This is a genomic window from Nonlabens ponticola, assembly GCF_003966335.1.
GTDB lineage: Bacteria > Bacteroidota > Bacteroidia > Flavobacteriales > Flavobacteriaceae > Nonlabens > Nonlabens ponticola.
Window position 1 is genome coordinate 2168676 of sequence record NZ_CP034549.1, and the last position, 115343, is coordinate 2284018.

The following is a 115343-nucleotide window of genomic DNA, read 5'->3' on the forward strand; positions in this document are numbered from 1 at the left end:
AACGGTAATGGTGAGGTGTATAGAAATTTACACACTACTGTCAAACTTGATGCAGGTGCTAGATTGAAAGTGCAACTCAAAATGCCAGATAATTACGGCTCAGTCAATCTGAATACTTTTGAAGGGAAAAATCAAATTACGATTGCAAAACTTTAATAGGCTTTTTTAAATATTACAAAAAATCCCAGCCTATCGGCTGGGATTTTTTTTGCTTAGAGCTCATCCAATCTTCTATACCATTATTTAAGCGAAATCATACGCTTAGGCTGTGGTAAAGCTTCTTCTTTTTTGGGAAGAGCTACCTTCAAGATACCATCTTCATAGTTTGCGTCGATCTTATCCTGATTAACCGTTTCTGGCAAATTGAAGCTTCGCTTAAAAGATTTCTTTACAAACTCCTGGCGAGTAAACTGCTCAGTAGCTTCCTTTTCTTCAGTCTCTACCTCTGCATAGATGCTCAATACGTCTTGATCGATCTCAATGCTCACTTCATCCTTGCTAAAGCCCGGTATCACCATTTCTAGTGCGAAGTGATCATCACCTTCAGCAATGTTTACTGCTGGTTGGCTCGCTCTTACCGCGCTACCGCCTGCATAGTCGTTATTAAACATATCATCAATCAATGATGGTAACCAATTGTTTGCTGTTCTATGTGCTAATTTCATAATATCAATTTTTAAATTATGATTAGCTACAGTCAATTCAAGTACCAAAACAAAAAAGCGACACAATGTCGCTTTTTGTCCTGAATAAAATGTCAACTTGTCTTAGTTGCTCGTTTGCGTATGTATAGAAAGTAGCTCCGTAGGTGGTATATCTCCATGTGGATACTGTTTCATTTTAGCCAATAGCATAGCCACCGTACTTTGTCTTATCCCATATTTAAGAGCCACCTCGTGTAAAAACTGAAGCTCTCCATCGTCCACAACACCATCAATATGCATCATGAGCATCAGTCGATGAAAATGAACGATGCGCTGTGTGAATGACTTAGGCGGTGAAATTTTACCCGTTTCGGGATGCTCAATCATTTGTAAGACCTGATCATCATCAATTCCCAATCGTTTACCCAAGGCTTTGATGAATTCTATTTCCTCTTTCTTTAAGTGAGCGTCGGCATGAGCCATTTTAATGAGCTCAACAAGTATGTCTTCTTTCTCTTTTTCAGTATAATTCATCACAGCTGCTCTTTTTGTGAAAATACACAATACTTAGGAAATCGTTAACCATCGAGGTTGTGGCTCTAGCTTACTTTTAACATATGAAGAAAATCTTTTTCCGCGTACGCTCCTTTTTCAACATCATCACCAGCAGCATCGCCTTCTACCCTACTTTCTATGCGGTGACTGCGGTTATTTTAGGTATCGTGATGAAATTTGCAGAGCAGTCCGGTATCTCAAAATATCTTTCTGACCACGCACCATGGCTAGTAGTAAGCGATGCAGATACCGTTAGGAACATTTTAAGTACACTTATCGCCAGTGGATTGAGCATGCTGGTATTTTCATTCTCAATGGTAATGCTTTTATTATCACAGGCGGCAAATAATTACTCGCCACGCGTTCTTCCCAGTCTTATCGCTAATAGAAGACACCAGACGATCCTGGGAACATTTCTAGCGATGATTTTATACAACATGATTACTATACTGGGTATTGAATCCAAGTCTGATGGATATACCATGCCAGCATTGTCGGTATTTATAGGCGTATTATCGGCGGTTATCGCACTAGCTGCCTTTGTCTATTTTATTCATAGTATCTCTACAAGTATTCAAATTAATCAAATCCTCAAAAAGATTTATAACGTTACTAACGAGCGACTTCAAGAAGTGGTTGATGATTCGGAGGCAAAGAATGATTGGCCAGATACTGATGATTGGAATATTTATAATTCAAAACAAAACGGGACACTTCAAAATTATAGCGCCGTTGCCCTACAAGGAATGGCAGAAGAGTATGATATCAAATTTGAATTTATCATCATCAAGGGACAATACATATTTGAAGGGCAACCTATTGCCAGAACCAGTAAAAAATTGACTGATGAGCAAGAAGAAGAACTCTATAAAAACTTCAACTTCAATGAGTCTGAACTTGTATATGATAATTATGTCCTAGGTTTTAAACAAATTGCTGAAATCGGCGTCAAGGCAATGAGCCCAGGAATAAATGATCCAGGAACTGCACTGGACACAATCAATTATCTCATGGAGCTTTTTGCACTGCGCATGAAGAAAAATGATAACACTATCATACGTGCAGAAGATAGCGAAGAGCCTCTAATAAAAGTAAAAACGGTTGACTTCACAGATTTGCTCTACCAAACAATGGTGGCTTATCGTACCTATTGTAAACACGACATGGTTGTGATGCAAAAGCTGTTTCTCATGATGAAACACCTTGCACAGCAAGAAGCCATTCACGATTCATTCTATGATGTTGTAAAGCGTGAGACAGAACTATTGATGACAGACGCGAGAGACGCCGTAAACAATCAAATGGATATTATGGTGTTGACTAATTATTATGACGAGGTCCTAGAAATACTAGACTAGTACTGCTCATCATCATTAGGAAAGTCCTTGCTCTTGACATCCTTGTTATACTGATCCACAGCCTTACCCATATCCTCATAAAGGTTCATATACCGGCGCAAGAATCGTGGGTTAAATTCATGCGTCATTCCAAACATATCGTGAGAAACTAGCACCTGACCATCAACACCAGATCCAGCACCTATCCCAATTACAGGAATAGTAAGACTGTCTGCTACCTGCTGTGCCAGCGCTGCTGGAACTTTCTCTAGCACCAGTGCAAAACATCCCAACTTCTCTAACATCAAGGCATCTTCCTTGAGTTTATTAGCTTCTGCTTCTTCTTTGGCCCGTACAGTGTACGTGCCAAACTTATAAATAGATTGTGGTGTTAAACCCAGATGTCCCATTACTGGAATACCAGCATTGAGAATACGTTTTATGGAATCCTTAACCTCGCTACCACCTTCTAGTTTTACAGTGTGCGCACCGCTTTCTTTCATGATACGTATGGCACTGCGCAACGCCTCTTTAGGATCACTTTGATAACTACCAAAGGGTAAGTCCACAACTACCAAGGCCCTATCCACACCACGCACTACACTACCAGCGTGATAAATCATTTGATCTAGCGTTATTGGCAGCGTCGTCTCATGACCAGCCATGACATTACTCGCACTGTCACCTACTAGAATCACGTCGATACCTGCGCTATCAATAATTTTAGCCATGGTAAAATCATATGCGGTAAGCATAGAAATCTTCTCGGCATTGGCCTTCATTTCAGTAAGCGATTTTACGGTGACGCGTTTATATTCTTTTTTGGCGGTTGACATAGGCGTGTTTTATCGGGTAAAAATAGTGATATTAGCAAGACTTTAAACCGTAGGATATGAGACTCGTTGTTATAATGATCATTGCTTTATTAGCTTTCGCGAAAGCTAACTCACAACAAACAACCGCCACAACGACCGAAACCGTGATGCTCGACAAACATCCTGCAATTGTGGTTGTGGATGATTTTTTCAAAGCGTTTCATTTGCAAGACACCACTGCGATGAGAACAAAATTTATTGCAGAGCCATCCGTATTGTCCATTGCAAATCGTGCAAACAAACAACTCATCGTTTACAGTTCCATTGAGAATTTGTTGGACGGTATCGCTGCTATTCCCGAGACCGTAGATTTTGAGGAGCGGCTTACATCTAATGAAATTATAAGCGATGACGGCATCGCAACAGTTCATACAGATTATGAATTCTACATCAATGGTGACCTATCGCACTCGGGTCGCAACAGCTTTACATTGGTGCTTTTTGATGACAAATGGGTCATCAGCCAGATTATGGATACCAGAATATATTAATCACTACATCCAGTAGCGATCGCTTGCAATCACTTGATTATTTGTATCATTTTTGAGTCTATGTACCTCACTAGTATTGAAGTATCTAGCACCGCGAGAACCTCCAGCGGTGTGAAATTTGAAATGAGATTGCGCTCTACGTTTAAGAAAAATACTGCGGCATGCCTCACTTGCCTGTAGTTTAAAAACTGGCGTGATAATGATTGATGGGAATAGCCATCCTTTATGAAGCGTCAACAACTCGCTAGCTTTCAAAATTCGTGTATGTTCACCAGATTTATAAGCATTATAAGTCGTCCATAATAATACTAAGGCAGGAATCGCCACCAACCAATATTGTTCAAAATAAACAAAAACCGCCGCTGGTAAGACAGTGAAAATAGACACAATATATAAATTAAGTCTAGCGTGCGACCATGCTATAGAATGCATAGGTTGCTGATCAACTTCTGGTATTTTCCCAAAGATAATTTGCTGCAACTGCGCCATTTTATCTGACGTACAAGCAGGAACAGTAATATTATTGAGCTCGTTATTTTCCGATTGAGCTTGATAGATTCGGGCTGTTTGATATCCCAGCATCTTACGCAACGGGTTCGAATGAAATTCCAGAATCTGTATCTTATTGATAGGTATCTTAACCTCACGCCTATTGAGCAATCCCATATTTACTTCTAGGTAATTTCCCTTCTTGTAAATACTGTAATCCCAGAATTTATTGATGACAAGTATCATGCTTACCAGTACTGCAATGATGCAAAAACTTATAATCACAAAAACCACAAGACTAATAGTCGCTCCAGCGACGACGCTCTCGTAATCAAGATCCAGTTGTTCCTCATAAAAATACTCTACCACATCCTTGATCTTGTACCAGAATCCAAAAACAATTCCCAAAGCCAAGCCACCACTACGCAGATGATTTTGTGTAAGACCTACCTTTAATAAGTCTACCATACTTAATTGTAGTAAAGGTCTTTTATCCTGTACATCAATTGCTGGCTGTTGCGTGCTTGAATCTTCTTGATCAGCAAAGTTTTCATTTTTAAGAGCATCATTTGAATCAATGACTTGTGTGGCTTTTTCCTGCAGTAAATCCTTGAAACTTTGAGCAAAAGAGCGCTCTAGCGCTGGTATCTCTAGTTCCTTAGCTTTAGAACCTGCCGTTTCAATATCGACCGCGACTACATTGAGTAATCGCTGTGCAACGTTTTGATTGATATTGACACTCTGTATACGTTCTAGTGGTATGGCTTTTCGTTCTTTATTAAGAACGCCTTGTTCAATGATTAGCTCGTCATCAACAACATAAAACTTAAAGAAATAGTACTTTAAAATTGGTGATATAAAAACACTGAATCCTACAAGCACTGCGACAACAAGAACAATCCAGCTGTTAGAAAATGCTCGTGAACCTATCAAAACATAGAATCCCAAAGCGATAAGACCCTTGATATTCTTAAACAGATATACCAGTATACTTTTGGGACTTTGCCTATTGGGAACGCTCAAATCAGGCATGGCGCGTGGCTTTTCCTGATATAAAGTCTTTGAGCTTTGCCGCGACCATAGGATCTAGTCCTGAAATACTTAAATCAGACGCTGATCCACCTGCGGTGTAAATCTGCAATTCACACAAATTGAAGGCTCGATCAATCGGACCATCATTTACCTCAGTGTGCTGTATGCGATTAAAGGGTACGGTGATTTCATGATGGAATAACCAGCCGTATCTGTATGTGATGTCTTTTTCTCGCAGGACATAACCTCGTACAAAATATTCTTTGTATGCCAGAAATAATACCAAAATCAATAGCAACAACCACAAAGAACCAGCAGCGACAGCAATCCAAGTATCTACAAAAAACACCATGACAATAACACCAATTAATAATGGCAACATAAAAAGCGTTTTGGCAATGAGCTTTTTATTCAAAAAACGCTTGGGATGTTTTTCAAATTCTTCCTGTGGTACATCAGGCAGATTAATAACATTTAAGTTTTCATTAGTCATTACCGGTAGCATCTTTAAGGATCTTACCAAAGTCTGGTTTGAAATAATCTGGACCTTTCAATACCTTACCATCTTCACGATAGATAGGTTGTCCATTTGCACCCAATTTGCTCATGTTTGATTTTTGAATCTCGTCAAATATGTCCTCGATTACTTCCTGCATACCGTGCTCGATAATGGTACCGCATAAAATGTATAGCATATCGCCCAACGCGTCAGCAACTTCTATGAGGTCATCATGTTTGGCAGCCTCTAAATATTCTTCATTTTCTTCCCGCATGAGCTCATATCGCAATAGTTTGCGCTCTAGCGAGATATTAATGGTTGGAGTCTTCTTCTTATTAAGTTTGAATGCGGTATGAAATTCCTCAACGGCCTTAATTTGCTTTTTCATGGATGGTAGTTGTTTGCTTTGTAATTTTACAAAAATCACGTGATATGACCACTATTCTAGCCGCAATAAAGGATCCTATGTTTTCTCAAGGGCAAATTGTTTTTGGGATTATTTTTTTTATTGCTTTTGTCATACTCATCACTTTCATGTATCGCAAGGATAAAACCTTGCACCGCAAGAATTATAAAGGCGTTATCTGGATTTTGGTAGGCTTTCTTGCTTTCTTTGCCTTACTTCTAGCTATCAAGTTTGGCCTTAAAGAGTGATGCTTGCTCTACAATAATTTGCTTGTAAGTGATAATGATTTCTGTTATGCTTTCGCGAAAGCGTAATCCCGACTATCTCAGTTACATATAATAAAAAAGAGACTGATTTCTCAGCCTCTTCTTATCTACAATCTACTCTACAAATTGTACGGTTAGTATGTGATACTCGATTACTCTACGTTTAAGTAGATGCTTGAGATACCAGATACTGATTTTTGAATCATTGGTGCCATATCGCCACCTAGTACTGCATTATCAAATGCTAGAGCCATACCGCCATTGGTAGCACGCTCTGCAGTGTAGAGTACTTTACTAATGTTATCGTATTCAAGGTCAACTGGGTTGCCTAACATGGTATTGCTACCTTTTACTGTTGCTACATCGTCTGATGTGATTGTTCCATAATTTTCAAGACCGCTATAGATAACTGAGAAGTTTCTAATAGTATGGATAGCACCATCGCTATCGTCTAGTGGGTTACCTACATCTGCAAGGAAAAGACAGTCTTCAACATCGTCATAAGTAACGCCTCTTAAAGATTCAGCACCTTCTATGGTTACAATATCATCAGCAGTTAGTTCGCCTGAACTGTTGGAGAAAAAGTCATTGTAAACTGCAATAGTACCACTGTTATCACGTGCTGCGTACAATGTGTTGCCAGCTAGGAAAATGCCCCAGTGTTGGTTACCAGTTTCATAAATATTTAAAAGTCTAACAGATTCTGGTGTTGACTCATAGACAAAAAACTTGTTACTATCGCCTGTGCCTCTTGAGTCAGCGCTTACCACAATCATGTTACCAGATACAGCGATATCACGAGCATTCTCAACTTGTACATCACTTCTTAAGGTTGGTGCAAGAGCAGCTCCAGACTCCGAAGCTCCTAAATTTTGAAAGACAAGTATGTTGTTTTCAGACCTTGAAGCCTCAAATAAACAATCTTGTGTTGGGTCATAGTGTAATCCATCACTATCACGGCTAGCAGATAGGAATGATTTGTTAGTTACATTAGAGAAATCAGTAAAATCAAAAACGTTGATTTTTCCTGATGTGTTGCTTCCAGTAAAAAGAGTTACTTTTCCTAAGTCTTCAGAAGATATGTCGCTAGCGTCTAGCTCCTCATTATCTGATGAACATGAAACTAAAGCAGTTAAGCTTAAAAGTAATGCTGATGTTAATGTAAATTTTTTCATGATTTGTAGAGTTGTTGTGTTTAACGTGGTTCAAATATGCAATGCAATATCGCGTTAAACAAACACTATTTATCGATGAAATGCACAAAAATAATGCATGTTATTGTTTTACAGGAACTTAAGTACTTATTGAAAATTTGATAATATTTTCAGAATAATGCTTTTTATCGTTTAATCGATACTTTTAATCTGATTTAGATTAATTTTTAATTAATTTCGATAACTGCCAAAAGCTGTCTAATTGTAAATTTATACGGATGAAATACATAAATCTTCTTTTATTACTAGTTTTAATTACATCATGTAAGGATCAAAGCCCAAAAAACGTTTTTACAAAAAATGCCGCCAAAATTGATACATCGGTATCAATGGCAAACCCTATATATAAGGACACCGTTTTATTCCTAGAAGATTTCAAGTCGAACTATGTCGACAACCGCAACGTCGAGATATGGCTTCCTGCTGGCTACCCAAAAAAGGATGTCACTTACAAAGTACTATACATGCAGGATGGTCAAACAGCTTTCACAACCGCAAATTCAAACTATGGTAAGTCATGGCTCATAGGCGAGAAAATGGATTCACTGCTTCAATCTAGCAGCATTGCTCCTACTATTGTGGTTGCCGCATGGTCACACGCTGATAAACGTTTTAATGAGTACATGCCGCAGTTACCAGGTGATTTGACTCGTACTGCTTTCGCGAAAGCGGAATTGAAAAAGAACACAGGCTACAATGAATTATACAGTGACAATTACCTGAAGTTTCTAACAAGCGAGTTGAAGCCCTATGTCGACAAAAATTTTCAGGTATCTCAAAGACCCGAGGACACTGCCATCATGGGAAGTTCCATGGGTGGCTTGATATCATTGTATGCGTTTGTGGAATATCCAGTAGTATTTGGCCGTGCAGCATGCATGAGTACCCACTGGCCAATTCCTATATTAGGTGAAGCGCTCATCGATGAATTACCAGAGGCCATTCCATCAAGCGACAACCGCATCATTTACTTTGATTATGGCACTGAGACGCTTGACGCAACGTATGAACCGTATCAAAAAGAAGTAGATGAAATATTTGAACAAGCTGGCTACAACGACAATAGCTACATGTCGCTAAAATTTGAAGGGCATGAACACGACGAGAATTACTGGAATAAACGCGTGCACATACCCTTGAAATTTTTACTAGCAAACTAATGCTATAGATTCACTCTTAGGCCAACTTTATAGTTGCGGCCTCTGGTTTGGAATCCAAATACCTCTGCAAAATCCTCATTGAAAATATTAGAGACTCCAGCATAAAGCGTGAGTTTTTTACTTGCATTGTAGGTTGCGTCTAGATCAAATAGCTGGTAGGAATCAAGCGTCACATCTTCGGCAGTAAAAGTCACTGGACTAAAGAATGCATCTTGTCTTGCATCATTATACTGGTAGCGCAGTGTCAAAAAAGCCTTTTCAGTAAGCTTTGATCTCAAGGATGCGTTGACTTTTTGTCTAGGCACTCGCTGTATCACGACATTATCTGTACAATCTGTGTACGAGTAATTGACCGCAAGGTTATAACGATTTGCAAAGGTTGTTTGTGCGCTGGCTTCAAAACCAAATACATTGGTTCTCGCATCTGCATTTTCATAGCTACCTGCAAAAGTCACTGGATCGCTTACAAAAATCACCTCGTCATCGGACTGTCGCTCATAAACACTAAAGGTCAAGGTCGTCAATCCACAAAACCACTCTAGTCCTATTTCTCTTGTGATATTAGTCTCTGGTTGTAGGTCTGGATTCCCTAGACCAAAACTTTGATCAAACAACTGAAACAAGCTAGGCGTGATATAAGCAGTACTATAACTACCATAAGCTTTTAAAACAGAGCCACCGTCCAGATCAAAACTAATCGATGGGTTGACACTGTAAATAAATTCATTGTCATAATCGCTGTGGATATTATAGCGTACACCGGTATTCAAATTGAACCCAAAATCACTCTCATAAACCAGATTTACATAAGGATCATAGATCTGGAAGTTGGTATCATCCTCATTTGCGGTTTCCTCAAATCCTGTACCGCCAAATGGTACAGCCTCACTCTCAAAACTATCGGTTCTAAAATTAAATCCAACAATTGTTTTCAATTGGTGTTCACCATCATTGGATAAATTGAAAGCGTATTTGTTATAAAGATCCAGCGAGTAACCATCTGCATTAAAAATTGTTGGCGAGCCACTGCGTGTGTCTCGACGCGTGTGTGTACTCACGTCATTATAAACGATGGATCCACGATCTGCATAGGTATATTCTGCATTGGTACCCCAACGTATTTGCCTGCTGTACGTCTCATTATCGGCATCAGTAAAGTCAAAATTGTCAAACTCGGCAGTGTATTCATCAAAGGAGACATAGCTCGTGATCTTAAAATCGCGCTCATTGTCATATCCTATTCTGCCTAGCGCGTTGACGCGGTTAAATTTATCTGCTCGTGCATCGCTGTCGTCCAGTGGCTCCACGGCACTTAATCCATACGTGTATTGGTGATGGAATCCAGCACCATAGGTCAACCCGTTATCCAGCCTACCGCTGGCATTGATGCTGTTACTTATATCATCTGCACCTAGATCCCGATCCTCTGCGCTGCTGTTAGTCCCTACAAATGAATTGACTGATAAACGCAATTTTTTTCTTGCAGCTTCCTTCAGCTTGATGTTGATTACCGCTGTACTGGCGTTGGCACCATATAAGGTACTAGAGGCACCTTTTAATATCTCAATTTCTTGAATTTGACTCAAATCAATCAAACGCAAATCAAAATCGCTTGCAATTAAACTAGGATCATTGACCTGTGCGCCGTCAATTAAGAAAGAAACCTGACGGTTGTTACCACCTCTTATAAAATAGGAAAGATTTTGACCAGCATTGCTGCGCGCGCCATTGATCTCAATACCAGCGTATTGATTAAGCAGATCAGCCACGCTAGTAGCTGCTTGTTGCTCAATGTCTTCTTGTGTGATTTTTATAACGGGCTTGCCGCTATCCTTAGGGGCTTGCTCAAATTTTGAAGCTGCCGTCACGGTAACTTCTTTTAAAGGTGTTGCGGTACTATCTACTTGTGCAAGACTAATAGCGGTTGCAGCCACAAAAAGGGCCATGGTAAGAAAATTTCTAATCATCGATCTATAAAAGGATCGGGAAAGCTACAGCAGTCGTATACAAGGATGTGCAGCACGCAATCGCGCATCAATCAAAGTATTTGGATCGCCACCTCTATCCCGAAGGTTAACAATATAAGTTGCTATGGCAGGTCTCCTGACTTAAACAATTCATGGCCTTCCCAAATTTTCAGTGGCGCTTCATGAACTCCTATTGCTAGACCGCGATATATCACGGGTTTTTACAGTTGCGGGAACAGTTCTGGACTTACACCAGATTCCCTTTTAATACGGTATTCGTGTTTTTGAGATTTTGTATAATCTCGCTTTCGCGAAAGCGTAACCTATAACAAGCCACAAAAGTAGTCACTTAAGTTTGTTCACACACTAATCATTCAAACAAATTAGAATTGAGGTGATCAATTAATATTCGGCTATTTTTGAGCCCTATGAAATGGATCAATAGCTTTCTAGTCGTTTTACTCATCAGCATCGCAGCTTGCAAACCAGCAAACAAGCAAGAAACTAGTGTAGAAGATCAAACCGCAGCATCGCTGGAAGTTAAGTATGCTAAAGGCTTTGAAATCAAAAAATTATCAAATGCATCTGGCTACCAGCTCATCATAAAAAATCCATGGCCAGGATCTGACCTAGTGCAACAATTCAATTTAATCAATGAATCGGCTATGGCGCCAGCTGACCGCTCTGCAATCCAAATACCCGTAAAAGATCTAGTCGCGACCAGCACAACGCATATTACACCGCTGGTCTTACTAGATGCAACAAATCAATTGGCTGGTTTCCCAGGAATGGATTACATCAGCTCGCCAGAAGTTCGTCAACTCATTGATGCTGGTACCGTAAAAGAATTGGGTGTCAATGAATCACTTAATGTAGAACGTGTCATTGATTTAGCACCTGATGTGCTTATAGGTTACGGCATCGACGGTACTAATCCAGAGTATGACATGATTGCCAGGGCTGGAATTCCCATCGTATTTAATGCTGACTGGACTGAGCAGCACCCATTAGGACGTGCGGAATGGATAAAGGTATTTGGTGTATTGCTGGACAAAGAGAAAGAAGCTCTAGAAATCTTCAATCAAATAGAAAGAGATTACCTCGAGGCGGCAAAACAAGCCTCAACATATGATCGCCCTACCGTGATGGCTGGTGCCACATGGAAAGATCAATGGTATTTACCTTATGGTAATTCATGGCAAGGAATATTGATTGAGGATGCTGGTGGCGACTACATCTATAAAGATCAAGAAGGCGATGGATCACTTTCCTATAATATTGAGACCGTATTAAAGGATTCACGCGATGCAGATATCTGGATAGCGCCTGGACAGTACACGTCTTACAATACGATGCTGGGTGATAATGCGTCCTATAAATTATTTAAAGCTTTTCAAGAGAAGCAATTGTACACCTTTGCCCTACGCCAAGGAAAAACTGGTGGTACCATCTATTATGAGGAAGCATCCATGCGACCAGACCTGGTTTTGCAGGATTTGATAACCATTTTTCACTCTAGTGAAAATGATGATATGGAACTTTACTTTTTTGATCCTCTACAACCTTGAGAAAAAGAATCTATCTCATATTAATTTTACTATTAGCAGTCCTATTTATTGCAGACTGTATTTTGGGATCGGTTTACATTCCTATTGATGATTTATGGTCAATTCTTTTTTCTAGCAAACAATCAACCGATTACTACATTATAACGCAACTGCGCTTGCCACGTGCGATCATGGCTGTAATTACTGGCGCTGGACTGTCCATCGCAGGTTTGCTCATGCAAACATTGTTTAAAAATCCACTGGCTGGGCCGTTTGTCTTGGGAATTTCATCAGGAGCTGGATTAGGTGTTGCCATTGCCATTTTGGGCGGTGCAGTGATGGGTTATGAAATCGTCAATAATACGGGTATTATCATCTCAAGTATTTTAGGCAGTCTGGCGGTTTTTATGCTCATCATATTAATCTCATTGCGCATCAAGGACACGATGGGATTATTGATCATCGGTCTGATGGTAGGTAGTTTGAGCAGTGCCGTTGTCGGGATTTTGCAATACTTAAGTCCTAGCGAGCAATTACAACGCTACGTTTTTTGGGGTTTGGGCAGTCTAGGAAATCTCACATGGCAACAATTAGGAATTATAGCAGTGATCATAACAATTTCCTTGATTGCTCTTGTCTTTCTCATAAAACCGTTAAATGCATTATTGTTAGGTGAGAACTACGCACGCAGTCTAGGAATAAATATCCCACAAACTCGCTGGCTGGTGATCATCATTACCTGTTTGCTGGCTGGTACTATTACTGCGTTTGCAGGCCCTATTGCTTTTATAGGCCTTGCTATACCACACATCGCGAGACAACTCATCCATTATAACGATCATAAAACAATGATACCATTGGTCATTATTCTAGGCGCTATCGTATTACTCATTTGTGACATGGTATCACAGGTCCCATTTTCAAACTTTTCATTGCCCATCAATGCAGTCACGTCAATCATTGGTGCGCCGCTCGTCATATGGCTCATTGTGAAAAAAAGATACCTACGTTTCTAATGTTACTGTTGCAGGATCTACATATAGGATATAAAAATCAGGTGCTGGCGCAGTGTATTGGTCATATTGCTTTCGCGAAAGCAAAATTCATAGCCATCATAGGTGCTAATGGTACGGGCAAATCAACATTGCTAAGAGCGATTGCAAGTGGTGACCATATTATTCAAGGAAATGTAGTGCTGGATAAAAAGCCTATTGCAAGCATCGCACTGGAAAAATTAGCGCAGCGTGTTTCTATTTTGACAACTGAAAGAAACATGAGTCAAAGCCTCACGGTGAGACAATTGTTGGAAATCACTAGGTCGCCTTACACTGATTTTTTGGGACGATTGGGAAATGAAGATCAAACTATCATTGAATCTACTATACAAGATTTTGAATTACAGGATCTTGAGAACAGACCCTTACACCAGCTAAGTGATGGTCAGGTACAACGAGCGCTCATTGCAAGATGTATAGTTCAAGATACCGAGTATATTTTGATGGATGAACCTACCAATCATCTGGATCTACATCATAAGGCGCAGTTGTTATCACTACTCAAGTCGTATACGGTAAAACAAAATAAAACCATCATCTTCTCAACTCACGAGATTGCGATGGCCACTGCGCTGGCAGATCAGGTGCTCTATTTTCATGATGACTATTTGAGATTTAAAAGCACCGCAGAATTTATGCAAAAAGAGATCCTTAAACAGCTTTTTCCATCACCACTACTCGATTGGAATAATGGTTCTTATTCACTAAAAGACGTAGAATAACCAGCTTTTTATGGGTGTGAATAAGTGATTGTTATTCACAGGCTTTTACAGTATGTCACTTTGTAACTTTACCCTAAAGTAAATTTTATGACGGCAGACGTTTTTGCAATAGTGATACTCGTGGCAGGTTTGATGTTCGGTGCAATCATAGGATGGTTCATTGCCAAAACTAAATTTTCATCACCACTTCAATTCTTGAAAAGCGAACAAGAGCGCTTGCAACAAGCCGTTACTGAGAGTCAACAAGTGGCACTGGATCGCGATGCTTTGAGACTACAGCAAAGCACCTTACAAGCTGAAATCACACAGAAAAAAGAAACGCTAGAAGAATTGCGCAATAGATTTCTTGTGCTTGAGGAGCGCAATCAATCCCTAAATCAAGAAAAAGAAAACCTCAGCGTACAGCTCGCGCAAATGCGCACCATCCATGAGAAAGCAGAAGAAAAGTATGCAGAATCACAAGGCGAACTAGAGAAACTAAACGAGAAATTCACCAAAGAATTTGAGAACCTAGCGAACAAGATCCTGGATGAAAAAAGCACCAAATTCACCACACAAAATAAACAAAATATAGAGCAGATCTTGAATCCACTACAAGAGAAGATTAAGAGTTTTGAAAAGCGTGTGGAAGACACTCATAAAGATACCATTGATCGTCAAAGCTCGTTGCGCCAGCAAATTATTGGTCTCAAGGAACTCAATGAGCAGATGAGTAAGGAAACCAGCAACTTGACCAAAGCATTGAAAGGTGATTCCAAAATGCGTGGTAATTGGGGTGAATTAGTACTAGAACGCGTACTTGAGAAGTCTGGACTAGAAAAAGGATCAGAATATGAAGTACAACAAAGCGTGCGTACTGATGGAGGTAAAATCTATTATCCTGATGTGGTGGTGTATTTGCCTGGTGGTAATAAAATGGTGATTGACTCAAAGGTGTCACTCAATGCCTATGAACGATGGGTCAATGAAGACGACGAGCAACAACAGAACTTGCACCTCAAGGCTCACGTTGCTGCCTTACGTAAACACGTGAATGATTTATCAGACAAAAACTATCACGAACTCTACGCTATTGAAAGCCCAGATTTTGTACTGCTTTTTGTTCCTATTGAACCAGCTTTTGCAGCAGCACTGCATGCTGATGAATCACTATACACAGATGCGTTTGAGAAGAATATCGTGATTGTGACACCTACTACTCTACTTGCCACGCTGCGTACCATTGATACCATGTGGCAAAATGAGAAGCAACAAAAAAACGCTCTAGACATTGCCAAAGCCGCTGGATCGCTCTATGATAAGTTCGTAGGACTTACAGATGATCTTATCAAAGTAGGCCAGCAAATGGATACGGTTCAAAAAACCTACAAGTCCAGCATGAATAAGCTTAGTGAAGGTTCTGGTAACCTCATAGGTCGTGTAGAACGTTTGAAAAAATTAGGCGCCAAAGCCAACAAATCAGTGAATGAAAAGCTGGTGCGTCGTGCTGTTGATAATGATCCTGATTATCTAGAACTGAATGCTGGTGATGATGAGTAATACATTACAATCTTTCATCCTGAGCTTGTTTCAGACTCTCAAGTATGTTGATAATCATTATCAGATGCTGGATTAAATTGAGCATGACGGTGGTTTATTATTCTTAAATCGTCTTAAGATCTTGGGTATGCTCAATGAGTGCCTCTAAGTGCTGATCATATCAAGCAGAGTGGTATTTTATTTGTCAGCTTGAATTTATTTCATGATCTCTAGGCACTCTATCGTGAAAAGTAGTCGGCTATTTGAGACATAAAAATTCATTTTATATGGTATACTGTGCTGTTCAATGAGTTTTAAGTTCATTGATATCATCAGTTTGCGTTAAGGATCGTAGTGGAAATCCTTTTTGTCCAGCCATGAGCTGGACAAAAAGATTGTAGCGCAGAGCCTGACCGCTATGTTTGAGCGAGAGCGAAATCATAGTGGTAACGCGCAAATATTAGAAAGCAATATTATTACGTTATTAAGTAATAATTGTATTTATTACGCTTTTAGGTAATAATTACGATTATTACGTATTTATGTAATATATTTGATTATTACGTATTTAGGTAATAAAATATGGAAGCAATTATAGCAGGCGATATTATCAACTCGCAACAGCATGATCCTGAAGCATACTTGACAGTACTGCAAGATATCTTGAAAGAACATTCTAGCGATGGGATGTTCCAGATTTACCGTGGCGACAGTTACCAGGCGCTGCTCACTAATCCTGAACAAGCATTACATGCATGTATTAAAATAAAGGCGGCGCTCAAAAAAACAGAATCACTAGATACGCGTGTAGCGATAGGATTGGGTGATGTCACGATTATAGACAATAACATCGCTGTCTCAACCGGTAGCGCGCTCACAAGATCTGGCGAGCTGCTGGACTCGCTCAAGGAAAAAGGGCATAATTTGTTAGTCAATTCTGGTAACTCAATCGATAACTATATGAACACATCACTACGTCTGGCGATGCTATACATGGATGGCTGGACTACCAATAGTGCCGAAACAGTTTATGAATTGCTAGATCAACCTGACATAAAACAGGACGAGCTAGGTAAAAGATTAGGCGTGAAACAAGCGACCGCGAGTAGACGCCTAGATCGTGCCAACTGGAAAGAAACGCAGCAGTTACTGCGATTGTTTCAACAATTTTATAAAGATATAAGCCATGCCCATAGCAGTTCTAATTAAGCTAATCATCGCGCACCTGATAGGCGATTTTTTCTTACAAACGGACAAAAGTGTCCAAAAAAAAGAAGCTGAAAAGCTTAAGTCCGTGTCCCTATATATCCATGTACTACTGCATGGATTACTTTCATGGATCGCCTTGTGGAATATTGAGCTATGGTACATCGCGCTATTTATCATGCTAAGCCATCTCGTGGTCGATGTAGCGAAGTTGTACCTAACCAACAAGAAAAATAAACGCTGGCTGTTCCTGCTGGATCAAGTAGCGCACATTGCGACACTTGTCATAGCCTGGTTATGGTTATCAAACTTTAATATAGTAATGCCGTCATTGTCATCAATGCACTTTTGGGCATTCATCGCAGGCATGCTATTCCTGACGGCACCTGTAAGCATCGCGCTCAAAACCTTTTTCACTAGATGGAAACTAGATCCACGCAAAGTAGGCGTTGACTCGCTCAAGAATGCGGGAAAGTGGATAGGCATGATTGAGCGATTACTGGTATTTGTATTTATCGTTGCCGGTCATTTTGAGGCGGTAGGATTTTTACTGGCGGCAAAGTCGGTTTTTAGGTTTGGTGATTTGAACCGTGAAAGCAATATGAAGTTGACGGAATATGTATTAATAGGAACATTGCTTAGCTTTGGGATCGCAATTCTCACAGGCCTTGCCTATCAATCGTTGCTATAATTATGAAAAAGATTCTAGGTGTTATTATTGCCACTATCGTGCTTATGGCCGTGATCTGGTATAGCTTTCTATACTTTGCCACCTATTCAGATGGGTCGCGCAGCGGCGAGCTGATTAAGTTCTCACACAAGGGCTTCCTGGTAAAAACCTGGGAAGGCGAGATTTCACAAGGAATTTCAGGCGCGCAGATTTTTCAATTCTCAGTTTTGGATGAGGAAGATGAGGTGATTGAAAAACTACAAGAGTTTCAAGGAGAGTATGTCAAGCTGGAATATGAAGAGCGTTTTGGCACCTTTTTCTTCTGGGGTGATACCAAATATTTTATCACCGGTGTTGAATTAGAGGAATCACCGCATTTCAGGCGATAAGATCTTTGCTTGTTTGAGTGTTTACGGTTTTTACGCTTTCGCGAAAGCCTAATAATAGCCAGCAGTATTTATAGCTAACAGCTCACAACTCAAAACTAACCACCATGCAAACCCAATACAAAACACCCGAAGAATCCAGAGTTGTCCTATCCATGCTTATGTTGCCATCACACGCCAATTTCTCTGGCAAAATACATGGTGGCCACGTCCTGTCGTTGATAGATCAAATTGCTTTTGCCTGTGCCTCAAAACACAGTAATAACTATTGTGTCACAGCTAGCGTTGACGTGGTGGATTTTTTGGCACCCATAGAAGTTGGCGAGATGGTCACGCTCAAAGCCACGGTAAATTATGTAGGTAACACGTCTATGGTCATAGGTATACGTGTCGATGCAGAAGATATCAAATCGGGAACCAAAAAGCACTGCAACTCTAGCTATGTCACGATGGTCGCTAAAGACGAAAAGGGTAACACGGTCAAAGTTCCAGGCCTTAAACTAAGTACTGAAACACACGTGCGACGCTTTGCCCGCGAGATAAGACGTAAAGGACTCAAGCGAGAATCTGCCCAGGTCATGAAAGCGACTAACTTTAATGCAGATGAATATGTGGAGCAGCTGAAAAATCATAAGGTAGAGCTCAATTAGATTGATTGTGCTTTTTATTTATTGAGTAATTTCTATACGTCATCAAGATAGCTATTGTAGATGTCGCCATAAGAATAAGCATCATCGTATATCTTGACTGTAAAGGATTCTCAGTAAACAAGTCTGTTGTGACTAGAATGAGACAACTTGCCCCAAACAGGTACAGTAGTGTGATTGCGATCAAAAACCGCTTAGTTGGTTGTCTAAAATAATCGTGAGAAAATTTCATGCAACTATGTTTAAGCCAATTTCAAATCAGAATAATTGAGAATAAGATCTAGCAGTTTGTGTCTATCTTCCTCTACTATGTGACTAAGGTTTAACGTATGGTTCCTGCCGCTATCTAGACTTACTAAAAGTTTTTCATCTTCCAACTTGACATCTGATATTTCATTAAAGGTCAAGGTCTTGCTAGACCAAGACTTTACTTTTATAACAATACCACGTTTATTGTATTGGACATAGTTTTTGTAAATAAACATTCTACATAAAAATAGCGCTGGTATTAGGTTCGCCAAAGCAGCGAAGGTTTTATTCCAAATCTCGTTTTCAAACTTGATGACTTCAAAGAAGCCTATAGCAACCGCCACGATCAATAGTGCTATAAATGGAATTATTTTCCATGTACCATTGAAGTTGTCAAATTTTATACGATGCTGTTTTTTCATGTCATTTGCTAGATAACAATTGATACTCAGCACGTTTAAAACTTAAATTCACGGCAGCTACAGATGGCAGCCAAAGCCAGTGACCGATAATTCCACAGAATAGCAGAACAATTGTGTCTGTGATTTTACGACTCTTTTTAAATGGCAACTTATCCCAAGTCAACCATAAGCCATAAAGCGAAATGAGCAAACTGGGCAGCAATAGCAAAAGGTACTTTGCCTCACCATTAAAAACGCTACTATATCCATCTCTTATCACAACAGAATAAAAGAAGAGCCCAGCATGAACCAGTGTATTCAAAATGATCGCCCATCGAGCAATTTTCAAATGTCTTAAGATGTCATTTTTAATAGTCTCGTTCATATCATTATAATAATTCAATATTCAGATTTCTAAACTTAATCAATCTAAAATTTATGAATTCTAAGTTCTGTATTCACACGTCATAAGTCATAACTACTAATTTATAACTTGCTCTACTTGCTCAAATACATCCTACGTCTCGCATATAAGTCATAGAAGTCATCATCTTTCAAATCGTCGATGAATAGGATGCTCTCACCAGTGGATTTCATCTCTGGACCTAGACGTTTATCAACGTTAGGGAACTTATTGAATGAAAATACTGGTTGCTTAATCGCATAACCTTTAAGTTCTGGTTTGAAGTCAAAGTCAGTCACCATATTTTCTCCTAGCATCACCTTAGTTGCATAATTTACATACGGCTCGCCATAAGCTTTAGCAATAAAAGGAACCGTTCTCGAGGCTCGCGGATTTGCCTCAATGATATAAACCACATTGTCCTTGATGGCAAACTGGATGTTGATCAAACCAACAGTCTTCAACGATAACGCTATTTTCTTAGTATGATCCTTAATTTGTTGCATTACTAGATCACCTAGTGTAAATGGTGGTAGCAGCGCATTTGAATCACCTGAATGCACACCACAAGGCTCGATGTGTTCCATAATCCCTATGATATAGACATTTTCACCATCACAAATGGCATCAGCTTCTGCTTCTATCGCGCCATCTAGATAATGATCGAGCAGCAATACATTATTTGGAATCTTACGCAAGATGTCCACTACATGCTCTTCCAGTTCCTGCTTGTTGATAACGATCTTCATTCCTTGACCACCTAATACATAACTAGGTCTTACCAAAATTGGGAAGTCCAGTTTGTCCGCCACTTTTAAGGCTTCATCTGGCGTGGTTGCCGTATCAAACGGTGGATATGGTATATCAATTTCTTTCAACAATTTAGAGAACCTACCGCGATCCTCGGCAAGATCTAGTGCGTTGTAGCTTGTACCTATGATTTTGATTCCGTATCGATCTAGCTTTTCAGCAAGCTTTAAAGCCGTTTGACCACCTAACTGTACGATTACGCCTTCTGGCTTCTCGTGGCGTATGATGTCATAAATGTGCTCCCAGAAAACGGGTTCAAAATAGAGCTTATCTGCGGTGTCAAAGTCGGTTGAAACTGTCTCTGGATTACAATTGATCATAATGGCCTCATAACCACATTCCTGCGCGGCATAAACACCATGAACACAACAGTAGTCAAATTCAATTCCTTGACCTATACGATTAGGTCCAGAACCTAGAACAATCACCTTTTTCTTGTCGCTCACGATACTCTCGTTGTGCGTGTAGCGAGTGCTGTCAGGTTTCTGTACATCTGCTTCAAATGTACTGTAGTAGTATGGCGTGTCGGCAGCAAATTCGGCAGCACAGGTATCCACTAGTTTGTACACTCGGTTGATGTTCATCTCATCTCGTTTGTTGTAAACCTCTGATTCCAGACATCCCAACATATGCGCGATTTGACGGTCTGCAAATCCCTTTTGCTTTGCCTCTAGAAGAAGCTTTCGCGAAAGCGTGCTCACATCAAACTTACCTATCTCCTTTTCTAGCTCGTGTAACTCATTGAATTGATTCAAATACCACATGTCGATTTTGGTAATCTCATGGATTCTAGATAGCGATATTCCCATCGCAATCGCATCATACAATGCAAACACGCGATCCCAACTAGCGTTTGTCAATTTCTCGATCACCTGATTGTAATCAGTGTATCCTTTACCATCAGCGCCCAATCCATTGCGCTTAATCTCTAGCGACTGCGTCGCCTTGTGCAGCGCCTCCTGGAAAGAACGACCTATTCCCATGACCTCACCTACAGCCTTCATCTGCAGTCCTAGTGTACGGTCAGAGCCCTCAAACTTATCAAAATTCCATCGTGGAATTTTAACAATCACATAGTCCAGTGTAGGTTCAAAAAGAGCACTTGTATTTCCTGTAATCTGGTTATTTAGTTCATCAAGTGAGTAACCTAGAGCCAGCTTGGTAGCTACCTTGGCGATAGGATAACCAGTCGCCTTACTAGCAAGTGCCGACGATCTAGAAACTCGTGGATTGATCTCTATCGCTATAATGTCTTCATTCTCATCGGGACTCACGGCAAATTGTACATTACAACCACCTTCAAACTCACCTATGCTGCGCATCATATGGATCGCCATGTCACGCATTTTTTGGAAGGTGCGATCTGACAGTGTCATTGCTGGTGCGACCGTGATCGAGTCACCCGTATGGATTCCCATAGGATCCATATTTTCAATGGTACAAATGATGACAACATTATCATTTTTATCACGTAGTAATTCTAGTTCATATTCTTTCCAACCCAATAGCGCCTTATCGATCATGACCTCATGAATAGGCGATACCTCAAGTCCACGTCTTAATAGTTCGTCATAATCCTCTTCCTTATGTACAATCGCCGCACCAGCACCACCTAATGTAAATGATGAGCGTATACACAAGGGAAAACCAAATTCCTGAGCAATTTCTTTACCTTTCAGGAACGAGTTTGCAGTCGCCTGCGGCGCCATGCCTACGCCTATCTTGCCCATCAATTCTCTAAATTTCTCGCGATCCTCTGTAATATTGATGGCGTCGATGTCCACACCTATCAAATCAACATCATGATCTTCCCAGATTCCTTTGTCTTGCGCCTCTATACATAGATTCAATGCCGTTTGACCGCCCATGGTAGGCAGTACCGCATCAATTTGTGGATGCTCTTTAAGTATTTGACGTAGCGAGTTGGTGTTAAGCGGCAACAAATACACATGATCTGCCATCGATGGATCAGTCATGATCGTGGCTGGATTAGAATTGATCAAGATGGTCTCGATGCCTTCCTCACGCAGCGAGCGCAGCGATTGCGATCCGGCATAGTCAAATTCACAGGCCTGGCCTATGATGATGGGGCCGCTACCTATTAATAAGATGGATTTGATGTCAGTTCTTTTAGGCATGATAAAGTATTTGTAGGTGGTGTTAAATTTCGTGTTTACAAGGCATAAAAAAAGGCGTTACTTTAAAAAAGTAACGCCAGTTATTTACAGATAATAAACCATTATCGTTTGTGTCTTCTTTCAGTAGATACAGATAGTTTCTTACGACCCTTTGCTCTACGACGGGCAAGAACCTTACGACCATTTGCAGACGCCATGCGCTCGCGGAAACCGTGCTTGTTTCTTCTCTTTCTCTTACTAGGTTGGTATGTTCTCTTTTGTGCCATCGCTTGTTATATCTATATAAAGGTCTAACCTTAAATTTTAATCGGGTGCAAAAATAGGATACTTATATGTAAATACACAACCCAAACATAAATATTTATAGACGCTGGCAATTTTTTTTATGGGCGTGTTCCGGATGCTGGTATGGCTATCGCCTACCAGCCTATCGCTGCAATCTGCTATCGCAGGATTTCCGCTCTATCCTTCACGCGGTTGCTGTTACTAGTTATTGGTGATTGATTATTTGTGATTGGTTATTGTTTGTTAGTTATAGGTTGTTGGTTGATGTGGTACGTGATATGTGGTGTGTGGTGTGTGGTATATGGTATGTGGTATGTGGTAGGTGGTAGGTGGTAGGTGGTATGTGGTATGTGGTATGTGGTATGTGGTATGTGGTATGTGGTATGTGGTATGTGGTAAAATTAAAATACGTACGGAACATTGACTCCACATAATCGAGTTGAATTGAAACTTGAAGTTTAACTCGAACTAAAATTGACATTGACATTGTCACCCTGAACTGGTTTCAGGGTCCTTAGAAAATATAAAGTGTAGTGAGATGCTGAGACAAAATCAGCATGACAAAGAAACTCATAAGTTACATCTTAAACTCAATTTTGGTTGACAAAAGTATATTTCACTTGTTTCCCTTATTGCATCCGACGAGCGAGCGAGAGGAATGCATACCAACGGCAAAGGGTGTTCGCTGCTGAAATCAGTCCTACATAACCGTAAAGCACACAAACCTTATCAAACTATTATACCTTAACAAACCATAGTATCTTTGCAAATTCAAAACAGAGATCATCCATTATGTATAATAAAAATATCAAACTTGTCCTCGCAGCACTAGTAGTAGCTTTTGCGGTTTACCAATTCACTCGTAATGAAATCCTCACGGGAATCATGCTCATTTTATTAGCTGGTATATTTGTATTTCTATACTTCAAGAATGAGATTATCTTATTGGCATTTTTAAGGTTACGCAAACAAGATTTTGAAGGTGCACAAAAATGGCTCGCCAAAATTAAGAATCCAGAATCTGCTCTTGTTACAAAACAACAGGGTTACTATAACTACCTTCAAGGCTTGATGATCTCACAAACCAATATGACTAAAGCCGAAAAATACTTCCGCAAAGCCATCAACCTAGGTCTAAACATGGATCAAGATCTCGCCGTAGCAAAATTGAATCTTGCAGGCATCGCGATGACCAAACGTCGCAAACGCGAAGCCACTACGCTACTGAACGAAGCCAAAAAACTAGATAAACACGGCATGCTTACCGATCAGGTAAAAATGATGAAGCAGCAAATGAAGAAAATCTAGATTCTAAGGCTCCAAAAGGATTTCGGAAAATAGATGTTAGATAGCAGAACTATCATAACTCTATATTCTATACTCGATAATCCATCTTCATAAGATTATATCTCAAACACTTTACCGTCCAGCGCACAGTGGCTATTTTCAAAAATAGGCCTTGCCTCGTCAGTAAACATGTCATAGGACTTGTACCTAGAACTGTAGTGACCTAGAATTAGCATTCCAGCGTTCGCCTGTTTAGCAATGTCTGCCGCTTGAGCAGCCGTACTGTGTTTTGTTTTTTTGCACAAATGCTCATGAGGTATTAGAAAGGTGCTTTCATGATATAGCGCAGTGACACCTTGAATTTGTGGAATTATGTCTGGCTTGTAAACAGTATCGCTACAAAATGCATAGCTCTTAGGCGCATCACCATCCGTGGTAAGCTCGTTATTAGGGATGATCTCACCAGATTCGGCAACGTAGTCTGCGCCTTTTTTGATACCTCTATAATAGGCTTTATCAACACCATATTCCTCGCAGGCAACTATATCTAGGTGTCGCTCGCCAGGTTTTTGCTGGAACAGGAATCCATGAGTATACACGCGGTGATCTAGTGGTATGGTAGTTACTTGTATCTGATCATCCTCAAATAGTAGAGTGGCTGTGGTTTCTACGCTTTCGCGAAAGCGTAATTCAAATGGCATATAGCTGTTGCCCAGCTTCATTTGCAATTCTATCATCTGCTTGATGCCTTTAGGGCCATAAATATGCAAGGGCGTTTCACGACCCAGCAGACAAAAAGTGCTGATCAACCCGACTAGCCCATAAACATGATCGCCGTGCAAGTGTGAAATAAATATGTGCTTAATGCGCGAAAACTTGACGCCATGCTTGCGCAGCGCCATTTGTGTGCCCTCGCCACAATCGATTAAAAATAAATGACCGCCAGTTTCTAACACTTGTGATGTAGGACGTGCATTATCTCGTGGTGTGGCGCTGTGGCAACCTAGAATGGTAAGTTTCAATACTTTTTTTGTGGAAGTTACAATGTGATGTGTCTAGGTATGCGGTAAAGAAGTATTAAAATCCTCCTAGAACCCTAGATCGCGCTCGATTTCTTCCATCTCAATGACATCTTGTGCCTCTTGAATCGTAGGAACCACAAGCAACTCATCAGGAATTTCATCTACAGGTACTGCGTCGTTGACAATAACTAGAGACTTTTTGCCGGCTCTATGTGTGTTACTTAAAGACAGATAACATAGTAAATCTTGCAAACTCATTTCATTATACTTGAGCAAGTCGATAACCAAATTTTGATCTGCAAAGCCTTCGTGGATTTTAGTCAGGAAGGTGGCAAAGTCGCAAACGCCATCTTGATCATCTTGAAGTAAGGTATAGTTATCTTGAACGGTACTAGTCATCTCGCTTAATTTTTGATGCGATCAAATATAAAACTGCCATGCGAATGGCGACACCATTTTCTACTTGATTTAAGATTATTGCCTGATCTGAGTCTGCTACCTCACTGGTTATTTCAACACCACGGTTGATAGGACCTGGATGCATGATGACAATTTCCTTATCTAGACTGTCAAGTATCTTGCGCGTCACACCGTATTGCTGGACATATTCACGTACACTAGGAAAATAGCTTATGTCCATACGTTCGTTTTGTACGCGCAGCATGTTGGCCACATCACACCATTGCAGGGCCTTCTTCAAATTATGTTCAACAAGAACACCTAGGCTCTCAATATGTTTAGGAATTAGGGTGGCTGGGCCACAAACCATAACCTCAGCACCTAATTTTTTAAGGCAGTAGATATTTGATAGAGCTACACGACTATGGAGAATATCGCCGACAATGACTACTTTTTTACCATCCAGAGATCCTAATTTCTCTTTGATGGAATAACTATCCAACAACGCTTGGGTAGGATGCTCGTGAGCACCATCGCCTGCATTCACTATTCTCGCATTCACATTCTTGGAAAGGAACACACCAGCTCCAGGATTGGGGTGACGCATCACGACGATGTCCACTTTCATTGCGAGAATGTTATTGACTGTATCAATTAAAGTCTCACCCTTCTTTACAGAACTTTGTGCTGCGCTAAAATTGATAACATCTGCACTTAGTCTCTTTTCGGCTAGTTCAAAACTTAGCTTGGTACGTGTGGAATTCTCAAAAAATAAATTGGCAATCGTAATGTCTCTCAGTGATGGTACTTTCTTGATAGGTCGATTGATCACTTCCTTAAACTGATTTGCTGTAGTATGGATGAGTTCAATATCTTCTCGAGTAAGATATTTGATCCCTAGCAAGTGGTCTACGCTCAGACTGCTCATGAATTCTCAGTTTTAAGAAGATAGACTGCATCTACTCCATCGTTTTCTTTCCATGACACCTTGACTTTTTGGTTTCCCAAGGCATCAACTTGCCTACCATTGTAATCTGGCTGGATAGGTAAATGTCTTGAAAATCTGCGATCGATAAGTGTTAGTAACTCAACGGTTTCAGGACGTCCAAAAGACTGCAAAGCTGTCAGTGCTGCACGAATGCTGCGACCTGTATAAAGAACATCATCAACGATGACTACATTTTTGTTTTCTAAAATAAAGTCAATTTGAGTGCTATTTGCTTGCAGTGGCTCTTCACCTCTTCGAAAATCATCTCTATAAAAAGTGATATCTAATTTACCTGTCTTGAGGTTTGAAATATTGTATTCTGATTGAAGCAATCTTGCAATACGATCTAACAGAAATGAACCTCGAGGTTGAACACCGATAAGTGCTGTATTTGAAAAATCATCATGATTTTCAATCAACTGACAAACGAGACGATGCAAGGTCATGTCTAGCTGTGCGGCGTTGAGTAGTGTCTTTTGACTCATTTAAATATGATTGAGTCAAAGATACAGTATTTAAAAAACCATTTTAAATTCTAGTTCTGAAACTATTTCTCAATAAAATTGAACGCTTATAAGCACAACATAGGGATCTTTTAATTCTTATTTTCACAGTAAATTTTGATCATCATGCGTTTTTATGTTGTCTGCATTGTTTTTTCATTAGCTGCTTTACATATAAGCGCACAAAAGGATGCTACTCCAGACTTAAAAGAGCAGCAAGCATTTATAGAGCTTGACTTCCTATCAATACCTCGAGATGCTGGCGAGGCCAACCTTACCTTATCAGGATCACATTTCAATTTAAAATTTGACAATGGCCTATATACTGGTATCGGAATTTATGGTGCAATCATTGGAGAGCGCGGTGGTTTCTTCACTCTTGGAGCTAACGCTGGGTATCAAGGCGATCTCACTGAAAACCTGTTTTATGATTTAGGTCTGCACATAGGTGGTGGTGGTGGCGATAGTGCACCAGATGGTGGTGGCGCATTCTTAATACCACAGGCAAAGCTAGGATACCGTTTTGAAAATTTTAATTTAAGCGCCGGTTATAGTTATATAAACTTTTTTGACAATGGTGATATTAATGAACATCAGGTCATAGCTGGAATTCAATTCCCGATTGAATTTGATCATACTGATTATTCAAATGCTAATCAGGACTATTCATTGAAGGATCTAAAAAATACATCGTGGGATAAAGAGAAATCAAGACTAGGCTTCATGGTTCATTTAAATAATCTCAAAACTTCAGGTCAGTCTCAAAATACAAGAGGTGTTCTATATAACGGTGCGACTATAAGATTAGTAGGTGTTGAAGTTTCTGCTCCTTTGAAAAATGGCTTCTTTACCTATGCACGATTTGATGGCGCCTATGATGGCATTAAGTCCGGCTACATGGACGTCTTCTTGGGTGCTGGTCATGAATTCGCCTTTAATAGAAATCGTACGAGAATTCTAGCAAAATTTGCTGCTGGTGCTGGCGGCGGTGGCGGCGTGGATACGCAAGGCGGTTTTCTGGTGTATCCGGATTTAAGCCTCGAACAGCAATTATTCAACAATACTTATCTGGCTTTAAACCTGGGTTCTGTTTTATCGCCTAATCAACATTTTATAAGCACAGCTTACGGTCTAGGCTTAAAATATGATGTGAACTATAATGGACTTGATCAGCGCGATCAGAATAAGGAAAGACGTTCTAAGTTTTATGGCTTGCAAGTAATACTCAAAGAAGATCTGTATTTGAACGCTGGACGTATTGATGAAGCAGATCAAGATCTTTATCAGATTGCGTTACAAGTAAATCTAGATTTAGGAAACCACTTTTATCTCGCTGGACAGACTGCATTTGCAAACTTCGGCGGTGCTGGCGCATATGCTGAAGGTCTTGTAGGTGCTGGTTTGCATACCAAACCATTCATAAATGATCGTGCGCGACTATTTGGTCAGGTGCTGGCTGGTGCGGCTGGTGGTGGACAAGTAAGCACCGGTCAAGGATTGATCGTCAAACCTAGTCTGGGCCTTGAGGTATTTCTCAGTGACCGATTTGGCCTGAGAGCTGCTGGTGGTTATGTGGATGCCGTAAGAGGCGATTTAAGTAGCCCGATATTGAATCTAGGTCTTACTTATAACATTGCTATTCTTAAGTAGACGTTAGTTATTCGTCATCGATAAGTGGTTATCAGTTATTATTAATGGTAATTCGTTATTCGTTGTAGGTTATCAGCATATAGCTTGACTCCAGCTATTATAGGTATTCCATAGTATTGAACTGTCTACCGGATTATTAACGTGTGAAAGTAATCAATACGTCACAATCAAGCCATAAAAAAATCCCTTGCAATTATTTGCAAGGGATTTTATCATTATTCAAATGAAGTGAGATTTACTCTTCTTCTTTTGCTGCTTTCTTAGACTTCTTCTTGGCTGGTGCAGCTTTCACTTTACCTTCCATTTGATCTTTCAATGCTTGTAGTTTAGAATTAGCATCACCTAGCGTTGGCTTTTCAGCTTCTTGTTGCTGCTTAGCCGCTTGCTTAACGATTTTTGCTTCTTCTTCTTTGTGGATTACCATATGTGATCCAACTACACGTTTGAATTCCTTATTGAACTCGATGATCTCGATCTTAGCAGTCTCACCTTTCTTCAATTTAGTTCCGTCTTCTTTCTCAAGGTGACGTGAAGGAATGAATACTGTGATATCGTCGTTGAAAGTTACAACTGCACCCTTATCAACCATATCAGTAATCTCAACCTCGTGAGTTGTTCCTAGACCAAATTCAGCCTCATACTTATCCCATGGGTTATCCTTAGTCTGCTTGTGTCCTAGAGACAACTTGCGACCATTAACATCTAGTTCAAGAACTACTACATCAAGCTTGTCACCTACCGCACAGAATTCTGATGGGTGCTTCACTTTCTTAGTCCATGATAGGTCAGAGATGTAGATCAATCCATCAACGCCTTCTTCAAGCTCTACAAACACACCAAAGTTGGTGAAGTTTCTAACGATACCTGTGTGGCGTGAACCAACAGGATACTTAGTTGTGATATCAGTCCATGGATCTTGTGATAGCTGCTTCATACCAAGAGACATCTTGCGGTCTTCTCTATCAATAGTAAGAACCTCTGCATCGATGATGTCACCTACTTTTACAAAGTCACCAGCACTTCTCAAGTGCGTTGACCATGACATTTCAGATACGTGAACGAGTCCTTCAACACCTTCTTCTACCTCTACAAACGCACCGTAGTCTGCGATGACAACAACCTTACCTTTGACTTTATCGCCTGGTTTGATCTTGTCAGATAGCGCTTCCCATGGGTGAGCCTCTAGTTGCTTCATACCTAACTGGATACGTGACTTATCTTCATCAAAGTCAAGGATTACCACATTAAGCGTCTGGTCTAGTTCTACCACCTCATTAGGGTGGTTGATACGTGACCATGATAGGTCAGTAATGTGTACCAGTCCATCAACACCACCTAGATCAACAAACACACCGTAAGAAGTGATGTTCTTCACAACACCTTCCAATACTTGTCCTTTCTCTAGACGAGAGATGATTTCTTTTTTCTGCTCTTCAATATCTGCCTCGATAAGCGCTTTGTGCGATACAACAACATTCTTGAACTCGTGGTTAATTTTCACCACCTTGAATTCCATGCTCTTGTCAACGTATGCATCATAATCACGGATAGGTTTAACGTCAATTTGGGATCCTGGCAAGAATGCCTCAATTCCAAAAACGTCAACGATCATACCACCTTTGGTACGACATTTTACATAACCATTTACGATCTCGCCAGTGTCATGTGCATTGTTTACACGTTCCCATGCTTTGATCAAGCGTGCTTTACGGTGAGACAATACTAGTTGACCTGTGGCGTCTTCACGTACATCAACCAATACCTCAACCTTATCACCTTCTTTAAGGTTCTGGTTGTAACGGAACTCGTTGAGTGAGATTACACCTTCAGATTTTGCATTGATGTCGATGATAGCATCACGATCAGTGATTTTGATCACGGTACCCTCAATCACATCGTTATCAATAGTGTCTACAAAGTTTTCAGCTACTAGCTTTTCAAAAGCCTTAAGTTGATCTTCGTCTACTTTCTCGATACCTTCACTGTAACGTTCCCAGTCAAAAGTGTCTAGGAATTCAGTAGGATTTTTTTGTGCTTCAGAAATGGTGACTGGTGTCGCCTTTTCTACCTGCTCTTGAACTTGTTCTTGAGTAACACCATCTTGTGCTGCCTCTAGTTCTTGTTTTGTTGTTTCTTCAGCCATGTTTGTTGCTGATTAAAATTTGTATTCAAGGTGCGCCGGAAACTTATAGAACTTCCCTTGAAGATTTTATATAAGTTTTTGATTCCCAAACGGTTTCCGTTTTCTCGATTTGGGCTGGCAAAAGTACAATCTTTTTCAATTAATTCATAGTCCACTTGCCTGTTATTGAGCAGTTTTGTGGTTACGCTTTCGCGAAAGCATAATCTATATTTGCTATCTTACCATTAAAAGTCTTTTTTTAATGACATCAACCGCAACAACACCAGAGCAATACCTCGACGAATTAACTGAAGAGCGACATCAGGCAGTGCGCAAATTGAGAGATACCGTAAGAGAAAATCTGCCCGACGGGTTTGAGGAATCCATGGGTTATGGCATGATTGCTTATCAAGTGCCTTTATCCAGCTATCCTAAAGGTTATCATGCTGGCAAAGAGCCTACACCACTACCTTTTATCAATATTGCTTCACAGAAAAATCATATTGCTCTGTATCATATGGGTCTATATTCCAGGCCTGATTTGCTAGACTGGTTCAAAGATGAATTTCCTAAACACAGCAAGCGAAAACTCGATATGGGAAAGAGCTGCATCCGTTTTAAGAATATTGACGATATTCCCTATGATTTGATAGGCGACTTATGTGGCAAGGTTCATGTGCAGGATTGGATCAAAGTTTATGAATCAGTAATTAAAAGATAGAATGAGAATTTATTTATTACCGCTTGTGATCGTCATGTTTCTAGCATCTTGCAATGAGAAACCAGTAACTATTGACGACCCAAGAAATCATCCAGAACGATACAGGAAAGTGGATACAGCCACTACTGTAAAAATGCAGGAAGTACTCAAGCAGGATGTTTATCTCAATGATCTAGATCCCAATGCTGGCATGGATATCCAGCCTAAAACCATCACAATGTTTTATTATACAGAACAGGATAGCACTGAGACGATCTATGAATATGTGGTTGACCAAAAACTCGACGGTCAGGATTACAAGGATGAAGGCGTGAGCTTTTTACACTTGAAAAAGGATGGACAAGTGCTGGACTATAAATTTCTAGCAAACAATCGTGATGTATTGCGTTTTGAATATGTAAAGGATGGAACGGTACACGAGTATTTTCCTAAAAACAGACCTACTGCGCCGCCTGTAATATTGCCTGATTAGCCCAATGCATCAATTGTTCGAACTGCTGCTCTCGATTCATGGTGCTGGTATCAAGTAGCATGGCATCATCTGCCTGACGTAATGGACTATCTTCTCTAGTAGAATCAATCTCATCACGCTCTAAAACATTTTCTAGCACTTGCTGGTAATCCACATCATCACCACGTTCTTTCAATTCATCATATCGACGTTGCGCGCGTACATCTGCGGCTGCAGTCATAAATACCTTAAGCTCTGCATCTGGGAAGACTACGGTGCCTATATCACGACCATCCATTACTAGACCTTTATTCTTGCCCATGGCTTGTTGTTGCTCGACCAGTTTGGCACGCACCTCGCTTACTGATGCTATGATACTGACAACGTTGCTTACCTCGAGAGTGCGAATTTCCTTCTCCACGTTCTCACCATTGAGGTAAACTTCATTGATATGAGTTTCAGGGTTACGTTGAAAATTTATTGAAATACCTGGCAATTCTTCTATGAGCTTTTCAGTGTTTAATTGCTGGTCGGTAATTAAGTTTTCGCGTAAAGCAAAATAAGATATCGCCCTATACATCGCGCCTGTATCCACAAACAGGTAACCCAATTCATGAGCCAGTCGCCTGGCGCTGGTACTTTTTCCCGTACTTGAATGGCCGTCAATTGCAATGTTAATCTTATTACTCATAGATTATTGCAAGTTAATGTTTACGCCAATAAAACTAGTGTGTGCTGCCCGAGAGTATCGAGCATGTGAATAACTAAAACGCATCTTATTGATCTTGAGTGAGAAACCAGCACTGAGACCAGAAAAAGCTCTTGTGTCTTCAATCCGTAGTTCCTCGGCACGGCGGAAGCTGTAGCCTAATCTTAATTGAAAAGCTCCTGCAGGAAACACTTCTACTCCTAGTACAGTATGGCGCAGCGCATTGTTGAAAAAGCCAGGATCATCCTCGATCACATTACCGTCTAGATCACGCTGAGCATTGGCGTCGTTTGAAAAAGCAAGATCCCATTGCTGTAAATTTTCAAGTGTCACGTGTAAGCGCACAGGTATGTTGCGCATGGTGTTTGAAAAACCTGCAGCGATTTCTAGTGGTAGATCTTCATAAATCTCATTATATGGCGTGAACTGCGTGCCTAAATTGCGCACAACCAGTGCTGCTCGCATCGTTTTATCCTGGTCATAATATAAAAAACCAATATCAACAGCACCACCTATTGAAGTGTATTCTTCCAGTTGCGAACTGATGAGTTTGATATTAGCACCTACATAGAAATCAGTCCAAGGTATGTTGTAGGCATAACCAAGGCTCACGGCAACCTCATTACCGCCGAATTCGCCAGTTGAATTGCCTTGCTCGTCAAAACCGTCAAAATTCCCATAGTTGAGATAAGTCACACCAGCATGAAAAGTTTGAACATGGCGATCCCAAGTGTAAGCATAACTGGCCGTACCATAGTTCACATCGCCTAGATAGTTGGCATAGTTTACTTGTAACTGATTATGCATATCTCTATTGATCGTTGCAGGATTGTACAGCGCCATGGTAGGATCATAATCTACCGCAGTGAGTACGCGACCGCCTAATGCAGCTTGCTTTGTTCCAGAAACTAGATTGAGAAATTGATAAGTCGATCTACCGCCTATTTGCGCATTGCTGCACACGCACGTGAAAAGAATTACAATATATAGGTAGCGCATGCGGTAATTGTGATCTCGATAGGGATAACGACTGCAAGTTTAATTTATTTTTGACGTCTCTTAAAGAGTTTGACTGGATACTTCGCTACCTATTGTTTGATAATGTGAATACTGATGATTGAATTGAGTTTACTAGAATTATTGAAACTATCCTGCGATGTAGGTCTTGTCGTTCTTATATGGATTGTGCAATTACTTATCTATCCTAGCTTTATCTATTTTGCGGGCGATGGCCTGGCGCGATGGCATACTATTTACACACGCAACATCACTTTTATTGTATTGCCTTTGATGCTGGGTCAGTTATTGTTATCAGGCTGGCTGTTATTCGGTAATGCAGATTATACAGCTGTGAGAATTGCCGACTTTATTCTTGTGGGAAGCATGTGGGCAAGCACGGCTTTTTACTACAAGCCACTGCATGAGAAATTGCAAAAGGAGCCGCATCGTAAGGAATTGTGTATAGAGTTGACGACATCCAACTGGTGGCGTGTTGCAGTGTGGACGGTAATTTTGGTGTTGAATTTTATTGTTATTTGGTGATTGATCATTGGAGCTTGGAGCTTGGAGCTTGGAGCTTGGAGCTTGGAACTTGGAACTTGGAACTTGGAACTTGGAACTTGGAACTTGGAACTTGGAACTTGGAACTTGGAACTTAAAAAGATACTATGAGTGAAAAAAGCATGAGTTTGACATTAAAACTAGCAGCCATCTACAACATTTTATGGGGCGCATGGGTAGTGATCTTTCCTGATATGTTTTGGGATCTTGTGGGCATGGAGCGACTCAACCAACCTATGGTCTGGCAAGGAATGGGAATGGTGATTGGTGTTTATGGATTAGGATACTGGTGGGCAAGCTATAACCCGATGAGGCACTGGCCTATTGTCGCGGTTGGTATGCTGGGTAAAATCTTTGGGCCGCTAGGGTTTGTATTCAACCATGCGCAAGGCAAGGTTCCGTTTGAATTTATCTATACCTTGATTACCAACGATTTTATCTGGTGGATACCGTTTTTCTTGATTTTGAAAAAGGTGCATACTGATTATCAATGGAAGCTCAACTAGAGCAAAGCCTACTGAAAAAAAACGATTCTATTTCATTCATAGTAGGCAACAAGTAATACGACAATCCTATCAAGAAATAAAGAAATTGTAAATTTCAAAAAGCATTTCTGGAGCACTGCTTATCAGGTATCATAGAATCGTTGGAACTTTGGAGCTAGATTAAATTGCTTGTCTATTGTAGATATATTAGAATTACTTTTGTACTTATGTGCGAGTTTCTAAAGTCACAAATTAAACAAAATGTAATTTTAGATAATCTAGGTTAATCTCAAAACCGTATTAAATGAAGAAAATTGCAGTGATCCTGCCATGTTATAATGAGAGCAATTTAATACATAAATTCAATCATAAAATAGTTGAGCATCTAGAGCACCTGTCCTACAAATTTGATTTACTTTACGTCAACGATGGTTCTATAGACGACACGGTTAAATATATAAAATCCATTACATGCAAAGCCTCAAATATTAACATCAAATTGCTGGACCTAACCTACAATGTAGGCCACCAATCAGCCATATATCAAGGGCTACTTTATAGCAGCAATAAACCCTATGATAATGTTCTAATAATGGATTCAGATGGTGAAGATGATCCCAATGCTATCTCGACCATTCTAGATCATAGCGACCATGATATCGTACAGGTAAGTCGCGGGAAAAGAAGTGAATCGCTAGTTTTCAAACTGTTGTATAAGATTTATAAACTGATCTTTTATTTCCTCATCGGCAAAAAAATAGATTATGGTAATTTTTCCCTAATTAAACCACGACTGGTAGCTGCTGCTGTCGATAATTCTTTTATACATCTAGGGGCTTTTCTAGATAATCAAAAAGGCACTAAAGGTAAAGTGAAATGGAATCGAAGTAAAAGACTAGACGGTCAATCAAAAATGAGTTTCACTAATCTTTTCTACCATGGTATTAGCTCGTTGACCGAAAATGCTCAGAGCTTACTATTCTTTTTTATAAGATTATCAATTTTGATATTGATAGGTATTATTGTGCTTTCGGTTACTATTATTTATAAAAAATACATTTTGAATATAGCCATTCTAGGATGGTCTAGTACCCTATTATCCAATTTGCTCAATTCTCTATTGATATGTATTGGATTTTTTGTGATGGGATCACTCCAGCTTAATTTATTGAGCAAGCAAGGAAAAAAGCGCCGTGAAAAAATCTTCATACCGCACACCATTGTTGAAAATTGGAAAGACAATTAGCACCACGATGAAAAAACAAACTATCGCTTACCTAGCCATATCCATAGGACTTCTAATCATTCTTTTTGTAGTTACAATGCTACGTCAACAGCTACCGTTCTGGGATGAGGCTTATTACCTTGAGAATTTAGTTCTACTAGAGAATTTAGGGTTTACTAGAGAGTTTCTCTTGGCATATAAAGGTCCAGCAGGACCTACCTATGCCTGGATTCATTATATTTTAAGTCCGTTGACAAATTTGCAGACGCCCTATGTAAGAATCGTGAATACAATTTTTCTAGCGCTTACAGTTTTTGTCATTTATCTAACTGCCAGAACAATTGATCCTTCCAGTAAGAACAACGAGGTGATAGCTCTATCGGCTATGTCGATACCTACCGTATATACTATCGCAGGGATGGCATTGACTGAAATGTTTTCGGTTTTCTTTCTTTCAGTCTTTATTTACTTGATCACCTATGTTTATGTAAAACGTAAGAACTTATGGATCCTTGCTGTCGTCGCTGGAATAGCATTGTCCTTGGCGATTTTAGGCAGACAACCATTACTTATGGTACTGCTTGCCTTACCGATTTTCTTTGTCAGTTATGAAAAGAAAGTTATTTTAAATCAACCGTTTAAGCGATATGGCCTATTTATCGGTGTGACCGTACTTGCGGCTCTAATACTTCCGATTTTTGTATTTAGCATTTGGGGAAATATACAACCAGCTGCAGAAGCTTCTACAGGCGTGGGCTTTGAACCTAAGCACCTGGTACTAGCATTAGGCTATTCTGCATTGCACTTATGCTTCATAAACCCCACTTACTTCAATTTTTCCAAAGATATTTCAAGCTGGTTTGAACTGGCAGGAGTGCTCGTAGTATCTGTAATACTCAACGTGTTTCTTTTGAAAGTAAGTTTCAACCCATTTGCGGTGATCGTATCAAAAATTTTACCTGAAGACTTAATGTCACTTTATAGCATAGCGTGTGGTAGTTTACTAGCTTCCTTAGGCATACTTTTCCTTTACTATTTCCTTAAAAAGCAACTTACCTCTTATGATAAAATGAGTGCATTTTTAAGCCTTGGTTTTTTGCTCATTATTGCCACATCGATAAAAGTGACACATCAATTCTCAGCGCGATATGTTGCACAAGCGTTCCCGTTGCTCATTCTAGCTGCGCATTATAAACGAGAAAAATTAAAAACGATTCATATCATAACGTTGGTTATAGGTGGGATTTTGGGTATGATAAGTCTTGATAATTATTTCGTTGACTAGCAGTTGATTTTCCTTCTTAGATTAAAAAATACCGTTATGAATCTGAATCTCAAAGGGCAACTTGACGCGATATTGTAAGCAAACCTTAGTACCGTATCCAGTAATCCATGGATGAAGTTAAGACAGTTACACTTCATATCAACCATATTTTTGCTCAAGACCGCAGTTTTTGATATGAGCCTAGAAATGGAAAGAATGATGTCATTTTCTCATTGAACTGATCTTACTGCGATGTGCAATGTTCAACATGACAGTTTTGTTTATCACAATGGTCTCAGCCTGACATTCTTAATAATTAAAAGTTATTTTAGATTTGAATTATTAGACCTTAGTAACCTTAAAATGTTGTTTCTTTAAGTTTTATTAGATCGCGCAAAATTTTCGTGGTTTTCTCCTACAACGTGGTAGTACTGATGGTTGTTGAGAATTTTGCTTTCGCGAAAGCGTAACTAAACAAATAATGTGTAACATGATTGATGTAATTGCGACTAATAAATCGTAGCGAAAGTCGCACCACCACAAGGCTGAATAAGTGACAGAGCAAAGCTGTATGGTATGATTATTGCTACTCTTATTTTGGATCGCAAAAGCTGTCATCCACCCTTAATTAAACTTTATCATTTAAATGAGACAACTCAAAATCACCAAGCAGGTAACTAATCGTGAGTCAAAATCACTTGACAAATACTTGCAGGACATCAGTAAGATAGACCTGATTACTGCAGAGGAAGAAGTGGAACTCGCGCAACGTATCAAAAAAGGTGATCAGAGAGCACTTGAGAGATTGACGACTGCAAACTTACGTTTTGTGGTTTCTGTTGCAAAGCAGTATCAAAATCAAGGGCTTAAATTACCCGATCTTATTAATGAAGGAAATGCCGGACTTGTAAAGGCTGCCAAAAGGTTTGATGAAACTCGCGGATTTAAATTCATATCATACGCTGTATGGTGGATACGCCAGTCGATCTTACAGGCACTAGCAGAGCAGTCACGTATCGTGCGATTACCTCTTAATAAAATTGGTTCTATCAACAAGATTAATAAAGCATTTTCACACCTTGAGCAACTGCACGAGCGTCCACCATCGCCAGAAGAGCTAGCTAATGAGTTAGATATGACGGTAAGTGATGTGAAGCAATCGCTTAAAAATGCGGGACGTCACGTATCGATGGATGCACCTCTTAAAGAAGGTGAGACATCAAATCTATATGACGTTGTGCGCAGTGGTGAGTCACCTAATCCTGATCGTGTATTGTTGCACGAGTCACTAACGCTAGAGATTACTCGCGCGCTGGAGACGCTTTCTCAAAAGGAGGCAGATGTGATCTCGCTATACTTCGGTATCGGGAACCAGCAGCCTATGAGTCTGGAAGAAATAGGTGAAACCTTTGACCTTACTCGTGAGCGCGTGCGCCAGATCAAGGAAAAAGGTATCAAGAGACTGCGTCAAAACAGCCGCAGTAAGATCTTGAAGTCTTACCTAGGATAAGCCTACATATTATAATTTTATTACTGAAGCGCCCGCAAGGGCGCTTTTTTAATTAGATGATTTACCCAATCAAATGACAGTAATTATAGAAATCAGTATTTAGGTTTGTAGATATAGATTTGAAATAATTAGACTATGAGCGGAAGAAAATATACCAATCAACAACTGCGACGTCGCTATTGGATATTTGGCGGTTTGGGTACTGGAATTCTAGGTTTTGGATTAACATGCTTAATTGAAAGTGGGTTTTTAAAACACGGCGAAGCAGAGTCATGGCAATGGATTACAGCAGGAACCCTATCTCTTGTCCTGATTATGACAGGTCTCAATCTTATGCTAGAATCTTTAGCATGCAAATTGAAACTGCAGAACCATCTGTAGATTTATGAATGTATGATATCATTGAAATCGCGGAATCATGCTCAAGTCTCCCTGAAAAAGGCCTACCTTAAAAAAGGTAATATAGATTGTAAATTTGACATTAGAAACCGAATATCCATGAACCTAAAACAAGGAGACAAAGTACATCTTACCATACAAAATGAAACGCCGCTAGGATACAACGTAATCATTGAAAATGAGCATGAAGGATTGCTATATCACGACGAGGTTTTTGAAGCCATAGAAGAAGGTATGGAAGGCATAGGTTTTATTAAAAATATAAGACCTGATGGCAAGATTGATATATCGATGCGACCGCAAGGATTTCTTAAGGTCATCGATGCAGACGTCAATACCATACTGCAACGTCTCAAGGATAGCCCGAGTGGTTTCCTAATGGTGACTGACAAGAGCTCGCCAGACATTATAAGATCAGAGTTTGCCATGAGTAAAAAGGCATTTAAAAAAGCTATTGGACATTTATACAGAGAGCGAATTATTGAAATTCAAAAGGATAGGATTGTCCTAGCTAATACTGTTACTTAAATAAGACAGAAACAGTACTTTTAAAATAAGAGTATGCCAGGCGGAGGAAGCATGCAATCCATGATAACGATATTATCTAACAACAAAAAGTTGCTTAGATCAAAGCGTTATTTTCATAAAGAGAAATCTTTCCTGAATTACAAAAAGGAATATCTCAAAGCAGCTGGCGGCAAGTTGAAATTAGAACAGGCTTCTCAAGAAGAACTTCTGAAAATTAGAAAGAAGATTCTAGCCAATCGCAAACGTGAACGCAACATCTACCTTTTTGCGTCTTTATTAATCGCATGTATTTGTGTTTTTTCTGGTTACTGGATTTATAAAAATCAAGACTCAATCAACAGCAATCAACAGACTATTATAGCTCAAGAAAAGCAACAAGAGGCTTTAAGATTTATCCAATATGGTGATGAATTCTACAGTGCTGGCAAATGGAACAACGCGATCTATAATTATAAAAAGGCACGGCAAATGGTTCCAGCTGATTTTGATGTGAATTATCGATTAGTAAGAACCTATGCACTGCAATGCGATCGTGAATTTATAAATTGTGCTGAGGCGAAGACTTTACTAGATAAAATGTACACGAAGTTTCCATCAAGAACCAGTCAACTTAATATTGTGAAGGAACAATTATCCTATGAATATTAATTTTGAAATTCATGGTACAATCCGTGACTTAGAATCTAGAAAAGAGCCACTACCCTATTTATTTATGAAGCTACCACGATTACTTACCTTTTTACTTGCTATAGTTATTACATCGCTCTGCACTGCTCAAACAGCAATGATCGAGCAAACGCTTGTCGTACCGCAAGGATATTTTCAAGTTGATGAGGAACACCAGATTATACTGGCAAACATGCCAATAGCTGATATCAATGAACAAGTAAACTTTGTACTTCTAGAAGAAGATATTTACACGCTAGTAGACACTCAAGAATCCATCAATACGAGAACGGCTTATGAGGTTACCAAAGAAGATGAAACCTACACGTTATTTTTCACCGCATTGCCTATTATAAGCATTGAAAGCAACTCCAGAATTGATGATGAGCCTAAAGTGCCGGCAACGCTACATTATGCCGATTCCACCCAACAATTCACCTCGTATATAGGTATAGAATTGCGTGGTAGATCGAGCCGTATCTATTCTAAAAAGACTTATGACCTAGAATTTTGGGAAGATGTTGCTGGTGATGATACTCGTGATGTCGCACTCGACGGATTGAGAGAAGATGACGATTATATTTTGGACGCCATTTATAATGAACCGTTGAGATTGCGCAGTCATATATCGCATCAACTATGGCTTGATCTCCACCAACCTTATTACCTAGATCAAGAACCAGAAGCCAAGTCAGGTGCAGACGTAAGATTCGTCGAAGTGTTTTTAAACAACCAATATCAAGGTGTTTTCAATCTGTCTGAACAAATCGACCGCAAACAACTAAAGCTTAAAAAGTTCAAGAAATCAAAGCAGGTCATCCGTGGTGAATTATTTCAGGGTGATAATTGGGGTGATGCAACCGTTCTATATAAAGCAACAGATTATGATAATGACAAGCGCGACTGGAACGGCTTTATCTTGAAGTATCCGCAGGATACGACAGACTGGAGCAATTTGCATCAAATGGTTTCCACAGCGACAGCTAAGAATCAAGAATTATTTGAAGACAATATCTGGCAGCAATTTAATTACGATAACTTTATCGACTACTTCATTTTTGTCAACGTGGTAAGAGCGACAGATAACACAGGAAAAAATATCTATGTTGCTCGATACGATAACGATCAGCCCTACTTCTATGTGCCATGGGATCTCGATGGTGTTTTTGGAACACAGTACTACGGGAAAGTAGATAATATCACAGATGATGTTCTTGGCAACTCTTTGCAAAATCGATTGATGCGTGAATCGTCATCAAAATTTAAGAAAGACCTTGAAACTCGCTGGAAAGAGTTGCGCAAGAATCTCTTATCAACGCCGAATCTTATCAAACTTTTTGAAGACAAGTATAATTACCTCAACGATCATAAAATTTATGAGCGTGAATCAATGGTCCAGGAAGAATTTGACAGCCACCAATTACAGCTGGAATACATCAAAAGCTGGACAAATAGAAGAATGGATTACCTAGATACCGTTTTTATTCAGAACTAAGTAATTACTAGGCTAACTCTGGCGGCCTATATTCACGCAAGGATCGCTGCAGCTTCATGCGCTTCCATGATTTTTTGTTGGTCATTTTATATAGCCATAGACTGCCCAGGTCAAGGGAAAAATAGAAAAAGCTGATTCCAGTAGGTGGATTTGCGCTAGGCAACCACTCAAAAGTATTGAATGCCGTGTCTGGCCAGTACCAGGCTTCATAGTTAGTTCCCACAATCTCTAACCACACCACTACTAGATACATGGAAAGGTAAAACAAACGTTCTCTAGGAAATCGTTTTAAAATAAGCAGCACAGCCATACTCATTACAAAGCCAAAAACGTCTCGCATAAAAACCAGCCAAATAGCAGAATAAGCCAAAATAAATATTTGCAATACCTGCTCAAGAACGTCACGATGAATCTTTACAGCCTTAGTTTTTACAAATAACAAAACACTCGCGAGCACCACTGCATGACCCAATGGTATATAATGTGGCACATTGCCCAGTCGATAGGTGTACATACCTAAACCTTTTGAAAACAGGTATTCACCACCTATACCTATGATGACTGCAAATACCATCTGTATGCGCAGTCGCCTATTACATCGCCACATTTTTCTCGCTAGAGCTAGAACCAACATGAGCAAAGCGATCTCTTGCCCATATTCAAAATGCTGTGCCAAGTGTTTGCTGTCTAGATACAAACCCACGAGCATGAGTATGAACAGCTTGCCTAGCGTGCGGGTAAATGCTGGCGTTAGTCTAGCTTCCGTTACAAAATTGATATTCATGAAACCAAATTAAATAAAAAAGCCCGGCTATAAAGCCAGGCTGTATTTTGAAACGTCCTAGAATTACTTCTTGAACTTCTTGTATTTGTTCTTGAACTTGTCAATACGACCAGCAGTATCGATAAGTTTTGTCTGCCCAGTGTAAAAAGGGTGTGATGTTCTTGAGATCTCCAATTTGATAAGTGGATACTCTGTGCCATCAACATCGATAGTTTCTTTACTATTGGCGGTGGACTTTGTTATAAAAACCTCTTCGTTAGACATGTCTTTAAAAGCGACTAGTCTATAATCCTGTGGGTGAATTTCTTTTTGCATGATCGTGTACTTTATCTTTAGCGGCTGCAAATTTAACCTTTTTGCTACAATACACAATACTACAGCCTTAAAAATCAAACAAATCTCACCTCAACCGCTAGCAAAGTCCTTTACTATATTTGCAACTTGTAATTTAACAACCATCCATTGGATAACATAGTAAAGAAAACGGCTGCAATTTACGGTATCATAGGCGCACTGATTACCATAGGTAGCTATGTTTATATCTGGCAAACCAGGGATTTCGACAACCTATCGATAGGCATTGGTTTATTAATTGTTCATTTGATTCTTGCCGTTGGCGCCCAGATTCACAGTAAGAAAAAGTTGGGTGGCTACCTTAGTTTAAAGCAGGCTGTGCTTGCCTTTGTGGCTTGTGCAGCGATCATGTTTTTATCTGAGGCTATTATAAATTACTTGATTTACGTGGTTTGGGATCCAGCGGCACAGGAACAAGTGGCTCAAATGACCGCAGAGTTGGCTGAACAACGTCGAGCAAATTCAAATCAGGAAATTGAAGAAGCAACCATAGATTACACCATTGCTGGCTATGCACAGGCAGCCGTTTCAAAATTACTGATCTATACCGTTTTTGGTATCATTGCTGGACTCATCATTAAGAAAAACCCACCAGCCTAGTGGATCTATCCATCGTCATACCGCTACTCAACGAGGCGCAATCACTACCTGAATTGCAGGAATGGATCGATCGCGTACTAGCCACCACGACGCTAGAATACGAGGTCATTTACATAGACGATGGCAGTACAGATGCAAGTTGGACATTTTTGAGTCAGCTTTCGCGAAAGCGTAACAACATATCAGCCATACAATTCCTTTCTAACTACGGTAAATCTCAAGCGCTACATGCAGGATTTGCTCGTGCGCAAGGCAATGTGGTCGTGACCATGGATGCAGATTTGCAGGACAGTCCAGAAGAGATTCCTGCACTTTATGATATGATCGCAAACGACGGTTATGACCTGGTAAGTGGCTGGAAGAAGAAGCGTTACGACTCAGTCCTTTCTAAAAATTTACCAAGTAAATTATTCAATTGGGCAGCGCGAAGAACTAGTGGTGTCAAGCTCAATGACTTTAATTGTGGTCTTAAGGCCTATCGAAAGGATGTGGTAAAAAATATCGACGTGCATGGCGAGATGCATAGGTATATTCCTGTACTAGCGTCAAACGCTGGTTATACCAACATCACCCAAAAAGTCGTCCAGCATCAGGCTCGCAAATATGGTGAGACAAAATTTGGTTATGACAGGTTCATAAAAGGTTTTCTGGATCTGGTGACGATTGCTTTTATCTCAAGATTTGGTAAGCGTCCCATGCACTTGTTTGGTACAATTGGGTTTGTCATGTTTATTTTGGGATTTGTGATTGCTGCCTACACAGGCGCTTCAAAACTCTACAAAATGGCAGCCGATTTACCGTATGAATTAGTGACACGCAATCCATGGTTTTACATCGCATTGACTTCCATGATTTTGGGTAGTTTGTTCTTTATCGCTGGATTTTTAGGAGAATTGATCATTCGCACAGGACCCACTACAGACCGCTACAAAATAGCCGATAAACAGTAGCGTTTGACTACCATAATTGGCTTGTTTGTTATAGAACACTATCTTAGTTTTTCTAAATAACAGCACATGACCGCTAGGTTTTTTCTACTAAGTATCTTCTTCTCTATTTTTTCAACACACGCAAGCGCACAAAACCAATTTGAAATCGAGTTCCCTTATGGTAATGAACGCGGTATCGCATGTCAAGTTTTTGAACAAGCATTCCAGAACAAGCCTAAGGAAACGTCATTTGTTATCAAGCGAGAATCCAACAAGCTATTTTTTGAGACTAACGATCCTAAATGGTTCAAGCAATTATTTAAAAAATCTAAAGACGGTATCGCGGTAGATATAGTTTCAAAAGATCGTTATGCCTGTGAGACGAGTGTTGAGCCATCACAGATTAAAGGAAAATTACTCAAACCAGTTTATGCCGGCGATCTTAAGCGAGGTTTGAAACCACATGAACAAAACCGCTATCGCGTCGAGGTAGGCACCATACCTATCTCAATGCTCAAGAGTGATCTTGAATTCAACATCCTTTTTCTTAATAATAATAAGTTGTGTAAGTATTATACGATCTACAACCTAGAATCCTATCCTTGGGGTTTGCTGGATATGGGTGTTTATCTGGATTCCATTACCTATAAAAACGATAAGATTGTCACCCAAAACGAGCAAGCGGTTACTCGATACAAGACGCTGCAATTCATCATACCGTTTGAGAAAAATAAATCGGTTTATGACTCGTCAGACATCAAGCCATTGTACGATTCCTTGCGCCTGACAGATTTTAATATCAAGACCATTGATATAAAAGCCTATGCCAGTGTAGAAGGTAGCAAGCAGCGCAATATGGAATTGCAACAAGAGCGTGGCAGCAGTATTGCTGCTTCTCTACAATCCTTTCAATCACCAGAAATTGAAACCAACATCACCACTTCTGAAAATTGGGTCGAGTTCTTCAATGATGTGAAAAATACCTCTTATGCTACCTTAACTTCTAAAAGCAAAGAGCAAATAAAAGCTGCACTGACTGGTTCTACCGCAAACGAATTAGAACCAATCCTAGCGCAACACCGCAAGGCAGTTGTGACCATGGAATTGGACAAAATTGATGTCTACAAAAACAAATCTATAAATGAGCTCACAAGTCTATTTAATACCAGCATCGCTACCGACGAGCTGGATGAAGCAAGAATAATTCAAAATTCACTCCTAGAAAAAATTAGAATTGCGGCATCACCAGAATCGCTTGAAGGCATTGAGGTTCCCAACCAGAAGAAGTACATTGATTTCATGAATAAAAACTTGATGTATGACTACTTGATTGATGTGAGAAAATCACTGATCGTTTATAACAAACTGCAGGAACTAGAGAAACAAGATCCCAAAAACAAAAGAATTCAATACAACCTTGCGGTACTCAAATTCATCTTATGGCGCAATAACGCTCTTGATGTAAAACCACAGGACTTCAAGAAGGAAATCAAATCGTTGACCAACTATGGTATCAATCCATCGCTGGTGGATCGCATGATGATCAATTATCACATCGTCAACGCAGAGCGTGAAATGCGCAAACGCAATTACAATGAAAAAGACAAGTCTGTACTCAATATCCTGAGCACCTACAACCGCGTACCGCTTACTGATCAAGATTACTTGAGTCTAGCTCAATTCTTGACATATTATGCCCAAAATATGGAAGCAGTAAAACTACTAGCTCCACGCGTGCAGGAAATTACCATTGATGAAGATTTGCTGTTCTATTATTTAAACTTAACACTAATTGATAAGCGACTCACTCAAACTAATGCGTATCGCACGATTCTATTGAACGCTTCAAACCTCAATCAAGAGCGCTTTTGTAAACTCTTCAATCCATCACTGGAAGGTGGTGTTACATTTCAGCTGCTAGAGGATGGTTACCTTAAGAATAGCTATTGTGAGAATTGCGTTAACTAGATATAGTAGTGCAAATCATGTGACCATCATAAATCAGTACCTTTGTAGACTATTTGACCTACAATTTTATGGACAAGGAACATATATTAAAAGTCGCTCAAGCATGGACGCAAGCACCATTTGACGCGCAAACCATTGCAACGACACAACAACTTATTGACTCACAGTCTGATGAGTACCTAGAGAGTTTTTATAAAGATCTAGAATTTGGTACTGGTGGCATGCGAGGTATCATGGGAATAGGCACCAACCGCATCAATAAGTACACACTAGGCAAAAACACTCAAGGCCTCGCGACTTATCTCAAGACCAGTTTTCCTGGCGAGCAGCTCAAGGTTGCCATCGCTTATGATTGCCGCCACAACAGCAAGGAATTGGCACAAGTAGTCGCACAGGTTTTGAGCGCTAACGATATCCAAGTATTACTGTTTGAAGATTTAAGGCCTACTCCACTATTATCTTACACGGTTAAAGCTCGCAATTGTCACGCAGGTATTGTGCTAACTGCAAGTCATAATCCACCAGAATATAATGGTTACAAAGTGTACTGGCAGGATGGTGGTCAACTGGTACCACCGCAGGATAAAGAACTGTTGCAAACCATTAATGATACCCAATTTGCCGACATCAAATTCGATGGTGACAACGATACAATCGAATTGTTGGGCGATGATGCTGATGCAGCTTTTATCAAAGACAGCGTTAAGGCTGGAAAAGTAGCTGGCGATGTAGATCGCAGTAAGGTAAAAGTAGTTTTTACTAGTCTTCACGGTACGAGCATTACCATTTTACCAGATACACTTGAAGCTGCTGGATATACCGATGTAAACATAGTACAAGAACAAGCAAAGCCTGATGGCGATTTCCCAACCGTGGAATCACCCAATCCTGAAGAACCAGAAGCACTGGCACTTGCCGTGCAATTGGCCAACAAAATTCATGCAGACATCGTCATAGGCACAGATCCTGACAGCGATCGATTAGGTATTGCCGTGCGCGACAATGACCATAAATTATTGCTGCTCAACGGTAATCAGACCATGATTGCCATGACTGCTTTTTTACTAGAACAGACAGAACTGACGAATAAGAAAGATCCTTTTATAGGATCCACCATCGTGAGTACGCCCATGATGAAAGATCTAGCAGCTGGTTTTAATGTTGAGTGTAAAGAAGGCCTTACCGGTTTCAAATGGATCGCGCAGATGATCCAGAATCATCCAAATCAAGATTTCATTGGTGGCGGCGAGGAAAGTTTTGGATATATGGTAGGCGATTTTGTTCGTGACAAGGATGCCGTTACCGCAAGTTTATTGGCTTGTGAACTGTTAGCTTTCGCGAAAGCTAAAAAAACAACACCCTACAACTACCTACTGGAATTGTATGTCAAATACGGTTGTTACCAGGAACGCCTTGTGAGCCTAGTCAAAAAAGGAATAAGCGGCGCGCAGGAAATCAAGCAAATGATGATCGAATTACGTGATAATCCACCACAGGAAATCGCAGGATTTAAGGTGTCCCGTATTGAGGATTATCAATCAGGTAGCTCTCTAAATACAGCAACGGGAAACAAAGAAAATATCGAGTTACCATCATCAAATGTGCTTATTTTTTACCTAGAAAACGGCAGTAAAATAGCGGCTAGACCTAGCGGTACAGAGCCTAAAATCAAATTTTACATCTCAGTAAAAGAAGAGCTGGATCACGCTGATAATTATGATGTTGTAAAGAGTCAATTGGATCAACAAATAGACGCTATTCTTAACAGCCTACAAGTCAATTAATGAATTACTTTAAGGAAATCCTGCAGTACGCAAAGCCTTACAAGGCCTATGGTATAGGGAATATTATTAGTAACATATTTTACGCGCTGTTCAGTACATTGTCATTTTTGGCACTTATTCCTGTACTGCAAGTACTTTTTGAGGAAACGGATCAAGTTTTTGAAAAACCAGTGTGGACTGGTATCGCCACGGCTCGTGATTTCCTGGAAGGTTATGTGAACTACTATGTGTCTGTGGTGGCAGATAACGACAAACAACAGGCTTTGATCATCATGATTGTGCTTGTGCTAAGTATGTTTTTACTCAAGAATGTATTCTCGTACCTAGGTATGTATTTTATAACATTCCTGCGCAATGGTGTGGTGCGAGATCTGCGCAACGCGATGTATCAAAAGATTGTTCATTTGCCAATATCATTCTTTTCTGAGAAGCGCAAAGGTGATGTCATCGCTAGATCAACGAGTGACATCCATGAGGTGCAAAGCAGTTTTCTATCCATTCTCGAACTTATCGTCAAGGAACCGCTCAACATCATATTTACTTTAGGCGCCATGTTATTGTTGAGCATCAAGCTCACGATCTTTGTTTTGGTGTTCATTCCTGTAAGTGGTTACATTATCTCGCTGGTAGGTAAAAAATTAAAAAGCAAATCGCTCAAGGTGCAGCGCGAGCAAGGAACATTTTTATCTCTGCTGGAAGAAACTCTTGGTGGGCTTAAGGTTATCAAAGGATTCAATGCTGAAAGTCGAATGACTGATACTTTTCAAGACAGTACGCAGCGACTGTATCGTCATAGCAATAGTTTGAGTTTGCGTAAAAATCTAGCCAGTCCAGTGAGTGAATTTCTAGGTATTCTCGTGATCGGTGTTCTCCTATGGTTTGGTGGTAGAATGGTACTGTTGGATGGCACTATCAACGGTTCTACATTCATTACCTTTATGGGACTTGCTTACGGTATTTTGACGCCAGCAAAAGCGCTTTCAAAGGCAAGTTATGACGTCAAGAAAGGTAATGCCAGTGCAGAGCGTGTTCTGCAGATTTTGCATACCAAAAACCACATAAAAGATCGTGACGATGCTGTTGAGATATCCGCTTTCGCGAAAGCGGTACAAATCAAAAACCTATCCTTTGCCTATGAGGATGAGAACGTCTTGACCAATTTCTCGCTAGACATTCCTATTGGGTCCACCGTGGCGCTGGTAGGTCAATCAGGTAGTGGAAAAAGTACCATAGCAAATCTTGTAACCCGATTTTATGATGTGAGTGAAGGAACGATCGAGATCGATGGTCATAATATTAAGGATGTGACTCTTAAAAGTTTGCGAGATCAGATGGCAATTGTGACGCAAGACTCTATTCTTTTTAACGATACGGTCGCAGTCAACGTGGCACTGAGCAATAAAAATGCAAGCAATGAAGAAGTCATCGAGGCACTCAAAATCGCTAACGCATGGGAATTTGTATCGCAACTACCAGAAGGTATCCATACCAACATAGGTGATAGCGGTAATAAATTAAGTGGTGGTCAAAAACAGCGATTGAGCATTGCCCGCGCCGTTCTTAAAAATGCACCAATTCTAGTACTCGACGAGGCGACAAGTGCTCTGGATACTGAAAGTGAACGACTGGTTCAAGATGCGCTTGAAAAAGTCATGAAAGACCGTACGTCTATTGTAATCGCTCACCGATTGAGTACCATTCAAAAAGCAGATCACATCGTGGTCATGAGCCGTGGCGAGATTGTAGAACAAGGAACTCACGAGGAATTGATTGCACAACAAGGTGCGTATGCTAATCTTGTGAATATGCAGAGTTTGGCTTAGGTTATGGATCAAATCTTCCATGAATTTGAGGATGATGTATCCCATATCACATTGCCTGAAAAATTCAATTTCCCATTTTACTATGAGCCGCATGAACTCGCAGTAAAAGCTGCCAGCGAGCTGCAAGATTATCTAAGCAAGCAACCTTGGTTTACCAAAGGTAGTGCGCAGGAAAGCGGTAAGATGTTCGGCGTTCTGGTGGTGAAAAGAGATGATGACTCGTTAGGTTTTTTGGCTTCGTTTTCAGGTAAGTTGGCTGGTGAGACTACGCAGCCTTATTTTGTACCACCAGTGTATGAGCTGGAACGAGTTGATCAATTTTTTAAACTGGAAACGGACAAGCTTGACGCGCTCACCGCACAATTACAAGAATTAGAAAATGATCCTGCAAGCATTGAATTGATACGATCATTTGAATCTACAAGATCACGACACGCTAGCCGGATAGAACAAGAACAGCTGCGCATCAAACGCATCAAGAGAGAACGACGCAAGTTCTTAAGGTCACAAGAAGCCGTACTTAATGCACAAGAGTTTGAACAGCTCACGGCCCAACAACGCCAATTAAGTCTTAATAACAACTTCTTTCTTAGAGAGTATGAAGAATATCTAGATCAAACAATTCAGCCATTAGAAAAATCCTATAGCTATCTAATCGCTAGAATAACTGATCTAAAAACGAGACGTCGCGATGGATCCAACTGGTTGCAGGATTGGTTGTTTGATCAGTATAACTTCCTGAATGGCAGCAGTGAGGTCAAAAATGTAAAAGCCTTATTTAAAAACAGAACACCAGACATGCCACCAGCAGGAACTGGTGATTGTGCTGCACCCAAGTTATTACAGTATGCTTACCAGCATAACTTCACTCCTATCACCATGGCAGAATTCTGGTATGGACCATCGCCAGCTTCCAAAATCAGGAAACATGGGAATTACTATCCAGCTTGTCGCAGCAAGTGTGAGCCAGTTCTGGAGTTCATGCTACATGGTCTTGCGGTAGATGATAACCCGCTTTTGGAAAATCCTGCGGTTGATAAAGAGTTAGAAATTATCTATGAAGACCAGCACATGCTCGCCATTGTTAAACCGGCCGAATTCCTATCAGTTCCTGGTAAGACCATAAGTGATTGTGTGCAATCTAGAATGAAAGCTGCTTATCCTGATGCCACTGGTCCCATGATTGTTCATAGGCTGGACATGAGCACCTCTGGAATTATGCTTATTGCCAAAACGCTGGAAGCCTATCACCACCTACAGCAGCAATTCATAAAACGTACGATCACCAAAAGATATACCGCTGTGCTTGTTGGAGTACCTAAGAAAGATAACGGCTTTATTGACTTGCCCATGCGTGTAGATCTCGATAATAGGCCTTATCAACTAGTAGATCATGAGTATGGCAAATCTGCTCGCACCAAATATAAAGTTATAGGACAGTCTGATAAGCAAACACTCATTCATTTCTTTCCAATTACTGGCCGTACACATCAATTGAGAGTTCATGCAGCGCATCGTGATGGATTGAACGCTCCTATAAAAGGCGATGATCTCTATGGGACAACATCAGATAGAATGTACTTGCACGCAGATCGTATTGTGTTTGTTCATCCAGCAAGCAATGAATCTATTGTTTTAGAGTCACCATCAGGATTTGGCGTATAAAAAAATCTGCAAGAAATAATTCCTGCAGATTTCTAATAATATTTATCACTTATTATAGTACGAGACTAAGTGCTATGATTACTTGTTCTGGTCTGGTATCGATTCTTACATTGTCAAACATATCATTTGCATAACGCGCTTCATTCTCATTGAGACCACGCTCATAACGCACGTCAACACCTAGATTACCTAGATTCACGCCTACTCCAAATTGAAGACCAACCGTGAAATCATCTTGTGCATCACGCAGATCAAAGTTTACTGCACCAGTATCAAAATCTGTATCTAGAATATATTGCAGCGATGGACCAGCAAAAACATGCAATGGACCTAACACCTCAAGGCCTACCAATATTGGAGCGTCAAGTTTTTTAACCTCAAAGTCACCAGCGTTGTACTCACTATTTAATTTTGTGTATATAAGTTCTGGTCTGAAATATATCGGGCCAAGATCTACTTTACCAAAAACACCGACATGATATCCTACTCGATCGTCTGGATTTTCAGTAATGTTATTAAAATTGTCTTGAAAATCACCAACAGACCCATAGTTGAGTCCACCTTTGATCCCGAAGCCACCATCTGTCTGGGCATAGCTCAATCCTGCTAACAATAGGGTTGCTGCAATAAATAAATTTTTCATAGTATAAGGGTTTATAAAAGCAAAACGCTTAGTTCATAATTTTATTGACTAATAATTATGCCAAAAACTTAAAGACGGTATCTTTCTTCAAGGATAAAGTTAATTAGTTCCCTAAATATTTCGGATATTGCTAGAATAGTATATATTTGTACATACAATTAATACAAATACAATAGATGAGTAATAAGGTTGTTGATATTCCGCTTTCGCGAAAGCTAATCACCACGCTAATTAAAAAAGGCGCAGGGATGACTGAAGCTATTGCGAGTGTCTTGAAAGAGGAAAAACTGACAATCCAACAATTCAATGTGTTGCGTATTCTACGTGGCCGAAAAGGCGAACCTGCAACGCTACAAGATGTAAGTAAGAATATGTTACATGCAAATTCTAATACCACACGTGTTATTGACAAGCTTGTTGACAAGAAGTATGTTGAGCGCGTACAATGTTGTGATGATAGAAGGCAAATCCAGCTCACTATTACAAAAACAGGCCTTTCCCTACTTAAAAGATTGGATCAAAAAGTAGATGATAAAGAAAATGCCTTGCTTGATAATATGTCTTTGAATGACAAAAAGACTTTGACCGATCTATTGGAAAAACTATAAAAATTTATTTTAATACTTGTATATACAATTAGTTCCTAAACAATTAAATCATGAATGTAATTTTTAAAACCGCTGTCGTTCTAGCCGTTGTTGCTAGCACCAGCACAATCTCAAACAAAATGAAAACAGTAAACACAAACAAGAGCACGGTCACATGGACTGGTAAAAAGTTAGGCGGTAGCCATAATGGTACCATCAAATTGAAATCTGGCGATCTGCAATTTAATGATAGTAAGGTCACCGGCGGTAATTTCACCATCGATATGACCACCATTGATGTCACTGACCTAACGGGTGAAAATAAAACTAAGCTAGAAGGTCACTTGAAAAGCGATGATTTCTTTGCTACTAGTACTCACGAGGAAGCAACCCTTGTCTTTACAAATGTCAAGGAAAAAAGTCCTCAAGTTTATGAGGTAACCGGTGATTTGACGATCAAGGGTATTACTAATCCAATCACATTTGATCTACAGGCTAACGATTCTAGCGCAACTACACAACTTAATATCGACCGTAGTAAATACGACGTGAAATACGGATCAAAGAGTTTCTTTAAAGGTCTAGGTGACAATTTTATCTATGATAACTTTGAAGTAGATGTCAAACTAGTTTATTAGAAAGAAACTTCAAACTGTAAAATTGAGAAACGGAAGCCTGGTGAGGGCTTCCGTTTTTTGTTTGTGAAGAGTGCGTCTAATACATGCAAGCAAACACTCTAGAGCAAGTAATAACGCTAGAGCCATGGTCAAAATCCAGCGAGGCAACTACAATTGTATTTAATTTTATTTTAATTTTCTATTCACTCTCCTGTATCATAGAAAAACTGCTCTTTCCATATTTTGCCGTCTTTTACCTGATAAACAGCTAATTCGTTCATTTGTGAACGCTGGCCGCTAGGTTTGTGAGTGGTGTCCATCCAGATATTGACGACAAAATGATTGTCCGCCACCATAGGGTCGCTGTATTTATTGCCGTGCACTTCAAAATTTTCTTCCCACCACTGCCCTTTTTTCTGTATGCCGTCCATGCCGTGGACTTCTTTCATGGGCTCTGACATTTCTATGCTGGTGATTTCTGGGCTGTACAATTCCTGATAAGCCTTATCTTCTTGATTATTGCGACAGTATTCCACGAGCTTGTTAGCCACTTCTTGAGTATTCATAATATTTTGGTTTTTAGGTTGTATTAAAGATATAAAATATTGATAAACAAGAGATTTGAATAATCTGATTGACAGATAACTAAATGGAAACTTTCTTGAACAAACCAGCCGCCTGAACGATCTTTGTACCATGGAAACAGCTAGCAAAACAACACTAGGACTCAACCTACCTACAGATCCTCGATGGGTAGATCTAGCAGCCATGAGCTTGCAGGATATATTGACAGATCATGCTTTTTGCGAGCAAAAAGCTGCTAGCACCATGATATCTATGGTACAAATGCACAGCGATAAACCAGAATTGGTAGAAGCTCTTGCACCTGTAGTTACAGAGGAATGGGGACACTTTAGAATGGTATTGGCCGAATTAAAAAAGCGCGGAATGACGCTAGGTCTCCAACGACCTGACGACTACATCAAGACGTTGATGAAAGGAAAACCTAAGGGTCAAAGCCGTGAGTGGCTGTTCCTAGATCAGCTATTGATTTGTGCATTGATAGAGGCGAGAAGCTGTGAGCGATTTAAAATGTTATCTCAACAACTTGAAGATGAAGGCTTGAAGAAATTCTATCATCAATTCATGGTGGCGGAAGCTGCTCATTACAGATTGTTTCTTGACTTAGGAAAAACTTATTTTCCAGAGGAACGCGTCATGAACCGCTGGCAATATTGGCTGGATTACGAGGCCTCTTTTCTTAAAGATCTAGAAGTGCGCGGTGATAGGATGCATTGATTGAGACAGTTGACAGTTGACAGTTGACAGTAAAATATAGTTTATTGAATTTCCATACCATTAGATCAGCCTTTAATCTGAGTCAGTATCAAGAAGAATATATAATATGTTTACCATAAAAAGTTACCGTCGCTGGCTGCGCGCATCCATCGTGATAATTTACCTCATCATTATCGCTGGTGCCGTGGTGCGCATGACGGGTAGTGGTATGGGCTGTCCAGATTGGCCTAAGTGTTTTGGCTACTGGATACCACCTACTGAGGAAACAGAACTGGAATTCTCACCTGATACACATTATAAAAAAGGAATGGTCATCATCATCAATGAAGAATTGCGTGTGGCTCGTGAGGACTTTTTTACAGGCAACACCTATCAAGAAATCGATTGGAAACCCTATATCAAACATGACTACAGCGTCTTCAATAAGTTCCACACTTGGACAGAATATATTAATAGACTGATAGGCGCACTAGGTGGACTGGTTGTGTTATTCACTGCTGTGGTCTCATTACAATTCTGGAGATCACGTAAGAAACTGACTATTCTCACCGTCGTAGCACTGCTAGCGATGCTCATACAAGCAGTTATTGGCAAGATTGTAGTAGACACCTTACTATCACCAGTACTTATTACCATTCACATGATTGTAGCATTGCTCATCGTTGGACTGCTTATTTATCTATTGCACGAGGTCTTACCTGTCGATTCACGTTACTACAATAAAGGCAATCTGTCACGATGGATGTTAATCATCATCGCAATGACCTTTATTCAAGTTGCCATGGGAACGCAGGTGCGTCAGTACATAGATCATCAAGTAGATTTGTTCGGCTATCCTTTGAGTAGCGCCTGGTTAGAAAACGGACCGCTGATATTCTTGATACATCGTAGTTATTCGATTTTATTGGTGCTTGTGCATATAGCAGTAAGCTACATAGCCATAAAAAAATACAAGCATCCCAAACGATCGTATTTTTCTCTTAATGCACTGATTTTGATCACGATCTTGAGTGGCGTATTAATGAATTATGTGGATTTCCCGCTAGGTTCGCAAGCCGCGCATCTCGTAACGGCATCACTCATTTTGGGACTACAGTTTTATCTATGGATGCGCCTGCGTACAGCTGCAAGATTATCTGTAGCAGCAACCTCATAGAGACGAGCTACCACACTTAAAAATCTTATATTTGCCACCCTTAAAATCAAGCACATGATTTATCGATTAAGAGCCATTCTTGATGCCACTCAAGATGTCTTTAGAGATATAGAAATTGAAGAAACCGCAAGTCTGGAAGACCTGCATAATGTCATTATGCAATCCTTTCAACTGCAAGGTGATGAAATGGCCAGTTTTTATGCCAGTGATGATGAGTGGAATCAAGGCGAGGAATATTGCCTGTTTGATATGAGTGATGGCCTGTCGCCTGTTAAGAAAATGTGTGATACACCTCTTAGCGATGCCATGAGCAAATCCAAGACTAAGATGATCTATGTCTATGATTTTCTCAATATGTGGACTTTTCTCATTGAGTTGGCAGATGTTGCTGGCGCTGTAGATGGCACGGCTTATCCGCAAGTGATTTTTGCCATAGGTGAGTTACCAGACTCGCCACCAGACAAGGAATTTGAAGCAGATCCTCGCTTCCATGATGATGAGGATAATGATGATGAATATGGCGATGATGAGGAGTTTTATGAGGATTATGACGATAACGAGTTTTACTAGACCACTATGATCAACCTGTACAATACTAGAATTGAGGAACTCGCGATCCATCGTGTAGGTAACAAGAATAAAGGTGAGATGCTGCTCACGTCAAGTAATAAGACGCCGCTGGATGACGAGATGCACTCGTTGCTCAAGGAATATTTCTTGAAACCATTCCGCAGTAAGGAAGAGGCCTATTACAGTTTTACCCATGAACAGGATCTAGAGTTTCATGATATGTACGCTTTCGCGAAAGCGATATTCAATACACCATCATCACTACTAGAAAATTCTAAGAATGCCGCCAAGCATCTATATCAACAGTCGGTGCATCCACATATACGCAGCGGCGAGTTGTATGTGTGTTACCTCACTGGACTCATGCTAGACAATAATAAAGTTGATGCAATAGGATTATTCAAGAGCGAGATCAAACAAGATTTTTTACAGTTTGAAGAAGGCGAGTTAGATCTCAAGATGATCCTACAGCAAGGTGTCAACCTCAACAAACTAGACAAGGGCGCCATCATATTTAATGTCGAAGAAGAACAAGGATACAAGATCCTATCGGTTGATAGCAACAGATATGACGCTAAATACTGGCTAGAGGATTTTCTAGGTGTAGACGTTTTTGAGGATGAAAATTTCTTCACAAAGAAATATTTGAAATTCTGTCAGGACTTTGCCAAGGACGTTGTTCTGCCTGCCGAAGACAAAAAAGAAGAAGTTATGTTCATGAACAGATCTATGAACTATTTTGCCAAAAATGATGACTTTGAAGAGACAAAATTCCTGAACGAGACGCTGGAAAACCCAGAGCTTATTCCAGAGTTTAAACACTATAAGACTGAGAAAGGACCTAAGTATTCTATTGAGGACGTTTCTACTTTCCCTATTTCAAATACTGCGGTAAGCGCGGCGCGCAAAGGAATAAGGAGTGTTATCAATCTAGACACACATGTACAGATCAAGATGGATTTCACCAACAGCGACAGTGCCGAAAAATTTATTGAGAAAGGCTGGGACGAGGAACGACAAATGTATTATTACCTCGTGTACTTTAACCGCGAGGAAAAGAAGTAGTCCACTACTCTGCCGAGTAATTACGTCTTATAAATTCAAGTGCCGTATTGAGAACTGAACCCATGGTGCGACAGGTTTTGAACTTGATATCACCCGTGTAATTATGCAATTCTCTTTTAAGCTGTTTGAGCTTCGCAGTTTCTGATATATTGTCTGCACGCATACATTTAATCAATGCTTTATATCTGGATTGGGTGTTAATCAAACGTTTTGCAATCAAGGCTCGTTCTTCCTTTTTGTATTGCTCTATGCTTTCGTTTTTCAAACAATCGGCTACATTCATGACCATAGGCACATTTTCCTTAAAAAATTGTGGCCTGTAAACCTTCATTCGACCTTCATAACATTGCTGGTCAAAGTCAATAGCTCTTATCGCATAGCTCACGCGATCAAAGTCGTGTGTTGGGATAATGACATAATTGTAAGCCCGCATATCACCCAATAAACGTATCAAACAACGCTCATTGAACTTGACAAATTCCTTGGCAATTTGCGTGCGTTCTTGATGATCGCAGGCCTCTAGATAATCCTCGATAAATTCGTCACCAGGAATTCCGGCTATATGTTCTTCTATGAGTGTATCATTACTAACTAAAAAGTTTATACGGTGCGGCGATAGCAAGTGCTCCAACTCAAGACCATACACTCTGGACGAATCAGCTTTCTTAACATAGAAATAGGTATGACCGTCATTCAAGATATTTCTGATCTTGATGCGGAATGGCTTAGTATTACCAAACGTGCAGTAATCCACAGCATCCACGCTTAAGAACTCCAGTGACTGGTCGCGACCATCACTGTGTAGGATGTCATAGATATGCTTTAAATCACGATCAATATGCTCTCGCTCATGATCTGGATAATAGCAACGCACCCAGAGTGTATCGTCATCATTTTTATCATATACGGTTACCGCGCCTTGAAACCTCAAGAGGTCATCATAAGAAACTGAGATCTTTGACTCACGATTGTATTTTTTTAAGTAAGCTTGCAACGGTTGATTGATAGCAAACGTGGGCTTTTTGCGAGATAACAACTTATCATCGGCAATATCTATGTTCATTCTCGTAACATTTCTAATTTGTAACAGTCACATAATACAACAAAAACTTTATCCGTGGAACAAATCCTGCAAATAACCAATCTTTCCAAACATTACGGCGCTCTCAAAGCGGTCGATGATGTGAGCTTTACCATTGAAAAAGGCCATGTTTATGGCATATTAGGACCTAATGGTAGTGGTAAATCTACCACGCTGGGCATGGTGCTTAATGTCGTGAATCCTACTAGTGGTGATTATCAATGGTTTGGTGGTGGCGTGAGTAATCACGATGCGCTCAAGAGAATTGGTGCGATCATCGAGCGCCCTAATTTTTATCCCAGTATGGATGCGGTGCAAAATCTCAAACTTGTTTGCAAGATTAAAAATATTACCACTGATAAAATTAATGAGAAACTAGAGTTGGTGGGTTTGCTTTCGCGAAAGCATAGTCCCTTTAAAACATACTCGTTAGGTATGAAGCAGCGTCTTGCCATTGCAAGTGCCTTGCTCAATGATCCTGAAATACTAATTCTTGATGAGCCTACTAATGGGCTGGATCCACAAGGAATACGTGCTATACGTGATTTGATACAGCATATCTCGAGTAATGGCACCACCATATTGCTTGCCTCACACCTACTCGACGAGGTAGAAAAAGTATGTTCTCATGTAATCGTATTGCGTCAAGGAAATATGCTGTACAGCGGGCCAGTTGACGAGATGAATAGCACGCACGGCACCATCCTTATTGATGCGTCAGATCGTGGTGGCTTGAAATATTTTATAAGCCAGCAATCGTACGCTGGAAGTATAGAAGAACTAGTCGATGGGTTTGAAGTAATGCTTTTGAGCGACATCGACACAGCGCAAGTCAATAAAGACGCTGTACAAGCAGGAATTTATCTCAACAAGTTGCTGTTAAAAAAACAGAGCCTTGAAGATCAATTCATTGAATTAACCAACAACCAACCACAAGCATCATGATTAGATTATTAGATATAGAATTTCATAAATTCAGGAATAGCCGCAGTAGTAAGGTATTAACGATCATTTACCTGTGTATCGTCGTGTTAATGATGCTCACTGGAATCATACGCTTAGAGTTCAATGGTTTCAGTGGTAGTTTTTCAGATTTGGGAATTTTCAATTTCCCACTAGTATGGCACATAAGTACTTATTTCACTAGTTTCTTAAAAATTTTCATAGCTATTGTGATCGTATCACTCACGGCAAGTGAATACAGTAACCGTACTATAAAACAAAATTTAATTGATGGACTGAGTAAGAAAGAATTGATACTCTCAAAATTCTATCTAGCACTCGCGCTTACGGTAGCTGTGACCGTGGTGGTCTTTTTTGCGTCTTTAATTCTAGGATTGATTTATAGCGACTACAACGAGATTGGGATCATATTTAGCGATCTACATTTCATGCTGGCGTTTTTTGTAAGTCATCTAGTGTTTTTCTGTTTTTGTTTATTTGCTGGTATATTGGTAAAGCGCAGTGCGTTTGCACTAGGTTTAATATTTGTTTGGTTCATTTTTGAAAGCGTTCTTAATCTAATCGCAATGGGTCTAGACAAATACTACACGCTTAACATAGGTGACTACTTGGATCACATACTGCCTCTCAATGCTATGTCTAATTTAATTAAGCAACCGTTTACAAGATTAGAGCTTGTCAACTCGACAATTAATCAGACTAATATTGAAGGATTGAACTTTGAATACCAAATTGAATGGCTAGACGTTCTATCAGTAACTATATGGAGTTTCTTGTTCATTTACTGGTCATATCTATTGCTCAAGCGCAGAGATTTATAAGTTCTAACGATTAAATTTGCTGCATGATAAAACAATTCTGGATTGCAGTGGTCGTCGTTGTTTTAGGAAGTCAAATTGGACTTGCCCAGCTTGAGGCATCTAATTGGTATTTTGGTGACGAGGCTGGATTGAATTTTGATCCTAATACAGGCGCTGTTACTGCCCTTACAGATGGCCGCCTGCAAACTGATGAAGGCTGTGCTACTATATCTGATAGTGATGGTAACTTGCTTTTTTACACAGATGGTATCGTCGTCTACAACCGTAATCATAGAATCATGCCTCGCGGTGCTGGCCTTAAGGGTGACCCATCGAGTACACAAAGTGCTATAATTATACCCAAACCCGGAGATCCTGATATTTATTACATTTTTACGGTAGATACCCGTGCAGCTGGAGGTGAAGATTCAGGACTACATTACTATATTGTTGATATGACTCTAGAAGGTGGTCTAGGTGATGTAACGACTTCTATTCGCAATCCACCGAATTTAATACGACGATGCTCTGAAAAAATTAGCGCTATCACCTCTAGATCCGGCGACAAAATTTTTGTCGTAGGATATGCAGGAAATAATGAAAATGACTCTGTTTTTGATACCTTCTATAGTTTTGAAGTAACCAATATTGGTGTAAATGAAACACCCAATAAATTTACTGTCACGAGCCAAGTGGGCGATATAAGAGGTTATCTCAAGTTCTCACCTGATGGTGAATTGCTCGCCAGCGCAAACATGACTGGCGGCACATTTATTTATGATTTTGATGATCAGACAGGTGCAATAAGTAATGAACGAGAATTGACACTTACCGCTCCTAACGATAAAGGATATGGTGTTGAATTCTCACCTAGCAGTGAGTTTTTATATGTGACAGGAACTAATGACTTCAACGACCCGAGAAGTGTTGATCCAAATGACCATACAGCAACTCTCTATCAATTTGACGTTAGTACCGTCACACCACAGTTAGTAACCACTCTTTATGACGGTAACGGCTATCGCGGTGCGCTGCAATTAGGTATAGACAGTCGCATCTATTACGCACTGTCAGAAAGTTACCCAAATGGTTTAACAAGTTTAGGGGTTATAAATAGTCCTGATCTAGGTGGTACGTTTGCAGACTATGATCATGAAGCTATTCCATTGTCTGGAAGAAGATCGCGTCAAGGATTACCTCCATTTATACAAAGCTTTTTTGCTTTAATTCAAGCGGAAAACCTGTGTTTTGGTGATGATACTGAATTTTCATTTGAAACTAATGAAACACCAAGCTTTGTAGAATGGGATTTTGGTGATGGTACTACTTCCAATGATTTAGAACCGACTCACGTTTATGGTGCCGTTGGGACTTATGAAGTTACACTCACCTTAACAATAGATAGAAATACACGTACGTATAACAAAACTATAGAAATATACGAGGTACCTGTGGCAAATCCAGCGACTGATCTCATTGCATGTGATAGTGACAATGATGGTAGCGTAATTTTTGATTTTACAGAAACCACAAATGAGATTCTAGCATCACAAGATCGTGCGACTACTGGCATTAGGTATTTCCTATCTCAAGCAGATGCCAATACAGGAACAAATGTTATTACCAGTCCTTATACATTAAATCTACCAACACAAGAGATTGTTGCACGTGTGGACAATAGAAATAATACCGATTGCTTTGACACCACAACATTCCAGCTATCTCAATTTGCCCAACCTGTCGCAAATCCTGCAGATGATCTAGAAGCATGTGATGATAACTTTGATGGCATCGAGACTTTCGATCTGGACTCTCAGCGTGATGATATTTTACTTAATCAAGATCCTGCAGACTTTCAAGTAGATTTCTTTGACTCGTTAGCAAATGCACAGTCAAATACTAATCCACTGCCAGATTCTTACAGAAATACGAGAGCATTTAGTCAGACCATCTATGTTAGAGTCACAAATAATAACGAGGGTAGCTGCGTGGATACAAGTACCACATTTGATTTAATAGTTCAGGAACGCCCAGTTGCCGTCAACTTTGATGCCTTTCAATGCGATGAAGACGGCATAGCAGACAACCGCACCAGCTTCAACCTTTCGAGCTTTAATCAGTCTATTGCAAACGGTCGTACAGATGTGACGGTAGATTATTTTCTCACCCAAAATGATGCAGACAATGACCGGTCAGAGCTTGATGATCGTGAATACAACAATATAGCTCCATCACAACGCATAATTGCCCGTGTGACTGATAATAGTACTGGTTGTTCCAACACTTCAACGGTAACATTATCAGTAAGCGCCAGTGATGCTCAGGATACACAAGTTGAAGTTTGTGACGATGATGGATTAGAAGATGGCTTATACCTTTTCAATTTAAGGAATATTGATGATGATGTTCTTGTAAATGCTCCAAGTGATGTTACCGTTAATTACTATGAAACACTAGATGATGCTCTCGCAGAATTTAACGCCTTACCAGATAATTATCAAACCACAATGCCTGAGCAACAAGTAATTTATGCTAGAGCAGAATCTCCTGACGGTAATTGCTTTGGAATAAGCGAGGTGACATTGATAGTCAATCCACTGCCACAACTTCAAAGGACTGAAGATGTGGAATACTGTGGTAATGATATACGACCGGTGACCATTGATGCTGGTGATTTACAAGTCGATCAAAACGATCTACAATATCAATGGAGTACTGGAGAGACGACCTACAGCATTGATGTACGAGAAGGTGGCGATTATACGGTTATTGCAACTAACAGCAACGGCTGTTCACAGCAGCGCGTGGTAACAGTCATCATCAGTGAACCGGCAACCATTGATCGCATTGAAATTATTAATGCTAACGGCGGCGCCACAGGAAGTGCCACCGTATTTGCAAGTGGACGTGGTGATTATGCTTACCGGATTAGTGAGGATCAAGTATTTACAAGTTCTACCATTTTTGAAAATTTGAGACCAGGAATCTACACACTTGAGGTGACAGATCTCAATGGCTGTGGATCAACATTTGAAACGTTCAACGTTGTAGGCTACCCTAGATTTTTCACGCCCAATGCTGATGGATTCAACGACACATGGCAACTTGATGGCGTCTCGGCAAACTTTGAACCAGATGCGACCACCTATATATTTGATAGGTATGGTAAACTTCTCAAGGAATTAATTCCTGGAGAAGGCGGTTGGGATGGCACGCTGGATGGTGAACCGCTACCTAGTACAGATTATTGGTTCAAAGCCACACTTACTGATGGCACCGAGTTCTCAGCGCATTTCGCACTCAAAAGATAATTTGCTGTAAGAAAGACTTTTGATAGTTACGCTTTCGCGAAAGCAAAATAGCCTAACAAATAAGTGGTAAATAAACAACTATTTGCCTCTTACTTTCTTCCTGACAAGTGTGCTACCTGCATCTTTTCCAAGATCACGCAAACGTTGTAAATTTAACATAATTACTATGCATGCATAATACTTTTTGTTATATTTGAATTACCGTATGAGAGATAAAACGATAGATTATGTGTTGCGCAGTACATGGATGGCTGTTGCCAAAATGTACAACGAGCAAGCTGGTACAAAAAACAGCACCATGGCAACTGGCTTTGCACTCATAAGCATTGATCATGAAGATGGTACACCTAGTACGGCGCTAGGACCTAAAATGGGAATGGAAGCCACTTCCCTATCGCGCACGCTTAAAGGAATGGAAGAAAAAGGATTGATCACGAGATCTAGAAATCCTGAAGATGGCCGCAGCGTTTTAATACACCTAACAGACTATGGCAAGGAGATGCGCGAGTTTTCTAAAAGTGTCGTTAAAACCTTTGACAATGCGGTTAAAGAAAAGATTTCAGCAGAAAAATTAAGTACCTTTCTGGAGGTGGCACAGCATATTCATGATCTGGTCAACTCTAAGAATATATACAAACAAAAACACGTACAAGTAGAAAACTAATATGGGAAAACGTAGAATCAAACACGTAACCGTCATAGGTTCTGGTATTATGGGTAGCGGTATCGCTTGCCATTTTGCTAACATAGGTTGCGAGGTGCTCCTACTGGACATCGTTCCTAGAGAACTTAACGATAAGGAAAAAGCAAAAGGATTGTCACTACAAGACAAAGTCGTGCGCAACCGCATGGTTGATGAGAATCTTGCCGCCGCCATTAAAAGTAATCCAGCGCCGCTTTATAAAAAGTCATTTGCTAACAGAATCTCAACTGGTAATCTTGAGGACGATTTGTCTAAAATCAAAAATACCGACTGGATCATTGAGGTAGTCGTTGAAAGACTTGACATTAAAAAGTCAGTTTTTGAGCAGATTGAAAAGCACCGCAAGCCAGGAACACTAATCACGTCAAACACCTCTGGAATTCCTATCCAGTTTATGAATGAAGGTCGCAGCGAGGATTTCCGTAAGCACTTTGCAGTGACACACTTCTTTAATCCACCACGTTACCTCAAGTTATTTGAGGTTGTTCCAGGTCCAGATTGTGATCAGGAAGTGACCGATTTCTTGATGCACTATGGTGAGAAATTTTTGGGAAAGACATCTGTTCTTGCAAAGGACACTCCAGCATTTATTGGTAACCGCGTTGGTATTTTCTCTATCCAGAGTCTATTTCACACCGTTAAGGAAATGGGACTTACCGTTTCTGAGGTTGATAAATTAACCGGACCTGTGATAGGTAGACCTAAGTCGGCTACATTCAGAACGGTTGATGTTGTCGGTCTTGATACCTTAGTACATGTAGCTAATGGTGTATATGAAAACGCGCCTGAAGACGAGCATAGAGATACCTTCAAATTGCCAACTTTCATCGACACGATGATGCAAAACAAGTGGCTAGGAAGTAAATCTGGTCAAGGTTTCTACAAAAAAGTAAAAGGTAAAGATGGTAAGAGTGAAATTCACGGTCTCAACCTAGATACCATGGAATACGCCTTGGAGCCTAGAGCCAAGTTTGCGACATTGGAAATGACCAAAACTATTGATCATGTACCAGATCGTTTTCCAGTCTTAATTAAAGGAAAAGACAAAGCAGGTGAGTTTTACCGCAAGAGTTTTGCGTCATTATTTGCTTATGTCCAACATAGAATCCCAGAAATATCAGACGAGTTATACCGTATTGATGATGCGATGTGCGCAGGTTTTGGATGGGAAAACGGACCATTTGAGATTTGGGATGCCATAGGCATTCAAAAAGGTATGGACCTCATTAAAGAAATAGGAAAAGAGCCAGCTTCATGGGTTACTGAAATGCTCGAAAAAGGTTTTGACTCTTTCTACACAGTCAAAGACGGTGCGACATACTACTACTCTATTCCGGATAAGGATTACGTCAAGAAACTAGGTCAGGATAGCGTGATCATACTAGATAACATTAGAAAGTCTCAGGAAATCTGGAGCAATTCTGGTGTATCCATTCAAGATCTGGGTGATGGTATCATCAACTGTGAGTTCCGTTCTAAGATGAACTCAATTGGTGGTGATGTGCTAGCAGGTGTGAATAAAGCACTTGATCTTGCAGAAGAACGCTATGATGGATTAGTAATTGCTAATCAAGGTGCAAACTTCTCTGTTGGTGCAAACATTGGTATGATATTTATGATGGCTGTTGAGCAAGAATATGACGAGCTCAATATGGCAGTAGCTCAATTCCAGAATACCTGTATGAGATTGCGCTATTCCAGCATTCCAACGGTGGTAGCACCGCAACAAATGACGTTAGGTGGTGGTTGTGAAATGTCATTACATGCAGATGCTGTCGTGGCACACGCAGAGACTTACATCGGTCTTGTTGAATTCGGTGTTGGACTGATCCCTGGTGGTGGAGGTTCTAAAGAAATGACCTTGAGAGCCGCTAAAGGATTTGGAACTGGTGATGTAGAATTGAATCGTTTGAGAGAATATTTCTTGACCATCGGTCAGGCTAAAGTTGCGACAAGTGCACACGAGGCATACGATTTAGGAATATTAGAACACGGTAAGGACAAAGTGGTTGTGAACGCAGCGCATCAAATCGCAGCAGCAAAAGCTGAAGCTAGAATGTTAGCAGACATGGGCTACACTCAGCCGCCACCGAATAGGAATATTAAGGTGTTAGGTCAACAGGCGCTCGGAATGTTCTTGGTAGGAACAGACGCTATGGAAGCTGGAAAATACATCAGCGAGCATGATAAGAAGATTGCCAATAAGCTAGCATATGTTATGGCTGGTGGTGACTTGAGTCAAGCACAAGAAGTGTCAGAGCAATACTTACTAGATCTAGAAAGAGAAGCTTTCTTAAGTCTAACAGGTGAGCGCAAAACATTGGAACGCTTGCAGCACATGTTGCAAAAAGGAAAACCTCTAAGAAACTAAGACAATGAACAAAACAGCATATATAGTAGCCGCAAAAAGAACAGCGGTAGGAAAATCTGGAAGAGGCGTTTTTAGGTTCAAAAGACCTGATCAACTAGCTGCCGAGACCATTCAAGGAATGTTGAAGGATGTTCCTGATTTTGATAAAGGGCGCATAGACGACATGATCATAGGTAACGCAATGCCAGAAGCAGAACAAGGGTTGAACATGGCGCGTCAGATTTCGTTATTAGCATTAGATCGTGTTGATGTTCCCGGAACAACCATTAATAGATGGTGTGCCTCAGGACTGGATGCCATCGCAGCTGGTGTGGCACGTATACAATCTGGTATGGCAGAATGTGTGGTAGCTGGTGGCGTTGAGAGCATGAGTTATGTACCTATGGGTGGTTACAAGCCTACACCAGATTACAAACTCGCCAAAGAAGGTCATGAAGACTACTATTGGGGAATGGGATTGACAGCCGAAGAAGTGGCTAATCAATACAATGTATCACGTGAAGAGCAAGATCAGTTTGCGTATGAATCGCAAATGAAAGCACTCAAAGCTCAAGAAGAAGATCGTTTTCAGGATCAAATCGTACCAATTGAGGTAGAAGAAGTTTATTTAGATGAAAACGGCAAGAAACAAACACGCACTTATACTGTAACCAAAGATGAAGGACCACGTAAGGGAACTAATGTAGAGGCGCTGTCTAAGCTGCGTCCCGTATTTGCAGCTGGTGGTAGCGTTACCGCTGGTAATAGCTCGCAAACTAGTGATGGTGCCGCATTCACACTTATCATGAGTGAAGAAATGGTCAATGAGCTGGGCATCAAGCCAATCGCAAAAATGGTCAGTTTCGCCGTTGCCGCAGTTGAGCCACGCATCATGGGTATCGCTCCTATCGAGGCGATCCCAAAAGCATTGAAACAAGCTGGTCTCAAGAAAGAAGATATGGCACTTATTGAATTGAACGAGGCATTTGCCAGTCAATCAGTAGCCGTCGTACGTGAATTAGATCTCAATAAAGAGGTCGTCAATGTCAACGGTGGTGCGATTGCCTTGGGCCATCCACTAGGTTGTACGGGCGCCAAATTATCGGTGCAAATCTTTGACGAGATGCGCAAACGTGGCAATCAAGGCAAGCACTGTATGGTCACCATGTGCGTTGGTACTGGTCAAGGAGCTGCAGGAATATTTGAATTTTTAAACTAATTACGCTTTCGCGAAAGCGGAATAACAACAACATATTATGGCAACAGAAACAGCAGAAAAAAAGATGATACGCGGTGGACAGTTCATTGTAACTGAAACGGCTGCGGAAGATGTGTTCACACCAGAGGATTTCTCTGATGAGCAGAAAATGATGAAAGAGTCGGTAACCGAGTTTGTCGACAAGGAAATTGTACCGCACAAAGAACGTTTTGAGAAGAAGGACTATGCACTCACTGAAGAAGTAATGCGCAAGGCCGGTGAGATGGGCTTCCTAGGAATCGCCGTACCAGAAGAATACGATGGTCTAGGAATGGGCTTTGTCTCAACCATGCTAGTTTGTGACTACATTTCTGGCGCTACAGGTTCTATTGCAACCGCGTTTGGTGCGCATACAGGAATTGGTACCATGCCTATTACCTTGTACGGAACTGAAGAACAAAAGAAAAAGTACGTTCCTAAACTTGCCACTGGTGAGTGGTTTGGAGCATACTGTTTGACTGAGCCGGGTGCTGGATCTGATGCCAACTCTGGTAAAACAAAAGCAGAACTTACCGAAGATGGTAAGCATTATAAGATCAACGGTCAAAAGATGTGGATCTCAAATGCGGGTTTCTGTAATGTATTTGTGGTTTTCGCACGATTAGGTGAAGACAAAAACATCACTGGTTTTATCGTTGAAAATGATCCTAGTAATGGTATTTCTATGGGTGAAGAAGAGCACAAGCTTGGTATACACTCTTCCTCTACTCGTCAGGTATTTTTCAACGATACCATGGTACCAGTAGAAAATATGCTTGCTGGTCAAGGTGAAGGTTTTAAAATCGCGATGAATGCCTTGAACGTAGGTCGTATTAAGCTGGCTGCTGCCTGTCTAGATGCACAACGTCGTGTAATCTCGCTTGCAACGCAGTATGCTAATGATCGTGAGCAGTTCAATACGCCGATTGCTAAGTTTGGTGCGATACGCAAGAAGATTGCTGATATGGCAACCAATGCTTACGTAGGTGAAAGTGCATCATATCGAGCAGCAAAAGACATTGAAAACAGAATCCATAAGCGTCAGGAAGAAGGTGCCACTTTCGCGGAAGCGGAATTGAAAGGTGTAGAAGAATTTGCGATTGAGTGTTCTATTCTTAAAGTTGCGGTTTCTGAAGATATGCAGGAATGTAGTGATGAAGGAATTCAGATCTACGGTGGTATGGGCTTTAGTGCCGATGCACCAATGGAAGCTGCCTGGAGAGATGCTCGTATCTCACGTATCTATGAAGGTACTAACGAGATCAATCGTATGCTAGCCGTTGGAATGTTGGTAAAGAAAGCTATGAAAGGTCATGTAAACTTACTAGAGCCAGCAATGGCTGTAGGTCAAGAATTGACTTCGATCCCATCATTTGATACACCAGATTATTCTCAACTATTTGCAGAAGAGAAAGAAATGCTCAAGAAGCTGAAAAAAGTATTCTTGATGGTGGCTGGTAGCGCTGTACAAAAATTAGGTACAGAACTAGAGAAGCACCAACAATTGCTACTTGCTGCATCTGATATCTTGATTGAGATCTACATGGCAGAAAGTGCGATTTTGAGAACTGAGAAAAATGCAAACCGTTACGGCGAAGAATCTCAGAAAGAACAAATCGCCATGTCTCAGTTGTATCTATATAAAGCTGCAAAAATCATTCAGGCGAGAGCTGAAGAAGGTATCGCAGGTTTTGCAGAAGGCGACGAGCAACGCATGATGCTGATGGGCTTGAAACGTTTTGCAAAATACGCTAACTTACCTAACGTAATCGAGTTGAGAAACATCATCGCAGATAAAGTAACAGAAGAGAATAAATACCCATTCTAGAATAACTAAAATGTGAGTGAGAGAATGCCTTGGAGAAATTCAAGGCATTTTTTTATTCCCGTAATCATGTCATGCTGAACTAGCTTCTGCATCTCACCATGTCTTTGTTAGAATTTAAGAAGCTGAAATAAACTCAGCTTGACAATAGACAACAGTATAAAGTTGCTGAGCTTTACCGATACACCACTTAACAATTCCCTAAGGAGAAATCAGCCTGTAACCAATACATTTGCAAAAAATTAAAAGACCAAAACCAAACATGGAAAATTTCAATACAGAAACCGTTGTCAATCTAGTTTTAGAATACGGTATACCTGTCTTAAAAGCTTTATTAATCTATATGATTGGCGCTTGGCTTATCGCTAAGGCGGTAAGGATTACGAGCAAAATCATGGAGAAGCGCGAGTATGAAGAAACGCTGCGCAAATTCTTGCTTAACATCATACGTTGGGGTTTATGGGTATTATTATTGGTGACTGTGGTAGGCACATTAGGAGTCGAGACCAGTAGTTTTGCTGCCGTTCTTGCTGCTGCAGGTCTTGCTATCGGTTTAGCTCTGCAAGGTTCGCTGTCTAATTTTGCAGGCGGCGTGCTGTTATTATTGTTTAAGCCATTCAAGGTTGGCGACACGATTGAGGCTCAGGGCATTACAGGAACCGTCAAGGAAATTGACATTTTACAGACCAAGGTTTTACAGTTCTCAAAAAAGCTAGCGATCATTCCTAATGGTCCATTACTCAATGGGAACATCATCAATTTTGATACAGAAGGTATTTTGCGTGTAGAAACCCAGATAGGCGTAAGCTATGATGCAGACCTTCCTGCTACCCTAGATGCGCTGCGCAAATTGTGTACAGATCATCCGCTCACGCTGGAAGATCCTGCGCCTATTGTTGAAGTAGTCACTAACGCTGACAGCAGCATTAATATCCTAGTACGACCTTATACCAAAACCGAAGATCACTGGACTGTTTTCTTCTATTTACAGAAGAACTTCAAACCAACGCTAGAAGCTATTGGTGTTGAGATTCCATTTCCGCAAATGGATATACATCGCAAGAATTAATAAAAATAAAATCCCGATCTATCGGGATTTTATTTTTTTACCTTTAAAAGAAGCTATCCAAAGCATGACCAAATGAAATACCACATAGAACTTCTAGACTTTAGCAGTATTGATGAGATCAAGGACAAATGGTCGCATGATGATTATGTGAATCTGTTGGAGCTTATTGAATTTGGCGATACAGGCGATGCAGATGATCAAGATTTAAAGGAATTGTTGTTCTTATCGCTGTCAGAAATGGAACCTCAAGAAGCTGCAGAGATCGTACTGCGTTACAAATTTAAAGATGAATTGAATGATGGCCAGTATGAGCAGATTTCAAACGACATGCTCAAAGAAAACGTGGCAGAACATTACTCTGATATCTCGTTTCACAGCAGGCTCTTTGATGTGAACGTATTTCTGTACAAAGCCTTTAACGGCACTTTTCCTCACGCCAAAGCCAGCGTGATCAAATTCAAGGCTGCTACCAAAAACCCGCAAGCTGCTACGCTTGATGAGGCGGATGCGCTGCGATTGTTGAGTCATGGTATACAGGCACGATCTATTTTTCAGCGTCTGTACAGCAAGCAATTGAGTGGCGAGGAAGATTTTGACGAGGCGCAACACATAGCGTGGTATTTTGAAAATCTGGGCGACGACACCTATCAATTGATCACGTCAGACTACTGGATCAGTAAAGACGAGATGATCGCTGGCGAGTTTGACGCCACCTTGCCAGAATCTGATTGATGACTATACGGCTGCCTTTCTACTACAATGTTTTTAAGGTTTGCGCTTTCGCGAAAGCGTAACTGTCATTATCATCCTGCAAGCGATTAGCTGATGGATCTTACACAAGTCTCACTAGAGTACGTGACAGGCGTGAGAAGTTGAAATAAATTCAGCTTGACAAGTCCAAGTAAGTTTTCTTATGCTTACTGGTCTCAGTATCGCAAACTGATAAGAAAGCTCATTCTGTCATGCTGAATTTATTTCAGCATCTCGAGTATGCTTAAATCACACTTAATATCCTAAACTAAGTCAAAGTGACCGTAGAATTTGCTCTAACGCCCTCAATTCATAGCAGCATCTTTATATCTTTAGGGAAATTTTTACTTCATGCGACCTTATTTACTCTTTTTACTTTTACCGCTATTATCATTTTCACAACTGCCGTCAGATCATCAGATGGATCTCTACAATATCATCGACGAGGTAAGTGCAGATCGTATTGAGAAGGATGTGCGCAAATTGGCTGGTTTTGGAACGCGTAATACGTTTTCAGACACCGTTTCAGACACTCGTGGTATTGGTGCTGCACGTCGCTGGATCAAGGCAGAATTTGATAAAATCAGTGCCGACTGTGGTGGTTGTCTAGAGGTTTTCTATCAGAAGGATTTTGTGACTACAGATATGGGTAGCCGTATTCCTAAAGATGCTTATGTGGTGAACGTGATTGCCATACAGCGCGGCACGACCAATCCTAATGATTTTGTGATGATGAGCGGCGACATTGACTCACGAGCCAGCGACACCATGGATTTCACGACTGATGCGCCTGGCGCTAATGATAATGCTAGCGGTATGGCAGGAACTATTGAGGCTGCAAGAGTGCTGAGCAAACGCACCTTCAAAAATTCCATAGTCTACGTAGGATTGAGCGGTGAGGAACAAGGGCTTTTTGGCGGTAAAGGACTAGCTAACTATGCCGAAAAAAATAATTGGAATGTCATAGGATTTTTGAATAATGATATGATAGGAAACATACAAGGCGTTGATGGCGTAATTGATAATCGTGAGTTTAGAATCTTCTCTGAGCCAACTGATCCCACCGAAACAGATCGCCAGCGTGGAGCTCGCAGGTTCTACGGCGGCGAGGTTGACGGAATTTCCAGACAATTGGCCAGATATTTGCACAACAGTGTACAAACGTACATGCCAGAGATGCGACCTATGATGGTGTATCGATTGGACCGTTTTGGCCGTGGTGGTCATCACAGACCTTTTAATGATCTAGGTTTTGCGGGTATACGCATTATGGAAGCTCATGAAAACTACACACAACAACACCAAGACATCAGGACAGAAAATGGAATCGCCTATGGCGACGTCGTAGAGCACGTGAATTTTCCTTATGCAAGAAAGCTTACCGCTGTTAATGCTATCAATCTAGCACAATTGGCTTGGGCACCTACCCGACCGCAAAATGTCAAAATAGGCGGTATTGTTGAAGCCAATGCAAAATTGAAATGGGATGCCGTCAAGGGTGCAGCTGGTTATAAGGTGTACTGGCGAGATACTACGAGTCCAACTTGGGACCATTCTAGATATGTAGGCAATGTGACAGAATTTGAACTGGAAGGCATCGTGATCGATAACTTTTTCTTTGGCGTGGCGGCCGTCGGCGCCGATGGTGTCGAGAGCATCGTTTCGTTTCCATCTGGTATCATGAGATAACTAAAATAAGATTGAAGAAGAAAATACCCGATAATGGGTATTTTTTTTTGTCATAAATTGAAGGAGTTTTGAACTGAACCCAAAAAGCCATTTACATGAGTCAATCAAATTCTCTAATCGTTGTATCTGAAGATACTTGCTATAATCCTGTAAATATTTATTCTAAAAATGGAATACATGTCATCGCATTTTTTGAATGGAGCGATAAGTTTTCATTTGCATCTGTTGTTTTTAGTCAAATGCCAGGCGATAAACAAGTAGGAAAGGTAAAGTTTCAAAATGAAATGATACATATCACATTGGAACAAGGCGCCAAACCTTTGAAAACATTTAATCTTAACAAAAAACTTGAAAAAAATAAAGAATATCCTACTGTAATCGACTTAAATGATCACAAGATTGAAGATCCTACCGTCAGTGGCGGCACTATTATAAGAAGGAATCCTTGATGATTAAAAAAGTATTATTCATCATCATTGTGCTGTTTCTATCGTGGCAAACCTTTGGTCAGGCAAGTCTTTTGGATAGCATTCAAAAAAAACATGATGTTGGTGCTTATAAAGATGGCAGAAAAATTTTATTGGAAGTAGATACCACGGACTTCACAGAATTACAAAAAAGCAAATACTTGTATGTTCACGCTATTTCACACATCAATATTGAAGGTGAGATGCAAGAGACTTACAATACTCTATTGAATGCTAAAAAGTTAGTTGGTGAAAGAGATTTGTCACTTCTGTTTAATATAAATGATGAGCTTATTTATTCTCAATATTCATTGGTACAGGTAGAAAGTACTGCTAATGAGTTAATGGATGAGAATTGTGCCATTGCTCAAATAATTAAAAAACCCGATGCACTTATAGGATGTAATTCTTATAAATACATGCGTATCGACGACGATGATCCTTTAGAATATGAAAAAAAACTTGCGTTATTGCATGATTCAAGGTCACTAGCTTTTAATGCTAATTTAGACCGAGTAGAAGGAAATATGTTAATAAACATAGCTACTACACACGAATTGGGGCAGCGATTTGATTCGGCGCTATACTATTACAATAAATCAAAACAGTTTGTTGAGAAAAAAAATTATGCGCCAACTACTATAGTTTATTATTCGAATCTAGGATATACCTACATACAATTGAAAAGGTATGATGAAGCCATAGAGGTTTTGAACAAAGCTTTGGAGCTATCTGAAGCTCAAGATTTACAACCTAATAAGTCCAAAATATTGATGAATCTAGCGACTGCCTATGAGAGATCAAATGATTATCAAAAGAGTTCTGAAACTTATCAGAAAGTGATAGCCTACTCAAATGAAAAAAATGAAACGGTTCGTTTCAACAACTTACAAGAACTAGAAACCAAATATCAAGTCCAAGAACGCAAACTAGAAAACGCAGAACTAGCAGCAGAAAACGAGCGGCAAACCACGATGACAATAGCCGTTGCAGGCAGCGCTTTAACCCTGTTTCTTATAGGTGGTTTTGTGTATAACAATCAACGCAAGAAAAAGCGACTCGCAGAGCAAGAAGCCGAACTTGAAAAGCAACGCGCCGACAACCTTTTGAAAAACCAAGAGCTCGCTACTATAGACGCGATGATCACAGGCCAAGAGAAGGAACGCCGCAAAATTGCTGGAGAATTGCACGATGATCTAGGCAGTTCTATGACAACTATGCGATTGTATTTTGACCAGATAAGCAACAGCCTGAAAACGAGTGAAGATCAAGATATATACAACCGCACCAAGGCGTTGCTTGACGATACTTATCAAACGGTACGCAGCATGTCACACCGCATGCATTATGGCGTGATGGCTAGTAAGGGTCTGGTACCATCAGTGCAATCTCTAGCACAACGTATTAGCGACAGCAAGGCTATACAGATTGAGGTGATCACACATAAAATGGATCGTAATCTAGAGAACTCGCTGGAGCTCAATATTTTCCGTATCGTTCAGGAGTTGCTGAGCAATATTGTAAAGCATGCTGGTGCAAAACACGCAACCGTCAACCTTATAGGAGGTGATGATAGCATTCACATCATGGTAGAAGACGACGGCCATGGTTTTGATACGACTTTAAAACGCAAAAAAGAAGGCATGGGATTGTACAGTATAGAAACTCGGCTTGAAGACATCGATGGTACTGTAGAAGTGGACAGCACCATCAATCACGGCACTACCGTAACCATTGAAATACCCTTAATATGATACAGTTGATGATTGTTGAGGATCATAAATCCTTGATTGACGGTCTGGAACTCCTGATCAAGAACGATCCTGATATTGAGGTGGTCGCCACAGCAACAGATGGAACTGAACTGCTCAAGATTCTAGAACATAAAAAAGCCCATTTGATCCTGACCGACATCAGCATGCCTAAGATGAATGGTATAGAATTGTGCACGCAGGTGAAAGAGAAATATCCAGCGGTAAAAGTGGTAGCGTTTACTATGTTTGATGATGCCACCGCTGTAAAGGATATGCTGCAAGCAGGCGCAGATGGTTACCTATTGAAAACCAGATCACTGCAAGAAGTGCTTGAATCTGTAAAAAAAGTAATGCAAGGCGAGACTGTGGTTGATGCCTCCATTGATCCTAAACTAGCGGAAAGCACTACTGTTATCGATGACGATATTCTCTCACGCAGCGAGCGCGAGATACTCAAACTGATTGCCGCTGGCAATAATAGCACAGAGATTGCGGCCATACGCCACACAGCGGTAAGCACCATCCACAAACACCGCAAGAACATGATCATGAAGCTAGGTTTGCATGGAAAAGGCGAGCTGCTGCGCTATGCGCTACAAAAACACGCGCATTACCGTTAGACCAATAGGTCATTCTTTCTTTTATGCGAGTCTTAATCACTTGCCATGAAGCAAACTAGCAGTGACTTAGAATGGTGTATCCTAGTTTGATTCTATAATATCGCATGTAGTTTTTTAGCTTTCGCGAAAGCGTAATCATCAACCATCATATCAAAAAATACCCAATAATGGGTATGGTATCGCCTGTCCTGCATCATTAATTTTAACGTGTTCATTGAAAAATGAGCACTTGGGGAAAAGAGAGCAGATCTGTTCTCTTATAACTACCAGGCCTGGTGTCTGGTAGTTTTTTTATGAATTTATATGGATATGTAATTAATGTATCTTTGATCCTTTATTGATTTGTAAACATGAAGGCACTTAAGTACATTTTTATACTATTACTTGTATTGATTATCGCTGGCGCAGTCTATTTTTCGCTCCAAGATGGATCTTATGAGACTGAAAGCAAGCAACTTGTAGAGGCACCTGTAGATCTAGTCTACAGTGAACTGGCAGACTTTTCTAATTGGGAAAAGTGGTATGAACGGGCTCAAAATGAAGATTACAGCGCGAGTTTGAGTAATCAAACCGCTGGCGTGGATGCCGTCTATACCTATAATAGCGATGATGGTAATGGTACCATAACCGTTGAGCGTCTGGATCCCAACAAGAGTATTGAATATGCTATAAATCATGATGGACGCCTAGGCAAACGTGAAGCGACCTTGTCGATCGACCTGCAAAAGCAAGAAATAGGAACGCTGGTCACCAGCGCAATAAAGGGTGATCAAGATCTAGGAAGTAAAATTTTCACCACTCTTACAGGCGCAGATCTAGCCAACAACTGGGAAAACAATATTACCGCTACCGTTGAAAATATGGAGAGCGTTCTCGAGGAAAAAATGAACCTCAAAACCATTAATGTTGATGGTCTTATACAATATAGCGGTGGCTACTATCTCTATATGTCGTCGAGTTCTACCATGGCAAATTTTTCTAATCTACAGTCGCAAATGACACAGCAGATACGCAGTTTTATGCAGGCTAATAACATCGATACTTATGGCGCGCCCATGGTTATTTACGAGAAATTTGACGAGCCACGCGAGAATGTCATCTTTAGTGCTGCTATACCGGTACAAAATCGTATCCTGACCGGTGTGGACAGTAAGATCCTATGTGGTTTTATGGAGCCAGGAAGCGCTGTAAAGGTCACTTTAAAAGGAAAATATAAGTATCTCGAGGAAGCCTGGAATAAAGCAGAAAACTATATAGTAGTAAATGGACTGGAAAAGTCTGAAGTGCCACCATATGAGGTCTATAAAACAGATCCCTACAAAACACCTAACCCAGCAAACTACTTGACTGAAATATACATTCCTATAAAGTGATAGGTAAATTATTGGTATTAGTTTTTGTTGGTGGTGGTTTAGGTAGCACGTTGAGATATTCGTTTTCGCTATGGCTTAATCAAGATGGTATCAAGTGGATTCCTACAATGCTGGTAAATGTCTTAGGATGTTTACTTCTGGGTACGCTCCTAGCCTATTATAATAAAGAACAATTGAGCAGCAGTTGGTACTTATTTGCCGCAGTAGGATTTTGTGGTGGATTGACCACATTTTCAACTTTTTCTGCAGAATTTTTTCTATTCCTAAAAGACCAAAACTACATCGCCGCAACAGGTTATGTTGCGGCGACAATAGTATTGGGCATCGCGGCCATCACAGCCGCTTATGCATTCACAGGTAAACTGATTAATTAGTTTGTAGCAACTTGCGTTTGACGACGCAGTTTGCGAGCCTTTTTGGTTTTTTGCGTCCAAAAAAGTAATTTACCGAAAAGTAAAATCACTAAAATGTCTGCTGCAACAAGAAAGGTAATCCTTACTGCAGTGCTGCCTGTAAATTCGAAGGTAAAACCTACAAGACCAGTGACAACTGTTAAGATAAAAAGGATGAGTATATATTTATTCATGAGTTTAATTTTTATGTAAAAATAATTTCTTGAACAGCTGTAAAAAGTTAACAGTAACGGAATTACCTATAAATTAACTATAATGAGAAAAAGATTGTTAAACATAGTCATCCTCATGATGGCATTGTCATCATGTAGCGAGGAAAAGAAATCTTTAAATGACATCGCTGACACAAATTTAGGAGCTGATGAAACTTATAGTAATGTCTATAATGTTGGTTTTCTTATCTCTGATGGAGTGTATAACACAGAGCTCACGTCACCTTATGATATATTTCAGCACACGATTTATCGCGATAGCATCAAGCCTATGAATGTTTTTACAGTGGCACAAGTAGATACTGTGGTCACCACTTTTGAAGGCTTACGCCTGTTGCCTGACTATACTTTTAAAAATGCTCCTGACATCGATATTCTTGTAGTTCCTAGTGCAGAGCATCACCTAGATACAGATCTTGAAAACGAAGAACTCATTGCCTTTGTAAAAAGCACTGGAGAAAAAGCCATGTATGTCACCAGTCATTGCGATGTCGCTTTTGTACTTGCGCAAGCTGGTTTACTCGATGGCAAAGTAAGTACCACATTCCCATCTGATATTGATTTGATGCGTAAGACATTTCCAGACCTTGATGTACGCAAGGATGTGCTATTTGTTCATGACCACAATGTTATTACCAGTGCTGGTGGCGCACGATCCTTTGAAGCAGCTCTTTACCTTACCGACATGTTATATGGTAAGAAGATAGCCCAAAGTCTAGCTGGTGGCTTGGTGCTAGATTACGACCTAAGCAATTATCCACATTTGATTGTGGATTGATTATTTATTAAGTGACTCAACCGCCTTTCTGTATGAGTCTGGCATCTCGCCAAATTCTTCCATGCCTTGCTCGCTCATTTGATCTTTTACCTGTCGCCAATCTTCCGCAGTTGGTTGTACTGCTTTTTGTTCTTTTGCGCGTGCTGGCTCATAAGTTAAGTAAGCATAACTAGGAAAATGATCACTACCAAAGTTGACACCAGTGCCTGATTCTTCATGAAAAAATTGCGGAGCAATCAATATGTGATCCAGCGGCCATCTAAAGAAGAAATACTGTGCATGAAACGTATTGTAAAATCCACGACCTATGCGCAGGTCTAATAACTTAGCGACCGTTTTAGTTAACTCAGTACTGTCGGACCAGGCCACGTCATTAAAATCTCCCAAAACAATTACAGGTAGCTCTGACTTGTTACTCATGAGTGCCGTTTTCATAAGCTCTGTATCGCGATCTGTGCTCATATCATTGTGCTGCGGCATGGGTGGCGTTGGGTGAATGGCATATAATTGGAATAAATTACCATTGCGCATCTCTACCTGGGCGTGAATAGAAGGTATTTTAGGATCCACCATAAACTGCACGCTGGTGTTAGATAACGGTAGCTTAGAATATACCAGCATTCCATAAGTATTATCCTGCGGCTGTTCAACCTTATAAGGATAATCATCACCTATGGCAATTCTAATCTCATTCATCCAGCGGTCATTAGTTTCTGTAAAAACAATTAGATCTGGTTGTCGTTCACTAATTTCATCAAACAGCTTTTCGTTTTTCTTATTTGACTGCAACACATTTGCTGTATAAATCTTCAAACGATCTTCATCATTTACTTGTGAACTGCTTTCTAGAACTTCAAGACCAACTATAGGTGTATAATCGAGGATCTTGGAACATTGAAAAACAAAACATCCCAGCAACACTGTGATGTACAAATAGTCATTAATCCATTTAGGATTAAAAGTGACAAAATACAGGATGATCGCAAGAAGCGTGAATCCTGTCAACTGTAAATGAGGAAAGTCAAAAATGCGCACCCACCAAAAATCTGCAGCGATAAGTGGCATGAGTGACAATAGCGCTGCGATTAAGCCTACTACTTGAAAAACGATTCTCAATTTCATGAGGATACCCTTTAAGAGTGATGCCATCTATTTATTATATATGGATGACAATTGAGTGGTTGTAAATCAACCAAAAGCGTCCGGTTCAAAATCTTGATTCCCGATACTCTTAGGGTTAGGACCCCATTGATTCGTACCGTGCTTGCTGTCCTCTACTAGAAAGATGAGCAAGATAATACCGCCTACAAACGGTATAAAGCTAATTAAATAATACCAGGCACTGCGACCCGTATCGTGCAATCTCCTCGCAACAACAGCTAGACTAGGAATTATTGTCGCCAGTGCATACAGCACGATCAAGATGTAGACAATAATAGCTGGTGCAGTAGCCTCAGCAGCTGCAAACGCGATGAGAGGTATCGATAAAGCAATGACCACTAAAAAATTGAACAACTGGAAATACCAATATTCTGACCGGCGTGCGCGTCCAGAGAAATTGGCATAATTGTTAAAAACCTTCTTGACATAATCCATCATACCTGCTTGCTCACTACTGGAGTCAAACGGCTCACGATTACGTCGAGAACGATAATTAGAATTGTCAGCGGTTGGGTCAAAATTGCTCATAGTTATATTGGTTGGTAGTGCAATATAATTTTTTCTTGTTACGCTTTCGCGAAAGCATAATAAAAATAACCGTAAACAATAAACACAATTTGATTAGAAAGGATAGCCTATCGCAAAATTGAAGACAGGACTGGTGAAATCGTTTACCCAACGTTCACCTTCAGGCTCTGATGGATCGTGAAGTGGCGCTGCAAGGTCAAAACGTATTACGAAACCTTGAATATCAACGCGCACGCCAGCACCAGCGCCTATTCCCAACTCATTGATAAAGTTGCTTGTGAACTCGCCACCTTCTACACCGTTGCCAGTTGTATTCCACACATTACCAGCATCTGCAAAGACGGCGCCCTTGATGTAATTGAAAATCGGGAAACGATATTCTACATTTGCCTCTAGTCTCAAATTACCCGATTGATCAAAAAATGATCGATTATCATCCTGCGGTGGATCATAGGTTCCAGGACCCAGCGATCTTGTTCTAAAGGCACGAACGCTATAGGCGCCACCTGAGAAATATTGCTTACTGAAGGGCATCACATCGCTATTGCCATAAGGCTTACCTAATCCCGCAAAAAACCTCGTGGCGATACGGCTATCCTCACTTAATAGATAGTGGTACCTAAAATCGACATCTGCCTTGACGTATTGCGCAAACTCTTGACCAAAAATGGCACCGTTACCTTCATCATTTTCAGGTGCGACCAGACTCAAGCTGTTACCAGCCACATCAAGAATGGTATTGACATAGAACATGCTGCGTCTATCAGTGCGTATCAAACCGTTATAAGTAAATGAATAAATAGAACCTGCGATCAATTGCTGCTCAAAACTGTTGTCAAGAAATGGGTTGTCCATTCTTATTTGCATGAATTCTTCTGACTCGTTTAAAAGATTGACATAGTTAATCGATATTGGATCGAGCTCGTGCGTGACATATTTATTTGCTTGCCATATGTAACCAAAGTTGGTGGTAAAAGTTAATAAACTATATAACTGGCTGCGTGTCAGTAGATCCACCTCAACTCCTATTTTAGTCTTTGGAACGCTGTAGTCAAAGAAATCTTTATCAAATTTATAAGGGAATAACAGTCGTGGGAAAATGAGATCTGCACCTAAAGCAAACTCTGTACTGGTAAGTCCAGCCTGGTCGCCACTAGCGATTTGCACCTCATAAGCGGCAGTGGCATTAATATTAAGTACTTCACCGCCTTTAAAAAGATTGCGATTTGAAAAGGTGACGCCTAGATTGGGGCCTGCAAAGTCATTTGATTTTGTAACGCCTTGCAGCTCTGCACGTATAGAACGTTTTGATAGCGGTGATAGAAATATGTTTGCCTCGAGAAAATTGAGGCTATCGTTAGCCTCCTCTTTAATCTCATTGTATTCAATATTTACAAATTTGTACGCGCCTATGGTACCCAAACGACGGCTGGTACCTTTTGATTTTTTGGGACTATATAAATCACCTTCTTCAATGACGATAAATGGATCTAGTCTTTTAGGTTTGAAAAATTCAATATCCTGTATGAAGTTCTTGTCGTTGTATCTAGTGGTGTCGTGTGCTACAGAATCTGCACCTACAATGTGATGTGGATAAATGTTTACTTTGGATACTTTATACGGCTTCACCGATTTTGAGGGAACGTCTTTTTTGAGCTTAAGAAATAGATCAAACTTGCGGTTATCGTACTGGTTTGTATCTGCCTGAAAAATTAAAAATCCGGAATTGAAATTATAATATCCTTTATTCTTGAGGTTTTGATCAATGCGTTCTCGCTCCAGCTTCATAGCAGATAGATCAAATCGTGAACCTACTTTAATGGGCGATTCCTTAACCTGTGCTTCCAGCACATCATAAAACGGTATAGAATCTCGATCTACCGTATAGGTTTTCATGGTATAGGGCTGCGGTAGCTGTATATTGTACTTGACGGTAGCTCGTTGTGCGGCAGTGTCTCGATCGACACCAGATGTAATACCGCTAAAGAAAAAACCGCGATTCTCCAGTCGATTGCGCAATATATCTCGAGTGCCTTCTTCCTCTACTTGAGAAAGGTAAACCGGTTCCTCGCCTATTTTGCGTTCTAAAAATCTAGAGATAAATCCAGCGCTGTCTTTCTTGACCTTATAATGATAGTATAAGCCTGGCTGTAGCCCCAAGATTTTTGAATTCGGCTCTGGGTTAAGGACTTTTTGTAGTTCTGCCTTGAGAGCTTTTACATCTTTTACAGTGGCCGCACTATCCACATTTACCTCAATTTTGTAAGCGTCTAGTAGCAATTCATCCTCAGGAATATACTTCTGCACATTGCAGGAGGTAAAGAACATAGCAGCAACTACTATTGCTAGTACACTTCTAGAAATGGACATCATGTTTATACGTGAATTTATTATGCGTCTCATCTACTGCTTTTCTGGTTGTGAAGAATCGTCATTATTTTCTTCTTTCAAGGCATCCTTTTTTCTTTGATCCTTCTCGCGCTGCTCTTCTTCTTCTCTTTTAGCCTGTGCGGCTTCTTCTTGAACTGTCTTCTTGAATAGATTAGAGAATTTGTTGAACTCTCTCGTAAAAATGACTGATATACCACTAATGACTAGTTGACCGTCGATGATGTTATCAAATTCATTGCGACGGAAACCTCTCAACTTCCACTTACCTTGTGGCGTTAACAGGTATTGAATATTCACATTACCTAAAACGGGCGCCCTATCGTTATCGCTAGAATTACCTTCTACACCTACATCAGTACCTACACTTACAATCAATCTATCATCCAGAAGTTTCTTGCTGGCGCTTACTTCAAGGTCTGTACGTTGCTGGCTACCACCACCAGAATAATCTGTATAACTGTCCAAACCAAAGTTGAGTTCTACACCAGTATTGCCCAATAACTTACCGCCAAATTGATTTAATTGATCACTCAAAGCCTGATTGATGTTGTCACGCGCTATAGAAGCCGTACCACCACCAGCACCATCTGATCCACGAGTAGGGAAAAACTTATTGAGCACCAATAGAGAAAATACCTGCTTATTAAGTTCCTGCTCTTGCGAATTGAGTTGTTGCACCGTACCATAAACCTCGCCGCCGGCATAGCCCTGTGCATCTTCAGGCATGTCAAGTTTAAAGCTAATTTCAGGGGTCATGAGTTGACCATCGACATCTAGATAAACGAGAAAATCAAGTTCTTGCCTATAGATGGTATTGGTACCTAGATCTGCGCCACTGGTTCTTGCTGCCATTAGCGGGCTGGCACTTGTCTCTATATCATAAACTGCGCGTACATCCATATTTGCGTCAAATGGATCGCCAGACCAGGAAACCGTACTACCCTTTTGTAAACTAAAACGGCGGTTCACAATCTCATAAAGACTTAGCTCATAGCCACCTTCTTCAACCGTGTACAATCCTGCCAGTGTTAAGCGACCATTGGGATACATGTGAAATTGAAGATCTGCCTTACCAGACACTTGAAGATTGTCACCAGTATTGGGATCAACAATAATATTGAGCTTTGCGCCTTCGGTAACTTGGATATTTGCTTCAATGTCAAACCCTGTGACAACCGCACTTTCATCTTCAGTTTGGGTGAGTATGGCATCGGGATTTTCCTTATTTACAAACTGTACTATACCATCGCGCTGAACTAGATTAACCTCTGCAGCAGGAATGACATAGGTAAAGTCAGTCTCGTCGTCAATTTTAATTCTACCATCAACTATTGGAATGGCCAGGTCACCCTTAATAGTGGCGCTTGCGTCAAATGTTGCCTTACCATAATATAGATCATTGTCCTCACTACTAGAATCAAGAGCTGTAAATTGGTTTGCCTCTACTGAAAGATTAAATGTTGGGTTGATCAAATTTTCTGTGCCTATGAAACCGTCCACATTAATGTCATGATCTTCCTCGTCCTTGATTGTAAAATTGTTGAGCGTCACACCATCATTATCTAGATTGATAGACTCGTTGTCTATATGATACGGCGCGTTGAGCATGCTTACTGTAAAAGCAGTCTCGTTAAAATTCAAATCACCTTGATAAATGGGTTCTACAGTAGTACCTGTCAATGAAATGTTACCAGACAAGTAGCCACTACCATCTTCTAGAAATTCCTGCGAAAGACCAGCGATGGTTTCCATATTGATCCTGCGCATTTGCAGTTCCATATCAAGTTGTGCGGCATTTTCATCTGCCACGTATCCACCTATCAACTCTACATCTACATTATCGCCTTGTACCAGCAAATCAAGATCATAGGTTCCATTACCATTTGACGATGCGTCAAGATCTAATTGACCTAATGGTGTTTCAAGCGCTGTCAAATCTGTAATAGTGAGATCTGCTACTATACCAATAGCGCCGAATAGGTCTTCAAAAATCACCTCGCCATTCATGGTTCCCGTAGCGATCTTCTCATCTGGATTGAGGTAGCTGAGAATTGACTGTAATTTAAAATTTTCCAGCAGCAATCCTAGGTGATCTACTTCTTCCTGCGGTAGGTCTGTTCGCAATTCAATGGATTGCGCATTATTAGAAAGCCTAAAATTGCGAGCCTTGAGCTTACTCTCGCCATAGGCTAGCTCGTTATCTTCGGCAATTGTCCAGTTTTTCTTGTTTAGGATGAAATCGTCCAGCGATAAATTAAATATCAAGTTATCAATTCCTTGTATGTCACGCTTTCGCGAAAGCTTACTCGCCACGTGCATTAATCGCTCCTCACCATCATAACTGGTAAAATCAAGATCTAGAACATTTTGTGAAACTTTACCGTTGAGAGTTGTGCGCTGTACATCTAGAGGATCAAATTTCATCCCTTTGAATGCGATGTCAAAGCCTAGACTCTGCTCGTCTGATTGAGATTTAATAATCAGACTATCAATCTCGCTGCCTGCATATTTTACATAGGGTACGACGATATCACTGGAAAGTTTGCGTGCCTGCTCGTCAAAGTTTACCGCAAGAGTTATGGTGTCCAATGACTGCAATTGCGGTAGGATCACGTCACGCAATATGGGTGCTGGCGTGATACTACCCTTAATTTTCATTTTGACTGGTTGAGCAGTATCGTTAGGTATCTCGTCTCTTAAATAGCGATCCACATGCCTACCTAAAGCGGCTATCAATGAAGATGGATCTGTATTTGAACGCAGCTCTAGATCCAGCATTCTATTGGCGACGTCCATAGATGTACTATCAGTACGCACGTATGCATCAATATCGACATCACCCAATAAATAAGACTGGTTGTCAAACACAGCGATACCTTCTTCAATATTTGAGCTTACCGTGTAGTTAGTGGCATCGCCCTCAAAAAAGGCGTAAATTTCTCCAGCGGCTTTTACATTTTGGTTGGTAATCCCAAAGGCATTGAGATCGATACCTTCAATGATCAATTCAAGATTAGCCTGACTGGCGATACTGTCCAGCGCGACGATAGCCTCAAGATTTGCGTTGATGTTGTCATCCTTATAAGAAGAGGTCAATTCGCCTTCACCGTTTTCAATCTCACCTTTTAGCGGCAAGTTTTTAATCTCGTAATCTTTGTAAGTAAAACTCGTGACAGTAGCATCAAGCGTTGCGTCCAAAGTATTTATGGTCGTTCCTGATCCTTCTGTATCTAGTTCTAGATTTAAAATTCCTAGCTGCTCGTTTTGCAAAATGTTTCCTAGATTGAGCTCTATAACTTGCATATCTGCAGCAAAAGCAATGGTTTTTGTATTCTTGTAATTTCCTTTTAATTCTACGTTACCTTCGGTAGTGGCTAGTGTTGCCACAGCGTCCATGTTTTGTAACGTTCCTTGAACGTCAGCAACAAGGCTTACATTTTCTGGATACTTCACACCCGATTCTTGCTCGTCCATGAACGTATTCAGGTCCGCGCGATTGGTTTTGATCTGCGCTCTAGGAAAGTTGACAAACAGATTATCAGGATCCATGGCGTTTTGCACATTACCAGATGCCGATACAGTTGTATTGTTGCCCCAAGTCAAATTGAAACTAGGTATCTGCATGTCCCGCGTGGTTCCGCGTGCTTGAAGGTTTCCACGGACATCACGTTGGGCAAGTTTGGCGAGATATTGATTTTCTCTCAACGCTGGCTGGAACCTAAAAATATCTGCAAGATCAAAAACGTATCTATCAAAGTTGACCTGAACTTTTAATTGGTCAGGTTGATTGACTAGCGCATCTAAATCTTTATAAGTTACACGAGCATCACCTTGTAGGATGTTGTTATTAATGTGAGCGTCGAGACCTGCAATTGAAACATTTGTTCTGGTGAGCTCGACATTTGCCGCAAATTGCTTGACGTTAATACCAGATGCTTCCTGCATTTGTAATTCTTCCAATTCTAATTGTGCGCTGTCGTCACCCAATTTGATAATCGGCGAGATTAGATTGAATCCTTTTACATCAATCGCATTAGGATTGAAAGTTCCTTGAGTGGGTTGCTGATTGTTAACATTATACTCAAGGTTGTTGTTTACCAGGTTCAAATCCTGTAGATCGATTCTTATATCTGGCCATTCAAAACCCTGTGCATCTGGCTTGTCGCCATCATCTTGAGGATCTGTATCATTATCTACTAACGAATCCTGCATGACGATTTTGACATTGGAATCCAGCATATCGAAGTAAGACAAGGCATAATCATTCTTGCCTACATCTGCTCTGGTGATTTCGGTCTCTAAGACTTTGAAAAATGAATCAATATTGATTTGATCTGGTACCGACTCATATCCCATGAGCACATTGTCCAGTCGTATTTTACCTACCGTGATTTGAGGTTGCGGCGAGTTGTTGGCATCATCTACTAGGGCCTCGCCTATGGTAGTATCGGTGTTAGGACTGTAATCGGTGGTAGATTGGGTGATTTTGGTTACTGTATCCTTATCGTAAGCGATGATAGCGTCTGCGAGAACAATCTCATCAATGTCAATGATCATTTCCTGCAGATCCAGTTTATCCATGGAAAAGTCCAGTGAACCAAATTTGACCAATCCATCAATATCTTGAACCTCATCTTGTAGCGTGATATCAAAGTCTGTAAAACTCAAATCGCCGATATCCAGCGTTAATGGTTCTGGCGTTGCCGTGGTATCCACAGTCACAAAAGTATCCATCAAAAACTGATAGTTGAATCCACTTGCGGTGTCCTGTCTCTTGATGCGTGCGACAAGTCCATTCCATTTGGCACTATTGATGGCTATGCCACCACCTTGAATGATGGGTAAAATAGGAATATCTGCCTCTAAAGATCTTGAATAAACTAAAGTATCGCCTCTTAGATCTTCCAGGTACAATCCATCCAACTGGATATTACCATCGAATGTGATGAAGAGATGCTCAATGTCAAGATTAGTTCCTGTTTCTTTCTCCACGTACTTGACGGCCTCGCCTACAATGATATTTTGTCCCCAAGGACTGCGTATGAATAGTAATAATAGAATGAGAAAAATCAGAATACCCAACATCACGCGACCTATGCGTCGCAGCCACCTATACTTCTTAGGCTGGGCAGTTTTCTCTTGTGTCTGTTCTTCCAATTTTAGGGTTCTAGGCGGTTGTAAAGGTTTGACTTTGCAAATTGCTAATTAACTAACGTTCAGACCGCTTTGAACAGGATAAAATTGTGTTAATAAATGAGAGAGGCTGAAACAAAAAAAGCCGCAGCAAGTGCGGCTTTAATAGTGCAAAAATGAAATCTCTACCCACCAAAAAGTTTGCAGGTCTATAAAAGTTTTACTGGTCAAACACTTCGGCTACGCTCAGTGTAAGCGATCTCCAAGGTTTTGCAGAGCAAAGTCAAGAGTCTTCTTACATATTACGCCTATACTGCCCACCTACTTCAAACAACGCCTCGGTGATCTGGCCTAGCGTACAGACTTTTGTAGCTTCCATCAAGTGTTCAAAGATGTTTTCTTGTTGTACTGCAGCTTGTTGTATGCTGGATAACTGTTGCTGTTGCGCTTTCGCGAAAGCGGAATGCAAACCATTTTTTGTAGCAATTTGTGCTTGCTTTTCCTCTTCTGTGGCGCGTATGACCTCAGCAGGTAAAACCGTTGGGCTACCTTTTGAACTCAAGAACGTGTTCACACCAATGATTGGGAACTCGCCTGTGTGTTTCAACATCTCGTAGTGCATAGATTCTTCCTGAATCTTGCTGCGCTGATACATGGTTTCCATCGCGCCCAGCACGCCGCCACGCTCTGTGATGCGATCAAATTCCTGCAGGACAGCATTCTCAACTAATTCTGTCAACTCTTCAATGATAAAAGCTCCTTGGATTGGGTTCTCGTTTTTGGTGAGACCCAACTCTTTGTTGATGATCAACTGGATGGCCATCGCACGTCTTACAGATTCCTCAGTAGGTGTGGTAATGGCCTCGTCATAAGCATTGGTATGCAATGAGTTACAGTTGTCATTGATAGCGTAAAGTGCTTGCAATGTCGTCCTGATATCGTTAAAATCAATCTCTTGTGCGTGCAATGATCTACCACTGGTCTGAATATGGTATTTCAACATCTGCGCTCGCGGATTTGCACCGTACTTGTGCTTCATGGCTTTGGCCCAAATCTTACGCGCCACACGACCTATCACAGAATATTCTGGATCGATACCATTTGAGAAGAAGAAACTCAGGTTAGGACCAAATTTATTGATGTCCATACCACGGCTCAGGTAATACTCTACATAGGTAAATCCATTAGCCAGCGTGAACGCCAGCTGCGTAATCGGATTTGCTCCAGCCTCGGCAATGTGATAACCAGAAATCGACACACTATAGAAATTGCGTACTTTTTCTTCAATAAAATATTCCTGAACGTCACCCATGAGACGAAGTGCAAATTCGGTCGAGAAAATACAGGTATTTTGCGCCTGATCTTCTTTTAAAATATCTGCCTGTACCGTACCGCGCACTTGAGCTAGCGTTTCTTTCTTGATGCGATCATAATTTGCCGCATCCAGAACTTGGTCTCCAGTAAGACCTAACAACATAAGGCCTAAACCATCGTTGCCTTCTGGCAGTTTGCTGGTATCTACAGATCCGTTTTTAGAATATACTTTATCGCCATCAGCATTGAGATATGATGGACGATCTACATTATTATCGTCATAGACCTCCTTGAGCTTTGCTTCTACTCGATCGCCTAAATCATTTTCTTTGATAAAGCGCTCACAATTCTGATCTATGGCAGCATTCATAAAGAAACCTAGCAACATAGGCGCTGGCCCGTTGATGGTCATCGATACAGATGTCATGGGATGAGACAAATCAAATCCAGAATAGAGCTTTTTGGCATCATCCAGACAGCAAATGCTTACACCTGCATTACCGATTTTACCATAAATATCTGGTCTCAAACCTGGATCATTACCATAAAGCGTGACACTATCAAAGGCTGTACTCAAACGCTTTGCGGGCATCCCTAAACTCACATAGTGAAAACGCCTGTTGGTACGTTCTGGGCCGCCTTCTCCTGCAAACATTCTTGTAGGATCCTCGCCAGTACGTTTGAACGGATACAATCCTGCGGTATAAGGAAACTCGCCCGGAACATTTTCCTGTAAACACCACTTGAGAATATCACCCCAAGCGCTGTATTTAGGTAAGGCTACTTTTGGTATTGGCTGGTGTGATAAGGACTCTGTATGCGTCTCAATCTTGATGACTTTATCACGCACCTTGAATTCATAAATAGGCTGCTTGTATTTATTGACCTTATCATCCCAAGTAGTGATAATTTCCCAATTGTAGGGATCTAGATCTTTGAGCGTTTTGTTGAATTGGGCAACTAATAAAGTGATGAGTTCAGAGTTATGAGTTAAGAGTAAATCCTCATTCAATCCTTTTTCAGCTAGTAACTCTGAACTTTGAACTCCAAACTCTGAACTTAAAACGGCCTGAATAGTCTTGTAAACACCATATAACTTCTGAGCAACCTCTGCTTGTACACTTGTTGTGTTATCATAAGCTCTGTTGCTTTCGGCAATCTCGCTTAGGTATCGTGTGCGCGCTGGTGGAATAACAAATATCTTCTCGCTTTGCTCCTTGATCAAATCTTGAGTTGGCGTGAGATCGACACCAGTCTTTTTGGTGACTTCCAGCATGAGCGACTCATATAAAGCGTTCATTCCCGGATCGTTAAATTGGCTTGCGATCGTTCCATAAACCGGCAAGGTTTCTGGATCTGCTTCCCAAAGATTGTGATTGCGCTGATATTGCTTCTTTACATCTCGCAACGCATCCAGTGATCCACGTTTGTCGAACTTGTTGATGGCAACCAGATCAGCAAAATCAAGCATGTCGATTTTTTCTAGCTGTGTAGCGGCACCAAATTCTGGTGTCATTACATACAATGAGACATCGCTGTGTTCTAAAATCTCAGTATCGCTTTGCCCAATACCGCTAGTTTCAAGGATAATCAGATCATAGTCTGCAGCCTTGAGCACATCTACTGCTTCTTGAACGTGTTTGGAAAGTGCGAGATTGGATTGTCGTGTTGCCAATGATCTCATGTAAACACGATCGTTATTGATGGCGTTCATTCTAATACGGTCTCCTAGGAGCGCGCCGCCAGTCTTACGTTTTGATGGGTCAACCGATATGATCCCGATATTTTTCTCTGGGAAATCAATAAGAAATCTGCGTATCAATTCGTCAACTAGTGATGATTTTCCCGCACCACCAGTTCCTGTGATCCCTAATACAGGTGCTTGCTTTGGTGTTTTGTCTGCTTCGACAAAGTGTTTTTCAAAATCCTCATGACGATTCTCTGCCAATGATATCAATCTAGCAATTGTAGGCACGTGGTTTTGCAGTAATTCTCCATTTAATTGCGCTTTCGCGAAAGCGGGAACTTCAACATCACACTGCTTGACCAAATCATTGATCATTCCCTGCAAGCCCATCTCACGACCATCGTCTGGACTGTAGATGCGCGTGATGCCGTAATCCATGAGTTCTTTTATCTCCGATGGCAAGATCACGCCGCCGCCGCCGCCAAAAATCTTAATATGACCAGCGCCTTTCTCTTGCAGCAGATCATACATATATTTAAAGTACTCATTATGACCACCTTGATAAGAGGTCATCGCAATACCATTGGCATCTTCCTGAATGGCAGTATTGACAACTTCTTCTACACTCCTATCGTGACCTAGGTGAATCACCTCACAACCAGTGGATTGTATGATGCGTCGCATGATATTAATCGCTGCATCATGACCGTCAAATAGACTGGCAGCCGTAACGATTCTTACTTTGTTTTTAGGGATGTAGGGTGTTTGATCTTGCATTGCGATATCTTCAATTTAAGTGCTGCAAAATTACGAAAACGATAGCGTAATATTTTCAAAACACCACGGTTTTAAGGCAGTCTTACCATCTGAAAAATCCTACACGTCGCTAGGTGCTTTTTAAGATAACCGCAACATTGTGAAACCTATATTTGAAAATCAATATTATGGGAGACAAAGCACACAGAGCGCGGAAATACGCCAGAGTAGGAATAGCCACCAAGGGAATCGTTTATTTATTAATGGGTGGCCTTGCTGCATTAACAGCAACTAAACTGAATTCGGACTTCATGGATAGCCAGCAGGTACTTAAATGGATTTCAGAGCGCACCTTTGGTAGAGTGCTTTTGTTTGGGATGATTGTAGGACTGGTAGGTTATGTGATCTCTCGTGCCATTCTTGCCTTCAATAATTATGATTATGATCACAGTCACGGCAAGCCTTGGGTCAAGCGTGTAGGTTATGTGATCAATGGATTGGGTTATATCCTTTTGTGCTATTCTTCCATCACTTTATTGATAGGAATCAAGCAAAATGAAGGTAAATCGCCGTTCATTACTAGCATGTTGGACTCACAACTAGGTGTAGTGCTCGTGATTATAGTTGCGGCAGGTCTTGCTATCAGTGCGATCAATGAATTTTATATGGCTTTCTGTGGACTTATGGAAGACATGATCCTTAAAGATGAAATGGATAAGGACAATTATAGTCGTTTGCTTCTTTTGGGCAAAATAGGAAGATCTGCCAGAGGATTGGTCTTTGGTTGTGTGGCTTATACGCTATTCAAAGCAGCCTTTAGTGATTCTGCTGGTGTGCCTGGTGGTACCACGGTGGCGTTCAAATTCCTGGAAGACGCTTTTGGTGAAATCATCATGTGCGTGGTGGCTGGTGGCCTAGCCATGTACGGATTATATCTTATTATAGGTAGCAAGTATCGTAATGTGCCTATACGCAGCGTCGATTAGTAGAATAGACTTATTGTGATCATCCCGCTTTTACTTTAGGTTTAATTATCTTCACGACCTATGAAAAGTATCATTTCAGCAGTTTTTGCTTTCTTCTTAATTTTCTCATTTTCTACTGCTCAAGAAAATAGATTGGGTAATAATCCATTGAGCAGTTCTGAAATTTATCACCAAATAGAGAAGCTAGGTTTTCTAGGTTCTGCGCTATTTGTTGCAGCACATCCAGATGATGAAAATACCCGATTGATCTCATGGCTGGATAATGAAAAAATGGCCCGTACCGCTTATTTGTCGCTCACTCGTGGCGATGGTGGTCAAAATCTCATAGGTTCCGAATTGCGAGAGCAGCTGGGTATGATACGCACACAGGAATTGCTCGAAGCGCGCAACATTGATGGCGGCGAGCAGTTTTTTACTCGAGCAAACGACTTTGGTTACTCAAAACATCCTGATGAGACGCTGGAAATTTGGGACAAAGAAGCTGTTTTGTCAGATGTCGTGCGCATCATTAGAAAATTCAAACCAGATGTGATCGTTAACAGATTTGATCACAGATCGCCAGGCAGCACTCATGGACATCATACCAGCAGTGCGATGTTAAGTGTTGAGGCCTTTGATCTTGCAGGGAATAAGTCGGCCTATCCAGAGCAATTGGACAACCTTGAGACCTGGCAACCAGAGCGATTATTTTTCAATACAAGCTGGTGGTTTTATGGTAGTCGTGACGCTTTCGCGAAAGCTGACAAAACAAACCTCATCGAGGTAGAATCAGGCAATTATTATCCATATAGTGGTCGCAGCAACGGTGAGATCGCAGCATTAAGCAGAAGTCAACACCAATCTCAAGGTTTTGGATCCAGCGGCTCACGCGGCACCTCGACGGAATATCTAGAATTTTTAAAAGGTAGCTTTCCTGAAGACAAATCAGATTTATTCTCTGGTATCAATACTAGCTGGAGTCGTATAGATGAGTCAGGATCTGTAGAAAAAGTATGGAGAAAGTTACTCGTGAACTATGATTTTAAAAATCCGTCGGCGAGTTTGAACCAGCTTTTAAAGCTTAAAACACAGCTGGAAAAATTACCAGACAGTTACTGGAAAGAGGTAAAACTGAAAGAGGTAAGACAATTAGTTCTTGATATGACAGGTGTTTATTTGAACGCAACGGTCAATCAACCTTATGCAACACCTGGCGAGACTGTAGATGTCGATATAGAAATAACAAATCGAGCACTGCAATCACTTAATTTCAAGGTAAACGGCAATTCGGACTTGCAAATAATTAAAAACAATCAGCGCGTATTACCCAACAATAGCTCAACTACGGTTGAGGCGCAGTTGTCAATTCCAAAAAATCAAAAACCTACAAATCCGTATTATCTCGAGCAAGAAGGCTCGCTAGGAATGTACGCAGTGGCAGACGAGAGCCTGATAGGCTTACCGGAAACGGATGAGCCATTTTCTGTTTCGATGGATTTAATTTTTGACGGGCAAAAAATCAATTACGAAGTCCCAATCATTTATCAGACTACAGACCGTGTACGCGGTGAGGTCTATGAACCATTTCACATCAAACCAGCAGTGAGTATTTCGTTTACTCAGCCTAATTACATCGTCACCAATTTTGAAGAGCCAACAGAGGTGATTGCAACGGTCAAGGCGTTTCAAGACGTGAAGAATTTTTCGATTGTGACCTCTGCAAAAGGAGATTGGAAAATTAGTACGACAAACGCCGATCTAAGTCCCATAAAAGCTGGGATGAGTAGAGAATTTACATTCAACGTCCTACCCAAACCTGGCACTGAAGCAGATCTTCAATTTAGATTTATAGCAAATGGTCAAGTGTTTAATCAAGAAGTGGTAACAGTCGCCTACAATCACATTCCAGATCAACAACTATTAAAGCCTGCGGCAAGTCGCATGGTGGCTCTCGATCTTAAAAATGCTGCTAAATCGGTAGCCTACATCAACGGCGCTGGCGATGATGTAACACAGGCCATTGAAGCAATGGGTACGACGGTGGTCAAATACAATCCTAATGAACTACCAGCAGATTTATCTATGTTTGACGCAGTGGTCGTTGGCATTAGAGCATTCAATGTAGCACCAGATGCGATGACAAATATCCAACCGCAGCTCAATGCTTTTGTCAACAACGGCGGCACTTTGTTAATGCAGTATAATACAAATCGTGGTGTGCGTAGTGATGCACTAGGGCCATTGGAGATTACGCTTTCGCGAAAGCGTGTTACCGATGAAAACGCTGCTGTCGTATTTCTTGCACCTGAACATCCAGTATTAAACACGCCTAACCAATTGACTGCCAAAGATTTTGAAGGTTGGGTTCAAGAGCGTGGCTTGTATTTTCCTGATGCCTGGGATTCAGCATTTACACCTGTTTTAGGGATGAGCGACAAAGGCGAGCCTATTACAAAAGGCAGCTTGATCGTCGCTGAATACGGCAAAGGTCATGTGGTTTACACAGGTTTGAGTCTTTTTAGGGAATTGCCTGCCGGTGTGCCAGGTGCTTACCGATTACTGGCTAATATGCTAAGTTTGAGTTCTAACAAATCAACCATTGAAAAAGAAACCGACCAAAAACTCTAGTAAATGGCGCGTTGCCTATGCCATTGTCATAGGTGCCAATGTGTTGTTTGCCATCCTTCTCTATTTTTTAAGCCAGCACTATCATGGAATCTAGCTGGTTTACCCAAAAATTAGGCGAGCTTTCCCACGTGGACTGGTTTATCCTGATCAGCACGATTGCGTTCATTGTTCTCTACGGACTTTATAAAACTCGCGGAAAGCAATCCAGTGAGGAATATATTAAAGGTGGCGATGCTCGCTGGTGGACCGTAGGTTTATCAGTCATGGCGACGCAAGCCAGTGCCATTACTTTTTTGAGCACGCCAGGACAAGCCTATACGGATGGTCTTGAGTTTGTGCAATTCTATTTTGGATTGCCTATCGCAGTCGTCATCATTTGTGTGACTTTTATTCCTATCTATCATAAACTCAAGGTTTATACGGCTTATGAGTTTCTGGAAAAACGTTTTGATTTAAAAACGCGAAGCCTTGCCTCCATCCTATTTTTAATACAACGTGGACTAGCAGCTGGAATCACCATCTATGCACCTGCCATCATCTTGAGTGCTGTACTCAATTGGGAACTGAAGTATTTGAATATTGCCATTGGTATTCTTGTTATTATTTACACCGTTTCTGGTGGTACCAAGGCAGTAAATGTTACCCAAAAACAACAGATGATTATCATCATGAGCGGAATGATAACTGCTTTTGTATTGATCGTTACCCAATTGCCTGATAACGTCTCGTTTGATCAAGCGCTAACCATGGCAGGAAAGGCAGAGAAAATGAAGATTATCGATACCAGTTTCTCACTGGATGATCGATACAATATCTGGAGTGCGATTTTTGGTGCGACTTTTTTGATGCTTAGTTATTTTGGGACCGATCAATCACAGGTACAACGCTATCTATCTGGAAAGTCTGTGAAGCAAATGCGTATAGGTTTGCTATTCAACGGTTTGCTCAAAGTGCCGATGCAATTCTTTATCCTGATGGTAGGCGTTATGGTATTTGTGTTTTACCAATTCAACAGCACACCATTGAATTTTAATCCAGCGGCAGAGAAAGCTGTGTTGGAAAGTCCTTATGCTGCGCAATATGATTCCTTGCAACAGCGCCACGATAACATACTTGCTGAGAAGCAAGCCATGCAACTTAATTATGCCAAATACCTAAACAAAGAATACGTATCACCACCGGATAAACTAGAAAGACGTCTAGAGCAATTTAGAGTTGTTGAAGAAGAGAATCGTGAGGCTGCAAGACAACTCATCAAGAAAGCCGATGATGGCATCGAGACCAACGACAAGGACTTTGTTTTTATCCACTTTATACTGAAGCATTTACCTAAGGGATTGATAGGATTATTGCTGGCTGTAATTTTAAGCGCTGCGATGTCATCTACAGCGTCAGAGCTTAATGCGTTATCCTCAACTTCTACCATTGATATTTACAAACGTTTTTCTGGTAAAGAGTATGACGATGACCACTATGTAAAAGTTAGTAAATGGTTGACGCTGGCTTGGGGTTTGATCGCTATAGGCTTTGCCAGCGTGGTATCGCTGTTTGATAATTTAATACAGCTGGTCAATATTATAGGATCGCTATTCTACGGAACGATACTCGGTATATTCCTGGTAGCATTCTATCTCAAGAAAGTCAAAGGTCAAGCTATTTTTATAGCTGCCGTAATATCTGAAGCTGTTGTGATAGCCTGCTATAGTCTAGATGCAGCAGATAATGACATATCGATCCTACCATTCCTGTGGTTGAATCCATTGGGTGCAATATTGACCGTAGTGCTTTCTTTGATCATTCAAAAAACGCAACCACATCAAACTGAAACACTACCAACCTCATGAAAAAATACTTTTATAGCGATGGCTTTCGGGAATTTGGGCCATTTACTACTGCCGACCTAATGAGCAAAAAAATGCGTGCCGATTACCAAGTACGTGCAGAAGATGAAACCACACTCGTACCTGGTCATCAACATCCAGATCTCAAATTTCTTTTTGAGTCAAAACCAGAGTTTCAAAAACAAAAAGTGAGACAACAAAAGACTGACACTATTGTCAAACCGAAATCTTTTATCAAAGAGAACTACGTTTTAGTTGGGATACTTTTTTGGTTTGTACTGCGCTTAGCCAGAGTGCCACTTAGTTCTAACTTTATTTCTTTTAAAACCGCAACTATTGTTAGGACTGCATTAGGAATAGGCATAGGTTTCTTACCCTTGATATTTGCTTTAAGCGTTAGAGACAGGTCAAAGAAAGTCATCGCCATCGTTATTGCTGCTGCGATCGCACTATGGCAAATTCACGATTCTATAAACTATGCGGTTACCATTTTTGAGCGCACACGGTAAACTAGCCGTTACTTTTTTGATTTAGGATAATTTCTAATTTGATGTCGGTTTTGAAAAGCTTTGAGACTGGGCATACATTCTTAGCCTTTTCAGCTATTTCTTTGAATTTTTCCTCGCTTATTTCGGGCACCTCACCTACTAGATTGAGATACACTTGAGTAATCTCACCATCTTCAAAAGTAACATTGGCATCAGTATGTAAATGGTCTGCCGTAAAACCTTCTTCATTGAGTAGGAAGCTGAGCTGCATGGTGTAGCAACCTGCGTGAGCAGCACCTAGTAATTCTTCTGGATTAGTTCCTTTTTTCTCACCTTCAAATCGAGTTCCAAAAGAATATGGCGTGTCTTCAAGCACCTTACTGCCAGTATTGATGTGGCCTTTACCTTCTTTACCTGTTCCATACCAGTGTGCGTTTGCCTTCCTTGTAAATTTCATGTGTTATGTTTTTATGTAAAATACTCAACATGCCAGATTGTAGCATGACCTTTAACGCAGGTTTAGATAATTGATGTGTGACTGTAATTTGAATAATTACGCTTTCGCGAAAGCGTAATCGCAAGAAACACTACTGCATAAAAAAACCGATTGAATAAGACTCAAGCGGTTTAAATTTTGACTTGTAAGATCGTACTACATCTTCACGCCCCATTCTTCTAAAGAGATCTTATTTAATCTCACATAATCTGGGTTGGGTGCTTCTTGAGCGAGTTTTAAAGAGGTTTTTGCACTAGCAATGGCCTTGTCTTTTTGCCCCATTTGAGCTTCCATCAGTGATTTTTTTCTCCACATCCAGTAAGCCTTAGGGCTCATCTCTACCGCTTTATTGATCCATTCATAGGCTTGCTTCATGTCTTTACCAGAATCCATGTAGAAAGTCGCCGCACTATAATAATCTGAAGCCGTAGGACCTGTCATGATACGATTGATACTGGCCAACATTTTGGCATCTGTAGGTACCGTGAATGGCGCTGATACCTTTACATCGTCCCACATGATATCCATCACGGCATTGTCCATCTTCATGTCGTTTATACTGATGCTAAAGTTCTCCACCTTGCCATCAATTTTAGTTACTGGCACTTTTACTCTAGCAGCCACTAGGTTCTCATCCCAATCTTGTGGTGTACCCCAGTTATTAGTGTTAGAATAAAAAATCAATTCCCATTCTGATTTTCCTGGAATACTGTAAAGAGCATAATCGCCTGCGGCTAGCTTTGCACCACCTACAGTAACATCGTCGCCAAAACTTACAATGGTATTTGCATTTGCACCTGTACGCCATAATTTGTCATAAGGAACCAACGCACCAAATATATTGCGATCTCTCATCGCTGGTCTTGAGTAGTCTAGTGTGACCTCGGTAAGACCTACTGTTTGTGTCACCTTTGCGCTAGGACTAGGCTGTACGGCCACGATTTGTGCCTGTGCAAGACTTGCTGTCAAACAAACGGCTAATAATAAAATTACTTTTTTCATGATTTAGTTTTATTTATAAATTTAATTAACTCCTTGTGCTTTAGAGAAGAATATCATTTTTATAGCCACAATGAGCAGCACTACTCCAAAGACTTTTTTCAATAATTGTTGATTGATGTTCACGGCGATTTTTGAGCCAAAATATCCACCTACCACAAATGCCAGCGCAATAATGAGCGCATAACGCCAGTCCAACGTATGACCGCTAGAATGATAAGTATATGCAGCAACCAGAGTTACTGGGACTGCCAGCACGGCTAGACTCATTCCTTGTGCCTGATGTTGTGAATATCCCAGAAACCATATCGCTAGCGGTACCATCACCACGCCACCACCTACACCTACACTACCGCTCAAGAAACCAGCAATTAGTCCTAACAGGAGAAGTAGTAAAACGATTTCTACAGTCATGGTTGGTTTTTTCATATTATAATAATGGCGCCCATAGTCTACAAAAAGACTCTTTGAACTTATCCACTTTTGATCTTTCTGCCCAGCGATCTAAAATGATTTCCTGGCTTGACTCTAGATCTTTCTCAAATTGAACGTTGAGTTGCTGCGCAATATCGTCGTCATAGATAAGCGCATTGATCTCAAAGTTGATATCAAAACTACGATAATCCATATTAGAAGTTCCTACAGTGGCAAACTTGTCGTCAACAACCATGGTTTTTGCATGTAACATGCCTTTGCAGTACCACGATACTCGTGCGCCGCTGCGCAAAATTTCTTCAAAATATGATCGCGACGCATAGCGTGCTGCCCAGCTATCACCGGTTTCTGGCACTAGAATGTGGACGTCGATACCTGATCTTGAGGCACTTTTTAATGCTGTGAGAATTGCCTCGTTGGGAATAAAATATGGTGTGGTAATTCTTATGCTATGCTCCGCGGTAGTAATGGCGCTAAAAATAGCCTCCATGATATTTGCCCAATCTGTGTCAGGTCCGCTGGCGGCAATTTGCACAGCGGCACCTATGTTCTCATCAATCTCTGGAAAATAACTTTCCTTGATAGGCAGATTATCATTTTTAGAAACGAAAAACCAATTGAGTAGCCACTGCGATTGTAGGCTCTTAACTGCGTGACCTTCAATACGCAAATGTGTGTCTCGCCAATACATCTTGCCTCGTTCACCAGTATTTACGTAGTCGTCACTTATATTCACGCCGCCTAGATAACCTATATGGCCATCGATAACTATAATCTTGCGGTGGTTTCTATAATTAGCCTTACGCGTAAAATTGCTAAAAATCACCGGCATGAAAGAGTTAAGCTCAATGCCTACGGCTCGCATCCTGCGTCGTGCCTTTCCTGATAGATTACTACCTACTGAGTCGTAGATGAGCTTGACCTCAACGCCGCGCTGTGCAGCACCTACTAATTTATCAATGATCTTATTACCTATAACGTCATCCTGAATGATGAAATATTCTAGATGGATATGATCGGTAGCTTGATCAAGATCTTTAAAAATTGACTCAAAAGTCTTTTTACCATTGATCAACAATGTAAGATCATTGCGTCTCGTTAAAGGAGCACTATCGTTGTGTCGCAATAATTTCACCATTTTCACGCGATCTTCTAAAAAATCATCGTCAAAATCCTCTAGCTCTTTATCTGAAATGAAAAGGCGATCATTCCATTTTTTGATAAGATCATGGGAATTGATGTCCTTGCGTTTAAATATCTTGGACTTGCGATATTCCAGTCCAAAAAAGTAATAGATCACCAAGCCTATAAAAGGAAAAGCGACTAGAAACAGCAGCGAAGACAAGGTTTTGCGTGGATTTTGATTGTTGCGCAGCAGGAAAAATGCCGCACTCAAGGCTACTACATAATTAATTATGAGTAACGAGATAAACCAATTTCTAGCAAACCATTCCAGCATTTCTTTTACTTGTAATAACCGGCTTCAGGAATGGCGATGTGATAGAGCTTGCGTGACCTGTTGTTCAACTTAGCCTCTCGCAACCACGGATTATGGATTTTAAGTACTTTGTAGGATATTTTTTGCGCTTTCGCGAAAGCTGCCAAATCCTCAATCTCATAATCCACGTCAACATGCGTGACTGGAACCGAGGTGTATAAATGCTCAGGCGCTACCTGAAAACCGTACTTCTCAGGTTGTTCAATGATTTCCTTCAATGCCAAAATCCTAAAGACATATCGCGACGTTTCTGAATTAAGCAATAAATCATAGTAAGCATCCTCATCCTGTCGATCTTGCAGATTTGATATTCCTGCCTTACCCGCGTTGTATGCTGCTGCGGCAAGTGTCCAGGTACCAAATCGCGCTTTACTTTCTTTTAAATACTCACAAGCGGCTCTAGTGGCCATTTCAATGTGGTAGCGTTCATCTACATTAGAATTGACCTCAAGTCCTAGCTCGCGTGCGGTAGCTGGCATTAATTGCCAAAAACCTCTGGCTCCAGCTGGAGATACAGCTTGTGTCAAGGCACTTTCTGCGACGGCTAGATATTTAAAATCATCGGGTATGCCATTTTCTGCTAGGATAGGCTCTAGAATTGGGAAATACTTCTCGCTGCGCTTGATTAACTTGATAGCGTTTGACTGAAAGTACACGTTTGACAGCAGCTCGTTATCAAATCGCTCCTCTATATCAGGATCAGAAAGTGGGACAGATTCTCCTGCAAAATTCAAGTTTGCTGGCATCGCGAGAGAATGAACCACATAACCGTCCTTGACATGCATGTTGCTTGACTCTTGAGAATCATTTCTAGGTCCTTGAATTGCACCTACAATAGCTATTAATCCTACCGCAATGATACCACCTATCAATACTTTCTTCATCTTCAAATTTTTGTTTAAAGATAAAATATTGCTCAGATTAACTAGTCTTAATTGGCAATGATTTGGGGTAGGTTTTCATTAAACCACCTGTATCGATGGATTATCATAACATGCGTACCACCAGGCACTTGTATATAATCATCTATATACTTGACAGGAAAAACGGGATCTGCATCGCCATGAATGTGCGCTAATGGTGTGCTTATCTCTTTTGACTGCCAATTGATCAAAGTGTCGAGTGCCCATTTCATATAGATAGGGTCTACAACATTGAGGTATTGCTTGTAAAGAGCAGTTTTTTTAGGTGCGACCATACTCGCATACTTTGCAAGAAAGTCCACGTATTTTAATAATCCTGTAGGCAATATTTTGTGTAGCTGCGTGGCTCGTGACAATCGCATCCTACGAGGAAACTCTGCCGTAGATTTGACGCTTGATATAACAATCACCTTGCGAGCGTTAACCATTCTAGATAATTCTTGAACGATAACAGCACCAAAGGAGACACCAATTAATACCACATCCTCGTGTTTTAGAGTCATGCTAAGTCGCTCACAGTAACTATGCATGGATTCCTTGACCGATAGCGGTGCCAGCCAATCCATTAAATGAATTGTATACTCCTCTTCTGGTAGTTTGATGTGTTCAAAAATCCTAGGTGAAGCGGCCATTCCAGGCATCATATAGACATGGATCATAGTTTCAATAGGCAATTAAAAATCAGCATATTAACATTGTTAAAAACTTAACATATACTGAAGTGTTGTATATTTGCAAAGTTAATCAAGCAATTTTTATCCTAGCTCTCATACCTATAATGACAATACTTATAGGTGCTAAATGTTGCGCGACTGGATCAAAAGAATGAATATGGATACTACAACGATTGAAATTACCGACAACGCTTTTCTACGTCAATATGAAACGTTGCTCGATGGCAAAAAAGCCAAAATTGAATACGCACAACAAGAGCGCAAAATATTCCTTACTAAATTAATTATTCCAGAAAGTCACGCTGACGATGCAGACTTTAAGACTGATTTTCTCAAAGCAGTTTTTGCAGATATTAGAGACAACAAAAAGCTCAAGGTTGTGCCTACACACCCTACCATCGCAGGTTTTGTACGTAAGCACCGCAATGAATACAAAGAAATGTTACCAGTAGGTATCAGTATCTAAACACTTGTTTTTTAGCTTTTCATCCACAATTTTATAGCACGTTCTAGATCTTGCGGTGTATCAATACCAATACTGGCTTGAGATGTCTTGATCATGCGTATTTTTTTACCATGTTCTAGATATCTTATACCTTCAATTTTTTCAGCTAGTTCTAGTGGTGTAGGTTGTGAATGGTAGAAGTCCATTAATGCTTTTTTCCTAAAAGCATAGATACCAATATGTTTATATACTGGCTGGATATGATGCTCATCTCGTTGAAATGGGATTGCGGCTCGTGAGAAATACATAGCGTTGCTACATTGATCTACAATCACTTTTACATTATTAGGATTCTCAACATCCGCTGGGTCTATTAATTCATGCATGAGCGATGTGAGATCAATGGATTGATCTTGATCCTTTTCAAAAATTTCAAGCAGTCGTGATAAATCCTCGCGATTTGTAAATGGTTCATCTCCTTGTACATTGACCACAATGTCCGCATCTATATTCTGGGCAGCCTCGGCAATGCGATCTGTGCCGCACTCGTGCTCTTTTTGACTCATGATTGCGTTACCGCCATGCTGTAGTATCACATCATGAATCTTACCGCTATCTGTCACGACAAATACCTCATCAAAAAGCTGGGTGTTTACCGTCGCTTCATAAGTGCGCACGATGACAGGCTTGCCAGCAAGATCCTGCAATAATTTTTCAGGAAAGCGAGAAGCTTGTAATCTGGCTGGAATGATGGCGATTTTGCGCATGTTAGTAATTTAATGGGACTGTAAATTTACCACCAGCTTCTTCCACCTGAATACCTTTTGATCTCAAAAAGTCGGTAAAATCTGCTAATTGAGCATCTGTATCAAAAGCTAATTGTCGGTATTTGATGACACTTAATTTCAAATTAACCGAACGTCCTTGAGAGCTTTTTCGGTACACTGCCTTTTCTATAGTTTCCAATTTAATTTCACGTGCCACACTATTTGTTATGAATAGTAGGAATGACAACAAAAACGCTATGACTCCAATACCTGTGATAATCACAGCCATTGCACTAGGAACGTAATCAATTAATGGTCTTATCATATTGACGCCACTGAAGACTCCTATCATGATAAACGCCCATAATCTGTACCTAGCGTTATCTTCTATCATAACGTTCTGTGTGGATTCATCCCAGCTCCACTGTGCTGATTTTCTATCTAAAAAACTCATGATGTGGTTGTAGGTTTATTGTGATTATGCTTTCGCGAAAGCTGACTCCTCTTAAACATTTTCTTATACAATTTGCGTATCCCAAGAATGAGCAACACTACAAGAATGAATGCGATTACTGGAGCAAAAATAGATAGAAAACTAAGCACAAGACTGAAGACGACTTCCACCACATTAATGATGGGATTTGCGATTCCTGCTGTGGCGGTCGTGCTGGCCGCTCTAGTAGCACCAGTGCTGCTGGCAATTGTTGCTGCTGTACCACCACCTGCAATGATGGCCAGTGTCCAGCTGTAAATAGGGTCAAGATCTGTTACCACGCTTACCATTACTAATGTTCCTGCGATAGTCGCGAGAGGTATGGTGATGCTGTCCAATAAGTTATCTACTACTGGAATGAAATAGGCTGCAATCTCTATCACAGATGCGACACTTAATAGCGTGATGGCCGTCAAGCTGCCAGCCCATTGCCAGCTCTCGTTGAGTGGTATCCAGCCTACATAACTTGCAATACTAAGCAGCAATAAAGGCACAAAAACACGGAAGCCTGCACTGGCGCTTAATCCTATTCCTAATAATACACTTGCGATGATTTCCCACATGATCAGTACTCTACAAAATATTCTTTATTGAAGCCTATAAGGTACAAATTTGATTTGGCTCGCGTGACAGCGGTGTACAACCATCTTAAATAATCCTTGCTGGGACCTTCTGGTAGATAGGGTTGCTCTACAATTACGTTTTCCCATTGCCCACCTTGGGATTTATGGCACGTGATCGCATAGGAAAACTTGACCTGCATGGCGTTGAAAAAGGGATTAGCCTTGATTTCTTTGTACTGTTTCCATTTAGGTAACTTCAAATAATCCATGCGTACTTCTTGATATAAGGAGTTGCTTTGCTCATAGGTGAGTGATGGAGACTCTGACGTTAGCGTATCCAGTATCAAGACGGTTTCAAAAGGTTTTTCATTAGGGTAATCGACCATGCGCACCTTGACTTCTGCAAAACGGAAGCCATATAAATTCTTGAAAGAGAATATCTCGAGTATTTCAATAATATCACCATTTGCTATAAAGCCAGCATCACTGGTAGGTTTGAGCCAGTGATAATTGTTCTTGACAACCATTAAATAATCGCCAGACTCAACCTCACTTTCTCTAAAAAGGATTCGAGACCTTATTTGCTGATTGTACAAGTTTGCTCTTTTATTAGAACGTACAATTATAGCTGTCTCTTCATGGCCTTGCTGGTCATAGGCGCCCATCACTGTTTCCATGATCTCGTGACCGTCGATAAGTCGCTGGATATCTTTGAAATGTGTCAAGTCAAACTTAAAATTGAACTGTTCTTGCTCAATATGATTTCTTATTTGAGTAGCGTTTGCGAGAATTCCTGAATTGACGGTTTGTCGCTTTACTTCATCCAGTTCTACATCTGTAACTTCTTTCAAGAATCGTTGCTCTAACAATTGAGAATCCAGTGCTGGCGATACGTCTAGCTTTACTGGAGGCAGTTGTGCGGTATCACCTATAATGATGAGTTTGCATTTCATACCGTTATATACGTATTCAATAAGGTCATCCAGTAAGGAGCCATTACCGCCGAACATGTTATTGTTTGCTTGCACATCTGGTATCATCGATGCCTCGTCGACTATAAATAGAGTGTTGCGATGTTTATTTGCCTTAAGTGTGAATTGGACATTGCCGCCGCCTTGACCTTTTGGGTAGTAAATCTCCCTGTGAATGGTAGCGGCTTGTTGATTTGAGTAACTTGAAATGACTTTGGCAGCTCTACCAGTTGGAGCAAGTAGCGTGGCGCTTTTTTTTACTTTCCAAAGACTTTTTACGAGGCTACTGATGATGGTAGTCTTACCTGTACCAGCGTAACCACGCAACATGAAAATGCGATTATGGGATAGATCCATGATAAAATCTGCTAGTTCTTCCAATGCTCGATCCTGCTGTGAGGTAGGCGTGAACGGAAAATCTAGCTTGAGAGTATTGTAAAATTCGTCTGAGGTCATGAAAAGTGTGGAAAACCAGCGTATAAACTTACTTCAAAAAAAAGACGAGCCATTAGGCTGAGTGAAAAAAAATTGTAGATTTGTTTGCTTTGGAAATAAGCTTTTAAACCCAACACTTATGCTTAATTTAATCTTGTCGGTAGTTATTGGAATCATAGTTCTCGTGCTACTTGCGATTTTTATCAATAAAATACCACGCAAATTTCATATTGTTATCATCATCGTGCTACTCGCGTTGATAGGTTTCTTTGGCTTTAAGTTATACCAATCCATCGCAGAGCCAGTGAAGTTTGAAGCAGTAAAAGAAGAGCGTTATAAGAAAGTGGTAGAGAAGCTTACTCAAATAAGAGATGCACAAGCAGCTCACAAAACCATTAGAGGTGTTTACACAGACGATATCAATGCACTTGCTGCTTTTATCGACACGGCACAATTTGCTATAACTACAAAACGTGATACAAGTGTTGCAGATGAAGAGAAAAACCGCGCCTTTAGAGTAAGTGGTTACTACAAGGAAATCACAATCACAGATACTCTAGGATTTACCTCAGTTAAGGATTCTATGTTCCGTAATGTAGATGTTAGAAACCTACTCGCCTATCCTATAGAAGGCGTTGATCAAAAAATGACCTTGAAAACGGATGTCGTTATTGATGGTGAGAATAGAATTAGCGTTTTTGAAGCAACGGCTGATAAAGCAGTAATACTATACGATCAACCGGAGAAGTTGGTACAACAAGAACTTGAGGTAAAAGCTGTAGAAGCGATCGATGGCCCAACTATTAAAGTAGGTAGCCTAGAAGAAGTAACAACTAGTGGTAACTGGCCTAGACAATATGCAGTCCAGAGAAACAACAAATAATTTACCTTCATCATATAGATTGTCCGTCCTGATTCATCAGGATGGACTTTCTTTTTTTATCGATAATGGTAACGAGATTGTCAATACGATCACTCGAGATTTCAAGCATCAATCCAATCCTATCGAGATCCTAGAATCAATTGAGCAAGCTTATGAACAAGAGGATAAGCTGCAACAAAAATTTGATGAAGTAAACCTGATCTATCACCACTCTATACTTTCGTTGGTTCCAGCATCTTTATACGAGGAGTCGCTGCAGGCTGATTACTTAAAATATAACACCCGTATTTTACAGACTGATGTAATAAGCATTGACGAGAACGTAGGAAATATGAATGTGAATGTGGTCTATATCGCCTACTCTAACATTAATAATTTCTTCTTTGATAAATATGGTGATCACCAATACTATCATTACAGCTCTAGATTATTACCAATTATAAAAGAGGTAGATGGCCTCCATATAGAAATGATGGATTCTCATTTTTATCTTACGGCCATACAGCAGGGCAAACTCATTGCTCACAACAGCTTTCCCTATGACGAGATAGAAGATGTGCTCTATTACACGCTATATGCTATGAGTCAACATCAACTAGATCCTGAAACGATTGACACCTATTTGCGTGGCGGCAATGTAGATCCCAAATTATTTGATTTGCTCTACATGTATATACGCAAGCTGCACCGTGACAAAGAATATACTATACACTTGAACAAATTGATATGCGCATAATTTCTGGAATTCATAAGGGACGACGCATTCAAGCACCCAAAAAGCTACCAGTGCGGCCTACTACTGATATGGCCAAGGAAGCTTTGTTCAACATTTTAAGACACCAGATTCATATTCACGACATAAGCGTGCTGGAATTGTTTGCCGGTAGCGGTAACATGTCCTATGAATTTGCGAGTCGCGGCGCTGGTCAAGTGACTGCAGTAGATTCACACATGCCATGTGTTGCCTTCATTCAAAAAACCGCTACTGAACTTGATCTACCCATTGATACCCTAAAGGCAGATGCATTCAAATTTCTAGAGAAGCATACAGGTAGTTACGACATCATTTTTGCCGATCCACCCTATGCGATTGAACAAGATGAATTTCTTAAAATACCAGAATTTGTCGCGAGTAACAAATTGCTTAAGGACGATGGTCTGTTGATAATTGAACATTCTAAGCATACAGACCTTAGCAATCACGAGACCTTTGATAATGCACGTCGATATGGCGGTACGGTCTTTAGTTTTTTCAAACCAGCATCTCAAGAAGAATAATAAAAAAGCAGGCCTGTAAGCTGGATTCTGTCGTTGCACATGCGCGCAACGCCTTATCATTTATCTAGGATCGTGATTACTCACGACCTCTATCTGCCTACCCTTCAAAATCGCGCGGATCGCACTCAAGCTTTGATATACTGGGCATTGCACCACATAGAGTTTACCTGATTTCACTACAGCATTACCTGTACATTCTTTCTGTTGCACTTGTCCTATTACGCTTTCGCGAAAGCTAACTCATCAAAGAGCGCCCTGCAAAAGCACAACGACGGTCGTTAACCGCTATGCCATCCTATGGTGTCCAGACTTTCCTCCTTGCGCAACACTAGGTCAAACGCACGGCGATAAGGCGGCCTGCTGCGGCAAAATTATCACTATTTGTGCCGTTCCTGTTAATAATTTAATCAAATATGCTGCATTAATTACCGCTGCTAGAAATAGAAGAAATTATCTTTGAAATGCATGGAACCTTTTATCGTATCAGCCCGTAAGTATCGTCCAGAAACATTTGAAGATGTTGTGGGACAAGGTGCTATCACAAAAACGCTGGAGAATGCCATTGAGAGCAATCATCTAGCGCAGGCATTGTTGTTTACTGGGCCACGTGGTGTAGGTAAAACTACCTGTGCGCGTATTCTTGCTAAAAAAATCAACCAGCACGATGTTGAATATGATGAGAACGAGGATTTTGCCTTTAACATATTTGAACTGGATGCCGCGTCAAACAACAGTGTTGATGGTATAAGAGACTTGATAACACAAGTGCGCATACCACCGCAGGTAGGAAAGTACAAGGTGTATATTATCGATGAGGTACACATGCTGTCAACGGCAGCATTCAATGCCTTTCTTAAAACGCTTGAGGAACCGCCTAAACACGCCATTTTTATCCTTGCAACTACTGAGAAGCATAAGATCATACCAACCATCTTATCACGGTGTCAAATATTTGATTTTAAGCGTATTACGGTAAGCGCGATGCGCGAGCATCTTAAAAAGATCGCTGCAAAAGAAGGTATCACCGCAGATGAGGAAGCACTCCAGATCATCGCTCAAAAAGCTGATGGTGCTCTTAGGGATTCACTATCGATTTTTGATCGCGTGGTGAGTTTCTCTGGTAAGGATCTTACAATCAAGGCTGTTACTGAAAATCTTAATGTTCTAGATCGCGATACTTATTTCCAGATAACTCAATTGATTCTAGAGAATAACATTCCGCAGCTGTTGGTCGATTATGATCAAATCATGGTAAAGGGGTTTGACGGGCAACATTTTCTTAATGGGCTGGCATCACACTTTAGAGACTTAATGGTTTGTAAGGATCAACGTACCATACCATTGCTGGAATTGGGCGAAAGCACTAAGGCTAAATACATTGAGCAATCCAGCGCAACCGACATGCGTTTCCTACTGGAAGCAATTGAAGTTACCAATACTGCTGATCTTAAATATCGATCCAGTCGCAATCAACGACTTCTGGTAGAATTATGCCTCATGCAGCTTGCCTCCATCACCGCACCACTTGCTGGTGAAAAAAAAAAGCCAGCTAGCTATATAATTCCAGCAGCCCATTATAGCGACGCACAGGTAGCAGAGCCCAATACGCAACCATCTGCTGCAAAAACTAATGATACCACTGTATTAGAATCAAAGCCAGCAGAAAATACTCGGACCACCTATCCTGAATCTCATAGTACGTCTGAAACCGCGCAAACATCGACACCTGCTAACACCTCATTGCAAAGCGCTGAACCAAAGCACGTAACTGATAACGAGCCAATCTCGCACCAGCAGAATCCTAAACAGAGTGATTCAAATGAAGCCAATGTCGATAGCAGTCAGCAAGACGTTCGCGCAACTGAAAATTCTAAGGAATTATCCAATCAAGAGCGTTTAAAGCAAGCTCGCGAGGCTCTTTTAGCTAGAACTGGCAATCGATTTACAGAACATTCTTTATCTGGTATTGAGAAAAAGAAACAATTCCTTTCTCAAAAAGAAGATAAAGTGGTTCATACTGATAAGCTACCAGAACGTGATTTCTCACAAGAAGAGTTATTGTTGGTTTGGGATAAGTATGTAGAACACTTGAGAGAAAGAGGTCAACGTATACTTGCCAGCGTGCTCAATATTGACAGGCCACAATTGGATGGTACAGTTATAAAGTTGCGTTTTCCTAATCAATCTATGAAAGAGGATCTTGAAAAAAGTCAAGGTCAGATATACGATTTCCTGAAACGTGAACTACAGAATTATAACCTTACCATTGAGGTTGCCGTCGATAAAGCGGTCACTAAAAAATACGTGTACACAGATGGCGATAAATACACCAAACTTGTTGAGAAAAACCCGGCCATAGAGGTACTGCGCAAAACTTTTGATCTAGAGTTCTAAAGCGAAAAAGCCTGAAACTTAAAGTCTCAGGCTTTTTGATTTGAATTGTTTTAGTAATTACAATCTATAGGATATTCCTATTTGGTAAAATCTATTTTCTGCGTTGAAACCTTGATTTTCTAGGCTACCTTCAAAAACATTAGTAAGTCCGTAACCGTATCTAGCGTCAATACTAAATCCATCAAGAAACCTGAATCCTATACCACCAGTCGCCCATATATCGCTGTCATAGTAATCACCATCATCATTTTCTGAAACGTTGAGCGCATATTTTGCTCCAGCATTTACATAAAAGAAATCAGTAATATTAATCTGACCCAATAATCCACCACTAGCCCAATTTACTTTGAGATCCACTGGGTTGCCATTTTCTAGTATGAGGCGATCCTCTTTTACACCTAGGGCATCAAAACCTATCTCTGGTATTAGAGAAAAGGTTTTACCTAGCGGTATTTCTGCAAAGAAATAGACCGATGCGCCTATCCTATTATCTGGATCGTCAAGAAGATCTGTATCAAGATCAGAATAATTGGCTCCTAGACGAAAACCATAAGCGGTCTCATTACGCACCTGCGCCGTTGTAAAAAACGTCATCAATAATCCAGTGGTGAGAAGTAGATATTTGAACATATCGTTGTTTTATAAATTGTTAGAGTAAAAATAGTCAATAATAAAATTACTGCGACTTATCATATTTCTGATTGTATATAGACTTAATAATACCATCTGCTAGACCTATTTTAGGAACATGAATGTTTTTGGCCTCACTCCACTTCATAGCTCGCAGATAAATACGACACGCTGGAATAATTACATCTGCCCTATCTTGATTAAGCGCTAGATGATAAATACGTTCTTCATAAGTATAACTCTGTAATTTCTCATAATAGGAACTCAAATAGAAATAAGATAATGGACTACCTACTGACTTACCGCTATTCTTGAAGATGTTATTGATATTTCCGCCAGAACCTATTAGTTCAATTTTATTGTACGGCTTACAGACCTCTTTGATCCATTGCTCAGCTTCTTGCCATAAATGGCTCTTTACCATGTCATTGAGCAATCTCACGGTACCTATCTTAAAGGATCTGGAAACGATCGATTTACCGTCTGCGTATAAGGTAAATTCTGTACTACCACCACCTACGTCAACATATAGGTATACTTTGTTGACATCAATCATATTGTGCAAGTCAGTCATTGCAATAATTGCAGCCTCGTGAGAACCATCGATGATCTCAATATCGATACCGCAGTTCTTCTTTATGACTTTGCTTATGTCAGGCCCATTACTCGCATCCCGCATGGCACTAGTAGCATAAGCCTTATATTCAAGGACGTTGTGTACAGACATCAATCTACTGTACGCCTGCATGGTGTCTAACATGCGTGACTTATTACGATCTGAAATCTTACCATCGGTAAAAACATCTTGACCTAATCTAATTGGCACACGTACCAGACTGGTCTTTTTAAATACAGGTGGTTGATCATCAAATTGATTAACCGTCGCAACTAGTAGTCTGATCGCATTAGATCCTATATCAATCGCTGCGTATTTTTCAGTCAAAAATCCCATTAATCTAATTGATTTTTATAATACTCATAAGTGGCATATTGAGATCGAACTGCCTCTTTTTTATTTTGGACATATGCATTGCTTTGGTCCTGATCAATGACTCGCGCTTTAACGTTGTCGTTCCAGCATATATCCATCGTCTCAAGTATTTCATTCTTGATGTCCTTATCATATATAGGACATGCTATTTCTACACGACTGTCTAGGTTTCTAGGCATGAAATCGGCACTTGAAATATAGAGTTTGGTATCTCCATCATTGTGGAAATAATAAACTCTAGGATGTTCTAGGTAACGATCAACTACACTTATTGCTGTGATGTTTTCGCTCATACCTTTGACACCAGGAACTAGACAACATATTCCTCTAACAATAAGCTCGATTTTTACACCTGCATTAGAGGCTTTGTAGAACAGATCGATCATTTGAAAGTCTGAAAACGAATTGAGTTTTAAACGTATATGTGCTTTTTTTCCTGCTTTCGCGAAAGCTATCTCACGATTGACAGCTTGCGTTATTCCAGCCCTTAAATTATGTGGGCTTACCATCAAGTGCTTATAATTGTGCTGCTTATAATTCACTTCAAAAAATTGAAATACCTTCTCAACTTCCTTAAGAATCTTTTTATTGCAGGTGAATAAGGTGTAATCTGTGTAAATTCCTGCTGTTGACTCGTTGAAATTTCCTGTCGAAATAAAACCATAGCGAGCAAGCTTCTTACCTTCTCTTCTCGTGACGACACATGCCTTACAATGTACTTTCAATCCAGGCACACCAAATATCATGGCAATACCTTCTTCCTGCATTAGCTCTGCATAATTGATATTTGCCTGCTCATCAAATCGAGCTTGCAGCTCTATGGATACCGTAACTCGTTTGTTATTACGGGCAGCATTTATCAATGACCCAGCAATCTGAGAAACCTCAGCCAATCTATAGATGGTGATCTTTATTTCTTCCACCTGAGGATCTAGAGCAGCTTCTCGCAAGAATTTTGTGGTATTGGCAAAGGTGTGATATGGTGCGTACTGCAAGATGTCCTTGTGAGCGATCTTCTTGAGCAATGACCCTTTAATATCTACATTCTTTATAGGTAATGGCGTTTGCTTTTCATAAAGCAAGTCGGTGCGTCCCAAACTAGGAAATTTCAAGTAATCACGCCTATTGTGATAACGACCGCTAGGAATTATGGAATCGGTATCATCAATATCTAATTTTGACATGATCAGGTTGATGGTATCCTCATGAATAGTCCTGTCATAAACAAATCTTACTGGATCTCCATCTTTTCTATCATAAACGCTGTCTCGAATTTTTTCCAGCAAGCTCTTTTTTAAATCAAGATCAATATCAAGTTCAGCATCTAGGGTAACCTTAATCATGTGCGCCTCAATACTCGTGTAATCAAAAATGCTGAATAGGTAATGCATTCTATGACGTATCAAATCGTCAATGAGCATCACGTACTGCTTACCATCATTGATGTCTGGTAATGTTACAAACCTATTAAGGTGTCTAGGCTTTTCAATCAATGCTAGTTTTGGTTCAGAATTTTCAAATTCCATACGCACTGCCAGATATCCCATTCCATCACGCAAGGGTGGCAAGTCAGCATCCTTATTTATCATAATCACTCCTAATGCTGGACTGATTTTCTCGTTAAAGTAATTTCTAATGTATGGCTCGTGTTCTTTGAGAACTTCAGTCTCATCGAGGATAATAATATTTTCTTTGCGCAGCTCTTCTTCTAGCTCATTAAGAATTTGGAAACTTAAGGTTTGATCCTCAATAACCATCTTATTGATTTCATTTAATAGATCGCCAGCGCTTATACCGCCTAGGGATTTGGTTGCATTTTTTCCCGCACGATAGATACGCTGTATGGTCGCATATCGCACCTTGAAAAACTCATCTAGATTATTAGAGAAAATCCCTAGAAATCGCAATCGTTCAATCAATGGAACACTAGGATCGTTTGCTTCCTGTAAAACACGCGCATTGAAACGCAACCAGCTCAACTCTCTATTATAATATTGTGGTGTCATCGTATTTGTTTGGGGAATAAATGAAAAGCCGTTGTGCCTGATGTCAGGTCACTCCATTTTGGGATATCAAAATCAATGACTACCACTCCTGTGGTAGGTACATTATCAAATCTGGTAGAACCATACTGATTGGCAAACTCAGTCAAGCCATGATTATGAGAAAAAACGAGAAGCGTGTCAACCTCATTAGTCACTTCTTTAATAGCAACTGCTAGTTCATTGCTATCAAATGTGTAAAGGCTCCTGTTTAATTTTAAAGAACTTAGATTATAATCTAGATACTCAGTAACGATGGTTGCTGTTTGCAGTGCTCGTGCAGCTGGACTACTCATGATCAAGTCTGGCTTGAGGCTTGTTTTCAATAAAGCCTTACCT

Annotated in this window: 107 protein-coding genes, 1 other RNA gene and 1 riboswitch (2 of these 109 cut by a window edge); of the genes, 63 read left to right on the forward strand and 45 right to left on the reverse strand. The window is 40.5% G+C overall.

Annotated elements, in window-relative coordinates:
• On the forward strand, positions 1-156 hold the final stretch of the coding sequence (locus EJ995_RS09880) for a hypothetical protein (RefSeq protein ID WP_126448074.1). Its footprint begins 1200 nt before the window's first position; 156 of the gene's 1356 nt are visible here — the last part of the coding sequence; its start codon lies beyond the left edge, outside the window; the stop codon is at positions 154-156.
• 83 nt (positions 157-239) lie between these two features.
• Here EJ995_RS09880 and EJ995_RS09885 read toward each other — a convergent pair whose 3' ends face one another.
• Together EJ995_RS09885 and EJ995_RS09890 are read right to left on the reverse strand one after the other, a co-directional pair.
• On the reverse strand, positions 240-665 hold the full coding sequence (locus EJ995_RS09885) for an Hsp20/alpha crystallin family protein (RefSeq protein WP_126448076.1): 426 nt from the start codon (positions 663-665) through the stop codon (positions 240-242).
• Between the two features lie 102 nt (positions 666-767).
• Complete coding sequence (locus EJ995_RS09890) at positions 768-1181, reverse strand: tellurite resistance TerB family protein (protein WP_126448078.1); 414 nt, start codon at positions 1179-1181, stop codon at positions 768-770.
• A gap of 80 nt (positions 1182-1261) precedes the next feature.
• Between EJ995_RS09890 and EJ995_RS09895 the strand changes: the two genes are divergently transcribed.
• Positions 1262-2557: a DUF2254 domain-containing protein gene (locus EJ995_RS09895; RefSeq protein WP_126448080.1), complete on the forward strand. Its 1296-nt coding sequence runs from the start codon at positions 1262-1264 to the stop codon at positions 2555-2557.
• On the opposite strand, the gene panB is transcribed toward EJ995_RS09895, so the two are convergent.
• Entirely contained in the window at positions 2554-3372 is an 819-nt protein-coding gene (gene panB, locus EJ995_RS09900; protein WP_126448081.1) for a 3-methyl-2-oxobutanoate hydroxymethyltransferase, read from the reverse strand. The two genes, EJ995_RS09895 and panB, sit on opposite strands and share 4 nt — an antisense overlap.
• Before the next feature lie 56 nt (positions 3373-3428).
• On the opposite strand from panB, the gene EJ995_RS09905 reads away from it, so the two are divergent.
• Positions 3429-3902: a nuclear transport factor 2 family protein gene (locus tag EJ995_RS09905; protein ID WP_126448083.1), complete on the forward strand. Its 474-nt coding sequence runs from the start codon at positions 3429-3431 to the stop codon at positions 3900-3902.
• Between the two features lie 3 nt (positions 3903-3905).
• Here EJ995_RS09905 and EJ995_RS09910 read toward each other — a convergent pair whose 3' ends face one another.
• From EJ995_RS09910 to EJ995_RS09920, 3 genes are read right to left on the reverse strand one after another with little or no spacing between them, the layout of a single operon-like run.
• A complete protein-coding gene (locus EJ995_RS09910) occupies positions 3906-5423 on the reverse strand; it encodes a PH domain-containing protein (RefSeq protein ID WP_126448086.1) in 1518 nt (505 codons plus the stop codon).
• On the reverse strand, positions 5416-5916 hold the full coding sequence (locus EJ995_RS09915; RefSeq protein ID WP_126448088.1) for a PH domain-containing protein: 501 nt from the start codon (positions 5914-5916) through the stop codon (positions 5416-5418). Before EJ995_RS09915 ends, EJ995_RS09910 begins: the two co-directional genes overlap by 8 nt.
• Entirely contained in the window at positions 5909-6310 is a 402-nt protein-coding gene (locus EJ995_RS09920) for a pyrophosphohydrolase domain-containing protein (protein ID WP_126448090.1), read from the reverse strand. The genes EJ995_RS09915 and EJ995_RS09920 overlap by 8 nt, the downstream gene beginning before the upstream one ends.
• A gap of 44 nt (positions 6311-6354) precedes the next feature.
• Between EJ995_RS09920 and EJ995_RS09925 the strand changes: the two genes are divergently transcribed.
• Positions 6355-6576, forward strand: a complete 222-nt coding sequence (locus EJ995_RS09925; protein ID WP_394342059.1) for a hypothetical protein — start codon at positions 6355-6357, stop codon at positions 6574-6576.
• A gap of 170 nt (positions 6577-6746) precedes the next feature.
• Here the strand turns inward: EJ995_RS09925 and EJ995_RS09930 are convergent, their stop codons facing one another.
• A complete protein-coding gene (locus EJ995_RS09930) occupies positions 6747-7769 on the reverse strand; it encodes an LVIVD repeat-containing protein (RefSeq protein WP_126448092.1) in 1023 nt (340 codons plus the stop codon).
• 257 nt (positions 7770-8026) lie between these two features.
• Here EJ995_RS09930 and EJ995_RS09935 point away from each other — a divergent pair, with 257 nt between their 5' ends.
• Positions 8027-8968, forward strand: a complete 942-nt coding sequence (locus tag EJ995_RS09935; RefSeq protein WP_126448094.1) for an alpha/beta hydrolase — start codon at positions 8027-8029, stop codon at positions 8966-8968.
• A 2-nt stretch (positions 8969-8970) separates the two neighbouring features.
• On the opposite strand, the gene EJ995_RS09940 is transcribed toward EJ995_RS09935, so the two are convergent.
• Positions 8971-10935 (reverse strand): TonB-dependent receptor plug domain-containing protein, encoded by a 1965-nt coding sequence (locus tag EJ995_RS09940; RefSeq protein ID WP_126448096.1) that lies wholly within the window; start codon positions 10933-10935, stop codon positions 8971-8973.
• A 109-nt stretch (positions 10936-11044) separates the two neighbouring features.
• Positions 11045-11278, reverse strand: a riboswitch (cobalamin riboswitch).
• Between the two features lie 85 nt (positions 11279-11363).
• Here EJ995_RS09940 and EJ995_RS09945 point away from each other — a divergent pair.
• The 8 genes from EJ995_RS09945 (at position 11364) to EJ995_RS09980 (ending at position 18689) form a co-directional block, all read left to right on the forward strand.
• Positions 11364-12503: an ABC transporter substrate-binding protein gene (locus tag EJ995_RS09945; protein ID WP_126448098.1), complete on the forward strand. Its 1140-nt coding sequence runs from the start codon at positions 11364-11366 to the stop codon at positions 12501-12503.
• Positions 12500-13498, forward strand: coding sequence for a FecCD family ABC transporter permease (locus EJ995_RS09950; protein ID WP_126448100.1), 999 nt, complete (start codon positions 12500-12502; stop codon positions 13496-13498). Before EJ995_RS09945 ends, EJ995_RS09950 begins: the two co-directional genes overlap by 4 nt.
• Positions 13498-14259, forward strand: coding sequence for an ABC transporter ATP-binding protein (locus EJ995_RS09955; RefSeq protein WP_164549903.1), 762 nt, complete (start codon positions 13498-13500; stop codon positions 14257-14259). Before EJ995_RS09950 ends, EJ995_RS09955 begins: the two co-directional genes overlap by 1 nt.
• Positions 14260-14346: 87 nt before the next feature.
• Entirely contained in the window at positions 14347-15798 is a 1452-nt protein-coding gene (gene rmuC / locus EJ995_RS09960; RefSeq protein ID WP_126448104.1) for a DNA recombination protein RmuC, read from the forward strand.
• Positions 15799-16359: 561 nt separating this feature from the next.
• On the forward strand, positions 16360-16986 hold the full coding sequence (locus tag EJ995_RS09965) for a hypothetical protein (protein ID WP_126448106.1): 627 nt from the start codon (positions 16360-16362) through the stop codon (positions 16984-16986).
• Positions 16964-17674: a DUF3307 domain-containing protein gene (locus EJ995_RS09970; RefSeq protein ID WP_241234623.1), complete on the forward strand. Its 711-nt coding sequence runs from the start codon at positions 16964-16966 to the stop codon at positions 17672-17674. The genes EJ995_RS09965 and EJ995_RS09970 overlap by 23 nt, the downstream gene beginning before the upstream one ends.
• 2 nt (positions 17675-17676) lie before the next feature.
• Positions 17677-18042, forward strand: a complete 366-nt coding sequence (locus tag EJ995_RS09975; RefSeq protein ID WP_126448108.1) for a 6-phosphogluconate dehydrogenase — start codon at positions 17677-17679, stop codon at positions 18040-18042.
• A gap of 104 nt (positions 18043-18146) precedes the next feature.
• Complete coding sequence (locus EJ995_RS09980; protein ID WP_126448110.1) at positions 18147-18689, forward strand: acyl-CoA thioesterase; 543 nt, start codon at positions 18147-18149, stop codon at positions 18687-18689.
• Positions 18690-18928: 239 nt separating this feature from the next.
• Here EJ995_RS09980 and EJ995_RS09985 read toward each other — a convergent pair whose 3' ends face one another.
• From EJ995_RS09985 to rpmH, 4 genes are all read right to left on the reverse strand, one after another.
• Positions 18929-19357 carry a hypothetical protein gene (locus EJ995_RS09985; protein WP_126448112.1) on the reverse strand — a complete coding sequence of 143 codons (429 nt, stop codon included), beginning with the start codon at positions 19355-19357 and terminating at the stop codon, positions 18929-18931.
• Between the two features lies 1 nt (position 19358).
• Complete coding sequence (locus tag EJ995_RS09990; RefSeq protein ID WP_126448114.1) at positions 19359-19721, reverse strand: hypothetical protein; 363 nt, start codon at positions 19719-19721, stop codon at positions 19359-19361.
• A gap of 113 nt (positions 19722-19834) precedes the next feature.
• Positions 19835-22687, reverse strand: coding sequence for a carbamoyl-phosphate synthase large subunit (gene carB, locus EJ995_RS09995; protein WP_126448116.1), 2853 nt, complete (start codon positions 22685-22687; stop codon positions 19835-19837).
• Positions 22688-22788: 101 nt separating this feature from the next.
• Entirely contained in the window at positions 22789-22953 is a 165-nt protein-coding gene (rpmH, locus tag EJ995_RS10000) for a 50S ribosomal protein L34 (RefSeq protein ID WP_082438615.1), read from the reverse strand.
• Between the two features lie 811 nt (positions 22954-23764).
• On the opposite strand from rpmH, the gene EJ995_RS10005 reads away from it, so the two are divergent.
• Positions 23765-24280 carry a tetratricopeptide repeat protein gene (locus tag EJ995_RS10005; protein ID WP_126448118.1) on the forward strand — a complete coding sequence of 172 codons (516 nt, stop codon included), beginning with the start codon at positions 23765-23767 and terminating at the stop codon, positions 24278-24280.
• A 95-nt stretch (positions 24281-24375) separates the two neighbouring features.
• On the opposite strand, the gene EJ995_RS10010 is transcribed toward EJ995_RS10005, so the two are convergent.
• The 4 genes from EJ995_RS10010 to pyrR all read right to left on the reverse strand — a co-directional run bounded on the left by EJ995_RS10010 (position 24376) and on the right by pyrR (position 27153).
• Positions 24376-25281, reverse strand: coding sequence for a ribonuclease Z (locus EJ995_RS10010; protein WP_126448120.1), 906 nt, complete (start codon positions 25279-25281; stop codon positions 24376-24378).
• A gap of 66 nt (positions 25282-25347) precedes the next feature.
• Positions 25348-25680, reverse strand: a complete 333-nt coding sequence (locus EJ995_RS10015; RefSeq protein WP_126448122.1) for a ribonuclease Z — start codon at positions 25678-25680, stop codon at positions 25348-25350.
• Positions 25673-26608, reverse strand: a complete 936-nt coding sequence (locus EJ995_RS10020; protein WP_126448124.1) for an aspartate carbamoyltransferase catalytic subunit — start codon at positions 26606-26608, stop codon at positions 25673-25675. Before EJ995_RS10020 ends, EJ995_RS10015 begins: the two co-directional genes overlap by 8 nt.
• Complete coding sequence (pyrR, locus tag EJ995_RS10025) at positions 26605-27153, reverse strand: bifunctional pyr operon transcriptional regulator/uracil phosphoribosyltransferase PyrR (protein ID WP_126448126.1); 549 nt, start codon at positions 27151-27153, stop codon at positions 26605-26607. The genes EJ995_RS10020 and pyrR overlap by 4 nt, the downstream gene beginning before the upstream one ends.
• Positions 27154-27297: 144 nt before the next feature.
• Between pyrR and EJ995_RS10030 the strand changes: the two genes are divergently transcribed.
• Positions 27298-28821 carry a hypothetical protein gene (locus EJ995_RS10030; protein ID WP_241234624.1) on the forward strand — a complete coding sequence of 508 codons (1524 nt, stop codon included), beginning with the start codon at positions 27298-27300 and terminating at the stop codon, positions 28819-28821.
• 235 nt (positions 28822-29056) lie between these two features.
• On the opposite strand, the gene rpsA is transcribed toward EJ995_RS10030, so the two are convergent.
• A complete protein-coding gene (rpsA, locus tag EJ995_RS10035; protein WP_126448128.1) occupies positions 29057-30964 on the reverse strand; it encodes a 30S ribosomal protein S1 in 1908 nt (635 codons plus the stop codon).
• Between the two features lie 241 nt (positions 30965-31205).
• On the opposite strand from rpsA, the gene EJ995_RS10040 reads away from it, so the two are divergent.
• Both EJ995_RS10040 and EJ995_RS10045 read left to right on the forward strand, forming a co-directional pair.
• Positions 31206-31664 (forward strand): DUF1801 domain-containing protein, encoded by a 459-nt coding sequence (locus EJ995_RS10040; protein WP_126448130.1) that lies wholly within the window; start codon positions 31206-31208, stop codon positions 31662-31664.
• Between the two features lies 1 nt (position 31665).
• A complete protein-coding gene (locus EJ995_RS10045) occupies positions 31666-32136 on the forward strand; it encodes a hypothetical protein (protein WP_126448132.1) in 471 nt (156 codons plus the stop codon).
• On the opposite strand, the gene cmk is transcribed toward EJ995_RS10045, so the two are convergent.
• Both cmk and porQ read right to left on the reverse strand, forming a co-directional pair.
• The gene (cmk, locus tag EJ995_RS10050; RefSeq protein WP_126448134.1) at positions 32105-32806 is read right to left on the reverse strand and encodes a (d)CMP kinase; all 702 of its coding nucleotides are present in this window, start codon (positions 32804-32806) and stop codon (positions 32105-32107) included. The two genes, EJ995_RS10045 and cmk, sit on opposite strands and share 32 nt — an antisense overlap.
• 3 nt (positions 32807-32809) lie before the next feature.
• Positions 32810-33823 (reverse strand): type IX secretion system protein PorQ, encoded by a 1014-nt coding sequence (gene porQ / locus EJ995_RS10055; protein ID WP_126448136.1) that lies wholly within the window; start codon positions 33821-33823, stop codon positions 32810-32812.
• Positions 33824-33937: 114 nt separating this feature from the next.
• Between porQ and EJ995_RS10060 the strand changes: the two genes are divergently transcribed.
• From EJ995_RS10060 to EJ995_RS10100, 9 genes are all read left to right on the forward strand, one after another.
• Positions 33938-34366, forward strand: coding sequence for a hypothetical protein (locus EJ995_RS10060; RefSeq protein WP_126448138.1), 429 nt, complete (start codon positions 33938-33940; stop codon positions 34364-34366).
• Between the two features lie 125 nt (positions 34367-34491).
• Positions 34492-34890 (forward strand): alkyl hydroperoxide reductase, encoded by a 399-nt coding sequence (locus EJ995_RS10065; protein ID WP_241234625.1) that lies wholly within the window; start codon positions 34492-34494, stop codon positions 34888-34890.
• Positions 34891-35173: 283 nt separating this feature from the next.
• A complete protein-coding gene (locus EJ995_RS10070; protein ID WP_126448140.1) occupies positions 35174-36115 on the forward strand; it encodes a glycosyltransferase in 942 nt (313 codons plus the stop codon).
• Positions 36116-36122: 7 nt separating this feature from the next.
• On the forward strand, positions 36123-37379 hold the full coding sequence (locus EJ995_RS10075) for an ArnT family glycosyltransferase (RefSeq protein ID WP_126448142.1): 1257 nt from the start codon (positions 36123-36125) through the stop codon (positions 37377-37379).
• Between the two features lie 625 nt (positions 37380-38004).
• On the forward strand, positions 38005-38868 hold the full coding sequence (locus EJ995_RS10080) for a sigma-70 family RNA polymerase sigma factor (RefSeq protein WP_126448144.1): 864 nt from the start codon (positions 38005-38007) through the stop codon (positions 38866-38868).
• Positions 38869-39003: 135 nt separating this feature from the next.
• Positions 39004-39249: a hypothetical protein gene (locus EJ995_RS10085; protein ID WP_126448146.1), complete on the forward strand. Its 246-nt coding sequence runs from the start codon at positions 39004-39006 to the stop codon at positions 39247-39249.
• Between the two features lie 117 nt (positions 39250-39366).
• Complete coding sequence (locus tag EJ995_RS10090) at positions 39367-39795, forward strand: S1 RNA-binding domain-containing protein (protein ID WP_206482237.1); 429 nt, start codon at positions 39367-39369, stop codon at positions 39793-39795.
• A 60-nt stretch (positions 39796-39855) separates the two neighbouring features.
• Complete coding sequence (locus EJ995_RS10095) at positions 39856-40443, forward strand: tetratricopeptide repeat protein (RefSeq protein ID WP_206482238.1); 588 nt, start codon at positions 39856-39858, stop codon at positions 40441-40443.
• Complete coding sequence (locus tag EJ995_RS10100) at positions 40433-41956, forward strand: CotH kinase family protein (protein WP_126448150.1); 1524 nt, start codon at positions 40433-40435, stop codon at positions 41954-41956. The genes EJ995_RS10095 and EJ995_RS10100 overlap by 11 nt, the downstream gene beginning before the upstream one ends.
• Positions 41957-41963: 7 nt before the next feature.
• Here the strand turns inward: EJ995_RS10100 and EJ995_RS10105 are convergent, their stop codons facing one another.
• Both EJ995_RS10105 and EJ995_RS10110 read right to left on the reverse strand, forming a co-directional pair.
• Entirely contained in the window at positions 41964-42740 is a 777-nt protein-coding gene (locus EJ995_RS10105; protein WP_126448152.1) for a hypothetical protein, read from the reverse strand.
• Positions 42741-42803: 63 nt separating this feature from the next.
• Positions 42804-43055, reverse strand: a complete 252-nt coding sequence (locus EJ995_RS10110; RefSeq protein WP_126448154.1) for a type B 50S ribosomal protein L31 — start codon at positions 43053-43055, stop codon at positions 42804-42806.
• Positions 43056-43202: 147 nt separating this feature from the next.
• Here EJ995_RS10110 and EJ995_RS10115 point away from each other — a divergent pair, with 147 nt between their 5' ends.
• The 6 genes from EJ995_RS10115 to EJ995_RS10140 all read left to right on the forward strand — a co-directional run bounded on the left by EJ995_RS10115 (position 43203) and on the right by EJ995_RS10140 (position 51863).
• Positions 43203-43694, forward strand: a complete 492-nt coding sequence (locus EJ995_RS10115; protein ID WP_126448156.1) for a DUF4199 domain-containing protein — start codon at positions 43203-43205, stop codon at positions 43692-43694.
• A complete protein-coding gene (locus EJ995_RS10120; protein WP_126448158.1) occupies positions 43694-44644 on the forward strand; it encodes a glycosyltransferase family 2 protein in 951 nt (316 codons plus the stop codon). The genes EJ995_RS10115 and EJ995_RS10120 overlap by 1 nt, the downstream gene beginning before the upstream one ends.
• Before the next feature lie 66 nt (positions 44645-44710).
• The gene (locus EJ995_RS10125; RefSeq protein ID WP_126448160.1) at positions 44711-46591 is read left to right on the forward strand and encodes a hypothetical protein; all 1881 of its coding nucleotides are present in this window, start codon (positions 44711-44713) and stop codon (positions 46589-46591) included.
• Between the two features lie 68 nt (positions 46592-46659).
• Positions 46660-48375, forward strand: coding sequence for a phospho-sugar mutase (locus tag EJ995_RS10130; protein WP_126448162.1), 1716 nt, complete (start codon positions 46660-46662; stop codon positions 48373-48375).
• A complete protein-coding gene (locus EJ995_RS10135; RefSeq protein ID WP_126448164.1) occupies positions 48375-50198 on the forward strand; it encodes an ABC transporter ATP-binding protein in 1824 nt (607 codons plus the stop codon). Before EJ995_RS10130 ends, EJ995_RS10135 begins: the two co-directional genes overlap by 1 nt.
• Before the next feature lie 3 nt (positions 50199-50201).
• Positions 50202-51863: an RluA family pseudouridine synthase gene (locus EJ995_RS10140; protein ID WP_126448166.1), complete on the forward strand. Its 1662-nt coding sequence runs from the start codon at positions 50202-50204 to the stop codon at positions 51861-51863.
• 52 nt (positions 51864-51915) lie between these two features.
• On the opposite strand, the gene EJ995_RS10145 is transcribed toward EJ995_RS10140, so the two are convergent.
• Complete coding sequence (locus EJ995_RS10145; protein ID WP_126448168.1) at positions 51916-52506, reverse strand: porin family protein; 591 nt, start codon at positions 52504-52506, stop codon at positions 51916-51918.
• A gap of 176 nt (positions 52507-52682) precedes the next feature.
• On the opposite strand from EJ995_RS10145, the gene EJ995_RS10150 reads away from it, so the two are divergent.
• Together EJ995_RS10150 and EJ995_RS10155 are read left to right on the forward strand one after the other, a co-directional pair.
• A complete protein-coding gene (locus EJ995_RS10150; RefSeq protein WP_126448170.1) occupies positions 52683-53114 on the forward strand; it encodes a MarR family winged helix-turn-helix transcriptional regulator in 432 nt (143 codons plus the stop codon).
• A gap of 50 nt (positions 53115-53164) precedes the next feature.
• A complete protein-coding gene (locus EJ995_RS10155; RefSeq protein ID WP_241234626.1) occupies positions 53165-53731 on the forward strand; it encodes a YceI family protein in 567 nt (188 codons plus the stop codon).
• Between the two features lie 182 nt (positions 53732-53913).
• Here EJ995_RS10155 and EJ995_RS10160 read toward each other — a convergent pair whose 3' ends face one another.
• Positions 53914-54276: a nuclear transport factor 2 family protein gene (locus EJ995_RS10160; protein ID WP_126448172.1), complete on the reverse strand. Its 363-nt coding sequence runs from the start codon at positions 54274-54276 to the stop codon at positions 53914-53916.
• A gap of 130 nt (positions 54277-54406) precedes the next feature.
• On the opposite strand from EJ995_RS10160, the gene miaE reads away from it, so the two are divergent.
• From miaE to EJ995_RS10180, 4 genes are all read left to right on the forward strand, one after another.
• On the forward strand, positions 54407-55009 hold the full coding sequence (miaE, locus tag EJ995_RS10165; protein ID WP_126448174.1) for a tRNA-(ms[2]io[6]A)-hydroxylase: 603 nt from the start codon (positions 54407-54409) through the stop codon (positions 55007-55009).
• A 106-nt stretch (positions 55010-55115) separates the two neighbouring features.
• The gene (locus tag EJ995_RS10170; RefSeq protein WP_126448176.1) at positions 55116-56165 is read left to right on the forward strand and encodes a COX15/CtaA family protein; all 1050 of its coding nucleotides are present in this window, start codon (positions 55116-55118) and stop codon (positions 56163-56165) included.
• A gap of 54 nt (positions 56166-56219) precedes the next feature.
• Positions 56220-56735, forward strand: a complete 516-nt coding sequence (locus EJ995_RS10175; protein WP_126448178.1) for an IS1096 element passenger TnpR family protein — start codon at positions 56220-56222, stop codon at positions 56733-56735.
• A 6-nt stretch (positions 56736-56741) separates the two neighbouring features.
• Positions 56742-57800 carry a nucleoid-associated protein gene (locus EJ995_RS10180; protein WP_126448180.1) on the forward strand — a complete coding sequence of 353 codons (1059 nt, stop codon included), beginning with the start codon at positions 56742-56744 and terminating at the stop codon, positions 57798-57800.
• A gap of 4 nt (positions 57801-57804) precedes the next feature.
• Here EJ995_RS10180 and EJ995_RS10185 read toward each other — a convergent pair whose 3' ends face one another.
• Positions 57805-58863 carry a hypothetical protein gene (locus EJ995_RS10185; RefSeq protein ID WP_126448182.1) on the reverse strand — a complete coding sequence of 353 codons (1059 nt, stop codon included), beginning with the start codon at positions 58861-58863 and terminating at the stop codon, positions 57805-57807.
• Between the two features lie 54 nt (positions 58864-58917).
• Here EJ995_RS10185 and EJ995_RS10190 point away from each other — a divergent pair, with 54 nt between their 5' ends.
• From EJ995_RS10190 to EJ995_RS10260, 15 genes are all read left to right on the forward strand, one after another.
• Positions 58918-59826, forward strand: coding sequence for an ABC transporter ATP-binding protein (locus tag EJ995_RS10190; RefSeq protein ID WP_126448184.1), 909 nt, complete (start codon positions 58918-58920; stop codon positions 59824-59826).
• A complete protein-coding gene (locus tag EJ995_RS10195) occupies positions 59823-60665 on the forward strand; it encodes an ABC transporter permease (protein ID WP_126448186.1) in 843 nt (280 codons plus the stop codon). Before EJ995_RS10190 ends, EJ995_RS10195 begins: the two co-directional genes overlap by 4 nt.
• A gap of 23 nt (positions 60666-60688) precedes the next feature.
• The gene (locus tag EJ995_RS13335; RefSeq protein WP_126448188.1) at positions 60689-63955 is read left to right on the forward strand and encodes a T9SS type B sorting domain-containing protein; all 3267 of its coding nucleotides are present in this window, start codon (positions 60689-60691) and stop codon (positions 63953-63955) included.
• 205 nt (positions 63956-64160) lie between these two features.
• Positions 64161-64619 carry a MarR family winged helix-turn-helix transcriptional regulator gene (locus EJ995_RS10205; protein ID WP_126448190.1) on the forward strand — a complete coding sequence of 153 codons (459 nt, stop codon included), beginning with the start codon at positions 64161-64163 and terminating at the stop codon, positions 64617-64619.
• A 1-nt stretch (position 64620) separates the two neighbouring features.
• Positions 64621-67029 carry a 3-hydroxyacyl-CoA dehydrogenase/enoyl-CoA hydratase family protein gene (locus EJ995_RS10210; protein ID WP_126448192.1) on the forward strand — a complete coding sequence of 803 codons (2409 nt, stop codon included), beginning with the start codon at positions 64621-64623 and terminating at the stop codon, positions 67027-67029.
• A 4-nt stretch (positions 67030-67033) separates the two neighbouring features.
• The gene (locus tag EJ995_RS10215) at positions 67034-68227 is read left to right on the forward strand and encodes an acetyl-CoA C-acyltransferase (protein ID WP_126448194.1); all 1194 of its coding nucleotides are present in this window, start codon (positions 67034-67036) and stop codon (positions 68225-68227) included.
• Positions 68228-68264: 37 nt separating this feature from the next.
• Positions 68265-70073, forward strand: a complete 1809-nt coding sequence (locus EJ995_RS10220) for an acyl-CoA dehydrogenase family protein (RefSeq protein WP_126448196.1) — start codon at positions 68265-68267, stop codon at positions 70071-70073.
• 259 nt (positions 70074-70332) lie between these two features.
• Positions 70333-71139 carry a mechanosensitive ion channel family protein gene (locus EJ995_RS10225; protein ID WP_126448198.1) on the forward strand — a complete coding sequence of 269 codons (807 nt, stop codon included), beginning with the start codon at positions 70333-70335 and terminating at the stop codon, positions 71137-71139.
• Between the two features lie 72 nt (positions 71140-71211).
• Complete coding sequence (locus EJ995_RS10230; protein ID WP_126448200.1) at positions 71212-71871, forward strand: hypothetical protein; 660 nt, start codon at positions 71212-71214, stop codon at positions 71869-71871.
• A gap of 438 nt (positions 71872-72309) precedes the next feature.
• The gene (locus EJ995_RS10235) at positions 72310-73578 is read left to right on the forward strand and encodes a M28 family peptidase (RefSeq protein ID WP_394342069.1); all 1269 of its coding nucleotides are present in this window, start codon (positions 72310-72312) and stop codon (positions 73576-73578) included.
• 95 nt (positions 73579-73673) lie between these two features.
• Positions 73674-74027 carry a hypothetical protein gene (locus EJ995_RS10240; protein ID WP_126448204.1) on the forward strand — a complete coding sequence of 118 codons (354 nt, stop codon included), beginning with the start codon at positions 73674-73676 and terminating at the stop codon, positions 74025-74027.
• Entirely contained in the window at positions 74027-75799 is a 1773-nt protein-coding gene (locus tag EJ995_RS10245; protein WP_126448206.1) for a tetratricopeptide repeat-containing sensor histidine kinase, read from the forward strand. Before EJ995_RS10240 ends, EJ995_RS10245 begins: the two co-directional genes overlap by 1 nt.
• Positions 75796-76419 (forward strand): response regulator transcription factor, encoded by a 624-nt coding sequence (locus EJ995_RS10250; protein WP_126448208.1) that lies wholly within the window; start codon positions 75796-75798, stop codon positions 76417-76419. Before EJ995_RS10245 ends, EJ995_RS10250 begins: the two co-directional genes overlap by 4 nt.
• Before the next feature lie 350 nt (positions 76420-76769).
• Positions 76770-77792, forward strand: coding sequence for a GyrI-like domain-containing protein (locus tag EJ995_RS10255; protein ID WP_126448210.1), 1023 nt, complete (start codon positions 76770-76772; stop codon positions 77790-77792).
• Positions 77789-78166: a fluoride efflux transporter FluC gene (locus tag EJ995_RS10260; protein WP_241234627.1), complete on the forward strand. Its 378-nt coding sequence runs from the start codon at positions 77789-77791 to the stop codon at positions 78164-78166. The genes EJ995_RS10255 and EJ995_RS10260 overlap by 4 nt, the downstream gene beginning before the upstream one ends.
• Here EJ995_RS10260 and EJ995_RS13210 read toward each other — a convergent pair.
• The gene (locus EJ995_RS13210) at positions 78163-78378 is read right to left on the reverse strand and encodes a DUF1328 domain-containing protein (RefSeq protein ID WP_206482240.1); all 216 of its coding nucleotides are present in this window, start codon (positions 78376-78378) and stop codon (positions 78163-78165) included. The two genes, EJ995_RS10260 and EJ995_RS13210, sit on opposite strands and share 4 nt — an antisense overlap.
• Positions 78379-78460: 82 nt before the next feature.
• On the opposite strand from EJ995_RS13210, the gene EJ995_RS10270 reads away from it, so the two are divergent.
• Complete coding sequence (locus tag EJ995_RS10270) at positions 78461-79195, forward strand: DJ-1/PfpI family protein (protein ID WP_126448212.1); 735 nt, start codon at positions 78461-78463, stop codon at positions 79193-79195.
• Here EJ995_RS10270 and EJ995_RS10275 read toward each other — a convergent pair whose 3' ends face one another.
• From EJ995_RS10275 to EJ995_RS10295, 5 genes are all read right to left on the reverse strand, one after another.
• Positions 79196-80344 carry an endonuclease/exonuclease/phosphatase family protein gene (locus EJ995_RS10275; RefSeq protein WP_241234628.1) on the reverse strand — a complete coding sequence of 383 codons (1149 nt, stop codon included), beginning with the start codon at positions 80342-80344 and terminating at the stop codon, positions 79196-79198. It lies immediately after the preceding gene.
• Positions 80345-80383: 39 nt separating this feature from the next.
• Positions 80384-80884, reverse strand: a complete 501-nt coding sequence (locus EJ995_RS10280; protein ID WP_317126801.1) for a DUF805 domain-containing protein — start codon at positions 80882-80884, stop codon at positions 80384-80386.
• A gap of 93 nt (positions 80885-80977) precedes the next feature.
• A complete protein-coding gene (gene tamL, locus EJ995_RS10285) occupies positions 80978-83287 on the reverse strand; it encodes a translocation and assembly module lipoprotein TamL (RefSeq protein ID WP_241234629.1) in 2310 nt (769 codons plus the stop codon).
• On the reverse strand, positions 83288-88432 hold the full coding sequence (locus EJ995_RS10290) for a translocation/assembly module TamB domain-containing protein (RefSeq protein ID WP_126448214.1): 5145 nt from the start codon (positions 88430-88432) through the stop codon (positions 83288-83290). It abuts the gene before it with no gap.
• Positions 88433-88703: 271 nt separating this feature from the next.
• On the reverse strand, positions 88704-92186 hold the full coding sequence (locus tag EJ995_RS10295; protein WP_126448215.1) for a methylmalonyl-CoA mutase family protein: 3483 nt from the start codon (positions 92184-92186) through the stop codon (positions 88704-88706).
• Positions 92187-92353: 167 nt separating this feature from the next.
• Between EJ995_RS10295 and EJ995_RS10300 the strand changes: the two genes are divergently transcribed.
• From EJ995_RS10300 to EJ995_RS10315, 4 genes are all read left to right on the forward strand, one after another.
• Positions 92354-93151, forward strand: coding sequence for a DUF1206 domain-containing protein (locus EJ995_RS10300; protein WP_126448217.1), 798 nt, complete (start codon positions 92354-92356; stop codon positions 93149-93151).
• Positions 93152-93211: 60 nt separating this feature from the next.
• Positions 93212-95758 (forward strand): PIG-L family deacetylase, encoded by a 2547-nt coding sequence (locus EJ995_RS10305; protein ID WP_126448219.1) that lies wholly within the window; start codon positions 93212-93214, stop codon positions 95756-95758.
• Between the two features lie 83 nt (positions 95759-95841).
• Positions 95842-97602 carry a sodium:solute symporter gene (locus EJ995_RS10310; RefSeq protein ID WP_126448221.1) on the forward strand — a complete coding sequence of 587 codons (1761 nt, stop codon included), beginning with the start codon at positions 95842-95844 and terminating at the stop codon, positions 97600-97602.
• Positions 97599-98108, forward strand: a complete 510-nt coding sequence (locus EJ995_RS10315) for a hypothetical protein (RefSeq protein WP_126448223.1) — start codon at positions 97599-97601, stop codon at positions 98106-98108. Before EJ995_RS10310 ends, EJ995_RS10315 begins: the two co-directional genes overlap by 4 nt.
• A 1-nt stretch (position 98109) precedes the next feature.
• On the opposite strand, the gene EJ995_RS10320 is transcribed toward EJ995_RS10315, so the two are convergent.
• From EJ995_RS10320 to EJ995_RS10345, 6 genes are all read right to left on the reverse strand, one after another.
• Positions 98110-98544 (reverse strand): OsmC family protein, encoded by a 435-nt coding sequence (locus EJ995_RS10320; protein WP_126448225.1) that lies wholly within the window; start codon positions 98542-98544, stop codon positions 98110-98112.
• Positions 98545-98739: 195 nt separating this feature from the next.
• A complete protein-coding gene (locus tag EJ995_RS10325) occupies positions 98740-99585 on the reverse strand; it encodes a DUF2911 domain-containing protein (protein WP_126448227.1) in 846 nt (281 codons plus the stop codon).
• 21 nt (positions 99586-99606) lie between these two features.
• On the reverse strand, positions 99607-99996 hold the full coding sequence (locus EJ995_RS10330) for a sulfite exporter TauE/SafE family protein (RefSeq protein ID WP_126448926.1): 390 nt from the start codon (positions 99994-99996) through the stop codon (positions 99607-99609).
• Positions 99997-100012: 16 nt separating this feature from the next.
• A complete protein-coding gene (cls, locus tag EJ995_RS10335) occupies positions 100013-101476 on the reverse strand; it encodes a cardiolipin synthase (protein ID WP_126448229.1) in 1464 nt (487 codons plus the stop codon).
• A gap of 5 nt (positions 101477-101481) precedes the next feature.
• Complete coding sequence (locus tag EJ995_RS10340) at positions 101482-102399, reverse strand: lytic transglycosylase domain-containing protein (RefSeq protein ID WP_126448230.1); 918 nt, start codon at positions 102397-102399, stop codon at positions 101482-101484.
• Between the two features lie 47 nt (positions 102400-102446).
• A complete protein-coding gene (locus EJ995_RS10345; protein WP_126448232.1) occupies positions 102447-103097 on the reverse strand; it encodes an alpha/beta hydrolase in 651 nt (216 codons plus the stop codon).
• A gap of 172 nt (positions 103098-103269) precedes the next feature.
• Here EJ995_RS10345 and EJ995_RS10350 point away from each other — a divergent pair, with 172 nt between their 5' ends.
• The gene (locus tag EJ995_RS10350; protein WP_126448234.1) at positions 103270-103578 is read left to right on the forward strand and encodes a GNAT family N-acetyltransferase; all 309 of its coding nucleotides are present in this window, start codon (positions 103270-103272) and stop codon (positions 103576-103578) included.
• 11 nt (positions 103579-103589) lie between these two features.
• On the opposite strand, the gene kdsB is transcribed toward EJ995_RS10350, so the two are convergent.
• Genes kdsB through EJ995_RS10370 form a run of 4 tightly spaced genes read right to left on the reverse strand, consistent with a single transcriptional unit; the run spans position 103590 to position 106807 of the window.
• Positions 103590-104324, reverse strand: coding sequence for a 3-deoxy-manno-octulosonate cytidylyltransferase (gene kdsB, locus EJ995_RS10355; RefSeq protein WP_126448236.1), 735 nt, complete (start codon positions 104322-104324; stop codon positions 103590-103592).
• 1 nt (position 104325) lies between these two features.
• On the reverse strand, positions 104326-104778 hold the full coding sequence (locus EJ995_RS10360; protein WP_126448238.1) for a hypothetical protein: 453 nt from the start codon (positions 104776-104778) through the stop codon (positions 104326-104328).
• Entirely contained in the window at positions 104775-105380 is a 606-nt protein-coding gene (locus EJ995_RS10365) for a DUF4126 domain-containing protein (protein WP_126448240.1), read from the reverse strand. Before EJ995_RS10365 ends, EJ995_RS10360 begins: the two co-directional genes overlap by 4 nt.
• Before the next feature lie 2 nt (positions 105381-105382).
• On the reverse strand, positions 105383-106807 hold the full coding sequence (locus tag EJ995_RS10370; protein ID WP_126448242.1) for an ATP-dependent DNA helicase: 1425 nt from the start codon (positions 106805-106807) through the stop codon (positions 105383-105385).
• Positions 106808-106925: 118 nt separating this feature from the next.
• On the opposite strand from EJ995_RS10370, the gene EJ995_RS10375 reads away from it, so the two are divergent.
• Genes EJ995_RS10375 through rsmD form a run of 3 tightly spaced genes read left to right on the forward strand, consistent with a single transcriptional unit; the run spans position 106926 to position 108947 of the window.
• Positions 106926-107669: a hypothetical protein gene (locus EJ995_RS10375; protein ID WP_126448244.1), complete on the forward strand. Its 744-nt coding sequence runs from the start codon at positions 106926-106928 to the stop codon at positions 107667-107669.
• Between the two features lie 19 nt (positions 107670-107688).
• Positions 107689-108405, forward strand: coding sequence for a DUF3822 family protein (locus tag EJ995_RS10380; protein WP_164549904.1), 717 nt, complete (start codon positions 107689-107691; stop codon positions 108403-108405).
• A complete protein-coding gene (gene rsmD / locus EJ995_RS10385; protein WP_126448249.1) occupies positions 108396-108947 on the forward strand; it encodes a 16S rRNA (guanine(966)-N(2))-methyltransferase RsmD in 552 nt (183 codons plus the stop codon). The genes EJ995_RS10380 and rsmD overlap by 10 nt, the downstream gene beginning before the upstream one ends.
• On the opposite strand, the gene rnpB is transcribed toward rsmD, so the two are convergent.
• An RNA gene (gene rnpB, locus EJ995_RS10390) (RNase P RNA component class A) lies at positions 108948-109311 on the reverse strand. It lies immediately after the preceding gene.
• A gap of 101 nt (positions 109312-109412) precedes the next feature.
• Between rnpB and EJ995_RS10395 the strand changes: the two genes are divergently transcribed.
• Positions 109413-111341: a DNA polymerase III subunit gamma/tau gene (locus EJ995_RS10395; RefSeq protein WP_126448251.1), complete on the forward strand. Its 1929-nt coding sequence runs from the start codon at positions 109413-109415 to the stop codon at positions 111339-111341.
• Positions 111342-111398: 57 nt separating this feature from the next.
• Here the strand turns inward: EJ995_RS10395 and EJ995_RS10400 are convergent, their stop codons facing one another.
• The 4 genes in view from EJ995_RS10400 to EJ995_RS10415 are tightly spaced (at most 46 nt apart) and all read right to left on the reverse strand, a layout consistent with a single transcriptional unit that may run on beyond the window.
• Positions 111399-111971, reverse strand: coding sequence for an outer membrane beta-barrel protein (locus EJ995_RS10400; protein ID WP_126448253.1), 573 nt, complete (start codon positions 111969-111971; stop codon positions 111399-111401).
• A 46-nt stretch (positions 111972-112017) separates the two neighbouring features.
• Positions 112018-112923 carry a Ppx/GppA phosphatase family protein gene (locus tag EJ995_RS10405; protein WP_126448255.1) on the reverse strand — a complete coding sequence of 302 codons (906 nt, stop codon included), beginning with the start codon at positions 112921-112923 and terminating at the stop codon, positions 112018-112020.
• The gene (ppk1, locus tag EJ995_RS10410; RefSeq protein ID WP_126448257.1) at positions 112923-114968 is read right to left on the reverse strand and encodes a polyphosphate kinase 1; all 2046 of its coding nucleotides are present in this window, start codon (positions 114966-114968) and stop codon (positions 112923-112925) included. The genes EJ995_RS10405 and ppk1 overlap by 1 nt, the downstream gene beginning before the upstream one ends.
• A protein-coding gene (locus EJ995_RS10415; protein ID WP_126448259.1) for a SixA phosphatase family protein crosses the window boundary here: on the reverse strand, positions 114965-115343 show its 3' portion. The gene runs 107 nt beyond the window's last position; the window shows 379 of its 486 coding nt (coding positions 108-486); its start codon lies off the right edge, out of view; it ends in the stop codon at positions 114965-114967. Before EJ995_RS10415 ends, ppk1 begins: the two co-directional genes overlap by 4 nt.

Bases quoted from the DNA above. Each gene is read 5' to 3' on its own strand.
- EJ995_RS09975 (WP_126448108.1), top strand. From the start codon at position 17,677: ATGAAAAAGATTCTAGGTGTTATTATTGCCACTATCGTGCTTATGGCC.
- EJ995_RS09965 (WP_126448106.1), top strand. From the start codon at position 16,360: ATGGAAGCAATTATAGCAGGCGATATTATCAACTCGCAACAGCATGAT.
- EJ995_RS10250 (WP_126448208.1), top strand. From the start codon at position 75,796: ATGATACAGTTGATGATTGTTGAGGATCATAAATCCTTGATTGACGGT.
- rmuC (WP_126448104.1), top strand. From the start codon at position 14,347: ATGACGGCAGACGTTTTTGCAATAGTGATACTCGTGGCAGGTTTGATG.
- EJ995_RS10315 (WP_126448223.1), top strand. From the start codon at position 97,599: ATGAAAAAATACTTTTATAGCGATGGCTTTCGGGAATTTGGGCCATTT.
- EJ995_RS10075 (WP_126448142.1), top strand. From the start codon at position 36,123: ATGAAAAAACAAACTATCGCTTACCTAGCCATATCCATAGGACTTCTA.
- EJ995_RS09915 (WP_126448088.1), bottom strand. From the start codon at position 5,916: ATGACTAATGAAAACTTAAATGTTATTAATCTGCCTGATGTACCACAG.
- EJ995_RS13210 (WP_206482240.1), bottom strand. From the start codon at position 78,378: ATGAATAAATATATACTCATCCTTTTTATCTTAACAGTTGTCACTGGT.
- EJ995_RS09935 (WP_126448094.1), top strand. From the start codon at position 8,027: ATGAAATACATAAATCTTCTTTTATTACTAGTTTTAATTACATCATGT.
- EJ995_RS10325 (WP_126448227.1), bottom strand. From the start codon at position 99,585: ATGAAAAAAGTAATTTTATTATTAGCCGTTTGTTTGACAGCAAGTCTT.
- EJ995_RS10140 (WP_126448166.1), top strand. From the start codon at position 50,202: ATGGATCAAATCTTCCATGAATTTGAGGATGATGTATCCCATATCACA.
- EJ995_RS10245 (WP_126448206.1), top strand. From the start codon at position 74,027: ATGATTAAAAAAGTATTATTCATCATCATTGTGCTGTTTCTATCGTGG.
- EJ995_RS09990 (WP_126448114.1), bottom strand. From the start codon at position 19,721: ATGAACGAGACTATTAAAAATGACATCTTAAGACATTTGAAAATTGCT.
- EJ995_RS10330 (WP_126448926.1), bottom strand. From the start codon at position 99,996: ATGACTGTAGAAATCGTTTTACTACTTCTCCTGTTAGGACTAATTGCT.
- EJ995_RS10020 (WP_126448124.1), bottom strand. From the start codon at position 26,608: ATGAGCAGTCTGAGCGTAGACCACTTGCTAGGGATCAAATATCTTACT.
- EJ995_RS10040 (WP_126448130.1), top strand. From the start codon at position 31,206: ATGACATCAACCGCAACAACACCAGAGCAATACCTCGACGAATTAACT.
- EJ995_RS10235 (WP_394342069.1), top strand. From the start codon at position 72,310: ATGGATCTCTACAATATCATCGACGAGGTAAGTGCAGATCGTATTGAG.
- EJ995_RS09910 (WP_126448086.1), bottom strand. From the start codon at position 5,423: ATGCCTGATTTGAGCGTTCCCAATAGGCAAAGTCCCAAAAGTATACTG.
- EJ995_RS10170 (WP_126448176.1), top strand. From the start codon at position 55,116: ATGTTTACCATAAAAAGTTACCGTCGCTGGCTGCGCGCATCCATCGTG.
- pyrR (WP_126448126.1), bottom strand. From the start codon at position 27,153: ATGAGTCAAAAGACACTACTCAACGCCGCACAGCTAGACATGACCTTG.
- EJ995_RS10230 (WP_126448200.1), top strand. From the start codon at position 71,212: ATGAAATACCACATAGAACTTCTAGACTTTAGCAGTATTGATGAGATC.
- EJ995_RS10095 (WP_206482238.1), top strand. From the start codon at position 39,856: ATGATAACGATATTATCTAACAACAAAAAGTTGCTTAGATCAAAGCGT.
- EJ995_RS10205 (WP_126448190.1), top strand. From the start codon at position 64,161: ATGAGAGATAAAACGATAGATTATGTGTTGCGCAGTACATGGATGGCT.
- EJ995_RS10065 (WP_241234625.1), top strand. From the start codon at position 34,492: ATGAGTGAAAAAAGCATGAGTTTGACATTAAAACTAGCAGCCATCTAC.
- EJ995_RS10060 (WP_126448138.1), top strand. From the start codon at position 33,938: ATGATTGAATTGAGTTTACTAGAATTATTGAAACTATCCTGCGATGTA.
- cls (WP_126448229.1), bottom strand. From the start codon at position 101,476: ATGCTGGAATGGTTTGCTAGAAATTGGTTTATCTCGTTACTCATAATT.
- porQ (WP_126448136.1), bottom strand. From the start codon at position 33,823: ATGCGCTACCTATATATTGTAATTCTTTTCACGTGCGTGTGCAGCAAT.
- EJ995_RS10255 (WP_126448210.1), top strand. From the start codon at position 76,770: ATGAAGGCACTTAAGTACATTTTTATACTATTACTTGTATTGATTATC.
- EJ995_RS10105 (WP_126448152.1), bottom strand. From the start codon at position 42,740: ATGAATATCAATTTTGTAACGGAAGCTAGACTAACGCCAGCATTTACC.
- EJ995_RS10365 (WP_126448240.1), bottom strand. From the start codon at position 105,380: ATGTGGGAAATCATCGCAAGTGTATTATTAGGAATAGGATTAAGCGCC.
- EJ995_RS10215 (WP_126448194.1), top strand. From the start codon at position 67,034: ATGAACAAAACAGCATATATAGTAGCCGCAAAAAGAACAGCGGTAGGA.
- rpmH (WP_082438615.1), bottom strand. From the start codon at position 22,953: ATGGCACAAAAGAGAACATACCAACCTAGTAAGAGAAAGAGAAGAAAC.
- EJ995_RS10295 (WP_126448215.1), bottom strand. From the start codon at position 92,186: ATGCAAGATCAAACACCCTACATCCCTAAAAACAAAGTAAGAATCGTT.
- EJ995_RS10305 (WP_126448219.1), top strand. From the start codon at position 93,212: ATGAAAAGTATCATTTCAGCAGTTTTTGCTTTCTTCTTAATTTTCTCA.
- tamL (WP_241234629.1), bottom strand. From the start codon at position 83,287: ATGAGACGCATAATAAATTCACGTATAAACATGATGTCCATTTCTAGA.
- EJ995_RS10005 (WP_126448118.1), top strand. From the start codon at position 23,765: ATGTATAATAAAAATATCAAACTTGTCCTCGCAGCACTAGTAGTAGCT.
- rsmD (WP_126448249.1), top strand. From the start codon at position 108,396: ATGCGCATAATTTCTGGAATTCATAAGGGACGACGCATTCAAGCACCC.
- EJ995_RS09925 (WP_394342059.1), top strand. From the start codon at position 6,355: ATGACCACTATTCTAGCCGCAATAAAGGATCCTATGTTTTCTCAAGGG.
- EJ995_RS10045 (WP_126448132.1), top strand. From the start codon at position 31,666: ATGAGAATTTATTTATTACCGCTTGTGATCGTCATGTTTCTAGCATCT.
- EJ995_RS10275 (WP_241234628.1), bottom strand. From the start codon at position 80,344: ATGGCATCACTCTTAAAGGGTATCCTCATGAAATTGAGAATCGTTTTT.
- ppk1 (WP_126448257.1), bottom strand. From the start codon at position 114,968: ATGACACCACAATATTATAATAGAGAGTTGAGCTGGTTGCGTTTCAAT.
- EJ995_RS10225 (WP_126448198.1), top strand. From the start codon at position 70,333: ATGGAAAATTTCAATACAGAAACCGTTGTCAATCTAGTTTTAGAATAC.
- EJ995_RS09985 (WP_126448112.1), bottom strand. From the start codon at position 19,357: ATGAAAAAACAGCATCGTATAAAATTTGACAACTTCAATGGTACATGG.
- EJ995_RS09940 (WP_126448096.1), bottom strand. From the start codon at position 10,935: ATGATTAGAAATTTTCTTACCATGGCCCTTTTTGTGGCTGCAACCGCT.
- EJ995_RS10135 (WP_126448164.1), top strand. From the start codon at position 48,375: ATGAATTACTTTAAGGAAATCCTGCAGTACGCAAAGCCTTACAAGGCC.
- EJ995_RS10350 (WP_126448234.1), top strand. From the start codon at position 103,270: ATGGATACTACAACGATTGAAATTACCGACAACGCTTTTCTACGTCAA.
- EJ995_RS10175 (WP_126448178.1), top strand. From the start codon at position 56,220: ATGATTTATCGATTAAGAGCCATTCTTGATGCCACTCAAGATGTCTTT.
- EJ995_RS13335 (WP_126448188.1), top strand. From the start codon at position 60,689: ATGATAAAACAATTCTGGATTGCAGTGGTCGTCGTTGTTTTAGGAAGT.
- kdsB (WP_126448236.1), bottom strand. From the start codon at position 104,324: ATGCGCAAAATCGCCATCATTCCAGCCAGATTACAAGCTTCTCGCTTT.
- EJ995_RS10400 (WP_126448253.1), bottom strand. From the start codon at position 111,971: ATGTTCAAATATCTACTTCTCACCACTGGATTATTGATGACGTTTTTT.
- EJ995_RS10340 (WP_126448230.1), bottom strand. From the start codon at position 102,399: ATGAAGAAAGTATTGATAGGTGGTATCATTGCGGTAGGATTAATAGCT.
- EJ995_RS10360 (WP_126448238.1), bottom strand. From the start codon at position 104,778: ATGAGTTTTTTAGATAGAAAATCAGCACAGTGGAGCTGGGATGAATCC.
- EJ995_RS10240 (WP_126448204.1), top strand. From the start codon at position 73,674: ATGAGTCAATCAAATTCTCTAATCGTTGTATCTGAAGATACTTGCTAT.
- EJ995_RS10345 (WP_126448232.1), bottom strand. From the start codon at position 103,097: ATGATCCATGTCTATATGATGCCTGGAATGGCCGCTTCACCTAGGATT.
- carB (WP_126448116.1), bottom strand. From the start codon at position 22,687: ATGCCTAAAAGAACTGACATCAAATCCATCTTATTAATAGGTAGCGGC.
- rpsA (WP_126448128.1), bottom strand. From the start codon at position 30,964: ATGGCTGAAGAAACAACAAAACAAGAACTAGAGGCAGCACAAGATGGT.
- EJ995_RS10090 (WP_206482237.1), top strand. From the start codon at position 39,367: ATGAACCTAAAACAAGGAGACAAAGTACATCTTACCATACAAAATGAA.
- EJ995_RS10375 (WP_126448244.1), top strand. From the start codon at position 106,926: ATGCTTAATTTAATCTTGTCGGTAGTTATTGGAATCATAGTTCTCGTG.
- EJ995_RS10300 (WP_126448217.1), top strand. From the start codon at position 92,354: ATGGGAGACAAAGCACACAGAGCGCGGAAATACGCCAGAGTAGGAATA.
- EJ995_RS09970 (WP_241234623.1), top strand. From the start codon at position 16,964: ATGCCCATAGCAGTTCTAATTAAGCTAATCATCGCGCACCTGATAGGC.
- EJ995_RS10320 (WP_126448225.1), bottom strand. From the start codon at position 98,544: ATGAAATTTACAAGGAAGGCAAACGCACACTGGTATGGAACAGGTAAA.
- EJ995_RS09955 (WP_164549903.1), top strand. From the start codon at position 13,498: ATGTTACTGTTGCAGGATCTACATATAGGATATAAAAATCAGGTGCTG.
- EJ995_RS10145 (WP_126448168.1), bottom strand. From the start codon at position 52,506: ATGAAAAATTTATTTATTGCAGCAACCCTATTGTTAGCAGGATTGAGC.
- miaE (WP_126448174.1), top strand. From the start codon at position 54,407: ATGGAAACAGCTAGCAAAACAACACTAGGACTCAACCTACCTACAGAT.
- EJ995_RS10395 (WP_126448251.1), top strand. From the start codon at position 109,413: ATGGAACCTTTTATCGTATCAGCCCGTAAGTATCGTCCAGAAACATTT.
- EJ995_RS10125 (WP_126448160.1), top strand. From the start codon at position 44,711: ATGACCGCTAGGTTTTTTCTACTAAGTATCTTCTTCTCTATTTTTTCA.
- EJ995_RS10405 (WP_126448255.1), bottom strand. From the start codon at position 112,923: ATGGGATTTTTGACTGAAAAATACGCAGCGATTGATATAGGATCTAAT.
- EJ995_RS10080 (WP_126448144.1), top strand. From the start codon at position 38,005: ATGAGACAACTCAAAATCACCAAGCAGGTAACTAATCGTGAGTCAAAA.
- EJ995_RS09905 (WP_126448083.1), top strand. From the start codon at position 3,429: ATGAGACTCGTTGTTATAATGATCATTGCTTTATTAGCTTTCGCGAAA.
- EJ995_RS09920 (WP_126448090.1), bottom strand. From the start codon at position 6,310: ATGAAAAAGCAAATTAAGGCCGTTGAGGAATTTCATACCGCATTCAAA.
- EJ995_RS10185 (WP_126448182.1), bottom strand. From the start codon at position 58,863: ATGAACATAGATATTGCCGATGATAAGTTGTTATCTCGCAAAAAGCCC.
- EJ995_RS10160 (WP_126448172.1), bottom strand. From the start codon at position 54,276: ATGAATACTCAAGAAGTGGCTAACAAGCTCGTGGAATACTGTCGCAAT.
- EJ995_RS09930 (WP_126448092.1), bottom strand. From the start codon at position 7,769: ATGAAAAAATTTACATTAACATCAGCATTACTTTTAAGCTTAACTGCT.
- EJ995_RS10150 (WP_126448170.1), top strand. From the start codon at position 52,683: ATGAGTAATAAGGTTGTTGATATTCCGCTTTCGCGAAAGCTAATCACC.
- EJ995_RS09980 (WP_126448110.1), top strand. From the start codon at position 18,147: ATGCAAACCCAATACAAAACACCCGAAGAATCCAGAGTTGTCCTATCC.
- EJ995_RS10085 (WP_126448146.1), top strand. From the start codon at position 39,004: ATGAGCGGAAGAAAATATACCAATCAACAACTGCGACGTCGCTATTGG.
- EJ995_RS10280 (WP_317126801.1), bottom strand. From the start codon at position 80,884: ATGAGCAATTTTGACCCAACCGCTGACAATTCTAATTATCGTTCTCGA.
- EJ995_RS10015 (WP_126448122.1), bottom strand. From the start codon at position 25,680: ATGACTAGTACCGTTCAAGATAACTATACCTTACTTCAAGATGATCAA.
- EJ995_RS10030 (WP_241234624.1), top strand. From the start codon at position 27,298: ATGCGTTTTTATGTTGTCTGCATTGTTTTTTCATTAGCTGCTTTACAT.
- EJ995_RS10310 (WP_126448221.1), top strand. From the start codon at position 95,842: ATGGAATCTAGCTGGTTTACCCAAAAATTAGGCGAGCTTTCCCACGTG.
- EJ995_RS09895 (WP_126448080.1), top strand. From the start codon at position 1,262: ATGAAGAAAATCTTTTTCCGCGTACGCTCCTTTTTCAACATCATCACC.
- EJ995_RS10195 (WP_126448186.1), top strand. From the start codon at position 59,823: ATGATTAGATTATTAGATATAGAATTTCATAAATTCAGGAATAGCCGC.
- EJ995_RS10210 (WP_126448192.1), top strand. From the start codon at position 64,621: ATGGGAAAACGTAGAATCAAACACGTAACCGTCATAGGTTCTGGTATT.
- EJ995_RS10220 (WP_126448196.1), top strand. From the start codon at position 68,265: ATGGCAACAGAAACAGCAGAAAAAAAGATGATACGCGGTGGACAGTTC.
- EJ995_RS10070 (WP_126448140.1), top strand. From the start codon at position 35,174: ATGAAGAAAATTGCAGTGATCCTGCCATGTTATAATGAGAGCAATTTA.
- EJ995_RS09885 (WP_126448076.1), bottom strand. From the start codon at position 665: ATGAAATTAGCACATAGAACAGCAAACAATTGGTTACCATCATTGATT.
- cmk (WP_126448134.1), bottom strand. From the start codon at position 32,806: ATGAGTAATAAGATTAACATTGCAATTGACGGCCATTCAAGTACGGGA.
- EJ995_RS10180 (WP_126448180.1), top strand. From the start codon at position 56,742: ATGATCAACCTGTACAATACTAGAATTGAGGAACTCGCGATCCATCGT.
- panB (WP_126448081.1), bottom strand. From the start codon at position 3,372: ATGTCAACCGCCAAAAAAGAATATAAACGCGTCACCGTAAAATCGCTT.
- EJ995_RS10130 (WP_126448162.1), top strand. From the start codon at position 46,660: ATGGACAAGGAACATATATTAAAAGTCGCTCAAGCATGGACGCAAGCA.
- EJ995_RS10270 (WP_126448212.1), top strand. From the start codon at position 78,461: ATGAGAAAAAGATTGTTAAACATAGTCATCCTCATGATGGCATTGTCA.
- EJ995_RS10155 (WP_241234626.1), top strand. From the start codon at position 53,165: ATGAATGTAATTTTTAAAACCGCTGTCGTTCTAGCCGTTGTTGCTAGC.
- EJ995_RS10110 (WP_126448154.1), bottom strand. From the start codon at position 43,055: ATGCAAAAAGAAATTCACCCACAGGATTATAGACTAGTCGCTTTTAAA.
- EJ995_RS10100 (WP_126448150.1), top strand. From the start codon at position 40,433: ATGAATATTAATTTTGAAATTCATGGTACAATCCGTGACTTAGAATCT.
- EJ995_RS09945 (WP_126448098.1), top strand. From the start codon at position 11,364: ATGAAATGGATCAATAGCTTTCTAGTCGTTTTACTCATCAGCATCGCA.
- EJ995_RS10370 (WP_126448242.1), bottom strand. From the start codon at position 106,807: ATGACCTCAGACGAATTTTACAATACTCTCAAGCTAGATTTTCCGTTC.